The sequence below is a fragment of the Streptomyces olindensis genome, assembly GCF_040645895.1.
GTDB classification, from domain to species: Bacteria; Actinomycetota; Actinomycetes; order Streptomycetales; family Streptomycetaceae; genus Streptomyces; species Streptomyces olindensis.
This window is the reverse complement of record NZ_JBEYZD010000010.1, coordinates 57,672-169,710: the sequence shown is the minus strand read 5'-3', so window position 1 is coordinate 169,710 and position 112,039 is coordinate 57,672. Positions and strand designations below refer to the sequence as shown.

The 112,039-nt window shown below is 73.0% G+C and carries 107 protein-coding genes and 3 pseudogenes; 65 read left to right on the top strand and 45 right to left on the bottom strand.

Annotation, left to right across the window (positions count from 1 at the left end; translation table 11 throughout):
• Positions 1–96: 96 nt before the first annotated feature.
• The 9 genes and pseudogenes from ABZ948_RS08930 to ABZ948_RS08890 form a co-directional block, all read left to right on the top strand.
• Positions 97–876 (top strand): annotated as a pseudogene (locus ABZ948_RS08930) (NAD(P)/FAD-dependent oxidoreductase); the annotation flags it as partial.
• 11 nt (positions 877–887) lie between these two features.
• Complete coding sequence (locus ABZ948_RS08925) at positions 888–1,700, top strand: acetoacetate decarboxylase family protein (RefSeq protein ID WP_359758247.1); 813 nt, start codon at positions 888–890, stop codon at positions 1,698–1,700.
• Positions 1,701–1,795: 95 nt separating this feature from the next.
• Positions 1,796–3,259 carry an aldehyde dehydrogenase gene (locus tag ABZ948_RS08920; protein ID WP_359758246.1) on the top strand — a complete coding sequence of 488 codons (1,464 nt, stop codon included), beginning with the start codon at positions 1,796–1,798 and terminating at the stop codon, positions 3,257–3,259.
• On the top strand, positions 3,252–4,175 hold the full coding sequence (locus ABZ948_RS08915) for a 3,4-dihydroxyphenylacetate 2,3-dioxygenase (protein WP_359758245.1): 924 nt from the start codon (positions 3,252–3,254) through the stop codon (positions 4,173–4,175). The genes ABZ948_RS08920 and ABZ948_RS08915 overlap by 8 nt, the downstream gene beginning before the upstream one ends.
• On the top strand, positions 4,168–5,013 hold the full coding sequence (locus tag ABZ948_RS08910) for a fumarylacetoacetate hydrolase family protein (RefSeq protein WP_359758244.1): 846 nt from the start codon (positions 4,168–4,170) through the stop codon (positions 5,011–5,013). The genes ABZ948_RS08915 and ABZ948_RS08910 overlap by 8 nt, the downstream gene beginning before the upstream one ends.
• Before the next feature lie 28 nt (positions 5,014–5,041).
• Positions 5,042–5,641 carry a TetR/AcrR family transcriptional regulator gene (locus ABZ948_RS08905; protein WP_031117680.1) on the top strand — a complete coding sequence of 200 codons (600 nt, stop codon included), beginning with the start codon at positions 5,042–5,044 and terminating at the stop codon, positions 5,639–5,641.
• A gap of 138 nt (positions 5,642–5,779) precedes the next feature.
• On the top strand, positions 5,780–7,240 hold the full coding sequence (locus ABZ948_RS08900; protein WP_359758243.1) for an APC family permease: 1,461 nt from the start codon (positions 5,780–5,782) through the stop codon (positions 7,238–7,240).
• 63 nt (positions 7,241–7,303) lie between these two features.
• On the top strand, positions 7,304–8,794 hold the full coding sequence (locus tag ABZ948_RS08895) for an aldehyde dehydrogenase (protein WP_359758242.1): 1,491 nt from the start codon (positions 7,304–7,306) through the stop codon (positions 8,792–8,794).
• On the top strand, positions 8,791–9,486 hold the full coding sequence (locus ABZ948_RS08890) for a gamma-glutamyl-gamma-aminobutyrate hydrolase family protein (RefSeq protein WP_359758241.1): 696 nt from the start codon (positions 8,791–8,793) through the stop codon (positions 9,484–9,486). The genes ABZ948_RS08895 and ABZ948_RS08890 overlap by 4 nt, the downstream gene beginning before the upstream one ends.
• Before the next feature lie 14 nt (positions 9,487–9,500).
• Here ABZ948_RS08890 and ABZ948_RS08885 read toward each other — a convergent pair whose 3' ends face one another.
• A complete protein-coding gene (locus tag ABZ948_RS08885) occupies positions 9,501–10,073 on the bottom strand; it encodes a MarR family winged helix-turn-helix transcriptional regulator (protein WP_359758251.1) in 573 nt (190 codons plus the stop codon).
• Positions 10,074–10,177: 104 nt separating this feature from the next.
• Between ABZ948_RS08885 and ABZ948_RS08880 the strand changes: the two genes are divergently transcribed.
• Positions 10,178–11,119: a TIGR03619 family F420-dependent LLM class oxidoreductase gene (locus tag ABZ948_RS08880; RefSeq protein ID WP_359758240.1), complete on the top strand. Its 942-nt coding sequence runs from the start codon at positions 10,178–10,180 to the stop codon at positions 11,117–11,119.
• A 15-nt stretch (positions 11,120–11,134) separates the two neighbouring features.
• Here ABZ948_RS08880 and ABZ948_RS08875 read toward each other — a convergent pair whose 3' ends face one another.
• Positions 11,135–12,157: a helix-turn-helix transcriptional regulator gene (locus tag ABZ948_RS08875; protein ID WP_359758239.1), complete on the bottom strand. Its 1,023-nt coding sequence runs from the start codon at positions 12,155–12,157 to the stop codon at positions 11,135–11,137.
• A 210-nt stretch (positions 12,158–12,367) separates the two neighbouring features.
• Here ABZ948_RS08875 and ABZ948_RS08870 point away from each other — a divergent pair, with 210 nt between their 5' ends.
• Genes ABZ948_RS08870 through ABZ948_RS08855 form a run of 4 tightly spaced genes read left to right on the top strand, consistent with a single transcriptional unit; the run spans position 12,368 to position 17,608 of the window.
• A complete protein-coding gene (locus ABZ948_RS08870) occupies positions 12,368–13,378 on the top strand; it encodes a sugar ABC transporter substrate-binding protein (RefSeq protein ID WP_359758238.1) in 1,011 nt (336 codons plus the stop codon).
• 7 nt (positions 13,379–13,385) lie between these two features.
• A complete protein-coding gene (locus tag ABZ948_RS08865; protein WP_359758237.1) occupies positions 13,386–14,894 on the top strand; it encodes a sugar ABC transporter ATP-binding protein in 1,509 nt (502 codons plus the stop codon).
• Positions 14,891–15,874: an ABC transporter permease gene (locus ABZ948_RS08860; RefSeq protein WP_359758236.1), complete on the top strand. Its 984-nt coding sequence runs from the start codon at positions 14,891–14,893 to the stop codon at positions 15,872–15,874. Before ABZ948_RS08865 ends, ABZ948_RS08860 begins: the two co-directional genes overlap by 4 nt.
• Positions 15,875–15,910: 36 nt before the next feature.
• Positions 15,911–17,608, top strand: coding sequence for an amidohydrolase (locus ABZ948_RS08855; RefSeq protein ID WP_359758235.1), 1,698 nt, complete (start codon positions 15,911–15,913; stop codon positions 17,606–17,608).
• Between the two features lie 6 nt (positions 17,609–17,614).
• On the opposite strand, the gene ABZ948_RS08850 is transcribed toward ABZ948_RS08855, so the two are convergent.
• From ABZ948_RS08850 to ABZ948_RS08840, 3 genes are read right to left on the bottom strand one after another with little or no spacing between them, the layout of a single operon-like run.
• Complete coding sequence (locus ABZ948_RS08850; RefSeq protein ID WP_359758234.1) at positions 17,615–18,496, bottom strand: metal ABC transporter permease; 882 nt, start codon at positions 18,494–18,496, stop codon at positions 17,615–17,617.
• Positions 18,493–19,338, bottom strand: a complete 846-nt coding sequence (locus ABZ948_RS08845) for a metal ABC transporter ATP-binding protein (RefSeq protein ID WP_359758233.1) — start codon at positions 19,336–19,338, stop codon at positions 18,493–18,495. Before ABZ948_RS08845 ends, ABZ948_RS08850 begins: the two co-directional genes overlap by 4 nt.
• Positions 19,335–20,255: a metal ABC transporter solute-binding protein, Zn/Mn family gene (locus ABZ948_RS08840; RefSeq protein ID WP_359758232.1), complete on the bottom strand. Its 921-nt coding sequence runs from the start codon at positions 20,253–20,255 to the stop codon at positions 19,335–19,337. The genes ABZ948_RS08845 and ABZ948_RS08840 overlap by 4 nt, the downstream gene beginning before the upstream one ends.
• 183 nt (positions 20,256–20,438) lie before the next feature.
• Here ABZ948_RS08840 and ABZ948_RS08835 point away from each other — a divergent pair, with 183 nt between their 5' ends.
• The 3 genes from ABZ948_RS08835 to ABZ948_RS08825 all read left to right on the top strand — a co-directional run bounded on the left by ABZ948_RS08835 (position 20,439) and on the right by ABZ948_RS08825 (position 22,598).
• Positions 20,439–21,125: a helix-turn-helix transcriptional regulator gene (locus ABZ948_RS08835; protein WP_359758250.1), complete on the top strand. Its 687-nt coding sequence runs from the start codon at positions 20,439–20,441 to the stop codon at positions 21,123–21,125.
• Positions 21,122–22,099, top strand: a complete 978-nt coding sequence (locus ABZ948_RS08830) for a pyridoxal-phosphate dependent enzyme (RefSeq protein WP_359758231.1) — start codon at positions 21,122–21,124, stop codon at positions 22,097–22,099. The genes ABZ948_RS08835 and ABZ948_RS08830 overlap by 4 nt, the downstream gene beginning before the upstream one ends.
• Positions 22,100–22,238: 139 nt before the next feature.
• The gene (locus ABZ948_RS08825) at positions 22,239–22,598 is read left to right on the top strand and encodes a cupin domain-containing protein (RefSeq protein ID WP_031117700.1); all 360 of its coding nucleotides are present in this window, start codon (positions 22,239–22,241) and stop codon (positions 22,596–22,598) included.
• Between the two features lie 32 nt (positions 22,599–22,630).
• Here ABZ948_RS08825 and ABZ948_RS08820 read toward each other — a convergent pair whose 3' ends face one another.
• The 7 genes and pseudogenes from ABZ948_RS08820 to ABZ948_RS08790 form a co-directional block, all read right to left on the bottom strand.
• Positions 22,631–23,989 carry a vWA domain-containing protein gene (locus tag ABZ948_RS08820; RefSeq protein WP_359758230.1) on the bottom strand — a complete coding sequence of 453 codons (1,359 nt, stop codon included), beginning with the start codon at positions 23,987–23,989 and terminating at the stop codon, positions 22,631–22,633.
• Positions 23,986–24,843, bottom strand: coding sequence for an AAA family ATPase (locus tag ABZ948_RS08815; RefSeq protein WP_359758229.1), 858 nt, complete (start codon positions 24,841–24,843; stop codon positions 23,986–23,988). The genes ABZ948_RS08820 and ABZ948_RS08815 overlap by 4 nt, the downstream gene beginning before the upstream one ends.
• Positions 24,844–24,923: 80 nt before the next feature.
• A pseudogene (locus ABZ948_RS08810) lies at positions 24,924–25,427 on the bottom strand (FtsX-like permease family protein); the annotation flags it as partial.
• 66 nt (positions 25,428–25,493) lie between these two features.
• Positions 25,494–26,780, bottom strand: coding sequence for an FG-GAP repeat domain-containing protein (locus ABZ948_RS08805; RefSeq protein WP_359758228.1), 1,287 nt, complete (start codon positions 26,778–26,780; stop codon positions 25,494–25,496).
• Positions 26,777–27,697 carry a myo-inosose-2 dehydratase gene (gene iolE, locus ABZ948_RS08800; protein ID WP_359758227.1) on the bottom strand — a complete coding sequence of 307 codons (921 nt, stop codon included), beginning with the start codon at positions 27,695–27,697 and terminating at the stop codon, positions 26,777–26,779. The genes ABZ948_RS08805 and iolE overlap by 4 nt, the downstream gene beginning before the upstream one ends.
• A gap of 21 nt (positions 27,698–27,718) precedes the next feature.
• The gene (locus tag ABZ948_RS08795; RefSeq protein ID WP_359758226.1) at positions 27,719–29,386 is read right to left on the bottom strand and encodes a pyranose oxidase; all 1,668 of its coding nucleotides are present in this window, start codon (positions 29,384–29,386) and stop codon (positions 27,719–27,721) included.
• Between the two features lie 194 nt (positions 29,387–29,580).
• On the bottom strand, positions 29,581–32,301 hold the full coding sequence (locus tag ABZ948_RS08790; protein ID WP_359758225.1) for a discoidin domain-containing protein: 2,721 nt from the start codon (positions 32,299–32,301) through the stop codon (positions 29,581–29,583).
• A gap of 417 nt (positions 32,302–32,718) precedes the next feature.
• On the opposite strand from ABZ948_RS08790, the gene ABZ948_RS08785 reads away from it, so the two are divergent.
• Positions 32,719–33,513 (top strand): SDR family NAD(P)-dependent oxidoreductase, encoded by a 795-nt coding sequence (locus tag ABZ948_RS08785; protein ID WP_359758224.1) that lies wholly within the window; start codon positions 32,719–32,721, stop codon positions 33,511–33,513.
• Between the two features lie 6 nt (positions 33,514–33,519).
• Here the strand turns inward: ABZ948_RS08785 and ABZ948_RS08780 are convergent, their stop codons facing one another.
• From ABZ948_RS08780 to rhaI, 6 genes are all read right to left on the bottom strand, one after another.
• Positions 33,520–34,155, bottom strand: coding sequence for a LutC/YkgG family protein (locus ABZ948_RS08780; protein WP_359758223.1), 636 nt, complete (start codon positions 34,153–34,155; stop codon positions 33,520–33,522).
• Positions 34,152–35,630 carry a LutB/LldF family L-lactate oxidation iron-sulfur protein gene (locus ABZ948_RS08775; RefSeq protein ID WP_359758222.1) on the bottom strand — a complete coding sequence of 493 codons (1,479 nt, stop codon included), beginning with the start codon at positions 35,628–35,630 and terminating at the stop codon, positions 34,152–34,154. The genes ABZ948_RS08780 and ABZ948_RS08775 overlap by 4 nt, the downstream gene beginning before the upstream one ends.
• Positions 35,627–36,382 carry a (Fe-S)-binding protein gene (locus ABZ948_RS08770; protein ID WP_359758221.1) on the bottom strand — a complete coding sequence of 252 codons (756 nt, stop codon included), beginning with the start codon at positions 36,380–36,382 and terminating at the stop codon, positions 35,627–35,629. Before ABZ948_RS08770 ends, ABZ948_RS08775 begins: the two co-directional genes overlap by 4 nt.
• A gap of 70 nt (positions 36,383–36,452) precedes the next feature.
• Positions 36,453–37,901, bottom strand: coding sequence for a rhamnulokinase (locus ABZ948_RS08765; RefSeq protein WP_359758220.1), 1,449 nt, complete (start codon positions 37,899–37,901; stop codon positions 36,453–36,455).
• A complete protein-coding gene (locus ABZ948_RS08760; RefSeq protein WP_359758219.1) occupies positions 37,898–39,937 on the bottom strand; it encodes a bifunctional aldolase/short-chain dehydrogenase in 2,040 nt (679 codons plus the stop codon). Before ABZ948_RS08760 ends, ABZ948_RS08765 begins: the two co-directional genes overlap by 4 nt.
• 116 nt (positions 39,938–40,053) lie before the next feature.
• Positions 40,054–41,214: an L-rhamnose isomerase gene (gene rhaI, locus ABZ948_RS08755; RefSeq protein ID WP_359758218.1), complete on the bottom strand. Its 1,161-nt coding sequence runs from the start codon at positions 41,212–41,214 to the stop codon at positions 40,054–40,056.
• Positions 41,215–41,497: 283 nt separating this feature from the next.
• Here rhaI and ABZ948_RS08750 point away from each other — a divergent pair, with 283 nt between their 5' ends.
• The 11 genes from ABZ948_RS08750 to ABZ948_RS08700 all read left to right on the top strand — a co-directional run bounded on the left by ABZ948_RS08750 (position 41,498) and on the right by ABZ948_RS08700 (position 53,050).
• Positions 41,498–43,015, top strand: a complete 1,518-nt coding sequence (locus ABZ948_RS08750) for a sugar ABC transporter ATP-binding protein (RefSeq protein WP_359758217.1) — start codon at positions 41,498–41,500, stop codon at positions 43,013–43,015.
• Positions 43,012–44,052: an ABC transporter permease gene (locus tag ABZ948_RS08745; RefSeq protein ID WP_359758216.1), complete on the top strand. Its 1,041-nt coding sequence runs from the start codon at positions 43,012–43,014 to the stop codon at positions 44,050–44,052. The genes ABZ948_RS08750 and ABZ948_RS08745 overlap by 4 nt, the downstream gene beginning before the upstream one ends.
• On the top strand, positions 44,045–45,037 hold the full coding sequence (locus tag ABZ948_RS08740) for an ABC transporter permease (protein ID WP_359758215.1): 993 nt from the start codon (positions 44,045–44,047) through the stop codon (positions 45,035–45,037). Before ABZ948_RS08745 ends, ABZ948_RS08740 begins: the two co-directional genes overlap by 8 nt.
• A gap of 30 nt (positions 45,038–45,067) precedes the next feature.
• The gene (rhaS, locus tag ABZ948_RS08735) at positions 45,068–46,153 is read left to right on the top strand and encodes a rhamnose ABC transporter substrate-binding protein (protein ID WP_359758214.1); all 1,086 of its coding nucleotides are present in this window, start codon (positions 45,068–45,070) and stop codon (positions 46,151–46,153) included.
• 17 nt (positions 46,154–46,170) lie between these two features.
• Positions 46,171–46,491, top strand: a complete 321-nt coding sequence (locus ABZ948_RS08730; RefSeq protein ID WP_031117722.1) for an L-rhamnose mutarotase — start codon at positions 46,171–46,173, stop codon at positions 46,489–46,491.
• Positions 46,492–46,507: 16 nt separating this feature from the next.
• Positions 46,508–47,932 (top strand): BNR repeat-containing protein, encoded by a 1,425-nt coding sequence (locus tag ABZ948_RS08725; RefSeq protein WP_359758213.1) that lies wholly within the window; start codon positions 46,508–46,510, stop codon positions 47,930–47,932.
• Between the two features lie 88 nt (positions 47,933–48,020).
• Entirely contained in the window at positions 48,021–49,046 is a 1,026-nt protein-coding gene (locus tag ABZ948_RS08720) for a LacI family DNA-binding transcriptional regulator (RefSeq protein WP_037764268.1), read from the top strand.
• A 108-nt stretch (positions 49,047–49,154) separates the two neighbouring features.
• Positions 49,155–50,456: an alpha/beta fold hydrolase gene (locus tag ABZ948_RS08715; protein ID WP_359758212.1), complete on the top strand. Its 1,302-nt coding sequence runs from the start codon at positions 49,155–49,157 to the stop codon at positions 50,454–50,456.
• 50 nt (positions 50,457–50,506) lie between these two features.
• The gene (locus ABZ948_RS08710) at positions 50,507–51,250 is read left to right on the top strand and encodes a PIG-L deacetylase family protein (protein ID WP_359758211.1); all 744 of its coding nucleotides are present in this window, start codon (positions 50,507–50,509) and stop codon (positions 51,248–51,250) included.
• 11 nt (positions 51,251–51,261) lie between these two features.
• On the top strand, positions 51,262–52,194 hold the full coding sequence (sigJ, locus tag ABZ948_RS08705; RefSeq protein ID WP_359758210.1) for an RNA polymerase sigma factor SigJ: 933 nt from the start codon (positions 51,262–51,264) through the stop codon (positions 52,192–52,194).
• 13 nt (positions 52,195–52,207) lie between these two features.
• Positions 52,208–53,050 (top strand): pentapeptide repeat-containing protein, encoded by an 843-nt coding sequence (locus ABZ948_RS08700; RefSeq protein ID WP_359758209.1) that lies wholly within the window; start codon positions 52,208–52,210, stop codon positions 53,048–53,050.
• A 314-nt stretch (positions 53,051–53,364) separates the two neighbouring features.
• Here ABZ948_RS08700 and ABZ948_RS08695 read toward each other — a convergent pair whose 3' ends face one another.
• On the bottom strand, positions 53,365–54,861 hold the full coding sequence (locus ABZ948_RS08695) for a cytochrome P450 (protein ID WP_359758208.1): 1,497 nt from the start codon (positions 54,859–54,861) through the stop codon (positions 53,365–53,367).
• A 105-nt stretch (positions 54,862–54,966) separates the two neighbouring features.
• Between ABZ948_RS08695 and ABZ948_RS08690 the strand changes: the two genes are divergently transcribed.
• Together ABZ948_RS08690 and ABZ948_RS08685 are read left to right on the top strand one after the other, a co-directional pair.
• A complete protein-coding gene (locus tag ABZ948_RS08690) occupies positions 54,967–55,575 on the top strand; it encodes a TetR/AcrR family transcriptional regulator (RefSeq protein WP_359758207.1) in 609 nt (202 codons plus the stop codon).
• An 85-nt stretch (positions 55,576–55,660) separates the two neighbouring features.
• On the top strand, positions 55,661–56,389 hold the full coding sequence (locus tag ABZ948_RS08685) for a DUF2470 domain-containing protein (protein ID WP_359758206.1): 729 nt from the start codon (positions 55,661–55,663) through the stop codon (positions 56,387–56,389).
• Here the strand turns inward: ABZ948_RS08685 and ABZ948_RS08680 are convergent.
• From ABZ948_RS08680 to ABZ948_RS08665, 4 genes are all read right to left on the bottom strand, one after another.
• On the bottom strand, positions 56,357–57,544 hold the full coding sequence (locus ABZ948_RS08680; RefSeq protein WP_359758205.1) for a lactonase family protein: 1,188 nt from the start codon (positions 57,542–57,544) through the stop codon (positions 56,357–56,359). The genes ABZ948_RS08685 and ABZ948_RS08680 overlap by 33 nt on opposite strands.
• Positions 57,545–57,657: 113 nt before the next feature.
• On the bottom strand, positions 57,658–58,851 hold the full coding sequence (locus tag ABZ948_RS08675) for a hypothetical protein (protein ID WP_359758204.1): 1,194 nt from the start codon (positions 58,849–58,851) through the stop codon (positions 57,658–57,660).
• Positions 58,852–58,897: 46 nt separating this feature from the next.
• On the bottom strand, positions 58,898–60,154 hold the full coding sequence (locus ABZ948_RS08670; RefSeq protein WP_359758203.1) for an FUSC family protein: 1,257 nt from the start codon (positions 60,152–60,154) through the stop codon (positions 58,898–58,900).
• A 102-nt stretch (positions 60,155–60,256) separates the two neighbouring features.
• Positions 60,257–60,751, bottom strand: coding sequence for an FBP domain-containing protein (locus ABZ948_RS08665; RefSeq protein WP_359758202.1), 495 nt, complete (start codon positions 60,749–60,751; stop codon positions 60,257–60,259).
• 90 nt (positions 60,752–60,841) lie between these two features.
• On the opposite strand from ABZ948_RS08665, the gene ABZ948_RS08660 reads away from it, so the two are divergent.
• The gene (locus ABZ948_RS08660; protein ID WP_359758201.1) at positions 60,842–61,756 is read left to right on the top strand and encodes a DUF3626 domain-containing protein; all 915 of its coding nucleotides are present in this window, start codon (positions 60,842–60,844) and stop codon (positions 61,754–61,756) included.
• Here the strand turns inward: ABZ948_RS08660 and ABZ948_RS08655 are convergent.
• Positions 61,696–62,343: a PAS domain S-box protein gene (locus ABZ948_RS08655; RefSeq protein ID WP_359758200.1), complete on the bottom strand. Its 648-nt coding sequence runs from the start codon at positions 62,341–62,343 to the stop codon at positions 61,696–61,698. The genes ABZ948_RS08660 and ABZ948_RS08655 overlap by 61 nt on opposite strands.
• Before the next feature lie 151 nt (positions 62,344–62,494).
• Between ABZ948_RS08655 and ABZ948_RS08650 the strand changes: the two genes are divergently transcribed.
• The 4 genes and pseudogenes from ABZ948_RS08650 to ABZ948_RS08635 all read left to right on the top strand — a co-directional run bounded on the left by ABZ948_RS08650 (position 62,495) and on the right by ABZ948_RS08635 (position 68,267).
• Positions 62,495–65,680 (top strand): cytochrome P450, encoded by a 3,186-nt coding sequence (locus tag ABZ948_RS08650; RefSeq protein ID WP_359758199.1) that lies wholly within the window; start codon positions 62,495–62,497, stop codon positions 65,678–65,680.
• 29 nt (positions 65,681–65,709) lie between these two features.
• Positions 65,710–66,699, top strand: coding sequence for a phosphotransferase family protein (locus ABZ948_RS08645; protein WP_359758198.1), 990 nt, complete (start codon positions 65,710–65,712; stop codon positions 66,697–66,699).
• Positions 66,700–66,723: 24 nt separating this feature from the next.
• Positions 66,724–67,933, top strand: a pseudogene (locus tag ABZ948_RS08640) (ROK family protein).
• Positions 67,934–67,994: 61 nt separating this feature from the next.
• The gene (locus tag ABZ948_RS08635; RefSeq protein ID WP_359758197.1) at positions 67,995–68,267 is read left to right on the top strand and encodes a hypothetical protein; all 273 of its coding nucleotides are present in this window, start codon (positions 67,995–67,997) and stop codon (positions 68,265–68,267) included.
• 107 nt (positions 68,268–68,374) lie between these two features.
• On the opposite strand, the gene ABZ948_RS08630 is transcribed toward ABZ948_RS08635, so the two are convergent.
• The 4 genes from ABZ948_RS08630 to ABZ948_RS08615 form a co-directional block, all read right to left on the bottom strand.
• On the bottom strand, positions 68,375–69,403 hold the full coding sequence (locus ABZ948_RS08630; RefSeq protein WP_359758196.1) for an SDR family oxidoreductase: 1,029 nt from the start codon (positions 69,401–69,403) through the stop codon (positions 68,375–68,377).
• 299 nt (positions 69,404–69,702) lie between these two features.
• Positions 69,703–70,806, bottom strand: a complete 1,104-nt coding sequence (locus tag ABZ948_RS08625) for an FUSC family protein (protein ID WP_359758249.1) — start codon at positions 70,804–70,806, stop codon at positions 69,703–69,705.
• 253 nt (positions 70,807–71,059) lie between these two features.
• Positions 71,060–71,725, bottom strand: a complete 666-nt coding sequence (locus ABZ948_RS08620) for an HAD family hydrolase (RefSeq protein WP_359758195.1) — start codon at positions 71,723–71,725, stop codon at positions 71,060–71,062.
• 39 nt (positions 71,726–71,764) lie between these two features.
• Positions 71,765–72,793 carry a PHP domain-containing protein gene (locus ABZ948_RS08615; protein WP_359758194.1) on the bottom strand — a complete coding sequence of 343 codons (1,029 nt, stop codon included), beginning with the start codon at positions 72,791–72,793 and terminating at the stop codon, positions 71,765–71,767.
• A 123-nt stretch (positions 72,794–72,916) separates the two neighbouring features.
• On the opposite strand from ABZ948_RS08615, the gene ABZ948_RS08610 reads away from it, so the two are divergent.
• The 4 genes from ABZ948_RS08610 to ABZ948_RS08595 are packed head-to-tail and all read left to right on the top strand — an operon-like array spanning position 72,917 to position 75,382.
• Positions 72,917–73,726 carry an SDR family oxidoreductase gene (locus ABZ948_RS08610; RefSeq protein ID WP_359758193.1) on the top strand — a complete coding sequence of 270 codons (810 nt, stop codon included), beginning with the start codon at positions 72,917–72,919 and terminating at the stop codon, positions 73,724–73,726.
• 10 nt (positions 73,727–73,736) lie between these two features.
• On the top strand, positions 73,737–74,753 hold the full coding sequence (locus tag ABZ948_RS08605) for a DNA topoisomerase IB (RefSeq protein ID WP_359758192.1): 1,017 nt from the start codon (positions 73,737–73,739) through the stop codon (positions 74,751–74,753).
• Between the two features lie 43 nt (positions 74,754–74,796).
• Positions 74,797–75,033, top strand: a complete 237-nt coding sequence (locus ABZ948_RS08600) for a hypothetical protein (RefSeq protein WP_031117749.1) — start codon at positions 74,797–74,799, stop codon at positions 75,031–75,033.
• Positions 75,034–75,064: 31 nt separating this feature from the next.
• A complete protein-coding gene (locus ABZ948_RS08595) occupies positions 75,065–75,382 on the top strand; it encodes a hypothetical protein (protein ID WP_359758191.1) in 318 nt (105 codons plus the stop codon).
• Between the two features lie 8 nt (positions 75,383–75,390).
• Here ABZ948_RS08595 and ABZ948_RS08590 read toward each other — a convergent pair whose 3' ends face one another.
• On the bottom strand, positions 75,391–75,930 hold the full coding sequence (locus ABZ948_RS08590) for a VanZ family protein (protein WP_359758190.1): 540 nt from the start codon (positions 75,928–75,930) through the stop codon (positions 75,391–75,393).
• A gap of 234 nt (positions 75,931–76,164) precedes the next feature.
• Between ABZ948_RS08590 and ABZ948_RS08585 the strand changes: the two genes are divergently transcribed.
• From ABZ948_RS08585 to ABZ948_RS08560, 6 genes are read left to right on the top strand one after another with little or no spacing between them, the layout of a single operon-like run.
• Complete coding sequence (locus tag ABZ948_RS08585; RefSeq protein ID WP_435857472.1) at positions 76,165–76,320, top strand: hypothetical protein; 156 nt, start codon at positions 76,165–76,167, stop codon at positions 76,318–76,320.
• A complete protein-coding gene (locus ABZ948_RS08580; RefSeq protein ID WP_359758188.1) occupies positions 76,317–76,799 on the top strand; it encodes an MrpF/PhaF family protein in 483 nt (160 codons plus the stop codon). The genes ABZ948_RS08585 and ABZ948_RS08580 overlap by 4 nt, the downstream gene beginning before the upstream one ends.
• Entirely contained in the window at positions 76,784–77,044 is a 261-nt protein-coding gene (locus ABZ948_RS08575) for a hydrogenase subunit MbhD domain-containing protein (protein WP_359758187.1), read from the top strand. The genes ABZ948_RS08580 and ABZ948_RS08575 overlap by 16 nt, the downstream gene beginning before the upstream one ends.
• Complete coding sequence (locus ABZ948_RS08570; RefSeq protein ID WP_359758186.1) at positions 77,041–77,781, top strand: MnhB domain-containing protein; 741 nt, start codon at positions 77,041–77,043, stop codon at positions 77,779–77,781. Before ABZ948_RS08575 ends, ABZ948_RS08570 begins: the two co-directional genes overlap by 4 nt.
• 7 nt (positions 77,782–77,788) lie before the next feature.
• Complete coding sequence (locus tag ABZ948_RS08565) at positions 77,789–78,139, top strand: sodium:proton antiporter (RefSeq protein ID WP_359758185.1); 351 nt, start codon at positions 77,789–77,791, stop codon at positions 78,137–78,139.
• Positions 78,139–79,902: a complex I subunit 5 family protein gene (locus tag ABZ948_RS08560; RefSeq protein WP_359758184.1), complete on the top strand. Its 1,764-nt coding sequence runs from the start codon at positions 78,139–78,141 to the stop codon at positions 79,900–79,902. Before ABZ948_RS08565 ends, ABZ948_RS08560 begins: the two co-directional genes overlap by 1 nt.
• Here the strand turns inward: ABZ948_RS08560 and ABZ948_RS08555 are convergent, their stop codons facing one another.
• The 3 genes from ABZ948_RS08555 to ABZ948_RS08545 form a co-directional block, all read right to left on the bottom strand.
• Positions 79,903–80,565 (bottom strand): DUF4230 domain-containing protein, encoded by a 663-nt coding sequence (locus ABZ948_RS08555; protein ID WP_359758183.1) that lies wholly within the window; start codon positions 80,563–80,565, stop codon positions 79,903–79,905. It lies immediately after the preceding gene.
• Between the two features lie 111 nt (positions 80,566–80,676).
• Positions 80,677–81,054 (bottom strand): anti-sigma factor antagonist, encoded by a 378-nt coding sequence (locus tag ABZ948_RS08550; RefSeq protein WP_359758182.1) that lies wholly within the window; start codon positions 81,052–81,054, stop codon positions 80,677–80,679.
• 218 nt (positions 81,055–81,272) lie between these two features.
• Complete coding sequence (locus tag ABZ948_RS08545; RefSeq protein WP_114256988.1) at positions 81,273–81,710, bottom strand: MarR family winged helix-turn-helix transcriptional regulator; 438 nt, start codon at positions 81,708–81,710, stop codon at positions 81,273–81,275.
• Positions 81,711–81,813: 103 nt separating this feature from the next.
• Here ABZ948_RS08545 and ABZ948_RS08540 point away from each other — a divergent pair, with 103 nt between their 5' ends.
• Complete coding sequence (locus ABZ948_RS08540; RefSeq protein WP_359758181.1) at positions 81,814–83,268, top strand: aldehyde dehydrogenase family protein; 1,455 nt, start codon at positions 81,814–81,816, stop codon at positions 83,266–83,268.
• A 22-nt stretch (positions 83,269–83,290) separates the two neighbouring features.
• Positions 83,291–84,400, top strand: a complete 1,110-nt coding sequence (locus ABZ948_RS08535; protein ID WP_359758180.1) for an NAD(P)-dependent alcohol dehydrogenase — start codon at positions 83,291–83,293, stop codon at positions 84,398–84,400.
• A gap of 94 nt (positions 84,401–84,494) precedes the next feature.
• Here ABZ948_RS08535 and ABZ948_RS08530 read toward each other — a convergent pair whose 3' ends face one another.
• Positions 84,495–85,445, bottom strand: coding sequence for an NADP-dependent oxidoreductase (locus ABZ948_RS08530; RefSeq protein WP_359758179.1), 951 nt, complete (start codon positions 85,443–85,445; stop codon positions 84,495–84,497).
• 71 nt (positions 85,446–85,516) lie between these two features.
• Here ABZ948_RS08530 and ABZ948_RS08525 point away from each other — a divergent pair, with 71 nt between their 5' ends.
• The 6 genes from ABZ948_RS08525 to ABZ948_RS08500 all read left to right on the top strand — a co-directional run bounded on the left by ABZ948_RS08525 (position 85,517) and on the right by ABZ948_RS08500 (position 91,058).
• The gene (locus tag ABZ948_RS08525; RefSeq protein ID WP_359758178.1) at positions 85,517–86,461 is read left to right on the top strand and encodes a GlxA family transcriptional regulator; all 945 of its coding nucleotides are present in this window, start codon (positions 85,517–85,519) and stop codon (positions 86,459–86,461) included.
• Positions 86,462–86,710: 249 nt separating this feature from the next.
• The gene (locus ABZ948_RS08520) at positions 86,711–88,444 is read left to right on the top strand and encodes an ATP-binding protein (RefSeq protein ID WP_359758177.1); all 1,734 of its coding nucleotides are present in this window, start codon (positions 86,711–86,713) and stop codon (positions 88,442–88,444) included.
• 5 nt (positions 88,445–88,449) lie between these two features.
• On the top strand, positions 88,450–88,860 hold the full coding sequence (locus tag ABZ948_RS08515) for a roadblock/LC7 domain-containing protein (RefSeq protein WP_003994857.1): 411 nt from the start codon (positions 88,450–88,452) through the stop codon (positions 88,858–88,860).
• Positions 88,857–89,228, top strand: a complete 372-nt coding sequence (locus ABZ948_RS08510; protein WP_078650896.1) for a DUF742 domain-containing protein — start codon at positions 88,857–88,859, stop codon at positions 89,226–89,228. Before ABZ948_RS08515 ends, ABZ948_RS08510 begins: the two co-directional genes overlap by 4 nt.
• Positions 89,209–89,811, top strand: coding sequence for a GTP-binding protein (locus ABZ948_RS08505; RefSeq protein ID WP_359758176.1), 603 nt, complete (start codon positions 89,209–89,211; stop codon positions 89,809–89,811). Before ABZ948_RS08510 ends, ABZ948_RS08505 begins: the two co-directional genes overlap by 20 nt.
• Positions 89,808–91,058: a cytochrome P450 gene (locus tag ABZ948_RS08500; RefSeq protein WP_359758175.1), complete on the top strand. Its 1,251-nt coding sequence runs from the start codon at positions 89,808–89,810 to the stop codon at positions 91,056–91,058. The genes ABZ948_RS08505 and ABZ948_RS08500 overlap by 4 nt, the downstream gene beginning before the upstream one ends.
• A gap of 70 nt (positions 91,059–91,128) precedes the next feature.
• Here the strand turns inward: ABZ948_RS08500 and ABZ948_RS08495 are convergent, their stop codons facing one another.
• Complete coding sequence (locus tag ABZ948_RS08495) at positions 91,129–92,859, bottom strand: hypothetical protein (RefSeq protein WP_359758174.1); 1,731 nt, start codon at positions 92,857–92,859, stop codon at positions 91,129–91,131.
• A gap of 619 nt (positions 92,860–93,478) precedes the next feature.
• Here ABZ948_RS08495 and ABZ948_RS08490 point away from each other — a divergent pair.
• On the top strand, positions 93,479–93,943 hold the full coding sequence (locus ABZ948_RS08490; RefSeq protein WP_359758173.1) for a pyridoxamine 5'-phosphate oxidase family protein: 465 nt from the start codon (positions 93,479–93,481) through the stop codon (positions 93,941–93,943).
• 79 nt (positions 93,944–94,022) lie between these two features.
• On the top strand, positions 94,023–94,415 hold the full coding sequence (locus tag ABZ948_RS08485) for a VOC family protein (protein WP_359758172.1): 393 nt from the start codon (positions 94,023–94,025) through the stop codon (positions 94,413–94,415).
• A 10-nt stretch (positions 94,416–94,425) separates the two neighbouring features.
• Here the strand turns inward: ABZ948_RS08485 and ABZ948_RS08480 are convergent, their stop codons facing one another.
• Positions 94,426–94,755, bottom strand: a complete 330-nt coding sequence (locus ABZ948_RS08480; protein WP_359758171.1) for a branched-chain amino acid transporter permease — start codon at positions 94,753–94,755, stop codon at positions 94,426–94,428.
• Positions 94,748–95,440, bottom strand: a complete 693-nt coding sequence (locus ABZ948_RS08475) for an AzlC family ABC transporter permease (RefSeq protein WP_359758170.1) — start codon at positions 95,438–95,440, stop codon at positions 94,748–94,750. The genes ABZ948_RS08480 and ABZ948_RS08475 overlap by 8 nt, the downstream gene beginning before the upstream one ends.
• Before the next feature lie 63 nt (positions 95,441–95,503).
• On the opposite strand from ABZ948_RS08475, the gene ABZ948_RS08470 reads away from it, so the two are divergent.
• A complete protein-coding gene (locus tag ABZ948_RS08470) occupies positions 95,504–95,962 on the top strand; it encodes an Lrp/AsnC family transcriptional regulator (RefSeq protein ID WP_359758169.1) in 459 nt (152 codons plus the stop codon).
• Between the two features lie 50 nt (positions 95,963–96,012).
• Here ABZ948_RS08470 and ABZ948_RS08465 read toward each other — a convergent pair whose 3' ends face one another.
• A complete protein-coding gene (locus ABZ948_RS08465; protein ID WP_359758168.1) occupies positions 96,013–96,309 on the bottom strand; it encodes a DUF4235 domain-containing protein in 297 nt (98 codons plus the stop codon).
• A gap of 38 nt (positions 96,310–96,347) precedes the next feature.
• The gene (locus ABZ948_RS08460) at positions 96,348–97,373 is read right to left on the bottom strand and encodes a glutathione S-transferase family protein (RefSeq protein WP_359758167.1); all 1,026 of its coding nucleotides are present in this window, start codon (positions 97,371–97,373) and stop codon (positions 96,348–96,350) included.
• 159 nt (positions 97,374–97,532) lie between these two features.
• On the opposite strand from ABZ948_RS08460, the gene ABZ948_RS08455 reads away from it, so the two are divergent.
• A complete protein-coding gene (locus ABZ948_RS08455) occupies positions 97,533–98,453 on the top strand; it encodes a cation diffusion facilitator family transporter (protein ID WP_435857471.1) in 921 nt (306 codons plus the stop codon).
• 123 nt (positions 98,454–98,576) lie between these two features.
• On the opposite strand, the gene ABZ948_RS08450 is transcribed toward ABZ948_RS08455, so the two are convergent.
• From ABZ948_RS08450 to ABZ948_RS08440, 3 genes are all read right to left on the bottom strand, one after another.
• The gene (locus tag ABZ948_RS08450) at positions 98,577–99,491 is read right to left on the bottom strand and encodes a helix-turn-helix transcriptional regulator (RefSeq protein WP_359758165.1); all 915 of its coding nucleotides are present in this window, start codon (positions 99,489–99,491) and stop codon (positions 98,577–98,579) included.
• Positions 99,492–99,734: 243 nt separating this feature from the next.
• Positions 99,735–100,184, bottom strand: coding sequence for a nitroreductase family deazaflavin-dependent oxidoreductase (locus ABZ948_RS08445; RefSeq protein WP_359758164.1), 450 nt, complete (start codon positions 100,182–100,184; stop codon positions 99,735–99,737).
• Between the two features lie 102 nt (positions 100,185–100,286).
• A complete protein-coding gene (locus tag ABZ948_RS08440) occupies positions 100,287–100,919 on the bottom strand; it encodes a LysE family transporter (protein WP_359758163.1) in 633 nt (210 codons plus the stop codon).
• A gap of 287 nt (positions 100,920–101,206) precedes the next feature.
• On the opposite strand from ABZ948_RS08440, the gene ABZ948_RS08435 reads away from it, so the two are divergent.
• The gene (locus ABZ948_RS08435; protein WP_359758162.1) at positions 101,207–102,412 is read left to right on the top strand and encodes a cytochrome P450; all 1,206 of its coding nucleotides are present in this window, start codon (positions 101,207–101,209) and stop codon (positions 102,410–102,412) included.
• Between the two features lie 13 nt (positions 102,413–102,425).
• Entirely contained in the window at positions 102,426–102,626 is a 201-nt protein-coding gene (locus ABZ948_RS08430) for a ferredoxin (protein ID WP_359758161.1), read from the top strand.
• A gap of 9 nt (positions 102,627–102,635) precedes the next feature.
• Here the strand turns inward: ABZ948_RS08430 and ABZ948_RS08425 are convergent, their stop codons facing one another.
• Entirely contained in the window at positions 102,636–103,190 is a 555-nt protein-coding gene (locus tag ABZ948_RS08425) for a TetR/AcrR family transcriptional regulator (RefSeq protein WP_359758160.1), read from the bottom strand.
• Between the two features lie 94 nt (positions 103,191–103,284).
• On the opposite strand from ABZ948_RS08425, the gene ABZ948_RS08420 reads away from it, so the two are divergent.
• Positions 103,285–103,743: a nuclear transport factor 2 family protein gene (locus ABZ948_RS08420; protein WP_359758159.1), complete on the top strand. Its 459-nt coding sequence runs from the start codon at positions 103,285–103,287 to the stop codon at positions 103,741–103,743.
• A 27-nt stretch (positions 103,744–103,770) separates the two neighbouring features.
• On the top strand, positions 103,771–104,310 hold the full coding sequence (locus ABZ948_RS08415) for a flavoprotein (RefSeq protein ID WP_359758158.1): 540 nt from the start codon (positions 103,771–103,773) through the stop codon (positions 104,308–104,310).
• A 35-nt stretch (positions 104,311–104,345) separates the two neighbouring features.
• Here ABZ948_RS08415 and ABZ948_RS08410 read toward each other — a convergent pair whose 3' ends face one another.
• On the bottom strand, positions 104,346–105,221 hold the full coding sequence (locus ABZ948_RS08410) for a hypothetical protein (RefSeq protein ID WP_359758157.1): 876 nt from the start codon (positions 105,219–105,221) through the stop codon (positions 104,346–104,348).
• 212 nt (positions 105,222–105,433) lie between these two features.
• Here ABZ948_RS08410 and ABZ948_RS08405 point away from each other — a divergent pair, with 212 nt between their 5' ends.
• The gene (locus tag ABZ948_RS08405) at positions 105,434–106,402 is read left to right on the top strand and encodes an aldo/keto reductase (RefSeq protein WP_359758156.1); all 969 of its coding nucleotides are present in this window, start codon (positions 105,434–105,436) and stop codon (positions 106,400–106,402) included.
• Between the two features lie 25 nt (positions 106,403–106,427).
• On the opposite strand, the gene ABZ948_RS08400 is transcribed toward ABZ948_RS08405, so the two are convergent.
• The gene (locus tag ABZ948_RS08400) at positions 106,428–107,270 is read right to left on the bottom strand and encodes a phytanoyl-CoA dioxygenase family protein (RefSeq protein WP_359758155.1); all 843 of its coding nucleotides are present in this window, start codon (positions 107,268–107,270) and stop codon (positions 106,428–106,430) included.
• A 63-nt stretch (positions 107,271–107,333) separates the two neighbouring features.
• Between ABZ948_RS08400 and ABZ948_RS08395 the strand changes: the two genes are divergently transcribed.
• Positions 107,334–108,338: a helix-turn-helix domain-containing protein gene (locus tag ABZ948_RS08395; protein ID WP_359758154.1), complete on the top strand. Its 1,005-nt coding sequence runs from the start codon at positions 107,334–107,336 to the stop codon at positions 108,336–108,338.
• A 237-nt stretch (positions 108,339–108,575) separates the two neighbouring features.
• Positions 108,576–110,696 (top strand): ricin-type beta-trefoil lectin domain protein, encoded by a 2,121-nt coding sequence (locus ABZ948_RS08390; protein ID WP_359758153.1) that lies wholly within the window; start codon positions 108,576–108,578, stop codon positions 110,694–110,696.
• A 13-nt stretch (positions 110,697–110,709) separates the two neighbouring features.
• Here the strand turns inward: ABZ948_RS08390 and ABZ948_RS08385 are convergent, their stop codons facing one another.
• A complete protein-coding gene (locus ABZ948_RS08385) occupies positions 110,710–111,966 on the bottom strand; it encodes an arsenic transporter (RefSeq protein WP_359758248.1) in 1,257 nt (418 codons plus the stop codon).
• Positions 111,967–112,039: the final 73 nt, after the last annotated feature.

The window sequence follows — 112,039 nt, the reverse complement described above, 5'->3', positions numbered from 1 at the left end:
AGAGCAACCCGTCCTACCGCCGGGCGAAGACCGTCTACGACCACGACCCCGACAAGGCGAAGGCGCTGCTGAAGGAGGCCGGGGTCAAGGGGCTGCCGGCCCGGCGCGCGGGTCGTCGTGGTCGGCGCCGGGTTCATCGGCTGCGAGGTCGCCGCGACCGCGGTCGGGCTCGGTGCGGCCGAGGTGACCGTGGTGGATCCGCTCCCCCTGCCCATGGTCGGGCCCCTCGGCGAGCTGCTCGCCGAGACGCTGCTCGCGCGGCACCGGCAGCACGGAGTCCGCTTCGTGCTGGGCGCCGGTGTCGCCGGGTTCGAGGGGGACGACCGGGTCACCGGCGTCGTGCTGAGCGACGGGACCGTGCTGCCCGCCGACGTGGTGGTGGAGTCCGTGGGCTCGGTCGCCAACACCGAGTGGCTCGACGGCAACGGGCTCGATCTGGGCGACGGGGTGCTCACCGACGAGCACCTGCGGGTCGGCGGCCGGCCCGAGGTCGTCGCGGTCGGGGACGTCGCCCGCTTCCCCAACGCCCGCTACGACGGCGTGCCCCGGCGGGTCGAGCACTGGTCCCTGCCGGCCGACTCGGCCAAGCACGCCGCGAAGGTGCTGGTCGGAGGCGATGCCGGACTGACGCCCTTCGCGCCGCTGCCCACGTTCTGGAGCGACCAGCACGACTTCCGGTTGCAGTCCTTCGGCGCGCCGGTGCTGGGGCTCGGCGATGTCCGGGTCCTCGACGGTGACCCCTCGGGGGACGTCCTGGTCGGTTACCACCGCGACGGGCTGCTGGTCGGCGTCGTCGCGCTCGGCGGGCCTCCCGCCGCCCGTGCCGCCGCCCGGTACCGCGCCGATCTGCTGAAGCAGCCCGCCCTCACCTCGTAAGGAGCCCCTCCATGACCGGTCTTCGCGGTTACTTCCAGCCCAAGACGGCGACGGGTGCCTCGTCGCTGATCCCCTCTCCGCCGTGGCGGTACTCCGGTGACCTGCTCACCGTCGAGTACCGGACGGATCCCGCGCGGGTGCGCGAACTGCTGCCCGAGCCCCTGGAGCCGGCCGACGAGGATCCGGGCGCGGTCGCTCTGATCTGGGCCGACTGGCAGTCCTGCTCGGCCTCGGGGGAGGAGCTGCTCGATCCTGTGCGGGCGCAGTACAAGGAGGCCTTCGCGGTCGTGCGGTGCCGGTACGGGGGGCGGACGTACTCGCGGTGCGTGTACATCTGGGTGGACAAGGACTTCGCGATCGCGCGGGGGCTGCACCAGGGGTATCCGAAGAAGCTGGGTTCCATCCACCAGACCCGGCCGCATCCCTACGGGCCCGCTCCGCGGATCGAGGCGGGGGCGCGGTTCGGGGCGACGCTGGCGGCCGCGGACCGGCGGATCGCGCAGGCCGTGGTGACACTGCGGGAGCCGTCGGAGAGCGGCGGGTTCGTCAACGCCCATCCCATGGCGCACCACCGGTGGCTGCCGTCCATCGAGAAGGGGAAGGGCCTGGCTCTCGACGAGCTGATCGAGAGCGGCGCGGCTTCCTTCGAGGGCGGTCAGCCGTGGGTCGGGGACGCCGAGTTGGAGTTGTTCGAGGCGCCTACGGAGGAACTGGCCCGGCTGGAGATCCGGGAGCCGATCGCCGCGTACTACCGGCAGGTCGGGGTCGTCTGGGACGGCGGGCGGCTGCTGGAGGCCGGTACGTCCGGAGCGTCTGCCGCCTAGCGCCAGTGGTCGGGTGCGGGTGCGTGGTGGCTTGTCGCGCAGTTCCCCGCGCCCTGGGTAGCTGAGATTCCCCTCGTTCGAATGGAACCCTTCTCATGCCTGAAAAAATCACCGTCGCCGGTGTTTCCGTCGACACCCGGCACTGGATCGGCGGGCGGCGGGTCGCCTCCGACGGTACCTTCGCCGACTACTCTCCGATCGACGGCAGTGTCCTGGGCGAGATCGCCCGCGGCGGCTCCGCCGAGGCCGAAGCCGCCGTCGCCGCCGCCCGGGACGCCTTCCCCGGCTGGGCCGCCACCTCGCGCGGCGAACGCGCCCGCGTCCTGCACGCCATCGCCGACGGCGTCGAGAAGCGCCTCGAAGAGCTCGCGATCGTCGAGACCACCGACAACGGAGCGCTGCTGCGCTCGCACCGGCGGGGGGTCATGCCCCGCGTCGCCCACAACTTCCGCTTCTTCGCCGACTGGCTGCTGACCCTGGACCACGAGGACTTCGACACCCGGGGACACACCAACCACGTCAGCTGGGACCCCGCCGGACCCTGTGTGCTGATCACGCCGTGGAACGCGCCGCTGATGCTGGCCACCTGGAAGGTCGCCCCCGCCCTCGCCGCCGGCGACACCGTCGTCCTGAAGCCCGCGGAGTGGTCGCCGCTGACCGCCTCCCTGCTGGCCGACATCGCGGCGGAGGCCGGACTGCCGGCCGGTGTCCTCAACGTCGTCCAGGGGTACGGCTCCGAGATCGGCGACGCCCTCACCTCCCACCCCGACGTGCGGCGCATCAGCTTCACCGGCTCGGTGCCGACCGCGCGGCGGATCGCCGCCTCGGCCGCCGCGAACCTCACCCCCCTGAGCCTGGAACTGGGCGGCAAGTCACCGCTGCTGGTGTTCGCCGACGCCGACCTCGACCTGGCCGTCGACCTCGCCGTGGAGCAGTACGACAACGCCGGGCAGGTGTGCCTGGCCGGTACCCGGCTGCTCGTCGAGGAACAGGTCGCCGAGGAGTTCACCCGGCGGTTCGTTAAGAAGGCCACGGCCCTGCGGCAGGGCGACCCGCGGGACGAGTCCACCGACGTCGGTCCCACCATCCACCCCCGCCAGCTGGAGAAGATCGACGGCTTCGTGCAGAGGGCGGTCGCGGCCGGGGCACGGGCGGTCATCGGCGGGCACCGCGAGGGTGACGGGCAGTACTACGCGCCGACGCTGCTCACCGATGTCGCCCAGGACTCCGAGATCGTGCAGGAGGAGGTCTTCGGGCCCGTCCTGACCCTCCAGACCTTCACCGGCGAGGACGAGGCCGTGCGGCTCGCCAACGACACCCGCTTCGGGCTGGCCGCCACCGTCGCCACCGGCGACCGGGAGCGCGCCGAACGGGTCTCCGCCCGGCTCGTCGCGGGGACCGTCTGGATCAACTGCTTCTTCGTACGGGACCTCCGGGCCCCCTTCGGCGGCTCCCGGCAGTCCGGGGTCGGCCGCGAGGGCGGCACCTGGAGCTTCGACTTCTACTGCGACCTGAAGAACACCGTCACCGCCCCGAAGGGATGGAACGACCATGGGTGAGATCGTCGGAGCGGGCCTCCTCGCCCACGTCCCCACCATCGTGCTGCCCGAGGCCGACCGGCTGGAGCTCAACGAGGGCAAGGAGATCACCCTCGTCACCGGGCTCAGGGAGCTGCGCGGGGACGTCTTCGAGCGCGACGACTACGACACCGTCGTCGTCCTCGACTCCCACTGGGCCACCACCGTCGAGTTCGTCGTCACCGCCCAGTCGCGCAGAGCCGGGCTCTTCACCTCCGAGGAGCTGCCGCGCGGCATGTGCCGGATGCCCTACGACTTCCCGGGCGACCCCGAACTCGCCCACAACGTGGCGCAGTTCGCCGACAAGCACGGCACCTGGATCACCCCGATCGACGACGAGTACCTGCCGATCTACTACGCCACCATCAACCTCTGGAAGTACCTGGGCGAGGGCCTGCCCGACAAGCGGTGGGTCACCATCGGGGTCTGCCAGACCGGTGACATGGAGGACCACCTGCGGCTCGGGCGGGCGCTCGCCGACGGCATCGCCGCCACCCCCGGGCGACGGGTGCTGCTGATCGCCTCCGGCGCCCTCTCGCACACCTTCTGGCCGCTGCGCGAACTGCGCGACCACGAGGCCAGCGACCCGGTGCACATCCGCACGCCCGAGGCGCGGGAGGCCGACCGCCGGCGCATCGCCTGGTTCAAGGAGGGCCGCCACGACAAGGTCCTCGACACCATGGACGAGTTCTGGCAGCACAAGCCCGAGGCGAAGTTCTTCCACTACCTGATGATGGCCGGCGCCCTCGGCGAGCGGCGCTGCACCGCCCCGGCCCGCCAGTACGGCGCCTACGAGAACTCCGTCGGCACCGGCCAGGCCCACCTCTGGTTCGACCGGCCGGCCGACGGCTGGACCGGCAGCCCCACCACCGCACCCCGGGAGTCCGCCCATGCCTGAGTACCGCCGTATCCTCCTCGACGGCGCCGCCGTCCAGGTCACCGTCGACGGTGACGAGCTGGTCGCCGGGGACGGCCGCCGCGTCAAGACCGAGGAGGCGGCGCATCTGCCGCCGGTCGTGCCGTCGAAGGTCATCGCCGTGCACCTCAACCACCGCAGCCGGGTCGAGGAGTTCGGCATCGGGCTGCCCGGCACGCCCACCTACTTCCACAAGCCCACCTCCGCCCTCAACGCCCACCGGGGCGCGGTCGTCCGCCCCGAGGGCTGCAAGTGGCTCAACTACGAGGGCGAGGTCGCCATCGTCATCGGGCGGACCGCGCGGAACATCGCGCCGGCCGAGGCGGGCGAGTACATCGCCGGGTACACCATCGCCAACGACTACGGCCTGCACGACTTCCGCGACACCGACGCCGGGTCGATGCTCCGGGTCAAGGGCTCCGACACCCTCTGTCCGCTCGGCCCCGGCCTCGTCACCGACTGGGACTTCCACGGCAAGCGGCTGCGGACGTACGTCAACGGAGAGGTGGTGCAGGACGGGTCGACGGACGAGATGACCTGGGACATGCACTACCTCGTCGCCGACATCGCCCGCACCATCACCCTGTACCCGGGCGACGTCCTGCTGTCCGGCACACCCGCCAACTCGCGGCCGGTACAGCCGGGGGACGTCGTGGAGGTGGAGGTCGAGGGGCTGGGGCGGCTCACCAACCACATCGTGACCGGCCCGACCGCCATCCGCACCGACGTCGGCGCCCAGCCCACCGAGTCGGAGGAAGTGCTGTCCACCGCGCTCGGCGGCGACTGGGAGTTCCGTGGCATCCGGCCGCCGCGTCGCTGAACGGAGCGGCTTGGGTAGGGTCGCGGGCATGACCGAGCCCGCCCGCCGCCCCCGCAAGCGCGTGCACTACGGCACGGGCCGCGAGGCCCTGCTGGAGGCCGCCGTGCGCGTGGTGGCCCGGGGCGGGCTGCGCAGGCTCACCTACCGGGCGGTCGCGGAGGAGGCCGGGGTCACCCACGGCCTGGTCGTGCACCACTTCGGCTCCCGCGACGCCCTGATCGAGGAGGCCGTCGCCCACGCCATCCGCTCCTCCCTCAGCAGCAGCGCGCTCGAACCGGGCACGGGCAGGGCCGCCGACTTCTCGGCGGGCCTGACGGACATGGTCGAGTCCGGGCCGGACCTCCAGGCGTTCCAGTACGAACTGCTGCTGGAGGCCCGGCGCCGCCCCGAGCTCCTCGCCCACCTGCGGTCGCTGTACGACGAGTACTTCGACGCGACCCGGCGCGAGCTCACCCAGATGCTGCCCGGGCCGGTCGGCGAGGGCCTGTCCCGTATGGTTTTCGCCACCCTGGAGGGCCTCGTCCTGCACCAGCTCGTCTTCGGCGAGCGCGAGGTCATCGACGAGGCCCTGGACGAGTTGCGCGCGGTGCTGCGCCGCCTCGCCGAGGAGCGGGACGGCGAGGCGTAGGCGTCCCGCACGTCTCGACCGCGTAAAGCCTCGGATCTCCTCGCCCCGCTCCCCTTGCCAAACGGATAGTTCCGCCCCACCATGAGGCAACTCGTTTGGCCTGAAACGATCCTTCCTCCCCTCTGGCAGGTGATCCGAGTGGACAGTCAGACGGTCTCCCGGCACGCGGCGAAACCGGACGCGCCCACCGCAGGCACGCTCAAGCCCGACGCCCTCGGCGTCCTGGGCATCCTCTTCTTCGTCCTGTCCGCCCAGGCCCCGCTCACCGGCATCGCCGGCGCGGCCCCCATCGCCGTGGCCCTCGGCAACGGCCCCGGCGTACCCGCCGCCTACCTGGTGGCCGGGCTGGTGATCCTGCTGTTCTCGGTGGGCTTCGTCGCCATGGGCCGGCACGTCGTGGACGCCGGCGCCTTCTACACCTACATCGGCAAGGGCCTCGGCCGGACCACGGGCACCGGCAGCGCGGGCCTCGCGCTCTTCGCCTACTGCACCATCCAGGCCGCCATGTACGGCCTCTACGGCGCCATTGTCAGCGGCCTGGTCGCGAGCCACACCGGCCTCGACCTGCCGTGGTGGGTCTGGACGCTGGCCACCATGGCCGTCGTGCAGGCGCTCGGCGCGGCCGGCGTCGAGATGGGCGCCAAGGTGCTGGCCGTCCTCGTCCTCGCGGAGTTCAGCATCCTGTCGGTCTTCGCCCTGGTCACGCTGGCCAAGGGCGGCGGACCCGAGGGGCTCGGCCTCGCCGACAGCTTCTCCCCGGCGGCGGCCCTCGACGGGGCGCCGGGCGTGGCCGTGATGTTCGCCGTGGCGTCCATGTTCGGCTTCGAGGCCACCGCCATCTACGGCGAGGAGGCCCGCGAGCCCCGCCGGACCGTGCCGCGCGCCACCTACCTCGCGGTCGTGGTGGTCACCGGCTTCTTCGCCCTGGTCTCCTGGATGCTCATCTCCTCCTACGGCGCCTCCCGGGCCACCGCTGCCGCGGGCAAGGCCCTGGAGAGCGGCGACGGCGCCGGCTTCGTCTTCGCGCCCATCGCGGCGGAGTTCGGCGGCTGGGTGACCGACGTGCTGCCGATCCTGCTGGCCACGTCCCTCTTCGCCGGCATCCTCACCTTCCACAACTCCGCCAACCGCTACCTCTTCTCGCTCGGCCGCGACCGGCTGCTGCCGCGCCGCCTGTGCGGGCTCAACCGCCGCCACGCCCCCTGGGCGGCCGGGTGCGTGCAGACGGCCCTGGCCGTGCTGCTGGTGGTGCCCTTCGCGCTGGCGGGCAAGGACCCGGTGCTGACGCTGTTCTCCTGGTTCAGCGGGGTCGCCGTCCTGGCGATGATGCTGCTGTACCTGCTGACCTCGGTGTCCGTCGTGGCCTTCTTCCGCCGTGAGCGCCTCGACCCCCGTCGCTGGAACACCCTGATCGCACCCCTGCTGGGCGCGCTCGGCATCGCCGGGGCGATCTGGCTCGTCCTGGCCAACTTCACCACCCTCATCGGCGGCGAGCGCACCACCGCCCTGTGGCTCACGCTGTCCGTGCCGGTGGTCATGGTCCTGGGCCTGATCACCGCGCGGGTGCGGGGGAGAGCCGTCGCCGCCGCCGACGGGTGACCTCGCGCGCCGCCGCCCTCGGACAGCCCCGACCATATCGTTTGAGATCAAAGGAGGACCTCCATGCCGGCCGTCACCCACGACGAGTGGCAGCGCCGCGCCAAGGCGTTCCAGCTCTCCGGCGCCCACCACATCGACGGCGCCGAGGAGGCCGGGGGAGGGGCCACGTTCCCGGTCGTGTCCCCGCGTGACGGCCGGGTCCTCGCCGAGGTCGCCGACGGCGGCGCCGCCGAGGTGGACGCGGCCGTCGCCGCCGCCCGCCGGGCCTTCGACACCGGCCCCTGGCCGCGCCTGGCACCCGCCGAGCGCGGCCGGGCCCTGCTCCGCCTCGCCGACCTGCTCGAAGCGCGCCGCGAGGAACTCGCCCTGACCGTCACCCTGGAGATGGGCAAGCCCATCACGGACGCGTACGGCATCGAACTGCGCGCCCTCATCGGCACCTTCCGCTGGTACGGCCAGCTCGCCGACAAGCTCACCGACACCTCCCCGCACACCGCCCCGGACGCCCTCGCCCTGGTCACCCGGGAACCGGCCGGGGTGGTCGGGGCGGTGGTGCCCTGGAACTTCCCGCTGACCCTGGCCGGCTGGAAGGTCGCCCCGGCCCTCGCGGCCGGCTGCACGGTCGTGCTGAAACCCTCCGAGAACTCCCCGCTCTCCGCCCTGCTCCTGGGCCGCCTCGCGACCGAGGCCGGCCTCCCGCCCGGCGTGCTCAACGTCGTCGCCGGAGACGGCCCCACCGCCGGGCGGGCCCTCGGCCTCCACCCGGACGTGGACGTCCTGGCGTTCACCGGCTCCACCGCCGTCGGCCGCCACTTCCTGCGCTACGCCGCCGACTCCAACCTCAAGCGCGTCTGGCTGGAACTCGGCGGCAAGTCGCCCAACATCGTCCTGCCCGACGCCCCCGACCTCGACCGGGCCGCCGCCACCGCCGCCTGGGGCATCTTCTTCAACCAGGGCGAGATGTGCACGGCGCCCTCCCGGCTGCTCGTGCACGCCTCGATCGCCGAGCGGATCACGGAGACCGTGGTCCGGCGGGCCCGCGAGCTGAGGGTCGGCGACCCGCTCGACCCGGAGACCGAGATGGGCGCGCTGGTCGGCCCGGCCCACCTGGACCGCGTACGCGACCACATCCGGCACGGCCTCGACGAGGGCGCCCGCCTGCGCACCGGCGGCGACCGCGCCCTCGCCGGGACGGGCGGGACGTACCTGGAGCCGACCGTCTTCGACCGCGTCGACCCCGGCTCCCGGCTGGCCCGGGAGGAGATCTTCGGGCCCGTGCTGTCCGTGCTGGCCTTCGACGACCTCGACGAGGCGGTCCGCCTGGCCAACGCCACCGAGTACGGCCTCGCCGCCGGCCTGTGGACCTCCGACCTGTCCACCGCCCACCGGGTCGCGCGTGCCCTCAAGGCCGGAACGGTCTGGGTCAACTGCTACGAGGAGGGCGATCTGACCGTGCCCTTCGGCGGCATGAAGCAGTCCGGCAACGGCCGCGACAAGTCCGCCCACGCACTGGAGAAGTACACCGAGCTCAAGACCACCTGGATCCAGCTGTGACCCGGCCCCTGATAGCGATCCCCGCCCGCTTCTCGGCCACGACCTCCGCCCTCCGGTACGCCGCCGAGGTCACCGCCCGCGCCCTGGCCGAGGCCGTCTGGCGGGCCGGCGGCGAACCGGCGGGCATCCACCCGGCGGACACCGGCACCGCCGCCCGGCTCACCCGCTTCGACGGCGTCCTCCTCCCCGGCGGCGGCGACCTCGCGCCCGCCCGCTACGGCGCCGCCACCACCCACGACACCGTCTACGACGTCGACACCCTCCAGGACACCTTCGACCTGGACGTCGCCCGGCACGCCCTGGAGTCGGGCCTGCCGCTGCTCGCGATCTGCCGCGGCCTCCAGGTCGTCAACGTGGCCCTCGGCGGCACCCTGGAACAGGACATGGGCGGCCCCGACCACGAGCACCGGCACCTCGTGCACCCCGTCACCCTGGAGCCCGGCTCCGTCGTCGCCCGGGCCACGGGCGTCGAGAAGACCGACGCGTCCTGCTACCACCACCAGCGCGTCGACCGCCTGGGCGCGGGGCTGCGCGTCACGGCCCGGGCGGCGGACGACACGATCGAGGCCCTCGAACTCCCCGGCGCGGACGGCTGGTTCACGGCCGTCCAGTGGCACCCCGAGGACACCGCTCACACGGACCCGGCCCAGCAGGGCCTCTTCGACGCGCTCGTGCGGGCCGCGGCCAGGTGAGGCCGCGGTCGGCGTCAGGCCCGGGGCCGCCGGCCGCTGCGCCGGGCGGCGGGCTCGGCGCCGCCCAGCAGGGCCTGCCGCCGCTCCTCGCCGTGTTCCTCCACCTGGAGCACCACGCTGCGCAGCCCCTCCGCGAGGCTGCGGCACTCCGCGTCGCTGAGCCCGGCGGTGACGAAGGCCTCCTCCTCGTTGAAGGCCGGGAACACCCGCCGCATGAACTCCTCGCCCTCGGCGGTGAGGCTCAGCAGCACCAGCCGCCCGTCGCTCGGATGGTCCGCCCGCCGCAGCAGCCCCCGCGACTCCAGCGTGCGGGCCACCCCCGTGAGCGTGCCCTTGGAGATCCCCGCCTCCTCCGCCACGTGCCGGGTCTCCGACTCGCCCCACACCCAGACCACCCACAGCACCACGAAGGCCGTCCAGGTCAGGTCCGAGCCGCGCAGCACGGAGTTCTCCAGGTGCTGCCGCACGGCGGACGCGGCCCGGTAGATGTTCGCCACCGCCGCCATCTGCTCCCGGCGGATCGCAATGCCCCCGAGCTTCGCCGCGGCGAGCTTCTCGGCTTCGGTGATGGATCGGTGGCCCGGCACGGGCGGCTCCTTCGTCTGGTCCTGCGGCGTCACGAGCGGACGGCTCATCCTCGCCGTCCAGTCGTTCGGGCTCAAATTGTACGAACTCGAAAGGGAAACCCCACATGCCGATACAGCCCCGCATGCTCCTCGTCCTCAGCGAGAACTGGACCCTCACCGGTGGCCGGGCCGATCTGCCCGCCGCCGTCCGCTGGGCCCGCGAGGCCGAGGACGCCGGCTTCGACTCGGTCATGGTCAGCGAGCACATCGTCCTCGGCCCCGACGCGTCCGCCGCCGGCGTCATGGGCAACCCCCGTGACTACGCCCTCCCGGGCAACCAGGACCCGGACACCCCCTGGCCGAACTCCCTGCTGCTGCTCGCCGCCATCGCCTCCGTCACCTCCCGGCTCCGCCTGGCCGCCGCCGCCGTCCTCGCCCCGCTGCGCCACCCCCTGCTGCTCGCCCGCGAGCTCGGCACCCTCGACCTGATCAGCCAGGGGCGTCTCGTCGTACAGCCCACCGTCAGCTGGAGCAAGGACGAGTACGACGCCCTCGGCGTGCCCTTCGACCGGCGCGGGCGGCTCCTCGACGAGCACCTGGAGGTCTGGGCGAAGGCCTGGGGGCCCTCCCCGATCTCCCACGACGGACCCCACTACCCCTTCCGGGACGTCCACTTCGAGCCCAAGGCCCACCGTCCGGACGGACCCCGGCTCTGGTTCGGCGGGCAGCGCCTGCACGGCCCCGTCCTGCGCCGCCTCGTGCGGTACGGCCACGGCTTCCACCCGCTCGGCCGTCCCACGCCCGAGGACCTCCAGGCCCTCGAGGAGGCGATGACGGCGGCCGGGCGGGACATCGGCGACCTGGAGATGATCGGCGGCACCCGCGCCGTCTTCCCCGACGACCGCTCACCGGCGGACCTGGGCGCGGCGCTCGCGGTGCTCCCCGAGCAGCTGGAGCAGGGCTTCACGACCTTCTGCGTCAAGCCGAACCAGTTCATCGACGACCCCGACGGCGTCGGGGCGTTCTGCCGCGACGTCATGCGGCGCGTCGCGGCGCTGACCTCCTGACCGCCCGGGCCCGGATCACCCCTCCACGAACCGCGCGAGGTGATCCGGGTCCGGCCGCAGCAGCCCGTCCCGGACCGCGAGCGCCGTGGCCTGGGCGCGGGACACGCACCCGGTCTTGCGCAGCAGATGCTCGACATGGCTGTGCACCGTCCGCGGCGACAGGAACAGCGCCTGCGCGATGGCCTGGTTGGTCTGCCCCGTGGCCGCCCGCGTGAGCACCTCCAGCTCCCGGGGGCTCAGCCCGTACGGCAGTTCCGTGGGCGTCTCGTGCACCAGTACCGCCTCCGCTCCGAGGCCGGGCCCCGCCGGATGCCGGTGCAGCACGACTCGCCGCCAGTCACCGCCGGCCGGCCACAGCAGCCGCAGCCGCCGACCGCCCGTGCCCGTGAAGGCGCGCAGCAGCGCGGGGAACCCGCCGTCCTCCCGCAGCACCCGGGGCCGGTCCCGGCCGGGCAGGTCGAGCACCGTACCGTCGCCGGTGACCAGGCTCGCCGCGTCCGCCTCCGCCAGACCGTGCAGATCCCCGGCGTGCGCCAGCGGATCGGCGAGCGCGGCCAGGGCGGGACTCACGGAGGCGAGCAGCCGGCGGGCGTCGGTGTCGTACGCGTCCGCGCCTTCAGTGGAGAGGTGCACCAGGCCCACCAGCCGGCCGCGGTGCCGCAGCGCCCCCGTGACGCCGTCGCGGAAACCGGCCGGGCGGACCCGCTCCGCGTAGAACCAGCCGTGCCGGAAGCGCGGCCCGGCGTCCTCGGCGTCCTCGGAGATGGACGGCGGCAGCTCCCGCCGCACGACGTTGCGGTACCAGGGCGTGGTGATGAACTCCCCGGCCAGGGCCTGCGAGGCCGCGGCGGTGTAGCCGATGCCGGCGACCTGGACGTGGGAGCCGGTCAGCGGGTCGATCGTGAGCAGGGTCGCCGCGTCCAGCGGCAGGGCGCGGGCGAGTTCGCGCAGGGCCTGCGCACAGGCCTCGGCGGTGTCGCGCTCGCGGGTGAGCATGCCGATGCGGGCGGCTGCCGCGATCTGGTCGTGGCTGGGCATGGCGAGCCTCCGGGCGGCTCCTATCGTTTGGGGCCTAACGATAGGGCTCCGGCCCAGCCCCCACAAGGGGTCCGGCGCCGCCGCGAGAGCGGGCCGGGCGCCATGTGCAGTCGGTATTTGTACGGATGGTGCGGCGGGCCCGGCGGGTCTTTCCTGTTCGGCACAGCCGGACGCCCGCTCAAGCCGGGCCCACCCCTCGGAGTGCCCGCCATGACCCCACCCCCGTACCCCGCCTCGCGCAGACACTTCCTCACCCTCTCCGCCGCCACCGCCCTGGCGGCCGCCGGATGCTCGGCCCCGCCGGACACGGCCGCCTCGGCCGGGCCGGCCCCCTCCGGCGGCACCCGCCTGACGAAGATCGGCCTCGACTACCCCTTCACCCAGCTCCCGCTCTACTCGACCCTGGTCAAACTCTCCGCCGCCCGCGCGAAGCGGCACGGCATCCCGCTGCTGACGACGAGCGACAACGCCAGCGCGGACACCCAGGCCAGCAACCTCACGACCTGGATCGCGCGCAAGGTCCCCGCGATCGTGTCGTTCCCGATGGTCTTCGAGGCCGCCGAGCCCCTCGCCAAGGCCGCCCTGGACGCCGGACTGATCTGGGTGACCTACGGCGGCTCCCTCCTGCACCAGAGCGCTGACATCCGGTTCAGCTTCCGCGAGGGCGGCACCCTGCTCGGCGAGGCGGCGGCGCAGTGGGCCCAGGAGCACCTCGGCGGCAAGGGCAAGATCGCCTTCCTCACCGACAACACCATCGAACTGGGCCGCGAACGCACCAAGGGCATGATCGACGCCTTCACCAAGGCGGCACCCGGCGTCGACGTGGTGGCGCGCGAGCAGGCCATCGACCCGGACACGGGCCTGTCGAAGACGAAGGCGATCCTCGCCAAGCACCCCGACCTCAACCTCGTCCTCGGCGTCACCGACGCCGCCGCCTACGGCGGATTCAAGGCCCTCCAGCAGGCGGGCCGCGCGAAGGACGACGCGAAGACCTTCGTCGGCGGCCAGGACGGCTCCGCGCCCTCCCTCCTCGCGGTCAGGCAGGGCACCTTCTACCGGGCCTCCGCCGCCCTCGCCCCGAAGGACATCGCCGCGGCGATCGTCGACGTGCCGCGCGCGGTCGCCGCCGGCGAGGCCGATCCGAGCGCCGAGGTGCCGATCACGCTCGTCCGGCGCGCCGACACCGCCCGCATCGACGCCCTGCTCGCCCAGAACGCCTAGGTGCCCCATGACGACCACGAACCTCCGCGTCAGCGGCCTGACGAAGTCCTTCGGCGGGGTCAGGGCCCTGGACGGCGTGGACCTCACCGTGCCCGCCGGCCAGGTGCACGCCCTGCTCGGCCACAACGGCGCCGGCAAGTCCACGCTCATCAAGTGCCTCGGCGGCGCCTTCCCGCCCGACGCGGGCACCATCGAGATCGGCGGGACGACGTACACCCGCCTCACCCCGCGCGAGTCGATCGCGGCCGGCGTGGCGATCATCTTCCAGACGCTCAGCGTCGTCGACGCCCTGACCGTGGCGGAGAACATCTTCCTCGGCCAGGAGTGGACCCGGCACGGCCGCGTCGACCGCCGCGCCCAGGAGGAGGTCGCCGCCGGTCTCCTGGAGCGGGTCGCGGCCCGCTGCTCCCCACGCGACCGGGTGGGGGATCTGCCCACGGGCCAGCGCCAGTTGGTGGAGATCGCCAAGGCCCTCAGCCGCAGCGCCTCCGTCCTGGTCCTCGACGAACCCACGGCGGCCCTGTCCGGCGCGGAGACCGACGCCCTCGCGGAACGCGTCGAGGACCTGCGCGCCCAGGGACTCGCCATCGTCTACGTCACCCACCTGCTGGCGGAGGTCGAACGGCTCGCGGACGCGGTGACCGTACTGCGCGACGGCCGGGTGGCCCACCGCACGACCGTCGCGGGACGCACGCGCCGGGACCTGGTGGCGGCGATCGCCGGACGGCCGGCCGAGGCGGTACGCAGGCCGCGGCGCACTCCCACCCCACCCCGGCTGGTCGTCGAAGGCATGCGCGGACCCGGCTTCGGCCCCCTCGGGATCTCCGTCGCCGAAGGCGAACGCGTCGGCCTGTTCGGGCTCATCGGCTCGGGCCGCACCCGCGTCCTGGAGACCCTCTACGGCAGGCGCCGCGCCACCGCCGGCACGATCCGGGTCGGCGACCGCGCCGTCACCCCGGCCCGCCCGGCCGACGCGCTCGCCGCCGGGATCGCCCTCGTCCCGGCCGACCGGCGCGCCCAGGGCCTGTTCCCGTCGCTGTCCGCACAGGACAACGCCCTGCTGCCCGCCCTGCGGCCCCTGGCCCGCCACGGCGTACGCGCGCTGCGCGCCGAGCGGCGGGTGTTCGGCGCGCTGGCCGCGGCGGTCGGGCTGCGGCCGGCCCGGCCCGGGCTGCCGGCGGGCGCGTTCTCCGGCGGCAACCAGCAGAAGCTCGTCCTCGGCCGGTGGATCAACGAGGCCCGGCACGTGGACGTGCTGCTGCTGGACGAGCCGACCCAGGGCGTCGACGTGGGGGCCCGGCAGGAGATCTACCGGGTGGTGTCGAAGCTCGCCGAGGAACAGGGCACCGCCGTGCTGTTCGCCTCCAGCGACCCGGAGGAGATCGTGGCGCTCGCCGACCGCTGCCTGATCGTCGCCCGGGGGCGGATCGTCGGCGAACTCTCCGGCACGGAACTCACCGAACAGTCCCTGCTGTCGGCCGTCCACGACCCCCTGCCCGCCGAAGGAGCAGCATGACCACCGCCGACCCCGCCCTCACCCGGCCCCGCCTGATCGCCACGGGCGGGCTGACCGCCGTACGCCGCAACCCGCTCCTCGTCGTGCTCGTCGTGATGGTGCCGGTCTTCCAGCTCACCACCGGCAGCTTCCTCGAACCCGCCAACCTGAGCGGCATCGCCACCGACGCCGCCACCCTCGCCATCGTCGCGGTGCCGCTGGCCCTGCTGGTCATCAGCGGCTACCTCGACCTGTCGGTCGGCTCCACGCTGGCCCTCGGAGGGCTCGTCGCTGGCTGGCTCGCCGGGCAGCACCACCAGTCGCCCGCCGTCGCGCTGCTCGGGGCGCTCGCGGCCGGGGCCGTGGTCGGCGCGGTGAACGGCGTCCTGTGCTGCCACCTCGGCCTGTCCGCGTTCATCGTCACCCTCGGCATGCTGACCGCCGTGCGCGGTCTCGCCCAGCAACTGTTCCCGCTGCCGCTGAGCGGCTTCGGCTCCGGGTTCGCCTGGATCGGCGGGGCACGCGTCGCCGGGCTCGCGGCACCGGTCGTCATCGCGGCACTCGTGCTCGTCGCGGGCGCCCTGTTCCTGGCGCTCATCCCCGCCGGACGGCACGTCTTCGCCATCGGCGTCAACCGCGAGGCCGCGCACCTCTCCGGCATCCACATCCGGCGCACCCCGTTCGCGCTGTTCGTCGCCACCGGCGTGGCCGCCGCCCTGGCCGGAGCCATCAAGGCGTCCGTGCTGGACAGCGCCGTCGCCGGCACCTCCGGCGCCGGGTTCGAACTGACCGTCCTCACCGCGGTGCTGCTCGGCGGAGTCGCCCTCACCGGCGGCACCGGCTCGATCCTCGGCGTCCTGCTCGGCGTGCTCTTCCTCGGCGGCCTGCAGAACGGCCTGACCCTGCTGAATGTGCCGACGTTCTGGCAGCAGATGGCCCAGGGCGCCGCGCTGGTGGCCGGCGCGGCCCTGGCCTACGCGGCACCCCGCACGGGGCGCTGACCCACCCTCTTCCGAAATCCCGAAATGAGGTCATCCGTGAGCGACAGCGCTCCCACCCTCGTCCTGACCGGCGGCCAGGTCCTCACCGTCGACACCGGCTTCACCGTCGCCGAAGGCGTGGCCGTGCGCGGCCGGGACATCCTGGCCGTCGGCAGCGACACGGAGATGCGCGCCCTGGCCGGGCCCGGCACCCGGATCGTCGAACTCCGCGGCCGGACCGTGCTCCCCGGCATCAACGACTCGCACCTGCACGGAGCCGCCTACGGGATGACGAAGCCGCCGTTCGCCGTCGACGTCGGTCATCCGGCGGTCGGATCCCTCGCCGACATCGCCGCGGCCGTGGCACGGACGGCACGGGAACTGCCGGACGGCGCGTGGGTCGTCGGCCTCGGCTGGGACCCCGGCTACCTCGCCGAGTGCCTCACCGACCCGGGCCGCTTCCCGCACCGCCGTGACCTGGACGCGGTGAGCCCGCACCACCCGGTCTGCCTGACCGACTTCTCCTCGCACATGGTGTGGGCCAACTCCGAGGCACTGCGCCGCTGCGGCATCGACGCGGACACCCCCTCCCCGCCCGGCGGTGTCATCGACCGCGACCCCGACGGCCGGCCCACCGGCATCCTGCGCGAGGCCGCCGGGCGACTCGTCCAGACCGCGCTGCCCGACCCGACCCCCGCCCAGCGCCGCGGGGCCATCCAGGGCGTGATCCGCGAACTGCACTCCCGGGGCATCACCAGCTACACCGAACCCGGCCTCGGCCCCGGTGGCGCGGGCACCCTCTTCGGCGGGCTCGGCACCGACAACTGGACCGCCTACGCCGATCTCGCCGCGCGCGGCGAACTCCAGGCCCGCGTCAGCGTCCTGCTCCTGCCCGCCCCCATGGGCGGCTCGGCCGACGACCTCCGCAAGGGACTGGCCGAACTGCGCCGCCCCGAGTCGGCCGATCCCCGGCTGCTGCGGGCCATCGGCGTCAAGATCTTCGGCGACGGCGTCCCGCCCAACCGCACGGCGTGGATGAGCGAGCCCTACCCGGACGGCGGCCACGGCGCCCTCTGCGTCCACGGCGACACCCCCGCCCTCCAGGTGCACGAACTGCGCGAGATGATCCGGCTCGCCCACGAGGCCGGTTTCCAGCTCGGCGTCCACGTCACCGGCGACCGGGCCATCGACACCGTCGTGGACGCCTTCGTCGCCGCGAATACCGCCGCACCCCGCCCCGACGCCCGGCACTACGTCATCCACGGCGACTTCATCAGCCCCGAGAGCCTGGCCGAACTCGCCGCCCACGGCTACGGCGTCAACATGAACCCCGCCATCAAGTGGACGATCTCCGACCTCATGGACGAGGTCGTGGGCCCCGAACGCTCCGCCTACCAGTGGCCGGTGCGCTCCGCGCTCGACGCCGGAGTACGGGTCTGCGCCAGCTCCGACGCCCCCATCACCGAGCCCGACTGGCGCCAGGGCGTGGCCTCGATGATGCTGCGCGAGTCCAAGGCCAGCGGCCGGCCCAGCGGCCCCGAGCAGTGTGTGCCCCTCGCCGACGCCCTGCGCGCGTACACGGCCACCGCCGCCTGGCAGGACTTCGCCGACGACTGGAAGGGCACGATCGAGCCGGGCAAGGCGGCCGACCTCTGCGTCCTGGACCGGCCGCTGGCAGCCCTCGACCCGCACGAGATCGCCGAGGTGCGGGTCGACCTCACGGTGTTCGACGGACAGGTCGTCTTCGAACGGTGAGCCGCCTCACGCCGGCCGCGGCACCGCCCGCCTCGCCCCCCAGCGCCGCGTCCGGTACCGCCCCGCCACCCGGCACACCGCGTAGATCGTGAACGAGATCGTGGTGACGTAGGGGCTGATGGGAATGCTGCTGCCCAGCGCGAGCAGGATGCCGCCCTCGATCGAGGCCACGGCGAACAGCACGCTCAGCGCGGGCAGCAGCACCGGCGAGGCGGTGACGCGGGCCGCGGCGGCGGCCGGGGTCACGACCAGGGTGAGCACCAGCAGCGCGCCGACGATCTGCACCGACAGGGCGACCGCGAGTCCGAGCACCAGCATGAACGCGAAGGACAGCCCCCGTACGGGCACTCCGCGCGCCTCGGCCACGTCCGGGTCGGTGCTGGCGAAGGTGAGGGGCCGCCACATGACGGCCAGGGCGGCCAGCACCAGCACGGACGTGCCGAGCAGCCAGGACATCTGCGGGGTGTCGACGGCGACGATCTGCCCGGTGAGCAGCCCGAACTTGTTGGCCGCCCGGCCCTTGTAGAGGGCGAGGAAGAGCACCCCGAGCCCCAGCCCGAACGGCATGATGATGCCGATCACCGAGTTGCGGTCCCGGGCCCGCGTCCCCAGCACACCGATGGCACCGGCCGCGAGGAGCGAACCGGCGATCGAGCCCGCCACGATGTTCGCCCCGAGCAGCAGCGCCGCCGACGCGCCCGCGAAGGACAGCTCGCTGATGCCGTGCACCGCGAACGGCAGGTCCCGCATCAGCACGAACACCCCGGCGAGCCCGCCCACGAGGCCGAGCGCCACACCGGCGACGAGCGAGTTGCGGACCAGGACGAGGAGTTCGCCGTAGTCGGTGAAGTCGAAGATCTGGTGCCAGATCCCGTCGGCGAGCGTCATGCGCGCACTCCGTCCGTCTCGTCGGCCTGCTCGGGGTGGTGCGGTGGCGAGGCCGGCTCGTCGGGCGCCCCGGCGACGACGACCCGGCCCCGCACACGCACGACGTCGACCTGCGTGCCGTAGAGCCGGGACAGCGACTCGGAGGTCAGCACCTCGTCCGGGGTGCCGGTGCGGTGGCCGCCACGGGCCAGGTACAGCACCCGGTCGACCAGCCCCAGCACCGGGTTGATCTCGTGCGTCACGAACACCACCGCCGTGCCGTGGGAGCGGCGCCGGGCGTCGATCAACTCGGTGACGGCCCGCTGGTGGTTCAGGTCCAGCGACAGCAACGGCTCGTCGCAGAGCAGGATCCGCGGGTCGGTCGCCAGGGCCTGTCCGATGCGCACCCGCTGCCGTTCACCGCCGGACAGCATCCCGAGCGGCACGTCCGCGTACGCCGCGGCCCCGACCGACTCCAGGATCTCGTCCACCCGGCGCCGGACCCCGCCGCGCGGCCACGGCCCGAAGCGGTGGCCGTCGATGCCGAACCGCACGAGGTCCCGGGCGCGCAGCAGGGCCTGCGCGGACAGCGCCGCCTGCTGCGGGACGTAACCGATGTGCCGGGCGGACTCGCGCGCCGGCCGGCCGAGGACCGTCAGCGTCCCGGCGGACAGCGGCTGACGGCCCAGCAGCGCCCGGACGAAACTGGTCTTGCCCGCTCCGTTCGGACCCAGCACGGCCAGGAACTCTCCGGGCGAGACGTCGAGGTCGAGGCCGCTCCACACCTCGCGGTCGCCGTAGGACAGGGCGGCGGCGCGCAGGCTGACGACGGGCGTGCGGTCCTGGCGGGGTGACGCGGTCACTTGGCCAGCGCGCTCGCGAGCGCGTCGACGTTGCCGGTCATCCAGCCGAGGTAGTCCTTGCCCTTCGGCAGGGTCTCGGTCACGGGCACCACGGGGATGCCGGCCGCCTTGGCCGCCGACTCGGCCTTCTCGGTCTGCGGGCCGGAGGTCTGCTCGTTGTAGACGAGCGCCGCGACCTTCCTGCCGCTGAACAGGGCCAGGCTCTCCTGGAGGACCCGGGGGGAGACGTCGTCGCCCTCCTCGACGGCCTCGCTGAAGGCCGCGGGTGTCTTGTCGACCAGTCCGCTGGCCTCGGTCATGTACAGCGGCACGGGCTCGGTGATCGCCACCCCCTCGCCGCCGTGCTCCTTCTTGATCCGCGCCTCCTTCGCCTCCAGCGGCGTGAGCTCGGCCTTGAAGGCGGCGGCGTTCTTCTCGAAGGCGGCGGCGCCGTCCGGGTCGGCCTTGCCGAGGGCCGCGGCTATGCGGTCGGCGACCTTGGCGACCGTGGGGAAGTCGTACCAGACGTGCTCGTTGAGCTCGCGGCCCTTCGGGGCGGTCCTGCCGGACACCTTGACGGCGTTGATCACCTCGGCGGAGTCGTTGTGGCCGCTCTTCAGCATGCGGTCGACGAAGTCGTCGTAGCCGCCGCCGTTCTCGACGACGACCTTCGCCTTGGACAGGGCCAGCTGGTTCTGGGTGTCCGCCTCGTAGGAGTGCGGGTCCTGGTCGGGGTCGCTGATGATCGAGGTGACGTCGACTCTGTCGCCGCCGATGTGCCGCACGATGTCGCCGTAGACGTTCGTGGAGGCGACCACGGCCACCCGCGCGGGAGCGCTCTTGGCGTCGCCGGAGCCCGACGAGCTGCCGCAGCCCGCGAGCAGGGCCAGTGACGCGCTGGTCAGCAGCGCCAGGCGGCGGGACGTGGACAGGGGCATGGCTCCTCCAGGGCGGATGTGTGTTTCCCGATGACCGGCGTCACGCTAGTTGACAATGAAAGTCAAGAGCGCCTTCCGGCCTAAGTCATGTGAAAACCATTGCCAACTATTGGGAATAGCTGGACTGTCTATCCAAGCTCTGGATTTATGGTCTACAGTGATGGCATGCCGAGGGGAGACGCCATGTCCGCCGAACAAGTCCGGAACGCCGAACGGGACGCGATCCTCGCCGCCTTCGTACCGGTCGTGGAGGGCATCGCCGCGACCTTCGGACCGGTCTGCGAGGTCGTGCTGCACGACTACCGGAACCCGGAGAAGTCCGTGGTCGCCGTCGCCGGATCGGTGACCGGGCGGGCGGTCGGCGGCGCGATGAGCGAGATCGGCCTGCGCGTCCTCGCCGGCGGCGACGAAGCGGCCGACGAGCTGAACTACGTCACCCGCACCCGGAACGGGACGCTGCTGAAGTCCTCCACGATGCTCCTGCGGGACTCCGCGGGAGCGGTGTTCGGCGCGCTCTGCGTCAACGTGGACATCAGCGCCGTCAGCCGGGTCCACACCCTGCTCGGCGCGCTCGCCGGAGTCGGCGCCGCTCCGGCGGAGCCACCGACCACCACCTTCGGCAACGACATCGACTCCGTGGTCGACGCCCTCTTCGACGCCCACCAGTCCAAGCAGCGGGGCAGCTGGGCGGAACTGGACCGCGCCGAACGCCTGGAGCTGTTCGGCGGGCTGGACGCCCGCGGTGTCTTCGCCGTGCGCGGTGCCGTCGAACAGGTCGCCGCCCGGCTCGGCATCTCCCGTGCCTCCGCCTACAACTACCTCTCCCGGGCCCGGGCCGCCCACGACACCCCCACCGGAGGAACAGCGTGACGACCACCACCCCACCGGTCACCCTCGACGACGTCCGGGACGCCGCCGCCCGTATCGAGGGCGTCGCCCACCGCACCCCGGTCCTGCGCTCCCGCACCCTCGACGCGCTCGCCGGTGCCGAGATCCACCTCAAGTGCGAGAACTTCCAGCGCGCGGGCGCCTTCAAGATCCGCGGCGCCTACAACGCCGCCAGTCGCCTCACCCCCGAGCAGCTGTCCCGGGGCATCGCCGCCTACTCCTCGGGCAACCACGCCCAAGCCGTCGCCCTGGCCGCCCGCGAGCTGGGCACCACCGCCGTGATCGTCATGCCGGAGGACGCCCCGCCGTCGAAACGGGCGGCCACCGCCGGCTACGGCGCCGAGATCGTCACGTACGACCGCTACACCGGCGACCGCGTCGCCCTCGCCGAGGCCCTGGCCGCCGAGCGCGGCCTGACGGTCATCCCGCCCTACGAGCATCCGCACGTCATCGCCGGACAGGGCACCGCCGCGCTCGAACTCGTCGAAGAAGTGGGCGAGCTGGACGCACTGCTCGCACCCGTCGGAGGCGGTGGCCTGATCGCCGGCAGCGGCACGGCCGTCAAGAGCCTGCACCCCTCGACCCGCGTCATCGGCGTCGAACCGGAGGCCGGGGACGACACCAGACGGTCCCTGCGGGCCGGCCGGCGCGTCAGCATCCCGGTCCCGCACACCATCGCCGACGGCCAGGCCCTGCACACCCCCGGAGAACTGACCTTCTCCCTGAACCGCAGGCTCCTCGACGACGTCGTCGTGGTCACCGACGACGAGATCCGGGACGCGATGCGGTTCGCCTTCGAGCGGCTGAAGATCGTCCTCGAGCCGAGCGGCGCCACCCCGCTGGCCGCGCTGCTCACCGGACGCGCGGGCAACCTCCCGGGCCGCGTCGGCGTCATCCTCTCCGGCGGCAACATCGACGCCGGGCGTTTCACCGCGCTGTGCGGGGGCGGCGCTTGAGACCGGTGCCCCGAATGGCGGCCCCCGGTGGACAGGCGGACCATGGAGGGGTAGGGGGCCGACCGCCGACGGCGGTGTCCAGGGCCGCCGGGGAGGCCGGCCCCGGCCGCGGCGCACCGCGGCCGGAAGGGAGCGCGTCATGTTGGAAGTGAAGACGCTCGACAAGCCCGACGAGCGGCGTGATTTCCCCCGCGGCCACCTCGAAGCCATCCACATGACGGATCTCGACTTCGCCGTGGCGACCTTCGAACCCGGCTGGCGCTGGACGGAGTCCGTGGGCCCGATCGCGGGCACCGAGAGCTGTCAGATGCACCACAACTGCTACATGGCTCAGGGCCGGATGCACATCCGCATGGACGACGGCGGTGAGAGCGAGGTCGGACCCGGCGACGTGTTCGTCTGCTCACCCGGCCACGACGCGTGGGTCGTCGGCGACGAGCAGGTCGTGGTCTACGACTTCCAGGGGCAGACGGCCCGGGAGTACGCGAAGCAGGGCTGATGCCCACCGGCCCGCTGCGGTCCGCCGCCTGATCACACCGGCAGCAGGCGCGCCACCAGCGCGCTCAGCTGCCGGGCGGTGCGGCACTCGTGCATCTCGACCAGCTCGGCGTAGGCGGGCGCGACGGAGTCCCCGGTGCCCCAGCGGGAGCGCTGCTCGGGGTTCAGCCAGTGGACGCGGCGCGCCCGTTCGGCGATCCGCCGCAGGGCCGGCAGGTTCGGGTCGGCGTGGTTCGTCCGGGCGTCGCCGAGGACGAACACCGTCGTGCGCGAACCCACCGCGTCCGCGTGGCGCTCGGCGAACTCGCCCAGCGCCATGCCGTAGTCGCTGCTGCCGTGGTAGCCCGTGACCGCCGCCTCCGCCTGGATGCGGGCGGCCAGGCCCTCCGGGTCGGCGGTGCCGTGCTCCAGCAGCCCGGTCACCTCGTCGATCCGGTTGACGAAGGCGAACACGCGCACCTTGGCGAACTGGTCGTGCAGCGCCTGCACCAACAGCATCGTGAAGTCCGAGAAACCGGAGACCGAGCCCGACACATCGCACAACAGGACCAGTTCGGGCCGGGCGGGACGCCGCCGGCGCAGCACCGGCCGCATCGGCACGCCGCCCGTCGACAGCGAACCGCGCAGGGTCCGCCGCAGGTCGATCGTGCCGCGGGAGGCGCGACGGCGGCGGGCCGCGAGCCGGGTCGCGAGCTTGCGCGCGAGCGGCTGGACCGTCCTGCGCAGCTCGGCCAGCCGGTCCCTGCCGGCGAACAGGAAGTCGACCCGGTCGGCGGTCGGGGGCACCGCCCGCCGGGCGATCTCGTCCCGCCCGCGCCGCTCGGCGACCCGGCGCCGCGCCTCCGCGGCCACCAGCGCGCGGAAGGTCTCGATGCGCCGCCGGATCTCGTCCTCCAGCAGCCGGTCGGTGAAGCCCGGACTCCCGCCCCGGCCGCGCACGGTGTCGCGGACCCGTGCCATGAGCGTCTGCGGGCGCAGCCGCTCCAGCGCCTGATAGGACGACCAGCCGTCGGACTCCGGGGCGGAACCGTAGCCGCCGAAACCGTCGACCGCCTCGATCGCCAGCCGGCCCAGCAGCGCCCGGTCGTCGGCGGCCAGGGCGTCGGCCAGCCGGTCCCGCAGATCCTCCCGCCCCGCCGGCCGCTGCTCCGGGCCGCCGACGCCGCGCGGGAAGTACAGGTCGAAGACCTGGTCGAACACCTGCCGCTGGCCGGGTGCGTGCAGCAGCGTCGCCGCGAGCCCCTCGCGCAGCAGCTCCCGGTCGGCGAGGCCGAGTTCCCCGACGGCCCGCGCCGCGTCGACCGTCTCGCCGGTGCCGATCCGGACGCCGTGCGCCCGCAGTGCCCCCACGAGGGACGTCAGACGCTCCGCGACGCCCGCCCGCGTGGTCACAGGGCGTCCAGGTCGAGCTTGGCGGACGCCTTGAGAAGGTCGTCCTGGTGCTTGAGGAGGACACCGAGGGTGGCCTGGACGACCGTCTCGTCCAGGGTGTCCGCGCCGAGCGCGAGCAGCGTGCGCGCCCAGTCGACGGTCTCGGCGACCGACGGCACCTTGCGCAGGTCCATCGCCCGCAGCGCGCCCACGACCCGGACGACCGAGCGGGCCAGCGCCTCGTCCAGCTCCGGCACCTTCAGCCGGACGATCCGGCGCTCCAGCTCCTCGTCCGGGAAGCCGATGTGCAGGAAGAGGCAACGGCGGCGCAGCGCCTCGGACAGCTCCCGGCTCGCGTTGGAGGTGAGGACGACGAAGGGGCGGCGCGTGGCGGTGATGGTGCCCAGCTCGGGGACGGTCACCTGGAAGTCGCTGAGCACCTCCAGCAGCAGGCCCTCCACCTCGACGTCCGCCTTGTCGGTCTCGTCGATCAGCAGCACCTTCGCCTCGTCGCCCCGGATGGCGGTCAGCAGCGGGCGGGTGAGCAGGAACTCCTCGCTGAAGATGTCGGTCCGCGTCTCGTCCCAGGTCTCGTCGCGGCCCGCGCTGATGCGCAGCAGCTGCTTGGCGTGGTTCCACTCGTACAGCGCCCGGGACTCGTCGACCCCCTCGTAGCACTGGAGGCGGACGAGCCGCGCCCCGGCGACCTCGGCGACCGCCTTGGCGAGTTCCGTCTTGCCGACGCCGGCCGGGCCCTCCACCAGGAGCGGCTTGCCGAGGCGGTCGGCGAGGAAGACGGTCGTGGCGACGGCGGGCGAGGCGAGGTAGCCGGTCTCGGCCAGACGCGCGGAGACGTCGTCGACGGATGTGAACAACGGGGGCCTCCTGGTCGGCGGCGACAGCGGACGGTCGAAGCACTATCTAAGCGCTTGTTCAGTGCCGCTGTCACGGGGGGTCACCCACCGGCGGCCGACGCCACCGCCCGCACCGCGGGAGCGCGCAGCACCCGCCGGGCCGTCGCCAGAGCCGTCCCCAGCGTCACCGCCGCCGCGACGCCCGCGACGGCGAGCCACACGCCGAACACCTGGTCCGGCAGCACGGCGTCGGTGCGGACCACGGTGAACGGGACGATCCCCGCGAGCGCCGCCAGGGTGCCGAAGCCCACGCCGGTGACCGTCAGGACCAGCCCCTCGGCCGCCACCGCTTTGAGCACCTGACCGCGAGTGGCCCCGGCGAGACGCTGCTGCCCGAACTCCCGCTCCCGGTAACTGGGCGCCGCGTAGAGGGAGTTGACCAGCATGACGCAGACGAAGACCACGATGATGCCGACGACCGTGAAGTTGAGCGTCTCCAGGTTCTTCGCGTCCACCGACTTCACCGCCCCGGAGGCGGCGACGGCGTCGCTCTCCACCGCCTGCATGGTCAGCGTCGCCGTGGCGACCGCGGTGAACAGGATCAGAACCCGTGTCGCGGGGTGTACTCAGCGACACCCCGCGACACGGGAGAACCGGAGCCCGGCGGACCGTCAGCCGTCGCCGCCCGGCGGGGGCGTGACGGGCGAGGGCCAGGCGAAGGCGTTGGTGTAGAGGCGCACCTTCGGATCCTTGGTCCGGTAGTAGCCGACGGTGTCGTAGGAGGTGATGGCGAAGTCCAGCCTGCCGTCACCGTTGAAGTCCGCCACGGCGATCCGGGCCGTGGACTCCGTGCTCACCTGCTGTTCGAGCAGCGTGTTCCCCTGCGCGTCGAGCTTGTAGTACCAGACGCCCTGCGCCGGGGCGGGACCGCGCATGCCGATCAGGAACTCGTCGTCCCCGTCGTTGTCGAAGTCCGCGACGACCACGTGGTGCCCGGCGGCGTCGAACTTGGGGTCGGGGCGGTCGAACACCTTCAGCACCTTGCGCCGCCAGGGCTGGGTGAACGGCGAGGCGGTGCTGTCGGGCCGTACGTACGCCGCGACGGTGTTGCCGTGGAACGGCTCCAGCGTGACGATCACCGCGCAGGACCGGCCGCCGATCCGCCCGACCGCGAGGTTGCCGCTGCCCCGGAAGTACCGGCCCAGCTCCGGTGACTTCTGCGGCGGCACACCCGTGCCGAGCGTGAAGTGCTGCCAGGAGCCCGTCGTGCCGGGGCCGGGGCCCAGCCAGCTGATCCCCTCGCCCCCTGCCAGCAGGAACGACTCGCGGTCCGGCCGCGGGGTGCCCGGGAAGCGGGCCGACACCACGCCGTGCACCACGGTGAAGTGCGAGGTGTCCACGGCCCGGCCCGTCCAGCCCTCGGCGCCCAGCACGTCGTCGGGCACGTCGTACACCGTGATGTGCACGGGGGAGTTGACGCCCGCCGCGCCGCCCTGCGGCCCGACCACCGGGAACGCGGCGAGCTGGAGGCGCCGGTCGGTGGTGAAGTGGCCGAGCCGCACCCGGTGGGTGGCGATCAGGTCCGCGACGTGCCGGCGCTTCCAGGGACCGTCGGGCTGCCCGGTGCCCGGGTTCTGGAGCCAGGAGATCTTGCCGTCCTGGGCGCCGCAGTCGAACATGCACTTGCCGTAGTCGTGGCTGAGGACCAGGTCCGGCAGGCCGTCGCCGGTGAGGTCGGCGGCGTCCAGGGCGACCGGCTTGCGGCCGCGCAGGTCCGCGATGGTCCGCTTGGTCCAGGACGGGTTCTGGTACCAGACGACCTGACCCTCGCTGAGCCCCGACGCGACCAGGTCGGGGCGGCCGTCGCCGTCGATGTCGACGGCCTGGAGGAAGTAGCCGTCGCGGGGGTCGGCGTCGATGACCGACTCGGTGAACCTCGGCGTGGCGTACGCGCTCACAGTCCCAGCCCCTTCAGGTACGCGCGGGCCAGCTTGGCGTAGTACAGCGGAGGGCGCGGCCCGTGCGGGTCCTGCTCCGCCTCCACCACCAGCCAGCCCTTGAACTGCTTGGCCTCCAGGGCGGAGAGGACGGCCGGGAAGGGCACCCCGCCGGACCGGTCGCCCGGCACCGTGAAGATCCCGGCCCTGACGAACTCCTCGAAACTGGCCGAGGCCAGTTCGGGCCGGTCGCGTACGGCCTTGCGGATGTTCTTCAGGTGCACGTGCCGGATACGGCCGGCGTGCGCCTCGATCACGGCCACCGGGTCGCCGCCGGACCAGTACAGGTGCCCGGTGTCCAGCAGCAGATGGACGTACTCGGGATTGGTGCGCTGCATGAGCGTGTCGACCTCGCCCTGGGTCTGCACCCCGGTGCCCATGTGCGGGTGGTAGACGAGCTGGAAGTCCCGCTCCCTGGCGAGTTTCCCGACCTCGTCGAGTCCTTCGGCCAGCGCCTTCCAGTGGTCCTCGGTGAACACCGGCTTGGAGGCGCTGAGGCTGATGGGCATCAGGTGGATGGAGTTGCCGAACTCGGCGACTCCGATGCTCCTGGTCTTCACGGGGCCCTTGATGGCGTCGAGGAAGTCCATCCGCTCCTCGAAGGCCGCGATGGTCCGCCCGCGCATGCCGGGCACGGTGAAGAACGTGCTCACCCAGGGCTCGGTGACGCTGAGGCCGCGCAGGGCGAGGGCCTCGTTCAGCGCGTTCACGTCGGTCGGGAACTTGTGGCCGATGCTGCACCCCTCGAAGCCCGCTAACGCGATCTCGCTGACGCACTGTTCGAAGGTGATGTCGTCGCCCAGCAGCGGGAAGTCGTCGTTGGTCCAGCCGGTCGGCGTGATGCCGATGTGCGTGTCGGCCAGCCTGATCTGAGTCATGGTGGTCCCTCCTCGACGTGTTCAGGCGCTCGGCAGGATGCGCTTGATCTGCTCGACCGACTGCAGCGCCATGGCGACGCTGGTCAGCGTGGGGTTGGCGGCGTTGCCGAACGGGTGCAGGCCGTTGCCGCCGAGGAAGAGGTTCTTCACGCCCCACACCTGCGAGTTCGGGTCGACGACACTGGTCTTGCGTTCCTTGCCCATGCGCGTGGTGCCCGCGATGTGCAGGGGCAGGCCCGGGGTGAGGAACTGCGGCTCGGAGCCGGGCATGAAGCCGCCGAGCTGGGCGGCGACCCGCATCATGTGGTCCATCATCCGGCCGCAGTCGGCCCGCTCCTCCTTGCTCAGCCGGAAGTGGAACGTCGGCTGGGGCATGCCGAAGGTGTCCTTGATGTGGCTGCTGAAGGTGATCCGGTTGCTGCGGCGCGGCCGGGACATCCCGAACCACCGCAGGTCCACGATGAGCCGGCTGTCGATGTTGGGCGGCACCTCGCCGTAGCTGAACGCGTCACGGTGGATCTGGCAGTGCCAGGGCTGCCCCGGGACGGCCGGGATCCACAGGTTCGGCTCCAGCTCCCCCTTGGGGAAGGGCACCGGGTCAGCACCCGGCGTCTTCTCCTCCTGCTTCTGCTTCTGCTTCTCGATGTACTCCTTCACCCGCTTCTGGGCGTCCGGGTACTTGCCCAGCAGGTTGACGACGTCGTCGAGCAGCGACTGCTTGAGGACGGTCTGGCAGAACGCCATCGGCTGCTCGGTCATGTAGCGGCCGAGCGACTCGGACTGCAGGCCCGAGGCGAACAGCAGCTGCGGGGTCAGCACCGGGTTGCAGGCGACGACGAACGCCTCGGCGTTGATCGTCACCTTCTCGTTCAGGTCGCGCAGGTTGCGGACCTTCACGCCGGTCACCCGCTGGTCGCCGTCACCGGCGTCGGAGAACTCCAGCCGGGTGCACTGGTGCTCGGCGAGCAGCCGGAAGGACCCCTTGGTCGGCGTGTGGCGCGGGTTGGCGAGCTCGCCCAGGACGGTGTCCGCGGCGCTCCAGTGCACGGCGTCGGACTTCGCCTGGTCGGGCCGGGTGCGGACCGCGAGCGGGAGTTCCTTGACGCTGGTGAACTGGGCCCGGTGCAGCACCTCCCGCACCAGGAGGTGCCGGGCGGAGGGCGCGAAGACCGTCTCGGACTTGTGCAGCAGCGCCGCGGCCTCCTTGTAGAGCTTGTCCATCGTGGTGGCCTCGATGGGGTAGCCCTCGCCGTTGTACGTGCGCTCCAGCGTGGCGTGGAACTCGGGGACGGCGCACGTCCAGTGGGTCGCCATGCCACCGACGGCGTACGTGGACGCGCACGCGGCGAGGTTGTCGCGCTTCTTCTGTTCCGGGTTCTGGTTGTTGAGGACGAATCCCGGCCATTCGTCGGGGTCGTACGAGAAGGAGGACGGGTCGAGAGTGACCACCGGGGAATCGTCCGACGCGATGGACATCGGGTGCAGATGTCCGCGGATCACCGACGCGAAAAGATCCACGTTCTTCTGGTACAGAAAGCTGTTCTTGAGGTGCTCTCCGTAATTCCCGGAGAGCTGCGCGCCGGCGTCGATCATCAGGACGTGGTGCCCGGCGTCCACGAGTTTCCGTGCGAATGTGGCGCCGACCGGGCCACTTCCGACGATGAGGACATCGACGTCGTACTTGCTCATGGTGCGGCCTCCCTTTCACGGAATCGGGTCCATCCCATTGAGGGGGCGGCCGGAAATTCCGTAAATAGCGGGGTGCCAGGTTCCCCTGAAGGGGGTATTTCTAGGATAAGCCGACAAATATTCCGTGCTTTCCGGAAAAGGGAATGACTGTGACCCCGGCCGGTAAAAGCCGGGGTGCACAGCCGTTGATGCGGCTAGGAAATGACCCGCAATTCCTCGATGCCCGGCCGCTTTCCCTTCTCGCCGGGATCCGCCGCGCTCACCTCCACGCGCACGAAGCGGGCGGTGACACCGGGCGTCGCCTCGCTCCAGCGCTCCCCGTCGGCGGACGCGAGGAGCCGGTACGAGCCCGGGCGGACGTCCGTCCACTCCACCTCGACCCCGGAGACCCGCACCGCGCGCCCGAGGTCGACGGTCAGCCGCGCCTCGGCCGCCTTCGGCGACCAGGGCGTCGTCCCGTCCCCGTCGACGGCCGCGTTCGCGTACAGGCCGGGCTGCTCCGAGGTGGCCTCGGCCGGCCGGCAGCGGGCCAAATTGTCCGTCGGCACCCGGTCCGGGCGGCGGGTCTTGAGGACCGCCGGCGCCGTGGAGCTGACGATCTGCGAGCCCTGCGGGGTCTCCAGCTCGAACGGCTCCCCCTGGACCAGCCGCACCTTGGTCTCCTCGGCGCCGATGGCGACCTCGTAGATCCTGCCGTGCGCGCGCAGTCCCCTGAGCGTGACGCCCTCGGACAGTTGCGGCGGCAGCATCGGGTCCAGGCGCACCGTGCCCGAGCGGGTGCGCAGCCCGGTCAGCCCGTGCGTGAAGACCTGCACGAAGCCGCCCTTCCCGGTCAGGAAGTCCTCCGCCGGGAACCCGGCGTGCGGGTCGCCGGCCCCGGCCGCGCGGTCGCCGCGTGCCTCGGAGAACAGCGCGAACGGCCCCCGCACGAACGGCCGGACCGACCGCATCAGATACGTGTGGGTGTTGCAGCCGGGCTTGCCGATGGCCGCCGCGTCCACCGCGTGCACCGAGTCCGTCATGGCGGGGCCGTCCGGATCGGAGCGGGCGGCGTAGTAGTCGAGGGTGCCGGACGCCGCCTCCTCGGACATGGGCCACTCCAGCGGGTACATCAGCAGCACGGCGTCCGCCTGCTTGATGGGTGCCCCCTCGTACCCGTCGTACTGCCGGAAGACCTTGGTCTTCTCGTCGTACGGGATGCGCAGTCCTTCGGCGATGGCCGTCCAGTTGGCCGGCGCGTGCTCTCCGAGGACCCGGGCCGCGCGGGTGGCGTTGCGCAGGGTGGTCGCGGCACCGGCGTTGGTGAAGACCGCGTCGTTCTTGTGGTTGCTGTACTCGTCCGGCCCGGAGACGTTCCGGATCGAGTAGCTGCCGTCGCCGTTGCGGGTCACGCGGCTCTCCCAGAACTCCGCGATGCCCTTCAGCAGCGGCCAGCCCCGCTCCCGCAGCCACTCCTCGTCCCCCGTCTGCTGGTGGAACTGCCAGACGGCCAGGGCGATGTCGGACTGGAGGTGGATCTGCGTGCGGCAGTGGTCCGGCTCCACGCTGTGGCACTCGGACGTGAGATCGCCCCGGTCGGCGCTGGTCCAGGGGAAGAACAGGCCGCGATGGCCGAGCGCGGCGGCGTTGCGCCGGGCGGCCGGCATGGTGCGGTGGCGGTACTCCAGGACCGGCCTCGCCAGTTCTGGCCGGAAGGCCAGCAGACCCGGGAACATCCACGTCTCCGCGTCCCAGAACTTCAGCCCCGCGTAGTCGTCACTGGTCAGACCGGCCGGGGCGATGCTGTCGGGCGAGCCGTCCCGCGTATTGGCCAGCAGCCCGTACAGGCCGGAGCGCAGCCATCTCTGCAGCTGGGGCTGCCCGCTCACCTCGATGTCGCCGCTCCACAGCTGCTCCCACTCGGCCGCGTGCCGCCCGAACAGCCGCTCCCAGCCCCGGTCCGCGGCCCGCAGCGACTCCTCGGCGGCGCTCCGCGCGGGCTGGGCGGAGGTCAGCGCCGTGTCGACGCCGACGAACTTGGTGAACGCGTAGGCACGTCCGGCGCGCACCGGCACCGAGGCGGACTGACGTGCCGTCAGCCCTTCGCCGCCGCGGGTCCAGCCGCGCACCGGCACCCCCTGGTCCGGACGGAGCGTCGAGACGACCGCCCCGTCCACCCCGGTCCCGTCGGTGCGGAACGCCACGGCGATCCGGTCCTCCACCGATCCGCCGGGTCCGTCCGCGGTCGCGGAGACCCGCCGCGCCCCGCGCCCGTCGATCAGGTCCGTGACGCTCGCGGTGCCCTGCCAGCGCGGGGTCACCCGCAGCCGCACCGCACCGACGTGCCGGTACTTGCGGTCGGCGACGACGTCGTACACCAGGTCCGTCGCCCGGCCTTCCCCGGTGGTCCACGTCAGGGACGTGCGCACCAGGCCGCAGCGCAGGAAGACGGTCTGCCGGTAGCCGGAGATCCGGTCGGCGGGCGTCGACGGGCCGAAGGTCTCGTCCCCGACGGTGACGGAGAGCCCCGACCAGGTGGGCAGCGCCGCGATGACGTGCCGGTCCTCGGCGGTCCGCTTGTTGTGCGCGTAGAGGCCCGCCACGTAGGCCCCGTCGTAGCGGGGCGTCTTGAGGGGCCAGCCGGTGTCCCGCTCCGAGACGGAGTAGCCCGAGCCGGCCGGCGGCAGGCTGTGCCCGAGGAAGCCGTTGGCGACGTAGGCGTGGTGGTCGTTGGCCGGATCGGTGGATGTGAGCGCCCAGTCCGCCGGCGCCGCGTGCCCCTCGTCGGGGCAGAGCCGCGCGGCGCGTTCCGCCGGGGGAGCGGCGCCGGAGAGAGACCCGGCGGTGAGGAGCGTGCCGAGGAGGAGAGGGACGGCGAGTCGGGTACGGCGGGAGAGGCGTAAAGGCGGCACGGACCGCCTGGGCGCATGCGGCATGAGGGGTCTCCACGAGATCGGAGGATGGGAAGCGAGCCGGAACGCGGCAGGGCGTGCGGAGAGGGACGTCGGCGGACGCTCGGGAGCGAGCGGTCAGCGGACGCGTATGTCCGGCGCTCCGCAGGGCAGGGGGGCGGGCCGGAAGGCGGCGTCCACACCCTGTCCAGTCATCCCTGCTGCCCTCCTGGGGGCGATGGCCCGGCGTCAACTCGTCGTTACCCACAGGGCCTTATGTGTAACCCTGGGTAGTGTTCACAGGTCGTGTGCGCCTTCGCGTGCTCCGGCGCTGTCGTCAGCGCCCCTGGGCTCACCGGCGCGTAACGGCCTCCCGGCGCGCCGCCTTCTGTATGACTGGGAGTGCCCGGCGAGCACCCGCGGGTACCCGACCACTCCCATACGGAAAGGGCTGAACACGGCATGCAGATCGATCTGAAGGGCCGCACCGCTCTCGTGACCGGCTCCACGCAGGGCATCGGCGCCGCGATCGCGTCGGGCCTGGCCCGGGCCGGCGCCCGGGTCGGCGTCAACGGCCGCTCGTCCCCGCGCGTCCAGGAGGCCGTGGAGCGGATGCAGGGCGAGGTCCCCGGTGCCGACCTGGTGCCCGTGGCCGCCGACGTGACGACCGACCAGGGCGCGGGGCAGGCGCTGGACGCCCTGGGGCAGGTGGACATCCTCGTCAACAACCTCGGTGTCTTCGAGTCCGCCGACCCCCTTCAGATCAGCGACGAGGAGTGGCGGCGCTACTTCGACGTGAACGTCCTGGCCGCCGTGCGCCTCACCCGTCTCGTGCTGCCCGGCATGACCGAGCGCGGCTGGGGACGCGTGCAGAACATCGCCAGCGACTCGGCGGTCGTCATCCCCGCCGAGATGATCCACTACGGCATGTCGAAGACCGCCCTGCTCGCCGTGAGCCGGGGCTTCGCCAAGCAGGCCGCCGGCACGGGCGTCACGGTGAACTCCGTCATCGCCGGACCGACCCACACGGGCGGGGTGGAGGACTTCGTCTACCAGCTCGTCGACCGCGACCTGCCCTGGGACGAGGCCCAGCGCGCCTTCATGCGGCAGCACCGCCCGCAGTCGCTGCTGCAACGGCTGATCGAGCCCGAGGAGATCGCCAACATGGTCGTCTACCTCGCCTCCGACCAGGCCTCGGCGACCACGGGCGGTGCCCTGCGCGTCGACGGCGGCTACGTCGACTCGATCCTGCCCTGAGCCCGGTCAGTCCTCGCCGGCCAGGATCACCTCCAGCGTGCGCGGCCCGTGCACCCCCTCGACCCGGTCCAGCTCGATGTCGCTGGTCGCCGACGGCCCGGAGATCCAGGTGAGCGGGCGGGCCGGATCGAGGCGTTCGAGTCCCTGCGGCACGGAGGAGACCACCTGGCCCGGGACGCGGACGACGCAGATGTGATGGTCCGGGACGAGGGTGATCCGGCGCCGCCCCTGGTCGGGCGAACCGTCCAGCACGATCGTCCCGGTCTCCGCGATCGCGACCGCACAGGCCGTCACGACACTGTCCACCCGGTCGAGTTCGTGCGGCGTACTCCCGGCCCGGTCGGCCACCCGCGTCACGCCGGTCGCCGCCAGCCAGCCCTCGTCCAGCCCCGGCGGGACCAGCACCGAGGCCGACCCGCGCTGCTCCAGCAGCCCCGCGATCAGCCCGGGGAGCCCGGCGCTGTCGGTGCGGTGCACGATCGCCCGGTAGTCCGCCAGGTTCTCGGCGAGCAGCTCCACCGTCTGGGCGACGGTCCGCTCGCCGTGCTCGCGCAGGTAGTCCCGCGCGATCGGCGCGTCGTCGGCCGGCGCGTCGGCGAGCGCGCGCCGCACCCGCCCCAGGATCCGCTCCCTGCTGTTCACTTCGCCCCGTCCTTTCCGCCGCGCGTGCGCTGCCACCAGTCCCGGAACGGCTCGGCGGGCACCGGCGGCAGTTCCCGGGTCCCGCTCCACGCCTTGCCCGGGCCCGGCAGAGTACGGGGATGGAAGCGACGGGTCCGGGAGGCGGCGCGCTGGCCGGTGCGCAGCGCGCCCGGGTGCGTGAACGCCCAGCGGGCCGCGCGCATCGCCGCCCGTTCGGCGGCATGGCCCTTCGCGGGCCGCAGCACCACCTTGTTGCCCTCCCGGGTGACCTCACCGCCCTCCACGACCCGTTCCCGCAGGTGCACCAGCACCTCGGGGATGTCGATGGCGACCGGGCACACCTCGTAGCACGCCCCGCACAGCGAGGACGCGTACGGCAGCGAGGCGTCGATGTCGCTGCCCGTGCCCCGCAGTTGGGGGCTGAGGATCGCGCCGATCGGACCGGGGTAGACCGAGCCGTAGGCGTGGCCGCCGGCCCGCTCGTACACCGGGCACACGTTCAGGCACGCCGAGCAGCGGATGCAGCGCAGCGCCTGCCGGCCGACCTCGTCGGCGAGGGTGTCGGTGCGGCCGTTGTCCAGCAGCACCAGATGGAAGGTGCCCGGCCCGTCCCCGTCGGTCGTGCCGGTCCAGGTCGACGTGTACGGGTTCATGCGCTCGGCCGTCGAGGAGCGGGGCAGGGTCTGCAGGAACACCTCCAGGTCCTGCCAGGTGGGCACGATCTTCTCGATGCCGACGACGGAGATCAGCGTCTCGGGCAGGGTCAGGCACATCCGACCGTTGCCCTCCGACTCCACCACCACGAGCGTGCCCGTCTCGGCGACCATGAAGTTGGCGCCGGAGATGCCGACCTTGGCCCGCAGGAACTTCTCCCGCAGGTGCAGCCGGGCCGCCTCGGCGAGTTCGGCGGGCGTGTCGGTCAGGCCCTCGGGGGCGGGGCGGCCCCACTCGCTCATCTCCCGGGCGAAGATGTCGCGGATCTCGCCCCGGTTGCGGTGGATGGCCGGCACGAGGATGTGCGAGGGGCGGTCCTTGCCCAACTGCACGATCAGCTCGGCGAGATCGGTCTCGTAGGCGTGGATGCCCGCGGCCTCCAGCGCCTCGTTGAGCCCGATCTCCTGCGTGGCCATCGACTTGACCTTGACGACCTCCGACTCGCCGGTCATCTTCACCAGCTGGGTGACGATCTCGTTGGCCTCGGCCGCGTCGGCGGCCCAGTGCACGACGCCGCCCGCGGCCGTGACCGACTCCTCCAACTGCTCCAGGTAGCGGTCGAGATGGCGCAGCGTGTGGTCCTTGATCCGCTTGCCCGCCTCGCGCAGCTCGGCCCAGTCGGACACCTCCGACACGGCCTTCGCCCGCTTGGCGCGGATGGTGTGCGTGGCGTGCCGCAGATTGCCGCGCAGGGTCGAGTTGCCGACTGCCTCTCGCGCGGCCTCGGGAAACGCAGGCATCCCGACGAACGTTCCGCTCATACGGCCGGTTCCTCCTTGGTGCTCGCCAGGATCTCCGCGATGTGCACCGGCCGCATGCCGGTCCGCAGCCGGGCCATCGTGCCGCCGATGTGCATCAGACAGGAGTTGTCGGCCGCGCACAGCACCTCCGCGCCCGTCGACTCGGCGTTGCGCACCTTGTCCGCGCCCATCGCCGCCGAGACGTCGGAGTTCTTCAGCGCGAAGGTGCCGCCGAACCCGCAGCACTCGTCGGCCCCCGGCAGCTCCACCAGCTCCAGCCCCTCGACCGCCCGGAGCAGCCGCCGCGGCCGGTCGCCGAGCCCCAGCCCGCGCAGTCCGTGGCAGGTCGGGTGGTAGGTCACCGTGTGCGGGTAGTACGCCCCGACGTCCGTCACGCCCAGCACGTCCACCAGGAACTCCGTGAGCTCGTACGTCTTCGGCACCACCGGCGCCAGGGTGGCCGCGAGGCTGTCCCCGCGGCCCTCGGCCCGGGCCCGCTCGCCCATCCGCGGATACAGCTCCCGCACCATCGACCCGCACGACCCGGACGGCGTCACGATCGCCTCGTACTCGCCGAAGACATCGGAGAAATGCCGGGCGAGCGGCTCGGCCTCATGGCGGTACCCGGTGTTGTAGTGCGCCTGCCCGCAGCAGGTCTGCGCCATCGGGAAGTCGACCTCGACCCCCAGCCTGGTCAGCAGTTTCACCACAGCGCGCCCGGTGTCCGGATACAGCGTGTCGTTGACACAGGTCAGGAACAGGGCGACACGCATCGCGGCTCCTTGTGGTCGATCATCGGATGAGTGCAGCGTAGTCCGGGCACGAGCCCCGGGGGAGACCCCGTCAGTCCCCGGCGAGCCGGGCCTGCGCGGCGCGCCACCGCTCGGTGCCGCCCCGCGGCTCGTACCGGGTCAGCGGCTGGGTCCGCACGAGCAGGTCCCGCATGCCCGCGAGGTCCCCGACCAGTCCGTGCGCCCGGGCCTGCACGAGCACGTTGCCGAGGGCGGCCGCCTCGGTCGGCCCGGCCACCACCGGCAGCCCGCAGGCGTCGGCGGTCAGCTGGCACAGGAGCGCGTTGCGCGTGCCGCCGCCCACCACGTGCACGACGTCCACCGTCTGCCCGGCGAGCCGCTGCGCGTCCTGGACGGCCTTGCGGTGCGCGAGGGCGAGCGAGTCGAGGATGCAGCGCGTCACCTCGCCGGGAGTCCGGGGCACGGGCTGCCCGGAGGCCCGGCACGCCTCGGCGATCCGCTCGGGCATGCGCCCCGGCGCCAGGAACGCCGCGTCGCCCGCGTCCACGACCGACCGCAGCGCCTCTGCCTTGGACGCCTCCAGCAGCAGCCCGCCCAGGTCCGGGTCGCCCCAGGCCCGCACGCACTCCTGGAGCAGCCACAGCCCCATGATGTTGCGCAGGTAGCGGACCGTGCCGTCGAGGCCCAGCTCGTTGGTGAAGTTGGCCGCCCGGCTCTCCTCGGTCAGCATCGGCGCGTCCAGCTCCAGGCCGGCCAGCGACCAGGTGCCGGTGCAGATGTAGGCGAACCGCTCACCCGTCGCGGGGACGGCCGCGACCGCCGACGCGGTGTCGTGCGATCCGACGGCCGTCACCGGCACGGGACCGGCCAGCCCGGTCTCCTCCAGCACCTCGGGACGCAGCAGCCCCGCCGGATCACCGGGCTGCCGCAGCGGCGCGAACAGCCCGAGGTCGATCCCCAGGCGCTCCGCGACGCCGTACGCCCAGTCCCGGGTGCGCGGGTCGATGAGCTGGGTGGTCGAGGCGTTGGTCAGCTCGGTGCCCTGCTCGCCGGTGAGCCAGTACGTCAGCAGGTCCGGCATCAGCAACAGCCGCCGCGCCTGGGCGAGCTGGGCCGTCGACCGGGCCGCCGTCAACTGGTACAGGGTGTTGAAGGGCGCGTACTGCAAACCGGTCGCGGCGTACAGCTCCTGGGCGGGCACGGTCGCCCACACCTTCTCCGCGACGCCCTCGGTCCGCGCGTCCCGGTAGTGCACCGGGTTGCCGAGCAGCGCCCCGTCCGCGTCGAGCAGCCCGTAGTCCACGGCCCAGCTGTCGATGCCGACGGAGTCGGCCTGCCCGGCCGCCCTGAGCCCCTCCAGGACTCCGGCGTACAGGGCGAGGACGTCCCAGCGCAGCCCCTCGGGCGTCCGCACGGGCCGGTTGGGGAAGCGGTGCGCCTCGGCGAGCTCCAGGCTGTCCGGGCCGACGCGGCCGACCATGACGCGCCCGCTGGACGCGCCGAGGTCGACCGCGGCGTACGACTTCACGTCCGCGCTCATCGCAGGAAGGCGGCCGCGACGCCGGCGTCGACGGGGATGTGCAGACCGGTCGTGTGGGTGAGGTCCCCGCCGGTCAGCGCGAACACCGCGTTGGCCACGTGCTCGGGGAGCACCTCGCGCTTGAGGATGGTCCGCTGGGCGTAGAACTCGCCCAGCTTCTCCTCCTCGACCCCGTACACGGCGGCCCGCTTGGCACCCCACCCGCCGGCGAAGATGCCCGAGCCGCGCACGACACCGTCGGGGTTGATCCCGTTGACGCGGATCCCGTGCTCGCCCAGCTCGGCCGCGAGCAGCCGCACCTGGTGGGCCTGGTCGGCCTTGGTGGCCGAGTAGGCGATGTTGTTGGGACCGGCGAAGACGGCGTTCTTCGAGGCGATGTAGACGATGTCACCGCCCAGCTCCTGGGCGATCATCACCCGGGCCGCCTCCCGCGACACCAGGAAGGAGCCGCGGGCCATGATGTCGTGCTGCAGGTCCCAGTCCTTGGTGGAGGTCTCCAGCAGCGGCTTGGAGATCGAGATGCCCGCGTTGTTGACCACGAGATCGACACCGCCGAAGGCCAGCACCGCCGCCCGGAACGCCTCGGCGATCTGCTCCTCGGACGTCACGTCCACGGTCACGGCGACGGCCTTGTCGGGGCCGCCCAGCTCCTCGGCGACGGCCTCGGCGTTCTCCGTGTTGAGGTCGGCGACGACCACACAGGCGCCCTCGGCCACGAGCCGGTGCGCGATGGCCTTGCCGATCCCGCTGCCGGCACCGGTCACCAGCGCCACCCGCGTCGCGAGCGCCTTGGGCTTCGGCATCCGCTGGAGCTTGGCCTCCTCCAGCGCCCAGTACTCGATGCGGAACTTCTCCGACTCCTCGATCGGCGCGTACGTGGACACGGCCTCCGCCCCGCGCATCACATTGATGGCGTTGACGTAGAACTCGCCCGCGACCCGGGCGGTCTGCTTGTCCTTGCCGAACGAGAACATGCCGACCCCCGGGATCAGCACGATCGCCGGGTCGGCGCCGCGCATGGCGGGGGAGTCGGGCTCGGCGTGCCGCCGGTAGTAGGCGGCGTACTCCTCGCGGTACTCCGCGTGCAGCTCCTTCAGCCGCGCGATGGCCTCGTCGAGCGGGGCGGTCGGCGGCAGGTCCAGCACCAGCGGCCGCACCTTGGTCCGCAGGAAGTGGTCCGGGCAGGAGGTGCCGAGCGCGGCGAGCCTCGGGTGCTCGGCGCTCGCGAGGAAGTCGAGGACGACCTCGGAGTCGGTGAAGTGCCCCACCTGAGGCCGGTCCTGCGAGGCGAGGGCGCGCACGTACGGCGCGAGCGCGGCGGCCCGCTCCCGCCGCTCACCGGCGCCGAGCGCCGCGTACCCCTCGATCACCGGCCCGAAGGGCTCGGCTTTCCCGCGCTCGGCGAGGAACTTCTCGGCGGTCCGGATGATGTGCAGCGAGTTCCGCTCGCACTCCTCGGAGGTGTCACCCCAGGCGGTGATGCCGTGTCCGCCGAGGACGCAGCCGATGGCCTGCGGGTTGGCCTTCTGCACGGCGGCGATGTCCAGCCCCAGCTGGAACCCCGGCCGCCGCCACGGCACCCACACGACCGTGTCCCCGAAGCACTCGGCGGTCAGCTTCTCCCCGTCGGCGGCGCAGGCGAGCGCGATCCCGGAGTCCGGGTGCAGATGATCGACGTGCGCGGCCTCGACCAGCCCGTGCATGGCGGTGTCGATGGACGGCGCGGCCCCGCCCTTGCCGTGCAGGCAGTAGTCGAACGCGGCGACCATCTCGTCCTCGCGCTCCACGCCCGGGTACACGTCGACGAGTGCCCGCATCCGGTCCAGCCGCAACACGGCCAGTCCCGCCTCGGTCAGCGTCCCGAGATCACCCCCGGATCCCTTGACCCACATCAGCTCGACGTCCCCACCGGTGACGGGATCGGTCTCGGTGCCCTTGGCGGAGGCGTTGCCCCCCGCGTAGTTGGTGTTCCGGGGATCGGCCCCGAGCCGGTGCGACCGTGCCAGCAGAGCGGCAGCTTCGGGATGGGTAGCCATGAACAGTTCCTTTTCAAGAGAGAGCGGGAGAGGTGCCTTCTTTTCAGGGGCGCGGGGAACTGCGCGATCAACCACAGAGAACCCGCACCCCGCAGATCACAGAACTCGGCAGACGCTTACGCACCCCACCCCGCCTGCTGCCCGCCAACCCGCTCAGCCACGATCTTCTCGGCCCACCCGGACCGCCGGTACGCGGCAAGGGGCTCGGGGTCCAGCCCCATCTCCTCGCGCACCTCCCGGAGCAACGGCCGCACATCCGTGTTGTATGCGTCCATCAACACGGCGTTCGCCTCCAGCACATCCCCACCGCGCTGCGCCGCACTCAACGCGTCCCCGTCGACCAGCAGCGCCTTCGCCGTGGCCTCCTGCACGTTCATCACGGACCGGATGATCGCCGGGATCTTCGCCTCGATGTTGTGGCACTGGTCGAGCATGAACGCGACCTCGGGCGAGAACCCCCCGCCCCGCACCACCTCGTACATGATCCGGAACAGCTGGAACGGATCCGCGGCGCCCACCATGAGGTCGTCGTCCGCGTAGAACCGCGAGTTGAAGTCGAACCCGCCGAGCTTCCCCTCCCGCAGCAGCGTCGCCACGATGAACTCGATGTTGGTCCCCGGCGCGTGATGCCCCGTGTCGACGACGACCTGGGCCTTCGGCCCGAGCTTCAGACAGTGGGCGTAGGCGGTGCCCCAGTCCGGCACGTCCGTCGTGTAGAACGCCGGCTCGAAGAACTTGTACTCCAGCAGCATCCGCTGCCCGTCCCCGAGCCGCTCGTACACCTCGGCCAGCCCCTCGGCCAGCCGGTCCTGCCGTCCCCGGATGTCGTCCTGCCCGGGGTAGTTCGTCCCGTCGGCGAACCACAGCTTCAGGTCCGTGGACCCGGTGGCGTCCATGATGTCGACGCACTCCAGCAGGTGGTCCACGGCCTTGCGCCGCACCGCGGCGTCCGGGTGGCAGATGCTGCCGAGCTTGTAGTCGTCGTCCTGGAAGGTGTTGGAGTTGATCGCCCCGAGCCGCACCCCGCGGTCCTCGGCGTGCTTCGCCAGCGCCGCGTAGTCGTCGACCTTGTCCCACGGGATGTGCAGGGCGACCGTCGGGGCGACCCCGGTGAACTCGTGCACCTTCGCCGCGTCGTCCAGCTTCTCCTGCGGCGTGCGCGGAACGCCCTGCTGCGCGAACACCTTGAACCGCGTGCCGGAGTTCCCGTACGCCCACGACGGCGTCTCGACGGCCTGTGTCTTGAGAGCGGCCTTCGCCGCGGCGAGCTCGGTCACGTCAGAACTCCTGAGACATCGGGTCGCCACGGCCACGCGGGACGACCACTGAATGAAACGATTCAGGACGCGAAGTTAGGGGCCCCCCGAAGGGGTGTCAACCCCTCCGACCAAGACGATTTCCCGTGACCAGCGCGTGACCTTCTGGCTTCGAAACTTTTTCGACCGGAACCCATTGACGTGACATGCGCGACCCGCCTAACGTCCCGGCAACCCAGTTGAAACCTTTCACGACGCCCACGACGCCGCGAGGCGCTCCCGCAGGCGTCGTCGAGGAGCCCCCATGACCCACCCGTCCACCACGGGTCCGGCCCCGGTTCTGGCACTGAAGGACGTCTCGAAGTCCTTCGGCGCGGTCCGCGCCCTGCGGGACGTCTCCCTGGAGCTGTTCCCCGGGGAGGTGCACGCCCTGGCCGGTGAGAACGGTGCCGGCAAGTCGACCCTCATCAAGACGCTCGCCGGAGTGCACCGGCCGGACGCCGGCCAGGTGCTGCTCGACGGTGCGCCCGTGGCCTTCCACGGCCCCGGCGACGCCCGCGACGCCGGCATCGCCGTGATCTACCAGGAGCCGACGCTCTTCCCCGACCTGTCGATCGCCGAGAACATCTACATGGGCCGCCAGCCGCGCCGCGCCCTCGGCCGGATCGACCACAAGGCCACACGCAACGCGACCGCCGAGCTGATGAAGCGCCTCGGCGTCGAGCTCGACCCCGACCGGCCCGCGCGCGGCCTGTCCATCGCCGACCAGCAGATCGTCGAGATCGCCAAGGCCCTGTCCTTCGACGCCCGCGTCCTGATCATGGACGAGCCGACCGCCGCCCTCACCGGCAGCGAGGTCGCCCGTCTCTTCGGTGTCGTGCGCACCCTGCGCGAGCAGGGCGCCGCCGTGCTCTTCATCTCCCACCGGCTGGAGGAGATCTTCGAGATCTGCCGGCGGGTCACCACCCTGCGCGACGGCGCCTGGATCGCCAGCGAGCCCCTGGAGGGCATGACCGAGGACGACCTGGTGCGCCGCATGGTCGGCCGCGACCTCGACGAGCTGTACCCCAAGCAGGAGGTCGAGCCGGGCGAGGTCGCCCTGAGCGTGCGCCGGCTGACCCGCGAGGGCGTGTTCACCGACGTCTCCTTCGAGGTCCGGCACGGCGAGATCGTCGGACTCGCGGGCCTCGTCGGCGCAGGCCGCACCGAGGTGGCCCGCGCCATCTTCGGCATCGACCGCTGGGACGCCGGCGAGGTCTCCGTCCGCGGCAGGGCCCTGGTCAACGGCGCCCCCTCCACCGCGATGTCCGCCGGACTCGCCCTGGTCCCCGAGGACCGGCGCGCCCAGGGCCTCGTGATGGACATGTCCATCGAGCGCAACATCGGCCTCACCGGGCTGCGCACGACCGTGAAGGCCGGGCTCATGGACCGCGGCGCCGAACGCAGCCGCTCCCTCGACTGGGCCGTCAAGCTCCAGGTGAAGTACGCCCGCATCGCCGACACGGTCAACACGCTCTCCGGCGGCAACCAGCAGAAGGTCGTCCTCGCCAAGTGGCTCGCCACCGGCCCGAAGGTGCTGATCGTCGACGAGCCGACCCGCGGCATCGACGTCGGCACCAAGGCCGAGGTGCACCGGCTGCTGTCCCAGCTGGCCGCCGACGGGGTGGCCGTCCTGATGATCTCCTCCGACCTGCCCGAGATCCTCGGCATGGCCGACCGCGTGCTGGTGATGCACGAGGGCCGCCTCACCGCCGAGATCCCGCGCTCCGACGCCACCGAGGAAACCGTGATGGCAGCAGCCACCGGGAGGGCCGCCGCATGACGGTCGTGACCCCGCAAGAGGCCCCCGTGGCCGACGTGCCCAAGTCGAGCGGCACCCGGCTCGTCGACCGCGTCTTCAAGATGCGCGAACTCGCCATCCTGGTCGTCTTCCTGGTGATGATCGCCGTCACCCAGGCCGGCAACAGCGAGTTCCTCTCCGAGCAGGGCATCAAGGACCTGCTGCTGAACGCGACGATCCTCGTCCTGGTCGCCACCGGCCAGTCGCTGGTCGTCATCACCCGCAACGTCGACCTGTCCGTCGGCTCCACCCTCGGCATCAGCGCCTTCGCCGCCGGCACCTACCTCCAGGGCGGCGGCAACCCGGTCGTCGCGATCGCCCTGGCCGTGCTGCTCGGCATCGGCTTCGGACTGCTCAACGGACTGCTCGTCAGCCTCGGCCAGGTGCCCGCGCTCGTGGTCACCCTCGGCACGCTGTACATCATCCGCGGCATCGACTCCATCTGGGTCGGCTCCCGGCAGATCACCGCGGCCGACCTGCCCGGCGGCTTCGTCGACTTCGGCTCCGGCGGCATCTCGGCGGTGCCGTACCTGGCGCTGATCGCCCTGGTGGTCCTCGTCGCCACCGCCTACTACCTCAAGCACTTCGGCAGCGGCCGCGAACTGTACGCCCTCGGCTCCAACCCGGAGGCCGCCCGCCTCGCCGGCATCCCGGTCCGCAAGCGGATCCTCGCCGCGTACACCTTCTGCGGCGCCCTCGCGGGACTCGCCGGCGCGATGTACCTGGCCCGGTTCGGCAACGTCGACTCCGGCACCGGCAACGGCTACGAACTGACCGTCGTCAGCGCGGTCGTGGTCGGCGGCGTGGTCTTCACCGGCGGCTCCGGCAGTGTCTACGGCGCGGCCCTCGGCGCGCTGCTGCTGACCTCCATCAACAGCGTGCTGCCCGCCCTCGGCGTCAGCTCCGTCTGGGTGCTCGCCATCAACGGCATCCTGCTCATCCTCGCCATCGCGGTCGACCGGATCGTCGCGCTGCGCGTGGCCTCCGCCCTGAAGAAGAGGAACGCCCGCCATGGCTGACATCTCCCTGAGCCGAGCGGTCCGCTGGGACACGGTCGTCGGTGTACTCCTCATCGTCGTCCTGCTGTTCTCCTTCGGCTTCGTCGACGGGTTCGGCAACGCGCTCAACCTGTCGTTCCTGATCGGCAACACGCTGCCGATCGCGCTGATCGCGCTGCCGATGACCCTGCTGGTCGTCTCCGGCGAGATCGACCTGTCGGTGGCCTCCACGGCCGGTCTGTCCGGAGCGGTGATGGGCGCCCTGTGGAACCAGGGCATGGCCATCGAGACGATCATCCCGATCTGCCTGCTGCTGGGCGTGGTCTGCGGACTGATCAACGGCCTGCTGGTGACCAGGCTGGGACTGCCGTCCCTCGCCGTCACCATCGGCACCCTGGCCGCCTACCGGGGCATCGCGCAGATCGTGCTCGGCTCGGACGCGGTGACCGACTTCCCGACGCAGTACCTGGACTTCGCGGCCGGCCGCATCGGCGACACCTTCATCCCGTACGCCTTCCTGCCGTTCCTCGTCCTGCTCGCCATCGCGGTGGTCGCGCTGCACGCCACGCCGTTCGGCCGCTCGCTGTTCGCGATCGGGGCGAGCGAGGAGGCGGCCCGCTTCGCCGGGATCCGGGTCAAGCGGCAGAAGCTGATCCTGTTCACCCTGACCGGTCTGATGGCCTCGCTGACCGGCATCTTCTGGGCGCTGCACTACGCCAGCGCCCGCTACGACAACGCCACGGGTCTGGAACTCTCCGTCGTGGCGGCCGTGTTGCTCGGCGGTATCGACTTCGACGGCGGCAAGGGCACGCTGGGCGGCGCGATCGCCGGCGTGTTCCTCCTCGGGGCGCTGCAGAACGTGATGAGCCTCCAGGACGTCTCCGCCCAGTCGCAGATCGTCGTCACCGGCGTCCTGCTCGTTCTGTCCGTGCTCGGCCCCCGGGTCGTACGGCAGATCTCCACAGCGAGGGCGGGCCGCAGAGCCGCCTCGACTCCCACCTCATAACCCAGCCCTTCCTCGTAAAGGACCACAGCCATGCGCAAGACCACGCTCCGCCGCAGCTGCGCGGCGCTCGCCACCGCCACCTCCCTCGCCCTGGCGCTCACCGCCTGCGGCGGCGGCACCACCAAGAAGGACGTCGCGAACGAAGGCGGTTCCGCGGCCACCGCCGGCAAGGCCGACCCCAACGCCGAGCTGAAGAAGGGGCTGACCGTCGGGTTCCTGCCCAAGCAGGTCAACAACCCGTACTTCACCTCCGCCGACAAGGGCGGCGAGAAGGCCCTGACCGAGCTGGGCTCCAAGTACAAGGAGGTCGGTCCGTCCAGCGCGACCGACACCGCCGGGCAGGTCAGTTACGTCAACACGCTCACCCAGCAGCAGGTCGACGCGATGGCCGTGTCCGCGCAGGACCCGGGCGCCCTGTGCACCGCGCTCAAGCAGGCCATGAAGAACGGCATCAAGGTCGTCACCTACGACTCCGACACCACGCCCGACTGCCGCAACGCCTTCGTCTCGCAGGCCTCCGCCGAGGACCTGGGCCGCACCGAGGTGCAGCTGCTCGCCAAGCAGATCGACTACAAGGGCGAGATCGCGATCCTGTCCGCCGCGCAGACCGCGACGAACCAGAACACCTGGATCGACTTCATGAAGGACGAGCTGAAGAAGCCCGAGTACAAGAACATGAAGCTGGTGAAGGTCGCGTACGGCAACGACGACGCCCAGCAGTCCTTCCAGCAGACCCAGGGCCTGCTCCAGGAGTACCCGAACCTGAAGGGGATCATCTCCCCGACCACCGTCGGCATCAAGGCCGCCGCCCAGTACCTGTCGGGCTCCAAGTACAAGGGCAAGGTCAAGCTGACCGGCCTCGGCACCCCGAACGACATGCGCAAGTACGTCAAGAACGGCACCGTCGAGGCGTTCGAGCTGTGGGACCCGGCCAAGCTCGGCGAGCTGGCCGCCCGCACCGCCGTCGCGCTGTCCTCGGGGCAGATCACCGGCAAGGAGGGCGAGACCTTCAAGGCCGGTTCCATGGGCGAGTACACCATCGGCAAGGACGGCGTGATCAGCCTCGGCAAGCCGACCGTGTTCGACGCCAAGAACATCGACCAGTTCAACTTCTAGACCCTGGGAGGTCGTTGATGCAGCGCGTGTGCTTCCTGCTGAAGGTCCGGGCGGACCGTCTCGACGAGTACCGCGAGCGGCACGCCGCCGTGTGGCCGGAGATGCTCCAGGCGCTGAAGGAGACCGGCTGGCACAACTACTCGCTCTTCCTGCGCGAGGACGGACTGCTCGTCGGCTACCTGGAGACCGAGGACTTCGCGGCCGCCCAGGCCGGCATGGAAGCCACCGACGTCAACGCCCGCTGGCAGGCGGAGATGGCGCCGTTCTTCGAGTCGCTGGACGGCGCCCGGCCCGACGAGGCCATGAAACCCCTCACCGAAGTGTTCCACCTCGCATGACGATGGAGTCCACGAGATGCACAGACGTACGTTGCTGGCCGCCGCCCTGGCCGGAGCCGTGGTGACCCCCGCCTTCGCCTCCGGCACCGCGCGGGCCGCCGACCCCGGCCCCTCCGTCACCCGGACCGGCACCACCACGCTCGACAGCCAGGCCCTCTTCTTCGTCTCCTACGACGGGCTGGTCAACAACAACTCGTTCCAGAAGAACGGCCTGCTGACCTACAAGGGCTACCAGTACGCCGTCTGGTACACCGCCGACCGCAACGCCGTCGTCGGCCGCCGTGTTCTCGGCGGGAGCACCTGGTCGACGGTGAAGGTCGGCCACACGCTGCGGTACAACGACTCCCACAACGTCATCTCGATGGGCGTCTCCAAGATCGACGGCCGGCTGCACCTCAACATGGACTCCCACAGCGACGGCTTCACCTACGTCAAGTCGGTTGCCGGGCTCATGGACGACCCGGCGGGCCTCAGCTGGACAGCGAGCCGCTTCGGCGCGCCCCAGTCGACCCTGGACGGGCTCGCGCTGACCTCGCAGTTCACCTACCCCCAGTTCATCTCCACACCGGAGGGCAGGCTCCAGCTCAGCTACCGCGTCGCCGTCTCGGGCAACGGCCGCAACGCCCTCGCCGAGTACGACGGCACCCGGTGGACCAACCTGGGGGAGTGGTCCAGCTCCACCGGCACCTACACCAGCGAGCACGGCTCCTCCACCGCCCGCAACATGTACCTGCACGGCATCGACTACGACCGGGGCGGCCGGCTGCACTCCTTCTTCACCTGGCGCGAGCAGAACGGCGCCGTGATGTGCAGCAGCGGCGGCATCACCAACCACGACACCGGCTACGTCTACTCCGACGACCGCGGCCGCACCTGGCGCAACAACGCGGGCACCGTCGTCGGCACCACCGGCGGCTCCGACAAGGTGTCCGTGACCGATGCCGGCCTGGTCGTGGACCCGCTGAACCCGGACCACTCCCTGATGAACCAGGAGAGCCAGTTCACCGACTCCGCGGGCCGGCCGCACGCGATCATCTCCTACGTGCCCGGCCGCTTCGGGCAGTGCACCACGAACTACGTCTCCGACCGGACCGCCAACGGCCGGGCCTTCCACGTCCGCAGGAACGCCTCCGGCACCTGGCAGAAGACCGAGATACCGGTCCCGCTCAACTCCAGCCAGCGCACCAAGCTGATCCTGGACAAGTACGACAACGCCTACGCGATCTTCCCCTTCGGCAGGATCGCCGGCGCCTCGGCGGCCTCCGGGTACACCGACTGGAGGATCCTCTTCGACGGCAGCGGCCTGGGCGCCTTCGGCGAGGTCGTCATCGACGAGACGCGCGTCGCGCAGGACGGCGTGCTGTCCTTCATGTACCAGGAGAAGTCCAGCGGTACGACGCCCTCGGCACTGCACGTCGTCGATTTCCGCCTGCCCGCCTGACCGAGACCGGTTCCCGGGGCGGCGTGCCGGTAATGTGAAGCCGCCCCGGCCGCCGCCCCCCTCGTCTCCCCCTGGAGGTCCCTGCCCGATGGCCCAGTCGGTGGGTATCAAGGACGTCGCCCGCGCCGCCGGAGTCTCCGTCGGCACGGTGTCGAACGTGATCAACCGCCCGGACACGGTCGCCACCGAGACCCGGGCCCGCGTGCTGTCCGCGATAGACCGGCTCGGCTACGTCCGCAGCGAGTCCGCGCGCCAGCTGCGCGCCGGCCGCAGCCGCATCATGGGGCTGCTCGTCCTCGACATGGGCAACCCCTTCTTCGTCGACGTGGCGCGCGGCGCCGAGCGCGCGGCCCGCCAGGCCGGGCTCGGCGTGATGGTCTGCAACAGCGCCCAGAACCCCGGCGAGGAGGCCGAGTACCTCTCACTCTTCGCCGAGCAGCGGGTGCGCGGCGTGCTGCTCACCCCGGCCGACGCGACCGGCCGCAACATCGAGGCCTTCCGCCGGCACGGCATCCCGTTCGTCCTGGTCGACCGGGTCGCCGAGGGCACCACCGAGTGCTCGGTCTCCGTCGACGACGTCGCGGGCGGCGCCCTCGCGGTACGCCACCTCGTCGACGCCGGGCACCGCTCCCTCGCCTACGTCAGCGGCCCGCCCGGCCTCAACCAGGTCCGCGACCGCCGCACCGGCGCCCTGGAAGCGCTCGCCGAGGCCGGGCTCGGCCCCGACGCGCTGCGCGAACTGCCCACCGAGCGGCTGGACGTCGCCGCCGGCCGGGACGCCGGGGCCCGCCTCCTCGGCCTCGCCGACCGGCCCACCGCGGTGTTCTGCGCCAACGACCTGCTCGCCCTCGGCGTGCTCCAGGCCATGTACGCGGCCGGTGTGCGCGTCCCCGACGACCTCGCCATCGTCGGCTACGACGACATCGAGTTCGCGGCGGCCGCCGCCGTCCCGCTCACCTCGGTACGGCAGCCCGCCGTCACCATGGGCGCCATGGCCGCCGACCTGCTCCTGGAGGAGACGGAGGAGGAGGGCACGGCACGCCCGCACGAGCACCGGCGGGTCGTCCTCCAGCCCGAACTGGTGGTCCGCCGCTCCAGCCTGGCCGCCCGCTGAGCCTGAACCGCCGTTCAGCAAGGTTTCATGATCGAAGGACTCACCGGCGGACGTTCCGTGTGATGGACTGGGACGCGGTCCGAAAATCCGCCCGTCCCGGGAGCCCTGTTGACGCTCAGCTACCGCCAGCCCGGAGTCCTCCTCACCGACCGCCGCTTCACCGTCCCCCTGGACCACGACCGCCCCGAGGGCGAGACGATCGAGCTGTACGCCCGCGAGGTCGTCGCGACCGACAAGGCGCACCAGGACCTGCCGTGGCTGCTCTACCTCCAGGGCGGGCCCGGCTTCGGCGCGGACCGCTCCGTGGGCCGGCCCGGCTGGCTGGGCAGGGCCCTGAAGGAGTACCGCGTGCTCCTCCTCGACCAGCGCGGCACCGGCCACTCCACGCCCGCGGGCCGTCAGACGCTCCCGCTGCGCGGCGGACCCGCCGAACAGGCCGACTACCTCACGCACTTCCGCGCCGACTCGATCGTCCGCGACTGCGAGGCCGTCCGCGCCGAGGTCACCGGCGGCGCGCCCTGGACCGTCCTCGGCCAGAGCTTCGGCGGCTTCTGCGCCACCAGCTACCTCTCCCTCGCCCCCGAGGGCCTGGCCACCGCCGTCATCACCGGCGGGCTGCCCTCCCTGGACGCCCACGCGGACGACGTCTACCGGGCGGCCTTCCCGCGCGTCGAACGCAAGGTGACCGCCCACTACGCCCGCTACCCGCAGGACGTCGAGCGCGCCCGCCGGATCGCCGACCACCTGCTGACGCACGACGTGGTCCTCGCGAACGGCTACCGGCTCACCGTCGAGGCGTTCCAGTCCCTCGGCATCGTCCTCGGCACCGGCGACGGCACCCACCGCCTCCACTACCTCCTGGAGGACGCCTTCGTCCGCACGCCGCAGGGCCACACGCTCTCCGACGCCTTCCAGGAGCAGGTGCAGGGCATGCTGTCCTACGCCCGCCACCCGCTGTACGCCCTGATCCACGAGTCGATCTACGGCCAGGACACCCGGCCCACCGCCTGGTCGGCCGAGCGGGTCCGCGCCGAGTTCCCGCGGTTCGACGCCGCCAAGGCCCTCGCGGGCGACGAACCGCTGCTGTTCACCGGCGAGTCGATCCACCCCTGGATGTTCGACTGCGACCCGGCCCTGCGCCCCCTGCGCGAGACCGCCGACCTGCTCGCCGCCCGCACCGACTGGACGCCCCTGTACGACCCGGCCCGGCTCGCGGCCAACGAGGTGCCGGTCGTGGCGGCCGTCTACCACGACGACATGTACGTCGACACGGCCCACTCCCTGCGCACCGCCCGCGCCATCCGCGGCCTGCGCACCTGGATCACGGACGAGTTCGAGCACGACGGCATCCGCACCGGCGGCCCCCGGGTCCTCGACCGGCTGCTGGCGCTCGTGCGGGACGAGGCGTGATGCCGCGCCGGACACGGGGTGATGTCGGTGGCGCGGACTAGTCTGCCGACATGACGGAGCCGACGAGCACTCAACTCCAGCCCATGCCGGGCGACTGGCGGCGCGCCCTCGCGGTCGTGGCCCACCCCGACGACCTCGAGTACGGCTGCTCCGCTGCGATCGCGGCCTGGACCGACGAGGGCCGTGAGATCGCCTACGTCCTCGCCACCCGGGGCGAGGCGGGCATCGACACCCTGGAGCCCGCGCGGTGCGGGCCCCTGCGGGAGCGGGAGCAGCGGGCGAGCGCGGCGGTGGTCGGGGTGTCCGAGGTGGAGTTCCTCGACCACAAGGACGGTGTCATCGAGTACGGCACCGCCCTGCGCCGCGACGTCGCCGCCGCGATCCGCCGGCACCGGCCCGAGCTGGTCATCACGCTCAACCACCGGGACACCTGGGGCGGCGTCGCCTGGAACACCCCGGACCACGTCGCCGTCGGCCGGGCCACCCTCGACGCGGCCGGCGACGCCGGCAACCGCTGGATCTTCCCGGAACTCGTCGAGCAGGGCCTCGAACCCTGGGACGGCGTGCGCTGGGTCGCCGTCGCCGGATCCAGCACCCCCACGCACGCCGTGGACGCGACACCCGGCCTGGAACGCGCGGTGCGCTCCCTGCTCGAACACCGCACCTACATCGAGGCGTTGACGGACGAGGACCCGGAGACGTACGTCCGCGGCTTCCTGACGCGGCACGCCGAGACGACCGGGGAGCGGTTCGGGGGCAGGCCCGCGGTGGCGTTCGAAGTGTTCGGCAGATGACGGGGGAGACCATGACAGGCAGCGAGGAACTGGCCGATCGGTTCGAGGAGCACCGGGGGCGGCTGAAGGCGGTCGCGTACCGCATGCTCGGGTCGCTGGCGGAGGCGGAGGACGCCGTCCAGGAGACCTGGCTCAAGCTCGGCCGCACCGACCCGGAGGACATCCGGAACCTCGGCGGCTGGCTGACCACCGTGACCGGCCGGGTCTGCCTGGACCTGCTGCGCTCACGCGCCGCCCGCCGCGAGGAGCCGATGGACGACACGCTCGGCACGTTCGTCCCGGACCCCGTGCTGCGGCCCCTGTCCCACATCGACCCGGCCGAGGAGGTGCTCCAGGCCGACTCCGTGGGCCTCGCGCTGCTCGTCGTGCTGGAGAACCTGACGCCCGACGAGCGGCTCGCGTTCGTGCTGCACGACATGTTCGCCGTGCCGTTCGACGACATCGCGCCGATCGTGGAGCGCGAACCGGCCGCTACCCGGCAGCTGGCGAGCCGGGCCCGGCGCCGGGTGCGCGGCGCCACCCCGGCGGCGGAACCGGACCTCGGCCGGCAGCGGGAGGTGCTCGACGCCTTCCTGGCCGCCTCCCGCGGCGGGGACTTCGAGGCGCTGCTCGCGCTCCTGCACCCGGACGTGGTGCTGCGGGCCGACTCGGGCGAGCTGGTGCGCGGCGCGGCCGTGTCCAAGGTGGTCCGGGGGGCGAAGGCGGTGGCGGAACAGGCGCTCATGTTCGCCCGGTTCGCGCAGTCCGCGGAGCTGGTGCTGGTCAACGGCACGGTCGGAGTCGTCAACGCGCCCGGCGGACGCGTGCAGTCCGTCATGGGCGTCACGATCGACGACGGGCGGATCACCGGCATGTACATCCTGGCCGACCCCGAGCGCCTGGAGCGCCTGGAGGCGCCCGGCCCGGCGGGGGAGCCCTCCACAGGGCCGGGAACTCATCGGTGAGTCATCGGTCCGTATGCTGAACGCCATGCGAGATCACCACGCCGCGCGAGCGGAACTGCGCGGCGACTGCGAGCGGTGCTTCGGCCTCTGCTGCGTCGCCCTGCCGTTCGCGGCCTCGGCCGACTTCGCGGTCGACAAGGCCGCCGGCACACCCTGCCGCAACCTCCGGGAGGACCACCGCTGCGGCATCCACGCACGGCTGCGGCAGAAAGGATTCACCGGCTGCACGGTCTACGACTGCTTCGGCGCCGGGCAGCAGGTCTCGCAGATCACCTTCGGCGGTCGGGACTGGCGCACCGGACCGCCGGAGCACGCCCGCCGCATGTTCGACGTGTTCCCCGTCGTCCGGCAACTGCACGAACTGCTGTGGTACCTGACCGAGGCGCTCGCCCTGCCCGCGGCCCGCCCGGTCCACGCCGAGCTGCGCCGGGCCCTGGAGAAGACCCGGGAACTGACCGGCGGAACCCCCGAGGAACTCGCCGAACTGGACGTGGCGGCGCACCGCCAGGAGGTCAACGTCCTGCTGATGAGGACGAGCGAGCTGGCCCGGGCCGGCACCAAGGGCCGCCGGAAGGACCGCCGGGGCGCGGACCTCATCGGCGCCCGCCTCAAGGGCGCGGACCTGCGGGGCGTCAGCCTCCGCGGCGCCTACCTCATCGCCGCCGACCTCGCCGGCGCGGACCTCAGGGGCGCCGACCTGATCGGTGCCGACCTGCGCGACGCGGACCTCACCGACGCCGACCTGACCGGGGCGTTCTTCCTCACCCAGCCGCAGCTCAACGCGGCGCGGGGGAGCGCCGGGACCCGACTGCCGGAGTCGGTCACCCGGCCCGGCCACTGGACAGCGGGGGGCTGAGCCGGCTCCGGTGCGCGGTCCTGGGCAGTGCGGGCCGAGCCGCTTCCGGTTCGCGGGGTTGAGTCGCCTGTCCCCGGTCCTGGACAGTGCGGGGTTGAGCCGGCTCCGGTGCGCGGTCCTGGGCAGTGCGGGCCGAGCCGCTTCCGGTTCGCGGGGTTGAGTCGCCTGTCCCCGCTCCTGGACAGTGCGGGGTTGAGCCGGCTCCGGGTCGCTGTCCTGTGCAGTGCGGGGCTGAGCCGCCTCCGGCTCGCGGGGGCGAGTCACCCGTCCCGGTCCTGGGCAGTGCGGGCTGAGCCGCCTCTCGGGCGCGGGAGTCAGTCGGCCGCCTCCGGTACCGGGCAGTGCGGCTTCGGGGTCGGCTCCCGCGGCGCGGTCCGGCGCTCCGGGCGCAGCCGCAGCCCCTCCGGCATCAGCGTCAGCCGCTCCGTCACGCGCAGCCGGTACTCCGGCTCCGGCCGGAGCTCGTAGCGGCGCAGCAGCAGGCCGAGCACCAGCGTCGCCTCGTGCAGCGCGAACTGGCGCCCGATGCACGCCCGCGCCCCCGTCCCGAACGGCTTGAAGGTGTGCGGCGCCCGGGTCCGCACGGCCTGCGCCTCGAAGCGGTCCGGGTCGAACCGCTCGGCGTCCGGGCCCCACACCTCGGGGTCCCGGTGCAGCATCGGCGTCAGTACCAGGGCCCACGCCCCGCGCCGCATCGGGTGCTCGCCGGCCAGCACGGTGTCCTCGCGGGCCTCCCGGGCGAAGGCGGGCGCCGTGGGCCACAGCCGCAGCGACTCGTCCAGCACCCGGCGGACGTAGCGCAGCCGGGCCACCTGCTCGTAGGCCGGCTCGGCCGCGTCCGCCCACACGCGGTCCACCTCGGCGCGGGCCCGGGCCGCGACCTCGGGATGGCGGGAGAGGTAGTGCAGGGCGAAGGAGAGCGCGCCCGACGTCGTCTCGTGGCCGGCGACCAGGAAGGTGATCACCTGGCGGCGGACGTTGCGCGGCTCCAGCCGCTCCCCGGTGACGGGGTGGGCCGTCTCCCGCATCCGGTCGAGCAGGTCCCCGTCCCCGCGGCCGCCGGCCCGCCGGGCATGGACCAGTTCGTCGACCGTGCGGTTGAGGTGGGCGATGTCCGCCGCGTTGCGCCGGGTCGCGCTCCGCAGCAGCAGCGGCGCCAGCGGGAAGGGCACGGTGTTGAGCCGCTGCGCGTAGGTCAGCGTGCCGACCATCGCGGTCACGAAGGGGTGCGGCCGGGAGCGTTCGAACGACTCGAAGTCGTGCCCGAAGCCGGTGCGCGCGATGGTCTCCAGCGTCAGCTTGGTCATGTCGCCCGGCACGTCCACCGCCCGGCCCGCCGCGGCCGCCCGGTCCCAGTGCTCCGTCAGCTGCCGCGCCACGGCCAGCATCATCGGGTGGTAGCCCGCCATGGCCTCGCGGCTGAACCCCGGCGCGAGCACATCGTGCGCCAGCTGCCAGTTCGGCTCGTGGTTGTACGCCGTGAACAGGCCGTCCCCGGCGACCGGCCGCAGATTGGCTATGCCGAGCCCCACGTGCTTGGCGAACCGTGACTCGTCCGCGAGGTCGGCCGCGTGCCGGGCGCCCCAGACGAACACGAACTCCTTGCCGAAGGCCTTCCGCCGGAAGACCGGACCCAGCCGGCGGGCGTACCGCAGCGAGTCCTGCAGCGGAGTGCGCCGGTTCACGCCCACCACGTCGCCGAGCAGCGGGATCCGGTGCGGCGGGTGCGGGATGCGGTCCAGCTCCGGCCAGCCCAGCTCGGCACTCCGGAACCCCTTGGGCAGCCCGTCCCGTATCGGCGCCTGGGCCATCGCGATCTCCCTTGATCCAGCGGCGGGTTCGCACGTGTTGTACGCGGGTTCAATAGCGCCTCAGTCTGGTCCCGTTGTTGAACCGACGTCAAGTAAAGTGCGGGTATGGTCGCGAACCAGGCCGGGCGCACGCGCCGCCGGCTCAGCACCCAGGAGCGCCGCGAGCAACTGCTGTCGGTCGGGGCGCGGCTGTTCTCCGAGAGCCCGTACGACGACGTGTGGATCGAGCAGGTCGCCGAGATCGCCGGGGTGTCGCGCGGGCTGCTGTACCACTACTTCCCGACCAAGCGGGAGTTCTTCGCGGCGGTCGTCGAGCGCGAGAGCGAGCGGATGCTGCGCATGACGGCGGCGGTGCCCGGCGTCCCGGTGCGCGAGCAGCTCGCGGACGGTCTCGACACGTTCCTGGAGTACGTCCGGGAGCACGCGCACGGCTACCGCGCCTTCCACCGCGCCGACGCGGCCGGGGACCAGACGGTCCGCAGGGTGTACCGGCGGGCCCTGGCCGCGCAGGAGGGGCAGATCCTCGCGGCGCTCGCCGCGGACCCCGAGTTCGGTCCCGCCTTCGAGGGACGGCCCGAGGTGCGGCTCGCCGTGCGCGGCTGGCTGGCGTTCACCACGGCCGTCTGCCTGGAGTGGCTGCGCGACACGGAGTTGACCCGGGAGCAGGTGCGCGAGCTGTGCGCGCGCGCCCTGCTGGGCGTCCTCACGCCCTGAAAGGTCTCGCAAAGATCACGTGACGAGGTTGGCGCACACCCTGATCTTCGCTAAGTTAGGTGAGGCTTACCTAAGGAGGTCTGGGATGGTTGACGACAGCCACAGCTGGACGGCGGCCCCCGCCGCTGCGGAACGGGCGCGCTCGGTGCTCGCCGCCGCGTGGTCCTGCTCGGTGACCGCGGAGGGCACGCGGGAGGAGCTGGTCGGCGCGACCACGGTGGCCGAGGACGGCCGGGTGCTCGTGGAGGTGCCCGAGGACAGTGCCCTGCTCGCTGCCGCGATCTGCGCGCCCCGGGGCGAGCCGTCCGCGGTGCTGGAGTTCGCCGACGTCGCGCCCGTCCCGCTCCGCAGCCGGATCCGCGCCCGGCTCTGGCTCGCGGGCTGGTTCGCCGTCGAGGAGGGCCGGCTCGCCTTCACGCCCACGCGCGTGGTGCTGCGGCAGCCGTCCGGTGCCGTCGTCGTGGACCTGGACGACTTCGCCGCCGCCGTGCCCGACCCGCTCACCACCGCAGAGGCCAGGCTGCTGACGCACCTCGCCGACTGCCACGCCGACGCGGTCGAGCGGCTGACCCGCCTGGTCGACTCCGACAGCCTGCACGGCGCGGTCCGCGTCCAGCCGCTCGCCGTCGACCGGCACGGACTCACCCTGCGCATCGAACGCGCCCGCGCCCACGGCGACGTACGCCTGGCGTTCCACCGGCCCGCCGACGACGTCGCGCAGCTCACCGAACGCATGCACGTCCTGCTCGGCCAGGCCAGCGCCGCCTCCTGCCCCCGGGCGCTACAGCGGCAGCGCACAGACGGCGACGGGTGAGGGAAACGGTTCGCCGGCCCGTCGCAGGGCGCCGCTCTCCTGGTCCACGTGGAAGACGGTGACGGTCGAGGACTTCTGGTTCGCCGCGAACAGCAGCGTGCCCTCGGGCGAGAAGGCGATCTGGCGCGGGAAGTCCCCGCCCACCGGCACCGTGTCCAGCAGCCTGAGCCGGGCGCCGTCCGCCTCGATCGCGTAGCGCGTGAGGCTGTTGTGGCCGCGGTTGGCGAGATAGGCGTACCGGCCGTTCGGGGTGACCAGGATCTGCGCCGGGTAGCTGGTGCCCGAACCCGTGCCCGTGGACTGCGCCTCGCCGATGCGCACGCGGCCGGAGGCGGGGTCGTACGAGCAGACCGCCACCGTGTTGTCGACCTCGTCGGCCACGTAGGCGTACCGGCCGCCGGGGTGGAAGGTGAGGTGGCGTGGTCCGGCCCCCGGCCGGGTCTGCGCCCGCGCGACCTCGGTGAGCATGCCGGCCTTCTCGTCGAGCCGGTACGTGTAGACGGTGTCGGTCCCCAGGTCGACGGCGAGCACATGGCCGCCGTCGGGGCTCGTGATGATCTGGTGGGCGTGCGGGCCCTCCTGGCCCGGGCCGGGGGGCGGGCTGGAGTGCGTGACGAGGTCGCTGCGCTCGCCGAGGGCCCCCGAGGCGTCGATCGGATGCACCGCCACGCTGCCCGAGCCGTAGTTCGCGCTGAACAGCCAGCGCCCGCCCGGATGCACCGACAGATGGCAGGGGGCCGCACCGCCGCTGCTCCGGCTGCCCAGGACCTTGTGGTCGGAGAGCCGGACGGCGGTCACGGCGCCGTCCTCGCGCTCGTCCACCGCGTACAGCGTGCGGCGGTCCGGGTGGAGCGCCAGGTACGACGGGTCGCCGACGCCGGTGATCGTGCCCGTGCCGGTGATCCGGCCCGTCGCCGGGTCGTACGTGGCCAGGCCGATGCCCTTGCCGCCGCCCTCGGCCGACGTGTAGGTGCCGAGGTGGAGGGGGCGCGGACCGGAGGGGCGCCGGGCTTCGCTGGGCGGGCTCGTACTCGCCTCGGGCGCGGGGGACGCGGCGGGCGCGGGCGCCTTCTCGCAGGCCGGCAGCGCCGCCGCGGCGGACGCTCCCGCCAGCGCGCCGACGAACCGGCGCCTGCTCCAGCCAGTGCTGTCCATGTCGCCCCTCAGGTCGTCCTTCGTCCCCGTCGCGACAGCCACCTTGGCGTGGATCACCCGCCGGGTGCAACAAAGGCACCTGGCGTTGCGTCAGGCGCACCACGGACCGGGGTCTACCAGTCCCCGTCCTCGACCGGCCGGCCCGGCGCGTCCCCCAGCCGGCGCACCTGCCCGGGGGCGGGCTGCTGCCAGGGCTCGTGATCGTCCCCGAGCCAGTCACCGGCGGGCTTGACGGCCTGGAGCGTGTCCGTGGGGGCCAGGTCCTCGCCGTCCTGGTCGTAGTAGTCGAACCAGGGCAGGCCCGCCCGGGTGTAGGCGGCCCGGTCCACCGGCGACGGCGGCGGGGCCTCGCCGGTGATGCGCCGCCACTCCGGGGGTGTCACCAGGTGCACGAAGACCCGCCCGGCGGGCCGCTCCGACCAGTCCGCCGGCGGCCGGTCGTCCTGGTAGACCTCCTGCCGCAGGGAGCCGCCGACGCCGAGGCCCATCGCGGCGGGCGCGCGGGACGGGCGCGCCGGGGCGGCACCGGCGGCGGGGGCCGCGGCCGATCGGGGCGCGGGCGGGGGAGACCCGGGCGCGGGCGGGGCAGAGCCCGGCGCGGGCGGCGCCGCCATGGGCATCGGGGCGCCGAAACCGCCGGTCGAGGGCGGTGCCGCCACGGGCATCGCCGCGCCGAACCCTCCGGGCGGGGCAACGGGCCCGCCCGGCATCGGGGCGCCGTAGCCGGTCGGCGGCGCGGCGCACCGCGTCCGCTCCAGCCGCCGGCGCTCCTCCTCCCGCCACACCGCCAGCTCCCTCGCGTTCAGCGGGAACGTCTGGAGCTGCACCCCGCCCCACACCTCCTCACCCGTGACCTGGCCCTCGACGGTGGCGCCCAGGCCGAGCGGGACGGCGACGAACTGGCGGACCGTGCCCGTGCCGGAGTTGATGCCGTCCAGCCAGGGCTGCCGGGGAAGCACCACGTAGTTCTGCGGGTCACGGGCCAGGCGGTCGCTCCAGGGCCGGCCCGAGACCGCGCACACCTTGCCGACGCCGACCTGGAGCGCGGCCGGCTCCGACGTGCCCGTGAAGCTCAGCCACATGGCCTCGCGCAGATACACGGGCAGCATCACGCCGCCGCGCGCCCGCCAGTCCTCAGGGACTCTGTCCCCGAAGTCGGCGACCCGCCGGACCGGGAACTCCCCGAGGCCCGGCGGCAGTGGATGGGTGCCCGTCTCCGGCAGGCGCAGGGTGCGGATGAAGCGCACGGCCACACCGCCCGGCAGCCGCAGTGTGTTCCCGTCGATCCGCACGGTCGCCTCGGCCATCGGCCCGCCCCCTCGCATCCGGCACGGGCCCCCGCCCGGCACTCCTTCAGCGAGAACGCCCGCCGACCCCGGTTCGGTTCCGCCACAGCTGCTCCTGAACGCCCAGGCGCTCCCGCATCCGGGTCAGGCGCGGCATCCGCACGCGCTGCTCCCGCGACACCCGGTCCAGTTCCTCCAGCAGGCGACGGGTGCGGTGCTCGGTGTCGAGCTCGTCGAGGATCCGGTTGACCTCCGTCAGGACGGCGCCCGGAAGCTGCCAGTGCCGCGGGTCGCGCTCCGCCTCCTCGCGCAGCAGCAGGGCCAGCTTGTCGCGGGTGCCCGCCGCGGTGCGCAGTTCCGCGGCGAGACGTTCCTCCGCCGACTCGGCGCTGGCGCTGAGATGGGTGGTGACCAGCACCGCGAAACTCACCACGGCGTCGGCGATCTCGGACAGCAGCTGCTCCAGCGCGGCGCCCGTCTCGGTCTCGAACAGCGGCTCCGGCTCGCGTTCCTTCGCCAGGTCGGTGAGGGAACGGGCGAGCACCCGCAGGACGACCGTGCAGATCTCCAGGGTGTCCAGGCCGGTGCGCAGCACCACCCGGTGCAGCAGGCCCTCGCGGACGCGCGGGTTGAGCCGCAGGCTGTCCTCGGCCTGCCGCAGGGCGGCGTCCACCTCGACGATGTCGTGGTCCAGGCGGCGCGCCTCGTGCAGCCGCTCCGCCGCGCGGTCGACGGGTGTGCCGCGCGCGGCGGCCTCCTCGCCCATGCGCAGCATCAGCTGGCGCAGCCGCCGGGCCAGGCCCTCGATCGACTCGCCGGCCTCCTCCACCCACACCGGCGGAGCCAGCAGCAGATTGCAGCCGAGCCCGACGACCGCGCCGATCAGGGTCTCCAGGACCCGGGCCCAGGCGGTGTCGCCGACGGTGGTGACCCCGAGGACGAGCATCGCGCTGATCGCGACCTCGGGGACGTACTCCTCCACCCGGACCAGCCGCCCCACCGCCAGCGCGGCCACGATCAGCAGGGCCAGGCTCCACCACGTCAGACCCACCAGCAGGCTGAACGCGATGGCGACGAGGACCCCGGCCACCACGGCGTTCACCCGCCGGAAGCCGTTGGTGAGCGTGGCGTACAGCGTCACCTGCACCACCAGCAGGGCCGTCAGGGGAGCGGTGAGGGGTGCCTTCTCGGGGCTCAGCCGCAGCGCGATGACGTAGGCGATCGTCGCCGCGGTCGCGGACCGCAGCGTCTGGACGACCACGGGATCACGGCGTTTGTTCAGGACCCGCGTCGCGTGCGCCGTCCACTCACGTACCTCTCGCATCCTCGGGCTGTTCCCCTTCCCTGGCGCATCGAACGTATCCATGATCGAACGTATCCACCAAGGACGCCAATGCCCTGGGAGAAAGGGACGGTCCGGGGGCGGTCAGGCGTGGAGCTTGTCGAGGAAGGCGGCCAGATGGCCCGTGGTCCGGTCGATCTGCTCCTCCAGCGTGAGGCTCTCCTCGAAACGCGCGCCGGTCTCCGGCACCTTCCTGCCGCGGACGTACAGCGAACAGGCGAGGTCGGTGCACATGTACAGGCCGACGGAGTTCCCCTCGCGTCCGGCCGGGCCCGCCTTCCTGGCGGTCATCAGCGAGACACCGCCGCGCGGGTGCGTCGTCAGGCACAGCGAGCACATGCTGCGGTGCAGGAAGCCGCGCTGCGCGGTCTGGAACCGCATCGCCACACCGACGAGCCGCCCCGCGCGCTCGGTCACCAGATAACTCCGGTCGGGCGCCCCCGGATCGCGCCACCCGAGGAAGTCGAGATCCTCCCAGGGGCGCTCGGCCAGATCCCGGGGCACGGCGAGACGCTTGGCCTCCCCCTTGGAGCAGTTGACAAATGAGTTGCGGATGTCCTGCTCGGTGAGTGATCTCATGGGAGGGCTCCTGGTCGTCGTCGCCGAAACCTAGGGGTCCTAGGTTTCTGTTTCCGGGTCAGGTTAAACATCGGCGGCGAGGGGGAGCCAATGGATTTCCATGGGGTCGACGGTCCGTGTGCCCGTGCGGCGCTGCGTCATGTGGCGGCCCGATCGGCGGGACCCGCCGTCGACGCGCGCCTGCGCATCACACTGAACTTCCATCCGGACCGGACCACGGGCGGCCGGCCCGTCCTGGCCGCGCTGGCACGGGACGGCAGGTACCACTCGCAGTTCGTCACCGGCACCGGCAACGGCGGTCTCACCGCCCACCCCGGAGGCGACCGGTGGCGCTGGGAGAGCAGGATCTTCGGCGGCGCGTACGACACCGCGGCCGGACACGAGCGGCCCGTGTACGGCGCCCTGAACTTCCGTCGGCAGGTGGTCGGCGCGGCACCGCGGTTCGGTTCCTCGCACTTCCGGCTGCGCCCCGCGGCCCTGGACCGCGCCACGTTCTGCTACCCCGACAGCGCCGCCGAGCCGGCCGACTTCGGCGTCGCGGCCGGGATGTCCCTGATCGCGCTGGCCGAGGCGGACGACCAGGACGCCCTCGACGACTACGTCGAGGCGCACGTGCACGGCGGCGTCGACCTCGCCCGCGACGTGGAGGCGCTCGTGCTGGACGCCTGCTACCGCGGCACGCCCGTCGAGGCCGCCGCCCTGCGGCTGCCCTGCCCGGTCGAGTGGCACCCCGGTTACCGGCTCACGGCGGCCGCGCTGAGGCGCCACCGGGACTACCGCGGACCGGAGTACGCCGAGCTGGGGGCCCGGATCGCCCGGGACGGCCTCGTCAACCCCCGGGCCATCGGCGACGCCGCCCGGACCGGCCGGTACGACCCGCAGGACCTCAAGATGGTCTGGCACACCCTGGCCCGCTTCGGCGCCCCGGCGGGCGCGGGCACGGCCTACTCCGGGGCGGAGGCCTCCGGTGGCCACACGCCGGGGGTGAGCACCCCCAGCGCGTAGGCCCGGGCCACCAGTTCCGTGCGGTTGGCGGCGTTCCAGCGGGAGGACAGGCGGCGCAGATGGTAGGTCACGCCGTCGGTGGTGAGGCCGGTCTCGCGGGCGGCCCGGGCCGTGGTGGCGCCGCCGGCCAGGAGGGCGAGGACGCGGGCCTCCACCGGTGTGACCCGCCCCTGCCCGGCAGGCGCGTCCGCACCGGGCCGCTCGCGTTCGCCCTCGACCCGCAGCATCACCAGCAGCGCCGGCGTGTCCTCCACCGTGTCGCTCACCGGGTCCGCCGTCAGCTCGCCGTACCGCTCCGCGCCGCCGGGCGCCCGCCAGCGCACCGACACCTGGTAGCGCGAGCGGCGCCGCATCCGCAGCGCCTCGGCGATCCGCTCCACCTGCGTCGCCTCCCGCGGGCTGAACAGGTCCAGCACGTCCCGGCCGCGCAGCCGCCCCGGCGTCGTACCGCACTCCGCGGCCATCGCCGGATTGGCCAGCAGCACCGCCCCGTACACGTCGCACACCGCGACCGGCATCGCGATCCGGTCGAAGAGGAGCAGCGCGCGGTTGCGCCACGTCACGGCCTCCAGCCGGGCCAGGTCCACGGGTCTCTCCTGCCACGCCGGGTCGCTCCCGCGCAAGAGCGACGCGTCTGCTTGTACTACACAATCATGTAGGGCGGTGACACCGCCCGCCGGGCCCCGTGGACCACGCTGGAAGCAGTACTTCCGTACCGCGAAAGGCAGTTGCCGCGTCATGCCCCCCACCGGACAGACTCCCCCCACCGCAGACACCCTCCCCGGCGTCCCCGTCGCCGACATCTCCGCCACCGGCCCCGGCGGTGCGCCGGTGCAGCAGGCCATGGACCTGATGCGCGAGCACGGGCCCGTCTTCGTGCGGCGGCTGTACGGGCGGGACACCCTGTTCGTGGGCGACCTGGACCTCGTCGCCGAGCTCGCGGACGAGCAGCGGTTCGCCAAGCACATCGGGCCCGGCCTGGAGAACGTCCGCGAGTTCGCCGCCGACGGCCTGTTCACCGCGTACAACGACGAGCCCAACTGGGCCAAGGCGCACGACATCCTCATGCCCGCCTTCGCGCTCGGCTCGATGCGGACCTACCACCCCGTGATGCTGAAGGTGGCCCGCCGGCTCATCGCGTCCTGGGACCGCGACGCCCGCGCCGGACGGCCGGTGAACGTCCCCGACGACATGACCCGCATGACGCTCGACACCATCGGACTGGCCGGGTTCGGCTACGACTTCGGCTCCTTCGAGCGGCCCGAGCCGCACCCCTTCGTCGAGTCGATGGTCCGCTGCCTGGAATGGAGCATGACCCGCCTCGCCCGCGTCCCGGGCCGGGACTACTCCGCGGCGGACGCGGCCTTCCGGGACGACGCCGCCTACCTCGCCCGGGTCGTCGACGACGTCATCGCCGCCCGCACCGGCACCGACCAGAGCCAGGCCGACGACCTCCTCGGCCTGATGCTCACCGCCGAGCACCCGGCCGACGGCACCACCCTGGACGCCGCCAACATCCGCAACCAGGTCATCACCTTCCTGATCGCCGGCCACGAGACCACGTCCGGCGCCATGTCCTTCGCGCTGTACTACCTCGCCAAGCACCCCACCGCGCTCGAACTCGTGCGGCGCGAGGCCGACGAGCTGTGGGGCGACCGGGCCGACCCCGAGCCGACCTACGACGAGGTCGGCAGGCTGACCTACACCCGCCAGGTCCTCAACGAGGCGCTCCGCCTGTGGCCCACCGCGGCCGTGTTCGCCCGGCAGGCCCGCGAGGACACCCTGCTCGGCGGCCGTATCCCGCTGCGCGCCGGCCAGTCCGCCCTGGTGCTCACGCCGATGCTGCACCGGCAGCCCGTCTGGGGCGACAACCCCGAGCTGTTCGACCCCGCCCGCTTCACGCCCGAAGCCGAGGCCGAGCGCCCGGTGCACGCCTTCAAGCCGTTCGGCACCGGCGAACGCGCCTGCATCGGACGGCAGTTCGCGCTGCACGAGGCGACCATGCTGCTGGCCATGCTCGTCCACCGCTACCGGCTGCGCGACCACGCCGACTACCGGCTCACGGTCAAGGAGACCCTCACCCTCAAGCCCGAGGGCTTCACCCTCACGCTCGCCCCGCGCACCGCCGCCGACCGCGTCCACCCGCCGCTGCCCGGCGCCGCCCCGGCCCAGGAGGCCCGGCCGGCCGAACCGCAGGGCCTGCCCGTCCGCGTCCGCCCCGGCACCGCCGCCCTCTTCCTGCACGGCAGCAACTACGGCACCTGCCGCGACTTCGCCGCCCAGCTCGCCGACGAGGCCGCCGCGCTCGGCTGCGAGACGCGGGTGGCGTCCCTGGACGCGTACGCCGACGGCCTGCCCACCGACCGGCCCGTGGTCATCACGGCCGCCTCCTACAACGGCCGCCCCACCGACGACGCCACCGCCTTCGCCGCCCGGCTGGCGGAGACCCACGACCTGACCGGCGTGACGTACGCCGTCCTCGGCGTCGGCGACCGCAACTGGGCCGCCACCTACCAGCAGGTCCCCACCCGGATCGACGAGCGCCTCGCCGAGTCCGGCGCGACCCGCCTGCTGGAGCGCGCCGCCGCCGACGCCTCCGGCGACCTCACCGGCACCGTCCGCGCGTTCACGACGGCCCTGCGCACCGCCCTCCTGGAGCGGTACGGCGACCCGGACGCCACCGCCCCGGACGCCGGCGAGCCCACGGCCGCCTACGAGGTCCGCACCCTGACCGGCGGCCCGCTGGACGCCCTCGCCGAACGGCACGGCCTCCTCCCCATGCGGGTCACCGAGGCCCGCGACCTCACCGCGCCCGGTCACCCGCGCCGCAAGCGGTTCGTCCGCGTGGCGCTGCCGGACGGCGTCACCTACCGCACGGCCGACCACCTCACCGTGCTGCCCGCCAACGCCCCGGACCTCGTCGCCCGCGCCGCCGCCGCGCTCGGCGCCGACCTCGACACGGTCCTGGACATCCGCGCCACCCGCCCGCGCCGCGACGGCATCGCCGTGGACCGCCCCGTGACGGTACGGCAGCTCCTCACCCACCACGTGGAGTTGCAGGAGCGCCCGACCGCCGGGCAGCTGGCCGCGCTCGCCGCCGCCAACCCGTGCCCGCCGGAGCGCGCGGCCCTGGCCGCCCTCACCGACGACCCGCGCACCCTCGTGGAGATCCTGGAGGACCACCCGGCCCTGCGCGGCGCCCTGGACTGGCCGCGGCTCCTGGACCTCCTCACGCCGCTGCGCCCGCGCCACTACTCCATCTCCTCCTCGCCCGCCGTCGACCCCGGCCACGTGGACCTGATGGTCTCGCTGCTCCAGGCGCCCGCCCGCTCGGGCAAGGGCGTCTACCGGGGCACCGGTTCCGGCCACCTCGCCACGGTCCGGCCCGGCGACACGGTGTACGCACGCGTGCAGCCCTGCCGGGAGGTCTTCCGCATGGACGCCGACGGCGGCTCCGCGCCGGTCGTCATGATCGCGGCGGGCACCGGTCTCGCCCCGTTCCGCGGTGCGATCGCCGACCGCACGGCGGCCCTCGCACGGGGCGCCGAACTCGCCCCAGCCGTCTGCTACTTCGGCTGCGACGCGCCGGACGCGGACTTCCTGCACGCTCAGGAACTGCGCGCCGCCGAGACCGCCGGGGCGGTCTCCCTGCGCCCCGCCTTCAGCGCGGCCCCCGAGGGCGAGGTGCGGTTCGTGCAGCACCGCATCGCCGCCGAGGCCGAGGAGGTCTGGGCGCTGCTGGACGCCGGAGCGCGGGTGTACGTGTGCGGCGACGGTGCGCGGATGGCGCCCGGGGTGCGGGAGGCGTTCCGTACCCTGTACCGCAAGCACACGCCGGACGCCGACGAGCGGGCCGCCGAGCAGTGGCTCGACGGGCTGATCGCGGACGGGCGTTACGTCGAGGACGTGTACGCGGCCGGCTGACCGCGGCGAAGGGGAGGGGTGGGCGCACGGTGGTGGACTCCTGGGAACGGGCCCGGCGCATTCTCGGGGAGGCGGGCCTGGACCCCGGCGGCCTCGCCCACCTCGCCCCGCTGACCGGGGGCACGTACAACACCGTCGAGGAACTCCGCCTCACCGACGGCAGCCGCTACGTGCTGAAGGTCCCGCCCCCCGCGGCCGTCCCCGGCATGCGGCACGAGAACCGGCTGCTCGTGTCGGAGGCGCAGTTCTACCGCTCGGCCGCCCGGGCCGGGGTCCCCGCGCCCCGGCTGGTGTCCCTGGGCGACGACTTCCTGCTGATGACGGCCTGCCCGGGCGAAACCTGGGGCGACTCGCTCACGGACGGGGAACGGACCGCGCTGCGCACCGAGCTGGGCGGCCACGTGGCCCGGCTCCACGGCGTGACGGGCCCCGGCCACGGCTATCCCTCCGGCGCCCTCGGCCCGCTCGCCCCCGACTGGCGGACCGCGTTCACGACGATGTTCGACGCCGTGCTCGACGACGCCCGGCGCTACGGGGCCCGGCTGCCCCGGTCCGCCGACGCGGTGGCCCGTACCGCCGGGTCCGCGTACGGCGCCCTCGACGAGGTCACCGTCCCCCGCCTCGTCCACTTCGACCTGTGGCCCGGCAACATCATGGTCGACCGCTCGGCCGGCGGGGCCCGCATCGGCGGGCTCATCGACGGCGAGCGCATGTTCTGGGGCGACCCGCTGGCCGACTTCGTCTCCCTGGCGCTGCTGGGGGACATCAGGAAGGACGAGGCGTTCCTGGCAGGTTACCGGGAGGCCGGGGGCCGGGCGGAGTTCGACGCCCCGGCCCGGCTCCGCCTCGCCCTGTACCGGGCCTACCTCTACCTGATCATGCTCACCGAGACGGTCCCGCGCGAGGTCGGCGCGGAGCAGGAGCGCTGGGTCCAGGAGGCCGTCGCCCCGGAACTCGTCGCGGCCCTCGACGAGATCGAGGAGACCGTGGCGGACACCGCCGGTCAGCTCGCACCATGAAATAACTCGCATCATAAATAGGGGGTGGAGGAAGGGCGCGGCACGCCCGTCGGCCCGGCCACCGGGCTGAGCTCCGGCTCCGTCAGCAACGGCGTCGCCGACCTGGTCGCCGACGGGCTGGTCGAGGAGGCCGGCAGCGTCGACTCCGACGGCGGCCGCCCCCGCATCCTGCTGCGCGTCGCGCCCGGCAGCGGCCACATGATCGGCGTCGACGTCGGCGAGACCCGGGTGCGTCGAACTGTTCGACCTCACCCTCACGGAACTCGCCCGCGCCGAGCGCCCCCTCACCCCCCAGCGGTACGCGGTCGAGGCCATCGTCGACCACGTCCGCCACGGCATCGCCGAGGTGCTGGACGCCGCCGGCCTCCCGCCCGAGCGGCTCCTGGGCGTCGGCATCGGCGTCCCCGGCATCGTCGAACACACCCCCGACCGGGGCGCGCTCGTGCACGGGCAGACCATCGGCTGGGACGCCGTCCCGCTGGAGGGCCTGCTGCGCACCGCCTCCCCGCTGCCGGACAGCGTGCCCTACCTCATCGACAACGGCGCCAAGACGCTGGGCCGGGCCGAGATGTGGTTCGGCGCCGGGCGCGGGGCCCGCAACGCCGTCGTGGTCCTCTTCGGCTCCGGCGTCGGCGCGAGCCTGGTCACGCCCGAGGCCGACCAGGGCCGGGCCGTCGAGTGGGGCCACCTGACCGTACGGGTGCGGGGCCGCCGCTGCCGCTGCGGGGCGCTCGGCTGCCTGGAGGCGTACGCGGGCGCCGAGTCGCTGCTCGCCCGCTGGCGCGAGGAGGGCGGCCGGGTCCCCGACGGCACCGACGAGGAGACGGCTCTCACCGCGATGCTCGCCGAGGCCCATCCGGCCGGGGAGGGCGAGGCCGACCCGGTCGCCGTGGCCTTGCTGGAGGAGACCGCCGCATACCTGGGCGCCGGCCTGTCCGACCTGATCAACCTCTTCCAGCCCGAGCGCATCCTCATCGGCGGCTGGGCCGGCCTGGCGCTCGGCTCCCGCTTCCTGCCCGCCGTGCGCCGCCACGCCCTGTCGTACGCCCTGCGCCACCCGGCCGGGAAGGTCACCATCGACCTCGGCCGGCTCGGACCCGACGCGGTCACGGTCGGCGCGGCGATCCTGCCGCTCGCCGACTTCTTCGCCCGCGGCGGACGGCGCCCCGACCCCGCCCCGGACAGTCCGCCCCCCGCCTGGCGCACGGCGCTTCAGGAACGCGCACCGCGCTGAGGTTTCTCAGGTCACGGCGGAGGTACTCGCGTGGCGCCCGGACGAGCGAAGGGAGTACGCCGTGACCGACCACCGCCTCGAAGCACCCGGCGAGAACGGTGAGCCCGTCCCGCGGGACATGCCGGACCAGCAGGCCGACGCCGGCGAGGACCCGTGGGAGGTCGCACCGCGCTTCACGGGCACCGGCGAGGACGAGAACGACCAGGCGGACGAGGCCGACGAGCCGGCCGACGACGTCCCCGACACGGACGAAGCCGGGACCGGTCGGCAGGGCGCCCCGCGCTCGGGAACGGCGCAGACCGAGAACCCGGTGCCGGACGAGCCCTCCGGCTGAGGCCGAGGAGGGCATACACCGAGGGCCGCGGCCGACTGTGGGGGTCGGCCGCGGCCCTCACCCTTGCCACCGGGACCCTTGCCACCGGGCCCTTGCCACCGGCGGGATCAGCCCACCTTGCGGCCCCGCAGCGGCTCCGTCCCCGCCCCCGCACCCTGCTGGAGGCCCTGCAGGAACTCCGCCAGCACCTCCGTCGCCGTACGCTCCGGCTGCCAGCCGAGTTCCGTACGGGCGCGCGCGGAGTCCATCAGGGGGAGCCGCAGCACCGCGTCGAACAGGTGCGGGGAGGCGGGCAGCAGGTGCAGGCCCCACGCGGCCGCGATCGCCGAACGGGCCGCGGTGCGCGGCAGCCGCACCGGCCGGGCCCCGAGCATCTCGCCCAGCACGTGCGCGTCGACCGCCGGCTCGGCCGCCAGGTTGAAGGCGCCCCGGGCGTCGGAGTGCACGGCCAGCCGGTACGCCCGCGCCGCGTCGTCCGTGTGCAGAGCCTGCACCCGCAGCCCCGGGATGTCCGGCAGGAAGGGCAGCAGCTCCGGGCGGGCCAGCGGGCCCGGCAGGAACTTGCCGCCGAAGATGCGGCGCTGCTCGCTCGCGGACTCCCGCTTGAACAGGAAGGCGGGGCGCATCCGCACCACGCGCGTGCCCGGGTGGTCGCGCTCGAACGTGTCCAGCGCGCGCTCCAGATAGGCCTTCTCCCGGCAGTACGCGGCGTCCGGCCAGCCGTGCGTCGGCCACGACTCGTCCACCGCCTCGTCCTTGGGACCGGGGGAGTACGCCCCGACCGACGAGGCGTGCACCAGTGCCGGCACCCCGGCCTCGGCCACCGCCTCGAACACCCGCATGCTGCCCAGCACGTTGGTGCGCCAGGTCGCCGCCGGATCGTGGGTCGGCTGGAACGCCCAGGCCAGATGGACGACCGCGTCGGCGCCCGTGAACCGCTCCACCAGGCCGGACCGCTCGGAGGCCAGGTCGACCGCGTCCCAGTCCGTCTTCGGGGGCGACCAGTCCGGGAGCCGCCGGGCCAGGCCCAGCACGGAGCCGACCTCGGGATCCTCGGAGAGGAGACGCACCACGCTCGTGCCCACGTTGCCCGTGGCGCCCGTGACGACGATTCTCATGCCCGTTGCGCTGCTCACCTCTGGCTCCTCTCGGCCGCGGTTCCGCGAGAGATGACCGAGTACCCGGGTGGGGCGGATTGCACGTGGGCAGAAGGAAGCCCCGGCCGGACGGGGGAATCACGGCCGGGGCGGCTCTGAGTTGGGCGCGGATGGCGGTCGCCTCTCGGCGAGGGGCTCCACAGGGCTTCAGCCGAACGATCGTCCCTGTGGGCGAATGGTGAGGCCCGGGGACACTGTCCCATCCGCACCCACGTGTCGTTCAACGGGTAACTACCTCTGGGTGTTCCGGGTTCGCGCGCCCCGGCCCGTGAGGTGCGTCACTGCCCCTCGTCGTCGGGCACGGTCTCCGCCCACAGGTTCTCCGCCTGGAGCAGCAGCGTGCCCAGGACGGCCGTGTGGGCGGCGCCCTCCCCGGCGTGGCGGCGCAGCTTGTCCTCGAGCTCCTCGTGCAGCTCCCGCATCGCCTTCTCGGTCTCGGCGTCCGGGCGGCCGGCCATGCTGCCGTGCCGGAGACTGTCCGCGTCCGCGTGGCAGGCGTCGCCGATCAGCTCCAGCAGACGCGCGTACGAGCTCAGGGCCGGACCCTCGGGCGGGGCGGGCGTCCGGTTGTCGTCCACGGACACGGCCAGCGCCCGGGTCAGGGCGGTGACGTGCCCGGTGACCCGGCCGAACCGCTCGTCCTCCTCCACCGGCGGCAGGGCGGCCGTCCCGTGCGGTACGCGGTGCAGGGCGCGCAGCGGGCCGTAGGTCAGGCGCAGGCTCTCCTGGCTCCACCGGCGTGCCGAGTGCAGCGCGTCCAGGCGGTGCTCCAGCCCGGCCGAGGCGCTCAGCCAGTCGGCGGCGGTCTGCGCGTCCCACTCGCCCTCGCGCAGGTCGGCGGCGACGGTGTGCAGGACGTCTCCCACCTCCCGGGCGAGCGCCGCCAGGTTCTCCCGCACGTCCCGCAGATGGATCGGCGGCAGGACGAGCGCGTTGACGGCCACGCCGATGACGGCGCCGAGCGCGGCCTGTCCCACCCGGTGCCCCACGCCGGACAGGCTCACCGTGCCCGCGGCCAGGGTGAACAGGGCCGTGGTCGCGGCGTAGATGCCCTGGTCGCCGAAGCGGGGCCAGTTCGCCAGCAGCATCAGCACCGGCACGGACAGGGCGAGGGCGCCGGTCGTGTCGCCGGTGATCGCCTGCGCCGCCGAGGCGAGCAGGGTTCCGACGCAGATCGCCCCGAACTGCCGCGCGCCCTGCACCAGCGAGCTGTAGACGGTGGCCTGCACCAGCACCAGCGCCACCCAGGGCGCCATCAGGGCCAGCGGGTCTCCCATCCAGACACCGCCCACCAGCCAGGCGATCACGGCCGCCGCTGCCGCCTTCAGCGACTGGACGACCAGATCCCGCTCCCGCCCGGGCCCGTGCCAGGCCGCTCGCATCGCGCCCCAGGCGGCCCGGGTCTCCCGTCGTACGGCGTCCACCGGCTGCACGGCACGGATGCCGTGCTCCAGGTTCCGCACGCGCCGCGGGGCCGTGCCGGCGCCCCCGGGCCGCGGGCCCGGGGCCGGGCCGCCGTCCGCCGTGGTGTCTCGGTCCCTCCGCCGGCGAAGGGCGCCCGCCGTCCGCCGTACCGCACTCGTCACACGCGTCATGCGCTGCGGGTATCCGTGTGACCGGGGGTTGCACGCCGCCTCACGCCAGCGGGCCGTCCCGGAGTGAGGCCAGGAGGTGCGCGGGGTCGGCGTAGACCGCGTCCGCGCCCGACTTCTCCAGGTCCCCGCGCGGGATGCCGCCGCACAGCACGCCCACACAGCGCACCCCGGCCCGGCTGCCCGCGCGCATGTCCCACACCGTGTCGCCGACGAACACCGCCCGCTCCGCCGGCACCCCGGCCAGCTCCAGGGCGTGCTCCACCGGCTCGGGGGCCGGTTTGCCCCGGTCGACGTCGTCGGCACTGGCCGTGGCGGCGATCGCGTCGTCGGCGTCGATCGCCCGGCGCAGCGCGCTCAGCTCGGCGCCGCCCGCCGAGGTGGCCAGCACCACCGTCCAGCCCGCCCGGTGCAGGCGCCGCAGCAGCGGCCCGGCCTGCGGCAGCGCGGGCAGCCGGTCGAAGTACTGCCCGTACAGCGCCTTGTGGGCGGCGCTGATCGCGGCATCCTGGTCCGGGTCGCGGTCGTCGCCCAGCAGATGGGCGACGAGGTCGGTGGACGGCAGGCCCACGGCCCGGTGGACGGCGTGCATCGGCACCTGGTGGCCCGCCTGCCGGAGGGCTTCCCACCAGGTCACGACGTGCAGGTGGTTGGTGTCGACGAGCGTGCCGTCGACGTCGAACACGGCGGCCCGTTCCGTGTGTGCCATACGTGCAGTCCCTTCCTCTCGGGCCGCGCGGGTACCACGTCAGCCGGACGGCACGCGCCCCTCACGGGTCCACGCCAGCAGCGCGTCGAGGGACCAGGTGGTCACCACCCGCTCGGGCGGCACCCCGCACTCCTCCGCCCGCGCGCACCCGTTGATCTGCCAGTCCAGCTGCCCCGGCGCGTGCGCGTCGGTGTCGACGGAGAACAGCACCCCCGCGTCCACGGCCCGGCGCAGCAGCCGCCGCGGCGGGTCGAGCCGCTCCGGCCTGCTGTTGATCTCCAGGGCCGTGCCCGTCTCGGCGAGCGCCGCGAACACCTCGTCCGCGTCGAACTCCGACTCCGGCCGCCCCCGCCCGGTCAGCAGCCGCCCCGTGCAGTGCCCGAGCACGTCCGAGTGCGGGTCCCGGACCGCGGCCACCATCCGCCGGGTCATCGACCGGGCGTCCATGCGCAGCTTGGAGTGGACCGACACCACCACGACGTCCAGCCGGTCCAGCAGCTCCGGCTCCTGGTCGAGCGAACCGTCCTCGAGGATGTCGCACTCGATGCCGGTCAGCAGCCGGAACGGCGCCCACGTCGCGTTCAGCTCCGCCACCACGTCCAGCTGCTCGCGCAGCCGCTCGGCCGACAGCCCGCGCGCCACCGTCAGCCGCGGCGAGTGATCGGTCAGCGCCGCCCACTCGTGGCCCAGCGCCGCCGCGGCCCGCCCCATCTCCTCGATCGGGCTGCCGCCGTCGGACCAGTCGGAGTGCAGATGGCAGTCCCCGCGCAGCAGCGCCCGCAGCTTCTCCCCGCCCCGCACGGCCGGCCGCTCGCCCGCCTCGCCCTCCAGCTTCGACAGATAGCCGGGTACCTGCCCCGCCAGCGCCTCCCGCACCACCTGCGCGGTCTTCGGGCCGACACCCTTGAGCTTCTCCAGCGACCCGTCGCCCGCCCGCCGGCGCACCTCGTCCTCGCCCAGTTCCTTCAGCACCCGGGCGGCCGTACGGAAGGCGCGCACGCGGTACGTCGGCGCCAGGGACCGCTCCAGCAGGAAGGCGATCCGGTCCAGTGCCTCGACGGGGTCCATCGCCACCTCCACCTCAAGGGTTCCCCAGCGCCCGGCGGGCCGCACGACGGGCCTGCTGTTTGCCCGGTACCCACCCGGGTACTGCGATGCCTCGTCCCGCCCGCGTCGACGAGGAGGCCTGTCATGTCCGCCCCCACCGCGCCCACCGGCAAGGTCGCCGTGATCACCGGCGCCGACTCCGGCATCGGCAGGGCCACCGCCGTGCGCCTCGCCGAGGCGGGCCTGGACGTCGGCATCACCTGGCACAGCGACCACCAGGGCGCGGAGGAGACGGCGGAGGAGGTCCGGGCGCACGGGCGGCGGGCCGAGGTCGCCCGGATGGACCTCACCCGGCTGCCCGAGGCCGCCGACACCGTCGACGAGCTGTGCGAGCGCCTCGGCCGCCTCGACGTGCTGGTCAACAACGCCGGCACCGGCACCATGACGCCCTTCCTCGACCTGGAGCTGCCGAAGGTCCGCGAGGTCCTCGACGTCGACCTCGTCGGGCCGTTCCTGTGCGGCCAGAAGGCGGCCCGGCACATGATCCGGCAGGGCGACGGCGGCCGGATCGTCAACGTCACCTCCGTGCACGAGCACCAGCCGCGCGTCGGCGCCGCGCCGTACTGCGCCGCCAAGGGCGGGCTCGGGCTGCTCACCCAGGTCATGGCGCTGGAACTCGCCGAGCACGGCATCACCGTCAACGCCGTCGCGCCCGGCGAGATCTCCACGCCCATGACCGGGCAGGAGGACACCGACCCGCACACCGAGAGCCGCCCCGGCATCCCGCTCGGACGGCCCGGCGACGCCCGCGAGGTCGCCGCCGTCATCGCCTTCCTCGCCGGGCCGGACGCCTCCTACGTCACCGGCGCCTCCTGGAGCGTCGACGGCGGCATGCTGCGGATGGGCCCGCAGGCCGGTTCCCACCTCACCGGTGACGACTGGCGGCGCCCCTGAGGGGGCCGCGGTGAGACTGCGCACCAGCTCCTGCGACGAGCCCGGATTCCGCCGCGTCCGCCACGGCCGCGGCTTCCGCTACCTGGACAGCGACGGCCGACCCCTCACCGACCCCGGGCAGCTCGCCCGGATCAAGGCCCTGGTCATCCCGCCCGCCTGGCGCGACGTGTGGATCTGCCGGCACCCGAACGGCCACCTCCAGGCGGTCGGCACCGACGACGCCGGGCGCCGCCAGTACCTGTACCACGAGGAGTTCCGGGCCCGGCAGGAGCAGGCCAAGCACGAGCACGTGCGCCAGGTCGCGCGCACCCTGCCCGATCTGCGGGCCCGGGTCGCCTCCGACCTCGCCGGCGGCGGTCTGAGCCGGGCCCGGGTCACCGCCTGCGCCGTACGCCTGCTGGACCTCGGCTTCTTCCGCGTCGGCAGCGACCGGCACACCCGCGACAACGGCACCTACGGCCTGACGACGATGCTGCGCGAGCACGTCACCTGCGGCCGCGGCGAGATCGCGTTCAGCTACCCCGCCAAGGGCGGGACCGAGATCGTCCGGGCCCTCGTGGACGACCAGGCGCACGCGGTCGTACGGGCGTTGCTGCGCCGCCGGCGGGGCGGTGAGCGGCTGCTCGTCTTCTGGGAGGGCAGGGCCTGGCACGACCTGCACAGCGACGACCTGAACGAGGCGCTGCGCCGGCTGTCCGGGGTCGACATCACCGCCAAGGACTTCCGCACCTGGCACGCGACGGTCCTCGCCGCCGTCGCGCTCGCCGTCACCGCCCGGCCGGCCCGCTCCACGGCGGCGGCCCGGCGCCGGCAGACCGCCCGGGCCGTCCGCGAGGTCAGCCACTACCTCGGCAACACCCCGGCCGTGTGCCGGGCCTCCTACATCGACCCGCGTGTCCTCGAACTGTTCGAGCAGGGGGAGACCATCGCCCCCGCGCTCACCCGGCTGGGCGAGCACGGCGACTTCGGGCGCCCCGCCACCCAGGGGGCGATCGAGGCGGCCGTCCTCGATCTCCTCGACCGCTGAGCCGCACCCCGCGCCGGAGCCGGTTCCGCTCTACGCTCGATGCATGACGGAAATCTCGAGCCCGCACATAGCGCACCCCCGGATCATGGTGCTCGGGGTACAGCCGGGCACACCGCCGTTCCGCATCGTGGAGATCGACGGCCAGGTGGTCGGGGAGGCCAGGGCCGTCACGGACGTCCTGGCGGCCGCGGCCGCGTTCGGCATCACGGTCCACGACCTGGACGACCCGGACGTGGTCCGCTGGGTCGGCGGAGACAAGTTCACCTGGACCGTGCACTAGCCTCACGGCCGCGGCATACGATCACCCGATCATGCCCGAACACGTCCACGGCACCGACGCGTACTCGGCCGACGAGCTGGTCTCGCTCCTCGGCGACCGCCTCGGGCTGGTCTTCACCGAGCGCGACAGCCACTTCCTCGGCGTCTACCACGTCGCCGCCATTCCCGGCGGGCGGGTCACCGTCCAGCCCAACGCGATCCCGGGTGACGACGGCGAGGACGACCTCTACGCGGAGGAACACCCGCCGGACTGGCTTCTGCTGCTCACCACCACCTCGGTCGAGGACGCGGAGCTGCCGGCCCGTCTGGACTCCATCGAGGGGATCGTCCGCATGGACGGCCCGTCGTAGCCCGCAGGTCAGCCGGTCGGCGTAGGTTTCGTCCGGCGGTCGCGGCGGGGCCTGCGGGCGTGGATCGCGCGGCTCAGGCGGCGGCCCAGGACGAGGTAACCGATCAGCGCGCCCGACGTGTTGAGGATGACGTCGTCGATGTCGAAGGCGCGGCCGGTGACCAGGGCTCCCTGGGCGAACTCCACCAGGAGCATCACCACGGCCGTCAGGAACAGGACGCGCAGGACCCCGCGGGTGCGGGGGGCGACGACGGGGACGAGGACGCCGAAGGGGACGCCCAGCAGGATGTTGCCGCCGATCTGCCGGACGGCGTCCCGCAGCTCCGGCTGGTCGAGATAGGCCTTCAGGGAACTGCCCGGCCGCAGATTGCTGTGGGTCAGCGCCTCCGAGGCGGGCGAGGGCTGCAGGGTCAACCGGGCCAGCACCACGGCGAAGGCGACCATGAACGTGAAGGCGCACAGCATCGCCAGCACCCGGACGGGCAGTGGAAGCGGGCGACGCTCGCTCCCGGACCGGGCGGTCCGGGGACGTGAGGCTGCACCGGCCATTGCTCCTCCAGTCTTCAACTTCCCTGCGTAGTAGGGCGGTTACCCACAGACGGACCGACGATGCCGCCACCGGCCGTTCCCGGCCACGGTTTCCCCGCCGCGCGCCGGGGCACTCCCGACCCGGGAGCCGCCGCGCGCCGCCACGTCCCACGGCCGGGGCGGTGCTTGGATGACCGCCACAACGACCAGCGCCCGTGGAGGTGGCGTGTGAACCGGCGTACGACGCTTCTCACCGTGGCCGAGGTACCGCTGTGGTGGGCCGCGCTCGCCGCGTTGTGGCCGGTGCTCGTCACCACCGTCGACGCCCTGGAACTCGCCGTCGGCGCGGCCGCCGCCCTCCTCGGGGCACTCGCCGCCCGGGCCGCGCGGCGGGCGGTGACCCGGCGGTGAACGGCTGGATCCTCGCGGCCACGCTCCTCCTCGGCGCCGGCCTGACCGCCGCCCTGTGGGGCGTCGCCACCGGCCCGCTGCGCCGCCGCGTCGTCGCGCAGAACCTGTCCACCGCCGTCGCCTGCCCCGGACTGCTCCTCCTCGCCCAGGGCTACGACCGCCCCGCCTACGTCGACCTCGCCCTGGTCCTCGCCCTGCTCGGCCCCGTCGGCACGCTGGTCTTCGCCCGGCTGCTCGCCCCGGAACTGGCCGAGGACCCGCCCCGCGCCCAGGGCGCGACCCGGGCGGCGGCCGCCCTCGGCGCCGTCGTCGTGATGGCGGTGTGCGTGGCCACGGGCCCCGGCCGGGCGATGGCGAAGCTCCTGCTGACGGGCGTCCTGCTGATCGGCGGGAACCTCGTCGCCTCGCGGGCACTGACCGGCGCGGCACAGAGGCCCGGCGGGTGGGGGAGGGGACCGCTGCCGTGGACGAAGCCGTGATCGCCGTCGCCCTGACGTTGGTCGCCGCTTCCGCGACCGTGGCCGTGGCCACCCGCGACCCCGTCCGCCAGGCCCTCGTCCTCGCCGTCCTCGGCGTCGTGCTCGCCGTGCTGTTCACCGTGCTCCAGGCCCCCGACGTCGCCCTCTCGCAGCTCGCGGTGGGCTCCGCCCTGACGCCGCTGCTGCTGTTGCTGACCGTCCGCAAGGTGCGCCGGCGCCGGCGGCGCGGGGAGGCCGAGCGGTGAACCCCCGCACCCGGCTGTGGCTGGTGGCCGTCGGCGGCGGGGGCCTCGCCGCCCTCCTCGTCGCGGCCTGCTTCCGCCTGCCGGCCTTCGGCGGCGACCACCACCCGTACGGCGACCGGGCCGTGGACGCGTCCCTGGCCCACCGCACCGCCAACACCGTCGCCTCCGTCACCTTCGACCAACGGGCCTTCGACACCCTCGGCGAGCTGACCATCCTGTTCGCGGCCGTCCTCGGCTGCGTCGTCCTGCTGCGGCAGACCCGCGACGAGCACCGCGCCCGGCCCGAACCCGCCGGCGTCGCCCCGCCGGTACGCCGCTACGCGCTGCTCGTCCTGCCCGTCGCCCTGCTCACCGGCCTCTACGTCGTCGCGCACGGCCAGCTCAGCCCCGGCGGCGGCTTCCAGGGCGGCGTGGTCGCCGCGACCGCCCTGCACCTGCTGTACCTGGGCGCCGACTACCGCGCCCTGGAACGCGTCCGGCCGGTCGGGCTGTACGAGGCCGGCGACGCCGTCGCCGTCTCCGCCTACCTGGTCACGGGCGTCGCGGCGCTGCTCGGCGGCACCGCCTTCCTCGCCAACACCCTGCTGCCGCACGGCACGTTCGACACGCTCTCCTCCGGCGGCACCGTCCCGCTGCTCAACGCCGCCGTCGGCATGGAGGTCGCCTGCGCCGTCGTCGTGCTGCTCGCCCGCTTCCTGGACCAGGCCGTCGAGATCGAGGAGGAGAGCGGGACGTGAGGTCGCCGTGACGGACGTGTTCGCCTACCTGGTCGCCGCCTGGGTCTTCCTGGCCGGCTGCTACGGCCTGGCCACCAGCCGCAACCTCATCCACGCGGTGGGCTGCCTGTCGGTGTGCCAGTCCGCCACCTACGTCCTGCTGCTGGCCGTCGGCTACCGGGACGGGGCCACCGCACCCGTCTTCTCCGACCTGGAACCCGGATCGCGACCGGTCGTCGACCCGGTCGTGCAGGCACTCGCCCTGACGGACGTGGTCGTCGGCGCGACCGTCACCGCCCTGCTGCTCGCGCTCGTCGTGCAGGTCTCCAAGCGGCACGGCACGGTCGACCCCGACGAACTCTCCGAGCTGCGCGGCTGATGCACCGCCTGCTGCCGCTCCTCGTCGCCGTCCCGCTGCTCGGCGCCGCCCTGCTGGCCGCCGGGGGCCGCCGGGTGCCCCGGGCCGTCGCCGAGTCCGCCGGCTGCGCGGTCTCGGCGGGCACCGCCGCCCTCGCGGTCGTGCTGCTCGCCGACTCCCCGGCGCCGACGGCCGAATGGGTGGGCGGCTGGGTGCCCGTGCGCGGCGAGAGCGTCGGCATCGTCCTGGTGGGCGACGGGCCGGGGCTCGGCATGGCCGCGCTCGCCTCGGCCCTGACCCTGGCCGCGCTGGTGTACTCCTGGCGCTACTTCGAGGAACCGCCGCGCGGGCACGCCGGCTCGTTCCCGGCGCTGCTGCTGCTCTTCCAGGCGGGCATGTGCGGGTTCGCCGTCGCGGGCGACCTGTTCAACGCGTTCGTGTGGTTCGAGTTGATGAGCGTCGTCGCCTACGCGCTCACCGGCCACCGGGTCGAGGAGGCCCGGGCCGTGCAGGGCGCGCTCACCTTCGGCGTCGTCACCTCCCTGGGCGCGTACGCGATGCTGATGGGCATCGGGCTGCTGTACGCCCGGACCGGCGAGCTGGGCATGGCGCGGATCGGGCAGGAGCTGGACGCGCACGGGCCGCCCGACGCGCTGGTCCTCGCCGGTTTCGTCCTGGTCCTGACCGGCCTGCTGGTCAAGGGCGCGGCCGTACCGTTCCACTTCTGGCTGCCGGACGCGCACGCGGTCGCCCCCACCCCCGTCTGCATGCTGCTGTCGGGCGTCATGGTGGAGCTCGGCGCGTTCGGCGTGTGGCGGGTGTACGACACCGTCTTCTCCGGGCCCGGCGGGCTGCCCGCCGCCGACGTGGAGCGGGCCCTGGTGGCGCTGGGCGCGCTGACGGCGGTGACCGGCGCGGTCATGTGCTGGTACCAGCGGCACATCAAACGCCTGCTGGCCTACTCGACCGTCGCCCACATGGGCCTGTTCCTCACCGGCATCGGCACCCTCACCCCTGAGGCCGACGACGGGGTCGCGCTGTACGTCCTGGGGCACGCCGGTGTGAAGGCCGCGCTGTTCGCCTGCACGGGCATCCTCCTCGACCGGTACGGCTCCGTCGACGAGCATGCCCTGCACGGCCGGGCCCGGCCCCTGCGCGCGGTCGCCGTGCTGTTCGCCGTGGGAGGGCTCGGCCTCGCCGGACTGCCGCCCTTCGGCACGGCGCTCGGCAAGTCGGTGACGGAGGAGGCCGTGGGCGGACCGCTGACCGTGCTGTACGTCCTGGCGAGCGCGGTGACCGCCGGGGCGGTGCTGCGGGTCGCGGCCCGCGTGTTCCTCGGCCTCGGCCCGCGGCCGGCGGAGGGGGACGCGTACGAGACGACGGGCTCCGGTGAGCGGCCCGAGACCCGGCAGCGGCTGAGCCGGGTCCCGGACACCATGACGGTGGTCCCGGTGGTGCTGCTCGCCGCGTCCCTCGCCGTCGGCGTGGTCCCCGGTTTCGCCGCGGCGATCGGGCGCGCCGTGCAGGAGGCCGGGACGGGCGGCCTGGTGCACGGGTCCGTGCACTGGACCCCGCTCGGCGTCCTGCTGGGCCTCGCCTCGACCGCGCTCGCGCTCGCCCTCGCGGCCGCGGCCGTCACCCGGCCGCGGCTCTCCGCCGCGCCGGACCGGGCGCTGCCGCTGCGGCGCCTGCAGTCCGGGCACGTCGGGGACTACGTCGCGTGGCTCCTGGTGGGCACCACGCTGCTGGGCGCCCTGGCCCTGCCCGCCGTCCTCGGGAGCTGATCAGCTCCCGTACGAGACGCTCACCTCCTTGAATCCCAGGGAGCGCAGCAGGCCTTCGAGCATGCCGGTGGTGTTCGACTCGGCGCGTGCGGTCAGCTCGCTCTCCTTCGCCGCGTCGCCGATGTGCCGTACCGCGAGCTTCTGCACGGCCTGTTCACCGTTGGGGTTGTCCGAGAAGAGGTCGCCGAGGCGGTCGAACAGCCCCCGCTGCTTGGAGACGGCGTAGGAGCGGTCCGGGTCGAGGGCCGGCTTGCCCAGTTGCGCGTGGGGCAGCCGGAGCGTGGCGGACGTGCGGTCGGCGTTGACCCGCACGTCCCTCTCGCCGACCTTGCCCAGGTCGACGTAGGCGTCGACGGTGCCCGCGCCGACGTACAGGGTGCGGGTGCCGCGGATCGCGTCGGGCAGGAACCTGGCGTCCTTCTCCAGGTCCACGACGACCTGGAAGTTGCCGGAGGCGGCGTCGTAGCGGCTGATGTCCTGGATGGACTTCAGCAGCGCGGGGCCGGAACGGTCGTGGGTGTCGGTGCCGAACAGGTCCTTCAGGCCCGGGAGCACGCTCAGCCGCAGCCCGGCGAAGAACACGACGAGCACCAGCACGAGCGCGGCCACCACCTTGGCCCAGCCGGGCATGCGCCTGGGGAGGCGCTTGACGGGAGTCGTCATGCGACGGCCCTCCTTCCTACTGACCGGATGCCCGCCACGCCCCCTGCCAGACCGCGCAGTTGAGGATTCGACGAACCCGGCGGAAGCATGCGGGGCGCACCCGCGGCCCGTTCAGGGGCGGGAGGTGGCCTCCGGCTGTTGCAGGGCCGCGTCGAGTGTCGGCTGCGGCGGCAGCAGCCGGGACAGGCCGGTGATCCGAAGGACGCGCAGGGTCAGCGGGTGGGAGCAGACGAGGAGTACGTACCCGTCCCGGTCGAGCACCCGGCTCCTGGCCCGGTACAGCAGCCGCAGTCCCGAGCAGTCGAAGAACTCGATCCGGCTGAGGTCGATCACGAGCCGGGCGCCGGGGCGGTTCGTCTCCCGGTCGATGTGCGGGGCGATCTCCGTGGCCGCGGCGAGGTCGATCTCGCCGCGGAACTCCAGCACCCTGTGCCCCCGTTCCTGGCGGACGCGCAGATGCCGGGTGAGCGGTGCAGGTTCCTGCCGCACGACGAGATCGCCTCCAGCCTGCTCCGTGCGTGGGGAGGGGCCGCGGTCCTCAAAACCGTTCCCCGCCCTGCAAGTTACCCCCCAACGAGTGAATTTGAGCATGTTCGATTGACATATGTCTCTGAATTACAGGCGAGTTGGCCGAGGTTCGCGCCGGGGCGCGCGCGGGCGTGTTTCCAGGCGCGCCGGCCGGGCTACGGCAAGGCGTGCCGACCGGGCTACGACAAGGCGTGCCACGCCTTGGTGAGCGCCTGGCGGAACTGCTCGGTCTGGTGTGCCGTGAGGTCGCGCACCATCCGCTCCTCCAGCTCCCGGACGGGCCCGGCGTGCCGCGCGAGCAGCTCGCGGCCGGCGTCGGTGAGCAGGATCAGCAGCTCCCGGCGGTTGCGGGGGTTGCGCTCCCGGCGCACCAGGCCGCGGCCCTCCAGGGAGCGGACGAGGTCGGCGATCGACTGCGCGGTGACGAAGGAATCGCGTGCCAGCTGGGCGGCCGACAGACCGTCGTGTCGCTCCAGCACGGTCAGCGCGGTGTACTGGAGAGCGGTGATCCCCGACGGTCTCACCAGCTCGTCCAGGTGGGAGCGCACGACGAGCTCCACCTGCTTGACCATGTAGAGCAGGGAAGGGGGCGCCTTGGTCACCTGTGTGTCGAGCATGGAAGCAGGCTAGAGCATTGACAGGAAACCTGTCTGTAATGAGACTGCGAACCAACAGGAATCCTGTTTGTTGAAATCTTGGCGACGACGCTGAGGAGTGGCGATGACCACCTTCGAGAGGGAACCCGGACAGCTGTTCATCGGGGGACAGTGGCGCGAGGCCGCCGACGGGGCGCGTACCGAGGTGGTCGACCCGTCCCGGGGCACGACCGTCACCACCGTCGCGGAGGCGGGCCCCGCCGACGTCGATGCGGCCGTACGGGCCGCCCGCGCGGCCTACGACGACGGCGCCTGGTCCGGTCTGAGCGGTCGCGAGCGGGGTCGGGTGCTGCACCGCGTCGCGCAGCTGATCCGCGAGAACGCCGACGAGATCGCCGGCCTGGAGAGCCTCGACGTCGGCAAGCCGATCACCCTGTGCGGCGCGGTCGACGTGACGAACGCGGCCAACGACTACGAGTACTACGCGAACCTCGCCCAGGGCCAGGACGGCGCCCTGCGCGACACCCCCATGAACGCCCTGGCCTACACCAAGCGCGAGCCGCTCGGCGTGGTCGCCGCGATCACCCCGTTCAACTTCCCGCTGATCCTCGCCGGTTCCAAGATCGGCCCGGCGCTCGCGGCCGGCAACACGGTCGTCCACAAGCCCGCCGACGAGACCCCGCTCAGCGCCCTCTACATGGCCCGGCTGTTCCAGGAGGCCGGCGTCCCCGACGGCGTGGTCAACGTCGTGACGGGCACCGGCCCGGTGGCAGGCGAGGCGCTGCTGCGCCACCGGGGCGTCGACAAGGTCGCCTTCACCGGTTCCACGGCGATCGGCCGGCACGTGGCGAGCGTCGCGGGCGAGGCGCTCAAGCCCGTCACCATGGAGCTCGGCGGGAACGCCGCCCACCTCGTCTTCGAGGACGCCGACCTGGAGAAGGCGGTCGGCGCCGTCATCAAGGGCTTCGTCTTCAACACCGGCCAGTTCTGCATGGGCGGCCCGCGCCTGCTGGTGGCCCGCTCGGTCTACCCCACGCTGCTCGGCATCCTCGCCGAGGCCGTGCCCGGCGTGCCGGTCGGCGACCCGCGCGACCCGAACACGGTCATCGGCCCGATGGCCGCCGAGAAGCACCTGAAGAAGGTCGAGGAGTACGTCGCCCTGGCCCGCAAGGAGGGAGCCCGGATCGTCTGCGGCGGCGAGCGGCTCGACCTGGACGGCGGCTACTACTACAAGCCCACCGTCATCGCCGACCTGACGAACGACTCCCGGGTGATCCAGGAGGAGATCTTCGGCCCCGTCCTCACCGTGCAGCCCTTCGACGACGAGGACGAGGCCGTCGCCCTCGCCAACTCCACGCCGTACGGCCTGGCCTCCGGCGTCCAGACCACCAACCTCGCCCGCGCCCACCGCGTCGCCGACCGGCTCCAGGCCGGCATCGTCTGGGTCAACGACTGGGCGATGCTCGACCCCGCGGTCCCCTTCGGCGGCGTCAAGGACTCCGGCTACGGCCGCGAGTACGGCCCCGAGGCCCTCGCCGGTTACACCAAGGTCAAGTCCGTCGTCGTCTCGCTCGACTGAGCACCGTCAAGGAGTCATCGCGATGCCCACCACCACCCGTGCCGCGGTCGTCGAGTCCGGCGGCGCGCCCTTCACCCTCTCCGACGTCGTCCTCGACGAGCCCGGCCCGCACGAGGCGCTGGTCCGCATGGTCGCCACCGGCCTGTGCCACACCGACCTCGGCGTGGCGAGCGGCGGACTGCCCTTCCCGCTGCCCGGGGTCCTGGGCCATGAGGGCGCGGGTGTCGTCGAGGCCGTCGGTTCCGCCGTCACCGGCGTCGCGCCCGGCGACCACGTCCTGCTCTCCTTCACCTCCTGCGGTGACTGCCGCAACTGCCGCGGCGGGCACCCCGCGTACTGCGCGACCTGGCTGCCGCTGAACCTGCTGGGCGGTGGCCGCGCCGACGGGTCGAGCACCATCAGCCGGGGCGGCGAGGCCCTGGGCGGTCACTTCTTCGGCCAGTCCTCCTTCGCCGAGCGGGCGCTGGCCGACGAGCGGAGCCTCGTCAAGGTCGACCCGGACGTGCCGCTGGAGTCCATCGCTCCGCTGGGCTGCGGTGTGCAGACCGGTGTGGGCGCCGTCTGGAACGTGCTGAAGCCGGACACCGGCAGCACGGTCGTCGTCCTGGGCGCCGGAGCGGTCGGACTGTCGGCCGTGATGGCGGCGGCCCTGACCCCGGCCACCCGGATCGTCGCGGTCGACCGCGTCGCCGAACGCCTGTCGCTCGCCCGCGAGCTGGGCGCCACGCACACCGTCGACACCAGCACCACGGAACTGGGCGAGGCGCTCGCCGGCATCACGGACGGCCAGGGCGCGGACGGCGTCGTGGAGACCACAGGCAACGTCGGCGTCCTGCGCCAGGGCGTCGACGCGCTCGCCGCCCGCGGCACCCTGGTCGTCGTCGGCGCCCCGCCCTTCGGCACCGAGGTCTCCCTGGACGTCAACGGGCTGCTCGGCGGCAAGCGGATCGTCGGCCTCACCCTCGGCGACAGCGAGACCCAGACCATGATCCCGGCCCTGGTCCGCCTGGTGAAGGACGGCCGGCTGCCGCTGCACCGCCTGATCGGCACGTATCCCTTCGGGGACATCGACCGGGCGGTGCAGGACATGCGGTCGGGTAAGACGATCAAGCCGGTGCTGACGTTCGGCTGAGAGCCCGGGGGGGGGGTGCGGTGGTCTTGCGTGTGCGGGTTTGCCGTGGCTTGTCGCGCAGTTCCCCGCGCCCCTTCAGGGCACTGTCGTACGGTCAGTCGTTCACCAGGACCAGCTTGCCCGTCGTCCGGCCGGTGTCGCCCTGGGTGTGGGCCTCCGCGGCGGCGGACAGCGGGAAGGTTCCCGCGATGGTGGCGCGGAGCCTGCCCGCCTCGGCGAGTTCCGCGATCGTCTCCATGCCGGCGCGGTCGGCGTCGACCAGCATCCGGACCGCGCGCACCCGGAGCCGCTCGGCCTCCTGGTAGAAGTCGTCCGAGCCCGCCGGCAGGATCGACACCACGACCCCGCCCGGGCGCAGCACCCGCAGTGAACGCAGGGCGTTGTCGCCGCCGATCGTGTCCAGGACGACGTCGACGTCCTTCACGGCCTCGGTGAAGTCCGTCTCGCGGTAGTCCACCGCCTCGTCCACGCCGATCCCGCGCAGGAACTCGTGCTTGCCCGCGCTCGCGGTGCCGATCACGTACGCGCCGCGCTCCTTGGCGATCTGCGCCGCCACGTGCCCGACGCCGCCCGCGGCGGCGTGGATCAGCACGCGCTGCCCGGGCCGCAGGTCGGCGTGCTCGGTCAGCGCCTGCCAGGCGGTGAGCGAGACCAGCGGCAGCGCGCCCGCCTGGACGTGGTCGAGTCCGGCCGGCTTGCGCGCGAGGGCGCGGACGGGCGCGATGACGTACTCGGCGTGCGAGCCGTGCCCGAACGGGTACGGCAGCATGCCGAAGACCTCGTCGCCGGGCGCGAACGCCGCCACGCCGATGCCGATCGCCTCCACCACGCCCGAGACGTCCCAGCCGAGGACGAAGGGCGGCTCGCCCAGGAAGCCGCCGGTGGCGCGGTGCTTCCAGTCGGTCGGATTGACCCCGGCGGCCCGCACCCGGACCAGCACCTCGTTGGGCCGCGGCACCGGGCGCCCGACCTCCACTTCCTTCAGGACCTCGGGACCGCCGAGGACGTCCTGGCTGATGGCTCGCATCGTCTTCCGTGTGCTCATGGTCATCCAGCGTGCCGGTCGCCGATCCGCCCCGCCATGGCAAGAAAGCCAACATTCGATAGGATCGTGCCATGCAGCGTGAACGAGTGGTGGTCCTGGCCCTGGACGGTGTGTACCCCTTCGAGCTGGGCATCCCCAGCCGGATCCTCGGCGCAGCGGACGGCCGCTACGAGGTCCTGACCTGCTCCGTCGACGGCGGCCCGGTGCGCACCGACGCCGACTTCGGCGTCACCGTGGAGCACGGCCCCGACGTCCTGGCCACGGCCGGCACGGTGGTGATCGCGCCCGTGGCGCCGACCCACCTGACCGACGGGGTGTCCGCCGAGGTCCTGGCCGCGCTCGCGCTCATCCGCCCCGGCACCCGCATCGTCTCCATCTGCACCGGCGCCTTCGTCCTGGCCGCCGCCGGGCTCCTCGACGGGCGCCGGGCGACCACCCACTGGCAGGTCGCCGACCACTTCCGGCGCATGTTCCCGCGCGTCGACCTCGACCCGGACGTGCTGTTCGTCGACGACCACCCGTTCCTCACCTCGGCCGGAGCCGCCTCCGGCGTGGACGTCTGCCTCCACCTCGTCCGCAAGGACCATGGCAGCCGCCTGGCCAACACCGTCGCCCGCCGCTGCGTGGTTCCCCCGTTCCGGGACGGCGGCCAGGCCCAGTACATCGAGCAGCCCGTCCCCGAACAGGGCGCCGCGAGCACCGCCGCCACCCGCGCCTGGGCCCTGGAACGCCTCGGCGAACCGCTCACCCTGGCCGACCTCGCCGGCCACGCCCGGATGAGCCGGCGCACCTTCGCCCGCCGCTTCCACGACGAGGTGGGCCTCAGCCCCGGCCGCTGGCTGATCCAGCAGCGCGTGTCCCGCGCCCGGCACCTGCTGGAGTCCAGCGACCTCACCGTCGACCAGATCGCCGGCCGGGTCGGCTTCGCGACCGGCGCCTCCCTGCGCCAGCACCTGCACGCGGCCATCGGCGTCTCCCCGCAGGCCTACCGCCGTACCTTCCAGACCGCCCGCTGACTCGTCCCGGCCCGGTGATCCCTCAACTGGTCAGGCTGCAAAGCCATTTGTCGACGTGTGGCTTTCTGTCGGAGCGTGACGGAACCCTCACGTCCGCCCGGGGTCGAAGTTGATCCTTTCGGGTTCAAACCCGATAAGGTTCCGATCGGCGCTGCGAGTTGACGCGATCGCGTCCGGTCGACTCGCGGTGCGTACTCATGAGTGCGGTCCACACACCCCCCGTTGATCGTGTTGCTTCGAAGGATGCAGATGGAACTCGCCACTCCGCCACCGGCGGCGCGGGCCCCTGTCGCCTGGTACAGCTGGTGGTTGATGCCGCTGGGCTTGGGAGGCGGGACGCTTGCCGCCACGTTCATGAGCTCGGAGCGAATAACCGCGGCCGTCGCCGGTGTCGCGGCGACGGCGGCCAGCGCCGTGTGCGTACGCCTGCTGCTGCGCACCCGGGCACAGCTGCACCGGGCGGAGGGCTCCTTCCGCACCACGCAGGCCGAGCACAACCAGCAGTGGCAGCAGCACGTGGCGGGCCTGGAACGGAAGTTCTCCGCCGAGCGCGCCACCCTGGAGTCCCAGCTCACCGAGCAGAACGCGACGTACGAGCGGCGCCTGGCCGACCAGAGCGCCACGTACGAGACGCAGCTCGCCGACCAGTCGAGGGCCTACGAGGAACGGCTGGCCGAGCAGGCCACGTCCTACGAGGCACAGCTCGCCGACCAGGCCGAGGTCTGGCAGGAGCAGCTCTCCCACCAGCTCGCCGCGGTCGCCCGGCTCGCCGACGAGCAGCTGCCCGACGCGATGGAGAGACTCCGCTCCGGCGAGGCCATCGACGACGTCCTGCCGACCGTCACCCAGTGCGCGAAGGTCGGGGCCGACCTCCAGGCCGAGCTGCGCAAGCTGCTGCGCACCGCGCTGATCGGCCTGGAGGCCGAATTCGACCGCTCCACCTCCGCCGAGCAGGCCGTCATCAGCATCGGCAACCGCATCCACGTGCTGACCAGCAAGCTCCGCGGCCGGCTGCACGAGATGCAGGGCGAGCACGGCCGGCTGCCGGCCGTCGCCCGGGGCCTGATGGAGCTCGACCAGGAGCTCGGCCCCGCCGACTCGCTCGCCGCGAGCATCGGCGTGCTCGGCGGCTCGGACCGGCCCGGCCGGCAGTGGCAGGAGCCGCAGCGGCTGCTGAGCGTGGTGCGCGGCGGCATCGGCCGGATCAAGGACTTCCACCGGATCCAGGTGCGCCACCTGCCCGAACTCGGCGTCGACGGCGGTCTCGTCGACCACCTCACGCTGATCCTGGCCCACCTCCTGGACAACGCGGCCCGCTACTCGCCGCCCACCGAGCCGGTGCTCATCTCCGGCAAGGAGGTCCCCAACGGCGTCGGCATCGAGATCCAGGACTCCGGCAAGGGCCTGAGCGACGAGAAGAAGCGCGAGGCCGAGCACGCCCTCGCGGGCACCGCACCCGGTGCGGGCCTCGGCGGCATCACGGAGGACGCCAGCATCGGCCTGCGCGTCGTCGGCGCTCTCGCCCGGCGCTACGGCATCCGTGTCACCTTCGCGGACTCGCCGTGGCTCGGCACCTCCGTGGTGGTCGTGGTCCCGCACAAGTACTTCAGCCCGCTGCCCACGGTCACGACCGCCCAGGCCTCCACCACCCCGGCCGCGCCCGCCCCCGAGGTCCGCACCGCCGCGGCCGCCCCGGCCCACGAGACGGCCGGCGCACCGGCCGCGCAGGCCGAGGCCGTGGAGACCACGCCCGGCGGTCTGCCCCGGCGCCGCAGCAAGCGGCACGAGACGGAGGGGCCGAGGCAGGCCGAGCGGACCGACCGGAGCAGCGTCGCGGCCGTCCCGCCGGACGCCTCCTTCTCCGGCCTCGCCGCCTTCGCCTCCGCCGGGCGCCACGCCGCGGAGACCTCCCGGACGGACGACGACCGCGACACCCCCGCCGGACGCGAGTCCACCGAGCACCGCACCGAAGAGAGCGACTAGTCCTCATGACGCAACAAGGAACAGATGTGAGCTGGGCGCTCCGCGATCTCGTCGAGAGCATCCAGGAGATCCGTTTCGCCCTCGTGGCCTCCAGCGACGGCAAAGCCATCACCTCCTACGGCGCCGAAGACCCCGACGACGTCGACCGCTTCGCCGCCGTGGTCGCCGGCCTGCAGGCCCTGGCCCAGCCCGTCGCCGAGCAGTTCCCCAAGTACGCCGGACAGCTGCGCCTCGCGATGATCGAGGTCGACGGCGGGCACCTGTTCGTCGTCCGTGCCGGTGTGGAGACCTACCTCGGCGTGCTCGCCAGGGAAGGCCTCGACCAGGGCCTGCTGGGGCACCAGATGAGGGACCTGGCCCGCAGGATGGGTGAACTCCTCGGCACCACTCCGCGCCTGGAGGAGCACTCTGGATGAGTGCTCCCCGCAGGCCGTCGGACCCGTCCGGTCTCGAGCGCTACTACGTCCTCACCGGCGGGCGCAGCGGACCGGGCGGTTCGGCGTCGAGCCTCGACGTGGCGACCCTGGTCGTCGCCCGTGCCGCCCCGTTACCGGGCATGCAGCACGAGCACGAGGAGATCCTGCGCCGCTGCCGTGACCCGCTGTCGGTCGCCGAACTCGGCGCTCATCTCGGGCTGCCCTTCAACATTCTCGCGGTGCTGCTGTCGGACCTGCTGGACGCAGGTCGCGTCGAAGCCCGTAACCCCATCCCGGCACACGACGCCGGCCGCGGGCCCGACCTCGCGCTCCTTGAGGAGGTACTCAGTGGACTTGAAAGGCTTTGACCAACCCGGAGGCTCGGCCGGGGACACCCGCTCGGTCAAGGTGATGATCGCCGGCGGGTTCGGCACCGGGAAGACCACCATGGTCCGGTCGGTCAGCGACATCAAGCCGCTCACCACCGAGGAGACCCTCACCCAGGCCAGTGCCGACGTCGACCACCTCATCGGCGTGGCCGACAAGACGCAGACCACCGTCAGCCTGGACTTCGGCAAGATCGGAATCAACGAGAGCCTGGTGCTGTACCTGTTCGGCACGCCGGGCCAGGAGCGGTTCTGGTTCCTGTGGAACGGGCTGTTCAAGGGGGCGCTCGGCGCGATCGTCCTGGTGGACACGCGCCGCCTGGAGTCCAGCTTCCGGGCGATCGAGGAGATGGAGCGGCAGGACGTCCCGTTCGTCGTCGCGCTGAACGTCTTCCCCGACTCGCAGAACTACCCCGTCGAGGAGATCAGGGACGCCCTGGACATCCCGGCGCACACACCGGTCGTGGCCTTCGACGCCCGCGACCGGGCCTCCAGCCGGGACGTCCTCGTCGCCCTGATCCACCACCTGAAGCAACGCTCGGCCGTGGCCCTGGAGCCCCGATGAACGATTCGACCGATCCCACCCTCCAGGCCATGCGGGGCTGCCCCGTCGCCCATCACGGGGCCGATCTGGTCCGGCTGTTCGGCCCGGAGGCCGCGACCGACCCGGCGAGCATCTACGAGCGGCTGCGCAAGGAGCACGGCTCGGTGGCGCCGGTCCTGCTGGAGGGCGATGTGCCCGCCTGGCTGGTGCTCGGCTACCGCGACAACCGGCGGGTGCTCGACAACCCCCGCCAGTTCAGCCGGGACGCCCGGATCTGGCGGGACTGGCGCGAGGGCCGGATCGAGGAGACCTCGCCGATCATGCCGATGGTCGGCTGGCGCCCCGACTGTGTGTCCCAGGACGGCGAACCGCACCGCAGGCTGCGCGGCGCCGTCACCGACGGGCTGCAGGCGGCGGCCGTCCGGGGCATCCGGCGGCACGTCACGCACTTCGCGAACAAGCAGATCGACGCGTTCGCCGACGCCGGGCGCGCCGACCTCGTGGCCGACTACGCCGAGCAACTGCCGATGCTCGTGCTCACCAGGATGCTGGGCCTTCCCGCGGCGGACGGGCTACGCCTGATCGAGTCGTGCGCCCAGGTCTTCAAGGGCGGTGAGGGCGCGCTCGAGCACAACGAGCGGATCATGCAGATCCTCGCGGAACTCGCCGAGCGCAAGCGGGCCGAGCCGGGCTCCGACTTCGCCACGGCCCTGCTGGAGCACCCGGCCGGCCTCGACCACGACGAGGTCGTCAGCCATCTGCGTCTGGTGCTGATCGCCGCGCACACCACCACCAGCAACCTGCTGGCCCGGGTCCTGCAACGGGTCCTCACCGACGCCGCCCGGCTGTCCGGTCTGGTCAGCGGGGAGCTGAACGTCTCCTCGGTGGTGGAAGAGGTCATGTGGGACACCCCGCCGCTGTCCGTGCTGCCGGGCCGGTTCGCAACCGCCGACCTTGAGCTCGGAGGCCATCACGTCCAGGAGGGAGAACTGCTCATCCTGGGCCTGGCCGCCGGCAACGTCGACCCGGAGGTACGGCCCGACTCGGCCGTCGCCGTGCAGGGCAACCAGTCCCACCTGGCGTTCAGCGCCGGGCTGCACGAGTGCCCGGGGCAGAGCATCGGCCAGTCCATCATCGAGATCGGCGTGGACGTCCTGCTGCACCGGCTGCCGGACCTGCGCCTGGCCGTACCGCCGGAGGAACTCAGCTCGACCGCCTCCACGTGGGAGTCCCGGCTGGACAGCCTGCCGGTCGAGTTCACCGTCTAGGCCACGTCGCCAGACCGTTGCCCGGCCGGCTTCCGGCCGGGCAACGCCGTGCGTGGGGGCAGGCGGTGGCTCAGCCGTCGAGCCAGTCGCCCGCGACGTCCGTGGGACGGTAGCCCGTGGCGTTCCAGAGGAAATGCGGGTGGGCACAGCCGAACATGTAGGCGAGCAGTGCGGTGTCCTCCCTCCCGGTCCGAGGGTCGTGCAGGGTGTGGAACCTCTCGGACCCGACCACGCCGGCGTCCTGTTGGACATCACGGGCGCGGTCCGGCGACGGTGCGGCGCTGGATGCCTCGACGGCGGCGATGTAGGTGCGGCGCAAGATCTCCCATGCGTTGTCCGTGTCGCCGTACCAGGGACCGTGCAGTGCCTCGAAGGCGTGGAGCTCGGCGTCGAACAGGGGCCATGCCGTGGGGTGTTCGGCTCGACAGCGTGCGGACAGCTCGGCGGTCCGGGTGCTCAGTGCCGGTGCGGTGGGCCGCGGGGCGATGGTGAGGGTGGTGCCGTCGGTGAGGATGCCGGTGCACGGGTTGGGCTGCAGGTCGCACAGCGGGCACTCCTCGGCCGCGGGGAGGCCCTGGGTGATGCCGTCGAACCACAGGGCGTGGCGGCCCGTGAGCCCCATCCAGACGATGGTGGTGGTCATCAGCCAGGTGTTCCACATCGGGCTGTGGGCCTCGGGCATGCAGCCGTACTTGACGAGGGCTATCGCGCAGGCGGAGTAGAGCGCCTTGGTGTGGGTGGGCATGTCGGCGAGCCAGAAGTTGCTGATCTCGCCGGTGAGGGCGTCGGCCCGCACATCGGCCATGTCGTCGATGACGCGGCACAGCAGCAGGGAGGCGAGGTTTTCCTCCTGCCAGAGTTCGGTGTCGGGGGCGACGTGCCAGAACAGGCAGTCCAGCATCTGCAGGGCCGAGTAGGTGTTCTGGTTGAGCGGATTGGTCTGGGGGAGCGTGACGCTGCCCGCCTCGTGCTGCTGGAGCCAGTACTCGTCGACGGACCGCTTGTGGGCCGCGAAGAGTCCGGAGACCAGGGCCCGTGCGCTGTTGGTGCTGAAATTCTCGGCCAGGCGGCCTTCGACGTGTCGGGTGAGGCGAGCGGTGTCGATGGTGTCGACCACGCGTTTGTATTCGTGGAAGACGAGGATGTCGTCCTCGAAGCGGTGGCGGTGGCCGAGGTCTCGTTCGAGGTCGTTCATCTGCCGGGTCCAGGACCATCCACCGGTCAGGACGCTGTCGAGTTCCCGGCGGTGTGGCCAGGTCTTGACGGCGAGGGGACGACCGGCGCTCTGCCGCCAGCGGTAGTCGTCCAGGGTGCGTGCGGGGGGCGTGGGCAGCCGACGGCACAGACGGCAGGCGCAGACGCTTGTCCGCTCCTCCTCGCGCGGCGGGGTGAGGGCCCGGCTCCGCCAGGCCCCTTCCAGCATCGTGCAGGCCAGTCTGCAGATCTCGACGTCGGTGCCGACCTGGGGGAAGGCCGTTTCTATCAGGCGCAGGCCGGTGTCGAGGTGCCTCAACCTGGCATGGCCCTCCTCGTCGGGCGGGAGGAACGCGGGACGCGCCAGATGGAGGGCCCCCTCCACGTGCAGCGTGGTGCTGGAGCGGGGGGAGCCGAATGCGTTCAGCCGCTGCTGGGCGGCGTTCTGGGACCTTCGGTACTGCTCCGTGCTCCCCTTGATGTGTTTCACCAAGAGGCGGGCCAGGGTGTCGCCCGCCTCCGTGGGCTGGAGCGGGGCGCTCGGCTGCGCCGGGATCGAGCTGTCGGCGGACGCCTTCGGAACAGCACCTGCGACTCGAGATTTCACACCGGTCTCCCAATAAACTGTGGTCCTGGCAACGGAATCGATCGACCGTGGTCGTTGACCGGCCGTGTTCGGGAATCTTCTGGACGTTCCGCGACGGTCTCGCCGGACAGCCGGGCAGCCGGACTCACGCGACCGGCTTCGGCGCCTGTCACGAACGACCGCGAGGGGCACGACTGCCGTGTTGACGGCACTCCTGCTGCGAGGCGAGCACCCGCATCGCCGCCTCAGCCGTGTCGATCAGGAAGCACTCGCGGCCCGTCAGCGCTGACGGGGGTGTCGAAGGGGAGGTCGAACCGGACGTTCCGAGGCATGTGCTTCCTTTCGGGAGACGGACCGCAGAGTCCCCCCCACCCCTGCGAGCGGACGCTGCCGTGACCGCCCGCAGACTCGAACTGGGCTTCGCAGTCCGAAAGTTGAACCGAGAAGCGGTACGAGGCTGCCCATGACGTGAATGAGCCATTCCGTGACCGCGCCGTGATCTCCGTTACTGCTCGAAGCACATGAGCTGCGTATACTCCCTCGTCCCTCACCCGGGGCGGCCTGTCCGCCCGGCCCGAGGAGCCTCGGAACGTCACACTGGTCGCAGTCCGTTCGACGACTTCCGGGAGGCGCACCGCCGATGACATCCGCACCCGCACGCAGCGCTGAACAGCGCACCAAGGACACCCTGCACCGTCTCGAACACGACGTGGACGCCTGGGTCGCCACGGCCGACGGCGCCTCGGGGACGCCGTACCTCGTCCCGCTGTCCTTCCTCTGGAACGGCTCGTATCTGCTGTTCGCCACACCCGCGTCGAGCCCCACCGGGCGGAACCTCGCCGCGACCGGCCGGGCCAGGGTGGGCATCGGACCGACCCGCGACGTCGTCATGGTGGAAGGCGCGGTGGAGACCGTCCAGCCCGGCGAGCTGACCGAGCAGGACGCCGAACTCTTCGCCGCCAAGACCGGGTTCGACCCCCGCCGCCTCGCCACCCCGTACCTCTACTTCCGCGTCGTGCCGCGGCGGGTCCAGGCCTGGCGGGAGGCCGACGAGCTGGACGGCCGCGAACTCATGCGCGACGGACGGTGGTTGACGGCCGACTGAATCGGCCGGACCGGGATATCCGCAAGGTACGGGGCCGCGGGGCACGAACGCCCCGCGGCCGGAATCCTGCGGAGGAGACATGGCACTGGTGAAAGCGGGGGTCCTCGTGCTCGACTGTGCCGAGCCCGAGAAGCTCGCCGTGTTCTACAAGGAACTTCTGGAGGGCGAGGAGGCGGACGCGACGGCCAACCGCGTGGAGATCAGGAGCGCCGACGGCTTCCGGATCGCCCTGCGCCGGGACGTCAACGCGACCCCGCCCAGCTGGCCACGCCCCGAGAACTCCCTCCAGGCGCACCTGGAGTTCGTCGTGGACGACCTGGACGCGGTGGAACGCCGCGTCGTCAGCCTCGGCGGCCGTCCGCTGGAGGCCAAGGAGGCCTCCGGGCCCTTGGAGGAGCGCGGCTACGCCGACCCGGCGGGCCACTCCTTCACCCTGCGCCGGACCGCGCCGACCGCACCCAAGCAGGGCTGAACCGGCCGGCTCAGCGGGCGAAGACGGTGCTGGCCAGCGCCACGTGGACGGCCGTGCCGGCGAGGATGCTCAGCAGGGCGTCGCGGCGCCACAGGTGCAGGCCGGCGGTGACGGCCAGGGCCGCCAGCGGCGCCGTCGCGCGGGCCTCGGTGACCGGCAGGTCGCGCAGGCAGTAGACGACCAGGATCACCATCACCCCGGCGGGCATCCGGGTGCTGAGGTACCGCACGGTGGCGCTGGCCCGCAGCGGGGCCAGGGCGGCGAAGGGCAGGGCGCGCAGGGACCAGGTCACGGCGGCGGTGACGAGGATCGCGACGACGGCGTGGCCGGTGTCAGACATGAGCGGGCTTCCTCCCGACGGCGAGGTGCCGCGCCAGGAGCCCGGCGGTGAACAGGGTGAAGGCGGCCAGGAGCAGCTGGTGCGGGAAGACCAGCCGGGCGGCCAGGGCGCAGAGCAGGGCCAGTACGGGCGTGGGCAGGTCACCGCGCAGGTCGCGCACCGCGTCGAGCGCGAGGACGACGAACAGGGCGGTCAGGGCGAAGTCCAGGCCGGTGACGCCGGCCGGGACGAGGGAGCCGAGCAGGGCACCGGCGGTCGCGCTGCCGGCCCAGTACAGGTGCATGAAGAACTGCAGCCACAGGATGCGTTCGCCCGACCAGCTCCCGGACTGCTCGGCCGAGGTCAGGGCGTAGGCCTCGTCGGTGAGCGCGAAGGTGCTGTACGTCCTGGCGAGCCGCCCCCGCACGCGGTGCAGGGGGAAGGACAGGGCGTAGAAGACATGCCGCGCCTGCACCAGGAAGGCGGCCACGGCGATGGACACGAGCGGCGCCGCGGCGGTCACCATGCCGATGAGCAGGAACTCGAACGAGCCGCCGTAGATCAGCGCCGCGGACAGCCCGGCCCACCACCAGTCCAGCCCCGACTGGACCACGAGCGCCCCGAACGCGAGGCCGAGCGGCACCATCCCGAGGCCCACGGAGGCACAGTCCTGGAAAGCGGCCCGGGCCGCAGGGCGTATGCGCATACCGACAATTTTAGAAAAGCGGACGCCTTATTTGGTTGCCGATTGTGCGCCTATGATCTTCGTATGGGCAATGAAAGCGGCCTGGATGCCGTCGACCGGGAAATTTTGTTCCACCTGCGTCAGGACGGTCGGCTGTCGAACGTCGAGCTGGCCAAACGGGTGGGCCTGACGCCTCCTCCCTGCCTGCGCCGGGTCAAGCGCCTGGAGGAGACCGGCGTCATCACCGGCTACCGGGCCGTGATCGATCCCGGGGCGCTCGGCCGCGCGCTCGAAGTGCTCATCGACGTCGAGATCTATGCCCAGGACCGCAGGACCGTCGAGGAGTTCGAGACGACCGTGGCCTCCTACGAGGAGGTCATCGAGTTCCGGCGGATGTACGGCCGCCCCGACTACTTCCTGCGCGTCGCCGTCGCCGACCACACCGCCTATGAGGCCTTCCTCATGGGACGGCTCAGCGGTCTGCCCGCCGTCGTGCGCCTGGAGTCGCACCTCACCATGAAGACGATCAAGGCGGACGGCTGACCGCACAGGCAGGCCCCGCCCGGCACGGGGCCGGGCGGGGCCGCGTCGTGTCAGTCCCGGCCACCCTTCTCGCCGACCGGCCAGGTGCCGGTCGAACGCTCGATGGCCTTGGCGCCCGCACGGTCCACGGCGCTGCGCACCACGGCGAAGATGGCGCCCTGGATCGCGGCGGCCAGCAGGATCTCGCCCCAGCCGCGGTCCTTGTCCAGCGCGTCGGGCGCGTCCTCCTCGTGCCGGATCGCCATCCACGTCTTGCGGAAGGCGAGCCCGGCCAGCCAGCCGCCCGACCAGCCGAGCACGAAACCCAGGGGCTGGTAGGCGAGGGACATCTTCTTCTTCTTGGCCACGGGGATCTCCTTGGTAGCTGAAGGGGGGTCGGAAGTGGTCATGGTGTGTGCGCGGCGGGGACCCGCTCCCCGGCGCGCACCGGCCCGGGCGGGGTGCCGTCGCCGAACGGCCGGCCGCCCAGCTCCTCGCGGTGGTGCGGGGTCAGCCAGCCGGACATGTCCGGCCCCAGGGGCACGACACGGGTCGGGTTGATGCCCGTGTGCACCTGGTAGTAGTGCCGCTTGATGTGGTCGAAGTCGACGGTGTCGCCGAACCCGGGCGTCTGGTAGAGGTCGCGGACGTACCCCCACAGCACCTGGTTCTCCGTCAGCTTCCAGCGGTTGCACTTGAAGTGGCCGTGGTAGACCGCGTCGAAGCGGACCAGCGTGGTGAACAGCCGGATGTCGGCCTCGGTGATCGTGTCGCCCACGAGGTAGCGCTGCCGCTCCAGCCGGGCCGCGAGCAGCTCCAGCCGCCGGAACACACCCGCGCAGGCGGCCTCGTACTCCTCCTGTCCGGTGGCGAACCCCGCCCGGTAGACGCCGTTGTTGACGTCCTCGTAGACGTCCGCCATCACCTCGTCGATCTCGTCGCGCAGCCGTTCGGGGTACAGGTCGGGTGCCCCCTCGCGGTGCAGGGCCGTCCACTCGGTCGCGAGGTCGAGCGTGAGCTGCTGGTAGTCGTTGGTGACCAGCTTCCCGCTGGGCACGTCCACGACGGCCGGCACGCTGACCCCGCCCGGATAGTCCGTCTCCCGCCGGTCGTACGCCTCACTCAGCCAGCGGATGCCGAGGACCGGGTCGCGGCCGTCCTCGTCCAGGGTGAAGCGCCAGCTGCGGTCGTCCTGGATCGGGTCGGCGACGGCCAGCGACAGCGCGTCCTCCAGGCCGAGCAGCCGCCGGGAGACCAGCGACCGGCTCGCCCACGGGCAGGCCCGGCTGACGACCAGGCGGTAGCGGCCGGCCTCCACCGGCCAGCCGTCCCGGCCGTCCTCCGTGATCCGGTCCGTGAAGTGCGCCTTGGACCGCTTGAACGTCCTCTTTCCGTAGGCGCTGTTGCCGCCGTCGCCGTCGTCGCGGCTCATGGGGAAGACCTCCTTGCCGTACGTGTGACCTGCTGGTCGTGCGTGTGCCCTGGTGAACGCGTTCCCCGTTTTCCGCGGACGGCACGGTGTGAGCACCGCCGACCGGGGCAATCGGCGGGGGTGACTGAAGAAGGATCTGATCGGAGGACACGCGTCACCGTGCTGGTGGCGCTCGCGGCCAATCTGGTGATAGCGGCCGCCAAAGCCGTCGGCGGTCTGGCCGCCGCATCGCCCGCCCTGCTGTCGGAGGCGGCCCATTCGATGGCCGACAGCCTGAACGAGGTGTTCTTACTGGCGGCCCTGCGCCGCAGCCGTCGCCCCGCCGACCGGCGCCACCCCTTCGGCTACGGCAAGGAGCGGTTCTTCTGGTCGCTCCTCGCGGCCGTCGGCATCTTCGTGATGGGGGGCTGCTTCTCCTTCTTCCAGGGCTTCGAAGCCCTCACGGGAGGAGCACAGGAGGGGCTCGACGGCTACGTCGCCGGCCTGGTCGTGCTCGGCATCGCCCTCCTCGCGGAGGGCGCTTCCCTGCTGCGGGCGCTGTACCAGGTGCGCCGGCAGGGCGGCGGACGCGAGGGGCTGCGGGACCCGGCCCTGCGGACGGTCGTCGCCGAGGACGGCACGGCGGTGCTCGGGGTCACGCTGGCCATCGCGGGCATGGCGCTGCACATGGTCACCGGCCAGGTGGTGTGGGAGGCGGCCGCCTCCCTGGCGATCGGGGCGCTGCTGGTCTACGTCGCCTACCGGCTGGGCCGCGACGCCCGCGACCAGCTGATCGGCGAGGCGGCCGACCCGGAGGCGAGCGGACGGATCCAGGCCCTGCTGCGGGCGCAGCCCGAGATCGACAGCGTGGAGGCGCTGTTCACGATGAAGACGGGCCTCGACTCGGCCCTGGTCGCGGCCCGGGTCGACCTGATGCCGGGCCTGGACAGCGAGCGGGTCGAGGAGGTCGCCGTGCGCATCAAGCGCTCCATCGCGAGGACGGTGCCCGAGGCCGACCAGATCTTCCTCGACGTCACGGACCGCCCCGCGCGCGAGGCAGCGGAAAGCCCCGCCGCGACGGGGGAGCGCGGCGGGGCCTGACCCACGCGTGCCCCGCCGAGGACGGTTCATGCACCCCGGCCGAAGAAATTTTTTCCGCAGCCGGGAAGCATCACCCGTTCGGCGACCGCCGGCGCCGACCGGGGCTAGCGGAGCTGGTCGGGGCTAGCGGAGCTGGTCGGGCTCCGTCGCCCGGGACCGGGTGGCACCCAGGCTGGCGAGGAGCCTGAGGCGCTCCTCCGAGGTGCTGCCCGGTTCGGCGGTGTAGACGGTCAGGTCGTGAACGGCCCGGCGGGACAGCGGCAGATCGAGGGACTGATACCACAGGTCCAGCTCACCGACCTCGGGGTGCCGCAACCGTTTGGCGCCCTCGTGACGGATGCGGACGTCGTGGACGGCCCACTGGCTGCGGAACTCGGGGCTGAGCGTGGACAGTTCGCCGATCAGCTCGCGCAGGACCCGGTCGTGCGGTTCCCGCCCGGCCTCGGCGCGCAGCAGCGCGGTGGTGGCCACGGTGGCGGCGTCCCAGTCGACGAAGAAGTCCCGCGCGCCGGGGTCGAGGAAGATGTACCGGGCGATGTTGGGACGGCCGTGCTTGTCGGTGGTGGGGCTGTCGAAGACCGGCGAGTGCAGGGCCCGGGCGAGCGCGTTGTGGGCGATGACGTCCTGGCGGCCGTTGCGCACGAACGCGGAGGACAGCGTCATCGAGTCGAGCAGCCACTGGATGCGGGGCGGGACGGCGACGTCCTTGCGGCGGGACGGGGTGCGTGCGGCGGGGCGGGCGGCTCGGGCCAGGTCGAACAGGTAGGTGCGTTCGTCCTCGTCCAGTTGCAGCGCCTGGGCGACCGCGGCGAGCACGTCCTCGGAGACGCCACTGATGTGGCCCTTCTCCAGGCGGGTGTACCACTCGGTGCTCACCCCGGCGAGCACGGCGACCTCCTCGCGCCGCAGCCCGGGCACCCGGCGCCGGCCGCTGGTGGGCAGCCCGGCCTGTTCCGGGGTGATCTTCGCGCGGCGGCTGGCGAGGAAACCGCGGATCTCGGTGCGGTGGTCGGTGCGGTGGTCGGGGCGCGGGTCCATGCCGTCCACGGTAGCCACCGTCCCGCCGGCAGGGAGGTCGAGTTTGTACCCCCCATAACCCCCGCCTTCCTGCGGGCACCGACGTCGAGCCCGGTCGCGGTGGGCGCGGCCGGGCCGGCCGTCTCGATCACCGCGGGGATCACCGCGGAGATCATCACGAGATCACCGCCCGCGCCCACCACGCCACCGGCCCGCCGCCGTCCCACGGCACCGGGCCGATGCACCGACCGCTCGTCCCGGACCTCAGTCGTCCTCGGCCGGCTCCAGGACGAACACCGGGATCTCGCGGTCCGTCTTCTTCTGGTACTCGGCGTACGCCGGATACGCCGCGACCGCACGCTCCCACCACTCGGCCTTCTCCGCGCCCGTGACCTCACGGGCCGTCATGTCCCGCTTGACCGGCCCGTCCTGGAGTTCCACGCGCGGGTCGGACTTGAGGTTGAAGTACCAGACCGGGTGCTTCGGCGCCCCGCCGAGGGAGGCCACCGCGGCGTACCGCCCCTCGTGCTCCACCCGCATCACCGGGTTCTTGCGCAGCTTCCCGCTCCTGGCGCCCCGTGAGGTCAGCACCACCACCGGCATGCCGGAGCCCTGCAGGGTCGTCCCCTGGGTACCGCCGGAACTCTCGTACAGCTCCACCTGCCGGCGCACCCACTGCGTCGGGCTGGGTTCGTACTCGCCCTCAAGAGGCATGGCATCCGTCCTCTCGCCGTGTCCACGACTGACTGACTGCCGCCTACAACACCCGTGGGCCCGCGAATCATCCGCACCGCGACGGATCCCGGCCACGCCGTCTCACCCCGGCGCCACCGCCATCCGCACGGCCAGCGCCGTCATCACCCCGCTCGCGACGAGCCCCGTCACCAACCGGCCCCGACGTCCCGTCAGCGCCCGGCCCAGCAGCGCACCGCCCCCGGCGAGCAGCACCTGCCAGCTCGCCGAGGCCGCGAAGGCGGCCAGCACGAACACGCCCTGCTCCAGTGCCCCGGCCTGACCCGTGGCCCGGGAGCCGAGCACGAGTGCCGCGAAGTAGATCACGGTGGTGGGGTTGAGCAGGGTGATGCCGAGCAGCCCCCAGAACGCCCGGGCCGGACGCGGGGGAGCGGAGGCCGTCCGGCCGGCGGGCCGGTGGCCGCGGTACGCGCGCAGCGCGCCGACCGCGCCCCACACCGCCAGCGCGAGCAGCACCAGCACACACACCCACCGCAGCGGCCCGAGCACCGGCCGCAGCGCGGTGGCCAGGGCCGTCCCGCCGAGCGTGGCCGCGAGGGCGTACAGCCCGTCGGCGGTCGCGACGCCGAGTGCGGCGCAGACACCGGTGCGCAGGGACGTGCGGGCGGTCAGGGAGACGAGATAGGCGCCGACGGCGCCCACGGGGACGGCGATGCCGTACCCGGCGAGCAGCCCGTCGAGGAGCGCCGCGGTCATGACCGCGGCGCGGTCGGACCTCCACGGCGGCCGGACGGCTGCTGTCGGCGCGCGGCGCAAGCGGCGGCGGAAAGCGACAGACGGGCATCGAAGGCAGGCATGGCCGGATCCTGACCCCTGCCCCGCCCCGTCCACAACCGGTTTTGGATCCGGCTCGAACAGGAAGACGGCATTCCCCGGCCAAGTTGCACGTCAGCACCGATCTGGCCGAACTTCACGTCGCTCCATAGGTGCCTGGGGCATCTAATGAAGATCGGCACGACGCACACTTCGTCTGCGAGGTCTTCATGACGGACACGACCGCACCCGCCGAACCCGTCGCCTTCCCTCAGAGCCGCACCTGCCCCTTCCACCCGCCCACCGCCTACGAGCCACTGCGCGCCGAGCGTCCCCTGACCCGGATCACCCTTTTCGACGGCCGCGAGGCCTGGCTCGTGACCGGGCACGCGACCGCCCGGGCGCTGCTGGCCGACCCGCGCCTGTCGTCCAACCGGGACCGCCCCGGCTTCCCCGCCCCCACCAAGCGCTTCGCCGGGATCCGGAACCGCCGCACCGCCCTGCTGGGCGTCGACGACCCCGAGCACCGCACCCAGCGGCGCATGGTCGTCGGGGACTTCACCCTCAAGCGGGCCGTCGAACTCCGGCCACGCATCCAGCAGATCGTGGACGAGCGACTCGACGCGATGATCGCCCAGGGGCCGCCCGCCGACCTGGTGAGCGCCTTCGCGCTGCCGGTGCCGTCCATGGTGATCTGCGCCCTGCTCGGCGTCCCGTACGCCGACCACGACTTCTTCGAGCACCAGTCGCGCCGGCTGCTGCGCGGCCCGGAGACCGCCGACGTGATGGACGCCCGGGACCGGCTGGAGGCGTACTTCGGCGAACTGATCGACCGCAAGCAGTCCGATCCCGGCACCGGCCTGCTGGACGACCTGGTCCAGCGGCAGCTGCGCGACGGCGAGCTCGACCGCGAGGGCCTGATCGCCCTGGCCCTCATCCTGCTGGTGGCGGGCCACGAGACGACCGCCAACATGATCTCGCTCGGCACCTTCACCCTGCTCCAGCACCCCGAGCGGCTCGCCGAGCTGCGCGCCGACCCGGAGCTGGTGCCGACCGCCGTCGAGGAGCTGATGCGGATGCTGTCCATCGCGGACGGCCTGCTGCGCCTCGCCGTCGAGGACATCGAGGTGGCCGGCACGACCATCCGCGCGGGGGACGGCGTGGTCTTCGCGACCTCCGTCATCAACCGCGACGAGAGCGTCTACCCCGAGCCGGACACGCTCGACTGGAACCGCCCCGCCCGTCACCACGTCGCGTTCGGCTTCGGCATCCACCAGTGCCTCGGCCAGAACCTCGCCCGCGCCGAACTGGAGATCGCCCTGCGCACCCTCTTCGACCGGCTGCCCGGCCTGCGTCTGGCCGCCCCGGCCGAGCAGATCCCCTTCAAACCGGGCGACACGATCCAGGGGATGCTGGAACTCCCCGTGACCTGGTAAGAGGCTTCGGGACATGCGCATCGACATCGACAAGGACCTCTGCATCGGCGCGGGCCAGTGCGCCCTGACCGCCCCGGACGTGTTCACCCAGGACGACGACGGCTACAGCACCGTGCTGCCCGGACGGGAGGACGGCGGCGGCAGCCCGCTGCTGCGGGAGGCGGCCCGGGCCTGCCCGGTGAGCGCCATCACCGTCTCCGAGACCGTCGGCTGACGGCCTGCCTCACGCGGCGGCGCGCAGGAGCAGCCGGGCCGCCTCCCGCGCCTCGGCGGCGGGCCCGGCGCTCCCGGTGACGCCCGCCGTGACCATCGCACCCTCGGCCAGCAGGAACAGCTGCCCGCCCAGCGCGGCGGGCAGCCCCGCCGCGCCGACGAGGGAGTCCAGGTACTCCCGGAAGGCCCGCTTGTGCGCCCGCACTTGGCCGGCCACCCGCGCGGACGTGGCGCCCAGCTCGCCGTACGCGTTGATCCACGCGCAGCCGCGGAAGTCCGGCTCGCCGAACCACCGGCCCAGCCAGTCGAACACGGCAAGGATCCGCTCCTCGGGCTCCCCGTGCCGCTCCACGTACGCGGCCAGCCGCCCGCGCCAGCGCGCGTCCCGCCGCTCCAGATACGCCTCCACCAGCTGCTCCTTCGCCGGGAACAACTGGTAGAGCCGCTTGAGCGAGACCCCGGACGCGCCGCGGACGTCGTCCATGCCGACGGACTGCACGCCCCGCCCGTAGAACAGCTCCTCGGCGGCGTCCAGGGCCCGCTCCCGGGCCACCGCACGGTCCATGAACGACCCCTCCTTGACGCGAGAACGAGCGTTCTCCTACCGTAGCAGCCACCGTGGAGAACGCTCGTTCTCCATCGCTGACCGGGGAGGATCCATGACCGACCGCCCACCGCTGCCGCCGTTCACCCAGGAGAGTGCCGCGCGCAAGGTCCAGGCCGCCGAGGACGCCTGGAACACCCGCGACCCGCACCGGGTCGCCCTCGCCTACACGGAGGACTCCGTCTGGCGCAACCGCGACACCTTCGTCACCGGCCGGGCCGCGATCGTCGAGTTCCTGACCCGCAAGTGGGAGCGCGAGCGGGAGTACGCGCTGCGCAAGGACCTGTGGGCCTTCGACGGCAACCGCATCGCCGTCCGCTTCCAGTACGAGTGCCGGGACGCCGACGGGCAGTGGTGGCGCTCCTACGGCAACGAACTGTGGGAGTTCGACGAGCACGGCCTCATGTCCCGCCGCGAGGCCAGCATCAACGACGTGCCGATCGAGGAACGGGAGCGCCGCATCCACGGCCCCCGGCCGCAGTCCGAACGCGGAGACACCTTCCCCGTCCGGTGAGCCGGGGGAGTGGCTAGGGTTTCCCGGATGACCCGACAGGCCGCCGCCCGCAAGCCCTTCCTCTACGTCGTCGTCTGCGCCGCCGGCATCGCCGCGGACGTCGGACGGCTGATCACCGCCGCGCAGGAACGGGACTGGGAGGTGGGCGTCATCGCGACGCCGGTCGCCGCGAACGGCTTCTTCGACACCGCCGCCGTCGCATCCCGGACGGGCCGCCCGATCCGGTCCGCCTGGCGCACCCCGGGCGAGCCGCGCCCGTTCCCGGCGCCCGACGCCGTGGCCGTCGCGCCCGCCACCTTCAACACCGTCAACAAATGGGCGGCCGGCATCGCCGACACCCTCGCCCTGGGCACCCTCTGCGAGGCGGTCGGCCTCGGTGTGCCGATCGCGGTCCTGCCGTGCGTGGCCGACGCGCTGGCCGCCCACCCCGCCTACCGCGACAGCCTCGAACGGCTGCGGGGGATGGGCGTACGGTTCGGCGAGCCGTACGCCGGGGAGCCGGCGGCGGACGGCGGGCGGCCGGAGTTCGGGTGGGAGCGGGCGCTGGACCTCATCGAGCGCGACTGACCGGGCGGGCCCCGCGGGCGGGCCGTGCGGCAGGGTCAGTCGCAGCCGACCGTCGGCCCCTCCACCATGCCGCCGGTGTACAGCGCCTGCCCGCGCGGTATCCAGTAGCCCAGCTTCGAGACGACCGTCGAGCAGGCCGATGCCAGAGCGACCCGGACCCGCACGGTGGCGGGACGGCCCGGCTGGAGGTCGGTGAGCGCACAGTCCACGGAGTGCGTCAGCCGCTCCCGTGCGGGCGCCCGGCCGACCAGCGGGTTGACGCACCGGCTGTCGGCCGTGCTGATCCGCACCCTCGTGGTCTCCTCGCCGATCAGCCCGAACCGAGCGCTGCCGTCGCCCTGTTCGCTGTCGCGGTACACGGTGTACGTCAGCGTGGTCGTGGTCCCGGGGCGCAGGCTCCGCCGGTCCACCTCGACGCGGTGGGTGGGCCGTTGCCTCGGCGCGGTCAGGGTGAGCGTGGCCCGGACCGTGCCGCGCAGGTCCACACCGGCCGGTGTCGAGCGGACACGCACGGCGGCGGTGACGTCGTAGGTCCCCGGGCCCGGGTACGGCTGCGAGCCGGGCAGCGTCCCGGAGGCGACGGTCGCGCCGTCGCGCTCGGCGGTCCAACTGCCGGAGGTCAGGCAGGCGTACCGCACGGACGTCCCGGGGCGGCGGCAGGTCGCGGAGGCCGAGAGTGCCATCACCGGGGTGCCGCTGCCCGCGCACAGGCTGACGGCCGCCCGCTCGCCCCGCTCGCCGCGCAGGACGCCCGCGGGCACGCAGAGCGTCGCCGGCCCGTCCGCGGCCGGTGCCGGGGACCTGACCTCGGGCCGCGGCGGGACCGGCCGGCTCCAGCCGGCCGAGGCGAGGGCGAGGGACACCGCGGCCGCCCCGGTCAGGATCCTCAGAGTCCTCCGTCGTGCCGCCACGCGGCCTCCCGTGAGCCACCGGCCGGCCCGGCACCGGCCACCTGCGCCGAGGATGCGGCAGTGGGCGCGCCGCCCCGCCGCTCCCACGCCGGGCGGTCACCTGGGGGCAGCAACACTGACGGCCCGTCAGCCCGTCCCGCCCGCCTCGCCTTCGAGTGCACACGAGCACGTACGCTCCCCTGGTAACCCTCCCGAAGGCAGGAGCAGCAACGATGCAGTACGTGAAGCTCGGTTCGACGGGCCTGGACGTCTCGCGGATCTGTCTGGGGTGCATGACCTACGGGCTGCCCGACCGCGGCCGGCACGAGTGGACCCTGGACGAGGACGCCTCCCGCCCGCTGATCCGGCAGGCGGTCGAGGCGGGGATCACCTTCTTCGACACGGCCAACGTCTACTCCGACGGCACCAGCGAGGAGATCGTCGGCCGGGCCCTGCGCGACTTCGCCCGGCGCGACGAGATCGTGCTCGCGACGAAGGTGCACTACCCGATGCGCCCCGGGCCGAACGGCGGCGGACTGTCCCGCAAAGCGATCATGACCGAGCTCGACCGGAGCCTCGCCCGCCTCGGCACCGACTACGTCGACCTCTACCAGATCCACCGCTTCGACCCGCACACCCCCGTCGAGGAGACGATGGAGGCCCTGCACGACGTAGTCAAGGCCGGCAAGGTCCGCTACATCGGGGCGAGTTCGATGTACGCCTGGCAGTTCTCCAAGATGCAGTACACCGCCCGGCTGAACGGCTGGACCCGCTTCGTCTCCATGCAGAACCACTACAACCTGATCTACCGCGAGGAGGAGCGCGAGATGCTCCCCCTCTGCGCGGACCAGGGCGTGGGCGTGCTGCCCTGGAGCCCGCTCGCCCGCGGCCGCCTCACCCGCGACTGGGACGCCACGACCGAGCGCAGCGCCACCGACACCTTCGGCAGCAACCTGTACCAGGAGGGCGACCGCACCATCGTCGAGGCGGTCACCCGCATCGCCGAGGAACGCGGAGTGCCGCGCGCCCAGGTCGCCCTGGCCTGGCTCCTGCACCAGTCCACGGTGACGTCCCCGATCGTCGGCGCGTCCAAGCCGCGGCACCTGGAGGACGCCGTGGCCGCCGTGGAGCTCCGGCTGAGCGACAAGGAACTGGAGGAGCTGGAGCGCCCCTACACGGCGCATCCCATCGCCGGGCACTGAACCGCCCCGGGGCGCGGACCGCGGATCAGTGGGGTCCCTGCGGCGCGAACTCGGTTCCGCAGGGGCCCGCGCCCTCGCTCTCCGGCAGGACGACCCTCGTCCCGCTCATCGTCAGCGTGCGGTAGAACTCCCCGATCCGCTCGGCCGACCGCCCCACGTAGTGCCCGATGAACGACCGCCGGAAGCGATCCGCCGAACGGTTCGGCTGCGAGCCGTGCACCAGGCTGCCGTTGAAGAACAGCACGTCCCCCGGCCGCATGTCCACGGGCACGGGCTCCAGCCCGGGCGGCGGCGCGACGTACTCGCGCGCGAAGGACACGTCCGAGTCGGCGAGTTCCGGGCAGAACAGGTCCATCCGGTGGGTGCCCGGCACGACCTCCAGCCCGCCGTTCTCCCGGTCGATCACATCGCAGGCCACCCACGCCGCGACACACGTGCCCGGCTCCACCCGCAGGTAGAAGTTGTCCTGGTGCAGCGCCTGCCCCCGGGCACCCGGCGGCTTGAAGTAGAACATGCTCTGCGCGGCCAGCACCTCCTCGCCGAGCAGCACCTCCAGAACCGTCCGGAGCCGGGCGTCCAGCAGGACCTCGCGCGCGTAGTCGTTGATCTCGTGCGGATGCATCACCCGCGGCCACACGTGCAGCGGATCGGCGCCGGGTCCGGCGGCCGCACGCGGCTGGAAGTGCCCGGGCACCGGGCCCGCGGCCCGCAGCGCCGTGAACTCGTCGCACAGCCGGCCGATCTCGTCGGCCCCGAAGAGCCCGCGCACGACCGTGAAACCGTCCTCCTCGAAACCCTCCCGGTACCGCCGGAGGCCGGCGGGGTCCAGGATGGAAGCGCCGGCGGCGCCGTTGCCCGTGACTGTCATGAACGCACTCCTCGGTCCGGTGTCCTCGGTCCGGAACGCTAGGCTGCCCAGCCGTCGAGGAGGATGCCCGTGCGTGCTGTGGGATTGCCCGGCACTGCTGACAGCGGGGCCGGCGGGGACCCGGCGCCGCCGCCCGGCCTGGTCGTGCTCGGCCACTTCGACCAGCCGCCCGGCTACGGCGTCAGCCGGCCGCGCGGTTCGGCCAGCTGGCTCTTCACCTGGACCACGGCGGGGCGCGGACAGCTGTGGCAGGGCGGCGCCCGGACCCCGGCCGGTGCCGGCGACCTGGTCGTGCTCGCCCCGGGCGTCCCGCACGGCTACACGGTCGAGCCCGGCGCCCGGCACTGGCGCTTCTGGTGGGCCCACTGCCAGGCCCGCACGTCGTGGGCCGCGTGGCTGCGGCCGTACGACAGGGGCGACGGGGTGTACGTGGTCACCGCCACCCCGGCCGGAGTGCACGACCGCGTCGAGGCGGCCTTCCGGCGGATGCACGCCGACGCCCGCTGGACCGGAACTGGCACGCCCCCCGCGCCCGTGAGCCCGGACCGGCAGGTTGCGGCGCCTGCGGCCTCGGACGGGCAGGGCGCTGCGCCTGTGGCCTCGGACGGCCAGGGCGCTGCGCCCGGGAGCCCGGACGGGCTGGTCGCCGTCGCGCACGGCAGCGCGGCCCGTGAACTGGCCCTGTGCGCCCTGGAGGAGATCGTCCTGCTCACGACCGCGGGGACCCGGCCGGCGGCGCCCCGGCCCGGCCTCGACCCCCGGATCAGCCGGGCGCGGGAGCTGATCGACGCCGACCCCGGCGCACCGCACACCGTCCGCTCGCTCGCCGAGGACGTCGCCCTGTCGCCGTCCCGGTTCGCCCACCTCTTCAGCCGGCAGCTCGGCCAGTCGCCCATGCGCGCCCTGCGCGAGGCCCGGCTCCGCCACGCCGCCCGGCTCCTGGAGGGCACCGACCTGCCCGTGGAACGCGTCGCGGCGGCCTCGGGTTTCGCCAGCCCGTTCCACTTCAACCGCGTCTTCCGCGAGCGCTACGGGATACCGCCCGGCGCGTACCGAACTCGGCACTGAAACCGGGGACAGCACGGAAATCCCTTTCGCTCCGCTGATTGACATTTTGTCAAAAGGCGGTTGCCGCGTACGCAATGCACGAAACCGTGAGATCTCTTGTTCCCCGTCGTTGACCTGTGCAAAGGTGTGCCTTGTCGGTGTGCGTACAACACACCTTTCTTCTGTATGCGCGAGGCCATCAGCCGGCATACCCCTTGGTATGGACTTTTCTTCGCATGTCCTTGAGAGGAATGCAGCGTGAATGACGCAGGCCCGTCGAATTCCCCGGCCCCGGCCCGCGGGCCCGGCGCGACGGACGAGGAGCTGAGCGCCGAGCTGAGGAAGTGGACGGGAGCGACCCCCGCGCTCCAGCCCGTCGGCGAACTGCTGGACCGGCACTGGGAGGCGGGCTTCGCCTACGCCCGGCTGTGCACCGACGGTTCGCGTTCCGCGGGAATTCTCACCACCGCCGCATTCACCCGTCTCTTCGGCGAGACCCTGCGCCAGAACGGCCCGACCTCCGCCTGGCGGCCCCATCTGCTGGTCACCGTCCGGCGTATCGCGGCCGAGTGGGCCGGCGACCACCGACGCGACATGCTCCACCCGGACCTGCTGACCGGAACCGGCGAGGGGGAGCGGCCGGCCGCCCGGTTGCTGCCGCCGCAGAACCGGCGCCTGCTCTCCGGGGCGTTCCAGCGGCTGCCTCAGTCCGCCCGCTGCCTGCTCTGGCACGTCGAGGTCGAGGCCGAGCCGCTCACCGCTCCCGCCGGGCTGCTCGGCCTGGACGAGGAGGGCGCGCGCGTCGAACTGGGCCGGGCCCGCGACCGGCTGCGCGAGGAGTGCCTCCAGCTGCACCGCGAACTCGCCCCCGACGAGGAGTGCCGGCGCTACCTCCGGCTGCTCGACGTGACGTACCGGCGCGGAGGTGCCGGCATCGACCCGGATCTACGCGCGCATATCGAGGGCTGCGGGCACTGCAGCGCCGCCGCCGACCAGCTCGGCCGGTTCAACCACGGGCTCGGCGTCGCCCTCGCGGAGGCGGTGCTGGGCTGGGGCGGCCGGGACTACGCCGAGGGCGTGCCGGGCGAGGCCGCGGCGCCCGCCGTGCCCGGGGCCGGGGGCATGGCCGGTGAGCCCGGGACCGGGAGCACGGCCGGTGAGACACCCACCGCACCGGCCGGTGCCGGGCGGCAGACCTTCCCGGACCCCGTCGCCCTCGCCGTCGGTGTCGGCGAATCGTTCACCGGCCCCGACAGCACCGCGCCCACCCCGCCGGCCGGCCCCGGCGCCCACGGCATGAACACGGCCGAGGGCGGGACAGGACTCCACCAGGCCCAGGCCCACGCCCCGGCCCCGGCTTTCGAGAGCCGCTCCACCCCGCCCGTCGCCGCGTCCCCGGGCAGCCGCTCCGAAGGCCCCCGCGCCGCCCGCAGCAGATCCGCCCACAAGGCGGCCCGCCGCGCCGCCCGGCGCCGCAACCTGACCGCCGGCATCCTGACCGTCAGCGGCCTGGTCGTCCTCCCGCTGGTCCTGTGGTCCACCGGCAACTCCGGGGACGGCGCCCCGTCGGCGGGCGCGGACCGGCCCTCGGAAGCACCCGGCGCCGACACGGGCGAGCCGGCCGGCGACCCGTCCTGGGCCGGGGCGGGCGACGCCGAGAAGGGCGCCCTGCGCGGCCGGCTGCACAACGTCTCCTCGGGCCTGTGCGTCGGCATCGAGGGCAAGAAGGCCGTCGAGGACGCGGAGGCGGTGCTCACCCCCTGCTCGTCCGGCGCCGCCCAGCAGTGGACGTACGAGACCGACGGGCTGCTGCGCAACGGCGCCGCCCCCGACCTCTGCCTGGACTCCCGCCTCGGCTACTCCGTCCGGTTGGCCCCCTGCACGGGCGCGTCCCAGCCGGACAGCAGGAACGTCCGCTACGACTTCACCCTCCAGGGCGCCCTGGTGCCCCGCTGGAACCAGGATCTCGCCCTGGCGCCGGCCGCGACCGACGGTTCGGGGGCCCTGGTCCTCAAGGCCCGGGCGGACGACGAGGTCCAGCGCTGGGCCGTCGACACCTCCAAGGCCGACCTCCAGATGGAGGCCGTCACCTGGGACGCCCCCGCTCCGCCCCCGCGCCCGACGCCCACCCCGACCCCGACCCCGACTCCGACCAGGACGCCCGAGCCCACACCGACCCCGTCCGCCACCCCGTCGACGTCACGGCCGGCACCGACCGGCCAGGCCCCCGACGCCCCGGAGTGCTACCGCTACGGCCACCCCTGCGACGCGGACGACGGGTACGGCTACCCCGGCTACGGCTACCCGGGGTACGGCTACCCCGGGTACGGATACGGCGGCTACGGGTACGGCGGCTACGGCGGAGGCGGCCGCCGCTGACGCGGCGCGCGGATCAGCCGCCGAGGACGCGCAGGGACAGCCACAGCGCCACCACGGCCGGCACCAGCGCCGCCGGTACCGCGAGCAGCCCGAGCCGGGTGAACTCCCCGAGGCCGACGCGGTGCCCGTGCTGCTGCGCGATCCGCCGCCACAGCAGGGTCGCCAACGATCCGGCGTAGGTCAGGTTGGGGCCGATGTTCACGCCGAGCAGCACCGCCAGCACGGCACCCGGACCGGCCCCGGCGGTCAGCGGCAGCAGCACCAGCACCGCGGGCAGGTTGTTGATCAGGTTCGCCAGGACGGCCGCCAGCGCGGCCACGCCCAGCAGCGCGAGCAGGCCCGAGCCGTCCGGCAGCACACGGTGGAGCGCGTCGGCGAGCCCGTGGTCGACGACCGCGCGCACGACGACGCCGAGCGCGAGCACGAACGCGAGGAAGCCCGGGGCCGCCGACCGCACCACCGTCAGCGGGGTGGCCCGCCGCCGCAGCAGCGCCCGCCCGGCCAGCACCACCGCGCCGGCCAGGGCGGCCCACGCCGGGGCGATCCCGAGGGCGGAGGCCACGACGAACCCGGCGAGCGTGCAGCCCACGGTGATCAGTGCGAACAGCGGCAGCTCGGGCGGCCGCGCCGTCTCGGGGGAGGCGAGCGGGACCGCCAGTTCCCGGTCGAAGAACCGCCGGAACACCAGGTACTCGGCGCCGACGGCCACCAGCCAGGGCAGCGCCATCAACGCCGCGAACCGGGTGAAGCTCAGCCCGCTGGCCGTGAACGCCAGCAGGTTCGTCAGGTTGGAGACCGGCAGCAGCAGCGAGGCGGTGTTCGACAGATGGGCGCAGGCGTAGAGGTGCGGCCGGGCCTCGACGCCCATCCGGGCCGCGGTGGCGATCACCACCGGGGTCAGCAGGACGACCGTGGCGTCCAGGCTGAGCACGGCCGTGACGACGGAGGCCAGCGCGAACACCGCGATCAGCAGCCGCTCCGGGCGCCCCGCGGCCCAGCGGGCCGTCCACGCCCCGCACGCCGAGAACAGCCCCTCGACATCGCAGAAGTGGGCGAGCACCAGGACGGCCGCGAGGAAACCGACCACCGGAGCCAGCCGCTGGATCTCCTCCCAGGCGTGGTCCGGCGAGATCACTCCGACGGCGACCGCGAGCCCGGCGGCGGGAACCGCCAGCACGGCCTCGGGCAGGCCCTTGGGGCGGGCGACGGCAAAGGCCAGCACGGCGACCAGCAGCGTCACGGACAGGACTTCGGCGAGCGGGGTGTTCAGGGCGGGGTCCTCCGGGACGTGATCAGGCCGAGCCCGCCCATGAAACCAGGTGCAGGTAAGAGCCCCGCCACGG

Coding starts and splice junctions, on each gene's coding strand:
- ABZ948_RS08925 (WP_359758247.1), top strand. CDS start 888: ATGACCGGTCTTCGCGGTTACTTCCAGCCCAAGACGGCGACGGGTGCC.
- ABZ948_RS08920 (WP_359758246.1), top strand. CDS start 1,796: ATGCCTGAAAAAATCACCGTCGCCGGTGTTTCCGTCGACACCCGGCAC.
- ABZ948_RS08915 (WP_359758245.1), top strand. CDS start 3,252: ATGGGTGAGATCGTCGGAGCGGGCCTCCTCGCCCACGTCCCCACCATC.
- ABZ948_RS08910 (WP_359758244.1), top strand. CDS start 4,168: ATGCCTGAGTACCGCCGTATCCTCCTCGACGGCGCCGCCGTCCAGGTC.
- ABZ948_RS08905 (WP_031117680.1), top strand. CDS start 5,042: ATGACCGAGCCCGCCCGCCGCCCCCGCAAGCGCGTGCACTACGGCACG.
- ABZ948_RS08895 (WP_359758242.1), top strand. CDS start 7,304: ATGCCGGCCGTCACCCACGACGAGTGGCAGCGCCGCGCCAAGGCGTTC.
- ABZ948_RS08880 (WP_359758240.1), top strand. CDS start 10,178: ATGCCGATACAGCCCCGCATGCTCCTCGTCCTCAGCGAGAACTGGACC.
- ABZ948_RS08875 (WP_359758239.1), bottom strand. CDS start 12,157: ATGCCCAGCCACGACCAGATCGCGGCAGCCGCCCGCATCGGCATGCTC.
- ABZ948_RS08870 (WP_359758238.1), top strand. CDS start 12,368: ATGACCCCACCCCCGTACCCCGCCTCGCGCAGACACTTCCTCACCCTC.
- ABZ948_RS08865 (WP_359758237.1), top strand. CDS start 13,386: ATGACGACCACGAACCTCCGCGTCAGCGGCCTGACGAAGTCCTTCGGC.
- ABZ948_RS08860 (WP_359758236.1), top strand. CDS start 14,891: ATGACCACCGCCGACCCCGCCCTCACCCGGCCCCGCCTGATCGCCACG.
- ABZ948_RS08850 (WP_359758234.1), bottom strand. CDS start 18,496: ATGACGCTCGCCGACGGGATCTGGCACCAGATCTTCGACTTCACCGAC.
- ABZ948_RS08840 (WP_359758232.1), bottom strand. CDS start 20,255: ATGCCCCTGTCCACGTCCCGCCGCCTGGCGCTGCTGACCAGCGCGTCA.
- ABZ948_RS08835 (WP_359758250.1), top strand. CDS start 20,439: ATGTCCGCCGAACAAGTCCGGAACGCCGAACGGGACGCGATCCTCGCC.
- ABZ948_RS08825 (WP_031117700.1), top strand. CDS start 22,239: ATGTTGGAAGTGAAGACGCTCGACAAGCCCGACGAGCGGCGTGATTTC.
- iolE (WP_359758227.1), bottom strand. CDS start 27,697: ATGACTCAGATCAGGCTGGCCGACACGCACATCGGCATCACGCCGACC.
- ABZ948_RS08795 (WP_359758226.1), bottom strand. CDS start 29,386: ATGAGCAAGTACGACGTCGATGTCCTCATCGTCGGAAGTGGCCCGGTC.
- ABZ948_RS08790 (WP_359758225.1), bottom strand. CDS start 32,301: ATGCCGCATGCGCCCAGGCGGTCCGTGCCGCCTTTACGCCTCTCCCGC.
- ABZ948_RS08785 (WP_359758224.1), top strand. CDS start 32,719: ATGCAGATCGATCTGAAGGGCCGCACCGCTCTCGTGACCGGCTCCACG.
- ABZ948_RS08775 (WP_359758222.1), bottom strand. CDS start 35,630: ATGAGCGGAACGTTCGTCGGGATGCCTGCGTTTCCCGAGGCCGCGCGA.
- ABZ948_RS08770 (WP_359758221.1), bottom strand. CDS start 36,382: ATGCGTGTCGCCCTGTTCCTGACCTGTGTCAACGACACGCTGTATCCG.
- ABZ948_RS08765 (WP_359758220.1), bottom strand. CDS start 37,901: ATGAGCGCGGACGTGAAGTCGTACGCCGCGGTCGACCTCGGCGCGTCC.
- ABZ948_RS08760 (WP_359758219.1), bottom strand. CDS start 39,937: ATGGCTACCCATCCCGAAGCTGCCGCTCTGCTGGCACGGTCGCACCGG.
- ABZ948_RS08750 (WP_359758217.1), top strand. CDS start 41,498: ATGACCCACCCGTCCACCACGGGTCCGGCCCCGGTTCTGGCACTGAAG.
- ABZ948_RS08745 (WP_359758216.1), top strand. CDS start 43,012: ATGACGGTCGTGACCCCGCAAGAGGCCCCCGTGGCCGACGTGCCCAAG.
- ABZ948_RS08740 (WP_359758215.1), top strand. CDS start 44,045: ATGGCTGACATCTCCCTGAGCCGAGCGGTCCGCTGGGACACGGTCGTC.
- rhaS (WP_359758214.1), top strand. CDS start 45,068: ATGCGCAAGACCACGCTCCGCCGCAGCTGCGCGGCGCTCGCCACCGCC.
- ABZ948_RS08730 (WP_031117722.1), top strand. CDS start 46,171: ATGCAGCGCGTGTGCTTCCTGCTGAAGGTCCGGGCGGACCGTCTCGAC.
- ABZ948_RS08725 (WP_359758213.1), top strand. CDS start 46,508: ATGCACAGACGTACGTTGCTGGCCGCCGCCCTGGCCGGAGCCGTGGTG.
- ABZ948_RS08720 (WP_037764268.1), top strand. CDS start 48,021: ATGGCCCAGTCGGTGGGTATCAAGGACGTCGCCCGCGCCGCCGGAGTC.
- ABZ948_RS08710 (WP_359758211.1), top strand. CDS start 50,507: ATGACGGAGCCGACGAGCACTCAACTCCAGCCCATGCCGGGCGACTGG.
- sigJ (WP_359758210.1), top strand. CDS start 51,262: ATGACAGGCAGCGAGGAACTGGCCGATCGGTTCGAGGAGCACCGGGGG.
- ABZ948_RS08700 (WP_359758209.1), top strand. CDS start 52,208: ATGCTGAACGCCATGCGAGATCACCACGCCGCGCGAGCGGAACTGCGC.
- ABZ948_RS08695 (WP_359758208.1), bottom strand. CDS start 54,861: ATGGCCCAGGCGCCGATACGGGACGGGCTGCCCAAGGGGTTCCGGAGT.
- ABZ948_RS08690 (WP_359758207.1), top strand. CDS start 54,967: ATGGTCGCGAACCAGGCCGGGCGCACGCGCCGCCGGCTCAGCACCCAG.
- ABZ948_RS08685 (WP_359758206.1), top strand. CDS start 55,661: ATGGTTGACGACAGCCACAGCTGGACGGCGGCCCCCGCCGCTGCGGAA.
- ABZ948_RS08680 (WP_359758205.1), bottom strand. CDS start 57,544: ATGGACAGCACTGGCTGGAGCAGGCGCCGGTTCGTCGGCGCGCTGGCG.
- ABZ948_RS08675 (WP_359758204.1), bottom strand. CDS start 58,851: ATGGCCGAGGCGACCGTGCGGATCGACGGGAACACACTGCGGCTGCCG.
- ABZ948_RS08670 (WP_359758203.1), bottom strand. CDS start 60,154: ATGCGAGAGGTACGTGAGTGGACGGCGCACGCGACGCGGGTCCTGAAC.
- ABZ948_RS08665 (WP_359758202.1), bottom strand. CDS start 60,751: ATGAGATCACTCACCGAGCAGGACATCCGCAACTCATTTGTCAACTGC.
- ABZ948_RS08660 (WP_359758201.1), top strand. CDS start 60,842: ATGGATTTCCATGGGGTCGACGGTCCGTGTGCCCGTGCGGCGCTGCGT.
- ABZ948_RS08650 (WP_359758199.1), top strand. CDS start 62,495: ATGCCCCCCACCGGACAGACTCCCCCCACCGCAGACACCCTCCCCGGC.
- ABZ948_RS08625 (WP_359758249.1), bottom strand. CDS start 70,806: ATGCGAGCGGCCTGGCACGGGCCCGGGCGGGAGCGGGATCTGGTCGTC.
- ABZ948_RS08620 (WP_359758195.1), bottom strand. CDS start 71,725: ATGGCACACACGGAACGGGCCGCCGTGTTCGACGTCGACGGCACGCTC.
- ABZ948_RS08615 (WP_359758194.1), bottom strand. CDS start 72,793: ATGGACCCCGTCGAGGCACTGGACCGGATCGCCTTCCTGCTGGAGCGG.
- ABZ948_RS08610 (WP_359758193.1), top strand. CDS start 72,917: ATGTCCGCCCCCACCGCGCCCACCGGCAAGGTCGCCGTGATCACCGGC.
- ABZ948_RS08600 (WP_031117749.1), top strand. CDS start 74,797: ATGACGGAAATCTCGAGCCCGCACATAGCGCACCCCCGGATCATGGTG.
- ABZ948_RS08595 (WP_359758191.1), top strand. CDS start 75,065: ATGCCCGAACACGTCCACGGCACCGACGCGTACTCGGCCGACGAGCTG.
- ABZ948_RS08590 (WP_359758190.1), bottom strand. CDS start 75,930: ATGGCCGGTGCAGCCTCACGTCCCCGGACCGCCCGGTCCGGGAGCGAG.
- ABZ948_RS08560 (WP_359758184.1), top strand. CDS start 78,139: ATGCACCGCCTGCTGCCGCTCCTCGTCGCCGTCCCGCTGCTCGGCGCC.
- ABZ948_RS08555 (WP_359758183.1), bottom strand. CDS start 80,565: ATGACGACTCCCGTCAAGCGCCTCCCCAGGCGCATGCCCGGCTGGGCC.
- ABZ948_RS08545 (WP_114256988.1), bottom strand. CDS start 81,710: ATGCTCGACACACAGGTGACCAAGGCGCCCCCTTCCCTGCTCTACATG.
- ABZ948_RS08540 (WP_359758181.1), top strand. CDS start 81,814: ATGACCACCTTCGAGAGGGAACCCGGACAGCTGTTCATCGGGGGACAG.
- ABZ948_RS08535 (WP_359758180.1), top strand. CDS start 83,291: ATGCCCACCACCACCCGTGCCGCGGTCGTCGAGTCCGGCGGCGCGCCC.
- ABZ948_RS08530 (WP_359758179.1), bottom strand. CDS start 85,445: ATGAGCACACGGAAGACGATGCGAGCCATCAGCCAGGACGTCCTCGGC.
- ABZ948_RS08525 (WP_359758178.1), top strand. CDS start 85,517: ATGCAGCGTGAACGAGTGGTGGTCCTGGCCCTGGACGGTGTGTACCCC.
- ABZ948_RS08520 (WP_359758177.1), top strand. CDS start 86,711: ATGGAACTCGCCACTCCGCCACCGGCGGCGCGGGCCCCTGTCGCCTGG.
- ABZ948_RS08515 (WP_003994857.1), top strand. CDS start 88,450: ATGACGCAACAAGGAACAGATGTGAGCTGGGCGCTCCGCGATCTCGTC.
- ABZ948_RS08510 (WP_078650896.1), top strand. CDS start 88,857: ATGAGTGCTCCCCGCAGGCCGTCGGACCCGTCCGGTCTCGAGCGCTAC.
- ABZ948_RS08500 (WP_359758175.1), top strand. CDS start 89,808: ATGAACGATTCGACCGATCCCACCCTCCAGGCCATGCGGGGCTGCCCC.
- ABZ948_RS08490 (WP_359758173.1), top strand. CDS start 93,479: ATGACATCCGCACCCGCACGCAGCGCTGAACAGCGCACCAAGGACACC.
- ABZ948_RS08485 (WP_359758172.1), top strand. CDS start 94,023: ATGGCACTGGTGAAAGCGGGGGTCCTCGTGCTCGACTGTGCCGAGCCC.
- ABZ948_RS08480 (WP_359758171.1), bottom strand. CDS start 94,755: ATGTCTGACACCGGCCACGCCGTCGTCGCGATCCTCGTCACCGCCGCC.
- ABZ948_RS08475 (WP_359758170.1), bottom strand. CDS start 95,440: ATGCGCATACGCCCTGCGGCCCGGGCCGCTTTCCAGGACTGTGCCTCC.
- ABZ948_RS08470 (WP_359758169.1), top strand. CDS start 95,504: ATGGGCAATGAAAGCGGCCTGGATGCCGTCGACCGGGAAATTTTGTTC.
- ABZ948_RS08460 (WP_359758167.1), bottom strand. CDS start 97,373: ATGAGCCGCGACGACGGCGACGGCGGCAACAGCGCCTACGGAAAGAGG.
- ABZ948_RS08450 (WP_359758165.1), bottom strand. CDS start 99,491: ATGGACCCGCGCCCCGACCACCGCACCGACCACCGCACCGAGATCCGC.
- ABZ948_RS08445 (WP_359758164.1), bottom strand. CDS start 100,184: ATGCCTCTTGAGGGCGAGTACGAACCCAGCCCGACGCAGTGGGTGCGC.
- ABZ948_RS08440 (WP_359758163.1), bottom strand. CDS start 100,919: ATGACCGCGGCGCTCCTCGACGGGCTGCTCGCCGGGTACGGCATCGCC.
- ABZ948_RS08435 (WP_359758162.1), top strand. CDS start 101,207: ATGACGGACACGACCGCACCCGCCGAACCCGTCGCCTTCCCTCAGAGC.
- ABZ948_RS08430 (WP_359758161.1), top strand. CDS start 102,426: ATGCGCATCGACATCGACAAGGACCTCTGCATCGGCGCGGGCCAGTGC.
- ABZ948_RS08425 (WP_359758160.1), bottom strand. CDS start 103,190: ATGGACCGTGCGGTGGCCCGGGAGCGGGCCCTGGACGCCGCCGAGGAG.
- ABZ948_RS08420 (WP_359758159.1), top strand. CDS start 103,285: ATGACCGACCGCCCACCGCTGCCGCCGTTCACCCAGGAGAGTGCCGCG.
- ABZ948_RS08415 (WP_359758158.1), top strand. CDS start 103,771: ATGACCCGACAGGCCGCCGCCCGCAAGCCCTTCCTCTACGTCGTCGTC.
- ABZ948_RS08405 (WP_359758156.1), top strand. CDS start 105,434: ATGCAGTACGTGAAGCTCGGTTCGACGGGCCTGGACGTCTCGCGGATC.
- ABZ948_RS08400 (WP_359758155.1), bottom strand. CDS start 107,270: ATGACAGTCACGGGCAACGGCGCCGCCGGCGCTTCCATCCTGGACCCC.
- ABZ948_RS08395 (WP_359758154.1), top strand. CDS start 107,334: ATGCCCGTGCGTGCTGTGGGATTGCCCGGCACTGCTGACAGCGGGGCC.